This is a genomic window from Microbacterium sp. NPDC058345, assembly GCF_042723855.1.
Lineage (GTDB): Bacteria > Actinomycetota > Actinomycetes > Actinomycetales > Microbacteriaceae > Microbacterium.
This window is the reverse complement of the sequence record NZ_JBHXIG010000001.1, coordinates 109634-221645: the sequence shown is the minus strand read 5'-3', so window position 1 is coordinate 221645 and position 112012 is coordinate 109634. Positions and strand designations below refer to the sequence as shown.

Genomic DNA, 112012 nt, shown 5'->3' with positions numbered 1-112012 from the left:
TCACGCGCCAGGGTCGTGTGTTCGGCATGGCGGCGGCGATGGAGGCCGCGGCCGCGCCGATCACCGCGTTCCTCATCGCCCCGATCGCGGAGTTCCTCGTCATCCCGTACATGCGCGAGGGCGAGGGGCGGCGGCAGTGGGGCTGGCTGCTGGGCGAGGGCGAAGCGCGCGGGATCGCGCTCGTCTGCCTGTTCGCCGGCATCGTCATGGTGATCGCCGCCGGTCTGGCGTTCTTCACCCGCTCCTATCGCAAGCTCACCGCGCTGTACGCCCGTGCGCCCGGCGAGGGCGATGCTCCGGCGGCCGGTGACGCCCCGGAGGCCGGCGCTGACGGGGAGCGGCCGGAGGCCGACCTCATCCTCGATCCGGTCGGGGTTCGAGGCGGTCATGCGGAGGGGGAGTCGGCGGTCGGTCAGGTGGCCGACGAGCCGGACGGCTCGGAAGCGCCGGACGAACAGCGGTAGGCCGGCGCGCCGCCTCAGCCCGTCACCGGTGCGGTGGCGTCGAGCGTGAGCACGGTGTCGTTGCGCTCTTCGGCCGTGCCGTCCCACAGGCCGACGACGGCCCGGGCGAGCGTCGCCGGGTCGAGGGCGCCGTGGGCGCGGAAGATGACGGATGCGGCACGCAGCGGCGTCGCGGCATCCCGTGCCGCCTTGGCGTAACCCTGCGCCACCGCGCGAGCCCAGGCCTCACTCGCGGCCTTCACGCTCGCGTAGTTCGCGCCCCCGGCGAGCGGCCGGCTGACCACGGTCGATGACACGATCGCGAAGCGGCCGGCATCCGACGCCCTGATCGCGGCGTCGAACGCCCGGCTGGTCGCCCGCACGGCGTGGAAGGCCGGCAGCAGCGCATCGAGATCCGCGTCGTTCTGCCCGGCGAGCCCGCCGCCGCCGCGCCAACCGCCGACCAGCGGGACGACGGCGTCGACGGCGCCGATGCGCTCGCCGAGCGCGGTCATCGCCGAGAGCGACGTCGCGTCGGCGATCACGGTCTGCGCGCCGGCGTCCGACAGCGGCGCCAGCCTGTCCGCCGAGCGGCCGGACGCGATCACCCGCGCCCCGGCGGCGATGAGTGCCTGCGCGGTCGCGAGACCGGCGGCGCTCGTGGCGCCGGCGAGAAGGACGGTGCGTCCGGATGCGGTCATGCGGGGACTCCTGTCAGGTCTGCGGATCGAGGGCCGGTGCACGTCTGGGGGACGATCCGGCCGGGATCGTCCTTCAGATCGTCCCTCAGACGTGCGCGCTCAGGTCAATCGTCGGTGCCGCGGATGCCGACCGTCGACTCGATGACCGGCTTCATCTTCTTGCCGAGCGCCTCGAAGAACATCGACAGCGGGAACTCGTCGTCCAGCACGGCGTCGGTGTAACCCTTCGGAGCGCCCGAGAGCACCTCGTCGGATAGGCCGCGCGCCCAAGCGGATGCCGGATGCGGGGTGAGCACACCGCGCACCAGCTCGTAGGCCGCCAGCCAGTGGGCCGTCTTCGGCCGGTCGATCGAACGCCAGTACAGCTCGTCGATCGCATCGCCGAGAGCGACGACCGCATCGGGCACGCCCTCCCAGTCGAAGGTGAGCTGCGTGTCTGTCCAGTGCAGCACACCACGCTGGTGCAGCCACGCGAACAGCAGCTGACCGCCGAGGCCGTCGTAGTTGCGCACCCGCGATCCGGTGATCGCGAAGCGGAAGATGCGGTCGAAGATCACCGCGTACTGCACGAGCGCCGAGTGCTCGAGAGTCTCCTGCTCGGCATCCGTGAGCTCGTCGGCACGCGTCGACAGCGCCTTCTGGATCTTCACCGACTCCCGGAAGGCGGTCAGATCGCACCGCAGCTCCTCCAGGGAGTACAGGAAGAAGGGCATGCGCTGCTTGATCATGAACGGATCGAACGGCAGGTCACCGCGCATGTGGGTGCGATCGTGGATGATGTCCCACATCACGAACGTCTTCTCGGTGAGCGCCTGGTCGTCGAGCATCCGCGCCGCCTGCTCGGGCAGGTCGAGCTTGGTGATCTCGGAAGCTGCCCTGACGACGCGACGGTACCGGGCCGCCTCGCGGTCCTGGAAGATCGCGCCCCAGGTGAACGGCGGGATCTCACGCATGGCCACGGTCTCGGGGAACAGCACCGCCGAGTTCGTGTCGTAGCCGGGGGTGAAGTCCACCAGGCGCAGCGAGACGAACAGCTTGTTGCCGTAATCGCCGGCCTCGAGCTCCGCGATGAACTCCGGCCAGATCGTCTCGACGATGAGCGCCTCGACGAGCCGTTCGCTCGAGCCGTTCTGGGTGTACATCGGGAACACGACGAGGTGACGGATGCCGTCGACACGGTGCTGCTGAGGCTGGAAGGCGACGAGCGAGTCGAGGAAGTCGGGAACGCCGAACCCCTCGTCGGCCCAGCGCTGGAAGTCCTTCACCAGCGCCTCGAGATACTCGGCGTCGTGCGGGAAGGCGGGTGCGAGCGCACGGATGCCGCTGATGATCGCGGCCACATGCTGTGCGGCCTCGGCATGGTCGTCGGCGGTCGGGATCGAGCCGTCTTTGACCTGCAGGGGCCGGATGGCGATCGCCGCGTCCTTCAGCAGCTTCCACGCGGCGCTGGTCTCGGCGGTCGCGGCGTCGTCGACGACCTCGGGCTCGCCGATGATGGCCTGAGTGCTGGCGGTGTTGATGGACATCGGATCCTCCGATCGCGAGGGTTGCCGGAATATTTCCGGCGGTTTTCGGATATCACCGTTAGTCTTCCATGTATGGATGATCCTGTCGACCACGCGATCCTGGCCGCGATCTCCCGTGACGGGCGGGCGACCCTCGCTCAGCTGTCCGAGGTCGTCGGAATGTCGACGTCGGCCGTGCAGTCACGGCTGCGCCGACTCGAGACCCGTGGCGTCATCACGGGATATCGCGCCGTGCTCGATGCCGAGCAGGTCGGAAAGCCGCTCTCGGCGTTCGTCGAGATCACCCCGATCGACCCCGGTCAACCCGACAACGCGCCCGAGCTGCTGGAGAGCCTCGACGAGATCGAGGCGTGCCACTCGATCGCCGGGGAGGCGAGCTACATGCTGCTCGTGCGAGTCGCGGGCCCGCGAGCGCTGGAGAAGCTGGTCAACGACATCCGAGCGGTCGCGAACGTCCGCACGCGGACGACGATCGTGCTGCAGACCTACTACGAGAACCGCCCTATCGTCTCGCCGGCCTGACTGTCACACTTTTCTGCATCTGTCATGGCGATCGACGTGCCATTCGCTGAAAAGTGTGACATTGGGGGGTGGAGCACTCGGGGTGGAGCGCTCGGGGTGGGGCACCGGGGGCGGGGCGCTCATCGCGGCCCTCGCTAGGATGCCTGCGTGGCACGAACCTCCAAGCAGACGAAGAAGCGCGCACCGCAGAAGCGGCGTACGAGCGGCAACCCGGCGAAGCGGCCCATCGTCGAGCAGGGGCCGGTGACGACGAAGGACTGGATCGGCGCGGCGCGACTGCGCACCCTGCCGCTCGCCGTGGCGCCGGTCGTGCTCGGTACCGGAGCCGCGCAGACGGTCGACCGCAGCCTGCACTGGGTGATCGCGTTGGCCTGCCTCGCCGTCGCGGTGCTGCTGCAGATCGGCGTCAACTTCGCCAACGATTACAGCGACGGCATCCGCGGCACCGATGCGCATCGCGTAGGGCCTGCCCGCCTCACCGCATCCGGCCGGATCCCCGCCCGGCGGGTGCTGACGGTCTCGCTGGTCTTCTTCGCACTCTCCGCGGCGGTGGGCCTGGGGATCGTGATCCGCACCGAACAGTGGTGGATGCTCGCCGTCGGCGCAGCGTGCATCGTCGCCGCCTGGTTCTACACCGGCGGCAAGCGGCCGTACGGGTACAACGCGATGGGCGAGCTGTTCGTCTTCGTGTTCTTCGGACTCGTCGCGACCCTCGGCACCACCTGGGTGCAGGCGTTCTTCCTGCCCCTCGAGGCGTGGCTCGCCGCGATCGCGGCCGGTCTCTTCGCGTGTGCCGTGCTGCTCGCGAACAACCTGCGCGACATCGACCAGGACAGGCTGGTCGGCAAGCGCACGCTCACCGTGCTGATCGGCCGACGCGCCACGCAGACGCTGTTCACGCTGTTCGTGCTGCTGCCGTTCGTCCTGTCGAGCTGGATCGCACTGCTCTACCCGATCGCCTGGCTGGCGCCGTTCGCGCTGCTGGCCGGGATCCCCGCGGTCCTCATCGTCTGGACCTATCGTCAGCCGCGTGAGTTGGTGATCGCGCTCGGCCTGACGTCGCTGACCGCCCTCGTCTACGCGGGCCTCGTGTACTGGGGGCTGGTCGGCTGAGCATGTCGCCGATCGTCTACTCCCTGCCCGCGGAGCCGGGCCGGGAGAGCGAGGACGCCTGCGCGGTGGGTGACGGGGTCGCGGTCGTCGTCGACGGGGCGGGGCTGCCAAAGGACATGCGACGCGGATGCTCGCATTCGGTCGCCTGGTACGCCCGGATCCTCGCGGAGGCGTTCCGGATGCGGCTCGAGGACCGCGCGACGGCGATGACCGACGCCCTCGCCGGGGCGATCGCCGAGGTGACGGCGGCGCATGCCGGCACGTGCGAGCTTCGACGGGGATCCCCGAGCGCCACGGTGGCTGCCTGGCGGATGGACGGCGACGAGGTCGAGCACCTGGTGCTGAGCGACGCCTCCATCGTGCTGATCGGCGCCGACGGCACCGTGCAGGAGGTCACCGACGACCGGATCAACGACGCGGTGCAGCGCCGGTCCGCAGAGCTGCTGGAGGGCGGCGCGTTCTCGCAGGCCGCGGCCGCCCGTTTCGCCGCTCTCGATCAGACGCGCAACGTCGAGGGCGGCTTCTGGTGCTGCCACACAGACCCGGACGCCGCGCGGCATGCGTTCACGGGGCGCACCCCGATCCGCGACCTGCGCGGGATCGTCGCCGCATCCGACGGAGGAACGCGCGGGTACCAGCTGCTCGGGGCGCATTCGCTCGAACGGTTCGGGGAGCTCGCCGGCCGGGGTGACCTGGCCCGCATCGCGCAGGAGATCCGTGCGGCGGAGGACGCGCACGGTGTGCCCCCGTTCACCAAGCCGCATGACGACATCGCATTGGTCGCCGCGCTGATGTGACGCGTGTCACAGCGTGGCGCCGATCAGCGCTTCGCCGAGGGGCGTGCGCAGATGAAGCATCCGGTTCGCCTCGCGGGAACTGCCGATCAGGCCCGCATCGCGCAACACGGTGAGATGGTGGGATGCCGTCGAGACGGCGAGTCCGGTGTCGGCGGCCACCTGCGACGTCGTGCGAGCGACGTGCGCCGCGAACAGGATCTCGGCACGGGCGGGACCCAGCAGGGCGGACAGGGCTACGGCGATGTCGGATGCCTCCCGTGCCCAGCCGGCGGTGACGCCGCGGGCGGGATAGAACAGGGTCGGCTGCGCGGGCGGTTCGGTGAGCACCTGGCATCCGAAGGAGCTCATCACGGATGGCACCAGCACCAGGCCCGACCCGCGGCAGTCGACCTCCTCACTGTGCCGGCGAAGGGAGACCCGAACGGCGCCGTCCGTCCAGCTCACCGCCGGGTGGATGCCGGCGGCCATGCCCGCGATCCCGTCCGTCGCGATCATCCGCGAGCGGAACGCGATGTCGGCACGCAGCAGACGATCGAGCTGCGGCCAGACGGGGGCGAGCGCGACATGCCAGACCTGCTCCCACGCGTCGGCGATCATGCTGCGCGCCCGGCCGGGGTGCTCCTGCATGCGTGCGAGCCGCTCACGGCGCGCCCCGGACGCACGGACGACCATCTTGCCCAGATCCACCCGCATCCCGGCGAGTGACGCGGCCCGCAGCTCCGCGAGCTCGGCCTCCGGCGTGCGATCCCAGCGCGGCTCGGCGGTCAGGAAGTCGGGGACATAGCCATCCGCGCCGATCACGTCGGCGAGAAGCGCGAACGGCTCCCGCGGCAGGCGCGAGCGCACCTGGCGCAGCCATCCCCACTGCAGAGGATGCTGCGCCGGGCGAAGCAGGGCACGCACGGCGTGCGCGAGCTCATGCCCGGGCGAGACCCCGAAGCGCACCGCCTCGACGTCTCCCGGACTGAGGCGGAACCTCACGCGGTGATCGGGATGCTCGACACCTTCGACCCGCTGCGTCTTTCGATTCACATCGAAACTCTAGCCGACGCCGAACAGGCGCGGGAGAGTGAGATCGCAACGATGAAAGGAGCACCTCATGGTCGACACACTCGCGACACCCACCCTCGTCGCACCGGACCAGATCCGGCTCGGCAGCGGCCGCGGGCGCCGGTTCGAAGGCGCCGATCACGGCGCTGGGATCTCGTACTTCTTCGTCGACAACCAGCCCGGTCAGGGCTCCGGCCTGCATTGGCACCCGTACCCCGAGACCTGGGTCGTGCTCGAGGGCGACGTCACCTTCGCCGTCGGGCACGAGACGATCGTCGCGACCGCCGGTGACACGGTCACCGGCCCCGCGTTCGTGCCGCACAGGTTCACGAACACCGGCACGGGCACCATGCGCCTGATCGGCATCCACGCCTCGGCCGTGATCATCCAGACGAATCTCGACTGAACCGCACCGCACACCGCCTCATCCCACCAAGGAGAATCATGTCCTTTCAGGCATACCTCGACAACATCGAGACGAAGACCGGCCTGACGCCGCGTCAGTTCGTCGAGCTGGCATCCGAACGCGGCTTCGGCCCCGACACCAAGGCGACGCCGATCCTGGACTGGCTGAAGACCGACTACGACCTGTCGCGCGGTTACGGCATGGCCCTCGTGCATGTGATCACCAAGGGGCCGCAGATCAGTGCGAAGCACGTCGGCACCACGGGGACGCACGCCGACGACTCCGACACGCTGTGGCTCGACGGAAAGGCGACGAACCCGGCGAACGCCTGAGGCGGCGGATGGCCGGCCCCGCGTGCTCAGCGCTCGGGGTCGGCCCCGTCTTCGGCGTCCTCGTCGGGCCTGCTCCGGCGCCGCTTCTCGTAGAGGCCGCGGGACGCGTGCGAGAGCGGCGTGCGAAGGAACAGCAGTGAGATGCTCATGCCGATGAGCGCCGAGAACAGTGCCGCCAGCCACCAGTACTCACGGAAGATCGGGAAGAAGAACCACAGGATCGCCAGGGGCACGAGGAAGGCCAGCAGCCGCAGCACGGTGTAGACGAGGAGGGGCGGCAACTTCACTCGTCCAGTGTAGGAGCCGCCGGTTAGGCGCCCGCTGTGCACGACCGCCGTGGCCGAAGACTCCACGCGGTGCGCGGCCGATCCCGCACGATCGCAGGCGACCTACACTGGAAGCATGGCACGCGTCCTGATCATCGGCGGTTTTCTGGCCGTCCTCTTCTGGGTGTACAGCATCGTCGACTGCGCCGTGCAGCCGGCGGAGCGGCACCGTGGCGTGTCCAAGGCCAAGTGGGTTCTGATCGTCGTGCTTCTGCCGGTGATCGGCGGCATCCTGTGGTTCGCGATCGGCAGGCGACGCCCAGGACACGACGACTCGCCGCTGTTCCGCCCCGACGATGACCCGGAGTTCCTGCGCGGCATCTCCCGCAAGGAGCAGGACGCGCGCATCAAGCAGCTCGAGGAGGAGCTCGCGCGTCTGGATGACGAGACCGACGGCACGGACAATCGCCCGTGATCGCGTCGCCCGCGAGCGCGGCGGCAGGTGAGCTGCTCGCCGAGCTCATCGGCAGCGGTGTGCGCGATGTGGTGCTCTCGCCCGGCTCGCGCTCGCAGGCGCTCGCGCTCGCCGCGACGGCCCTCGCCCGCAGGGGCGCCGTGCGGGTGCACGTGCGGATCGACGAACGGGTCGCCGGGTTCACGGCTCTCGGCATCGCGCGGGAGACCGGGGTGCCCGCAGCCGTCGTGTGCACGTCGGGCACCGCGGTGGGAAACCTGCTGCCGGCGGCCATGGAGGCCTTCCACTCCGGTGTGCCGCTGCTGCTCCTGACCGCCGATCGTCCGCCGGAGCTGCGTGGCGTCGGCGCCAACCAGGCCACCGTACAGCCGGGCATCTTCGGGCCGTTCGTGCGGTGGCAGGCGGATGCCGCGGTGCCCGCGTCGGCACCCGGAACGACGTCCGCGTGGTCCGGTCTCGGGCGGGACGCGGTGGCGGCGGCGCTCGGGCTGACCGGGGCCGGCACGCCCGGGGTGGCGGGTCCCGTGCACCTGAACCTGCCGGCCAGGGAGCCGCTCTCCGACGCCACCGTTCCTGTGGTGTCGCGCGGCGATGCGCCCACGGGTCCGCATCTCGAGACGACGGAACTGCCTCGCGGCCCGCGCACGGTCGTCATCGCGGGCGCGGATGCCGGGCCGGATGCCGAAGCGGTGTCGCACGCCGGGGGTTGGCCGCTGATCGCCGAGATCGTCAGCGGTGCCCGGTACGGGCGGCTCCTCGTGCACGGCTATCGCGCACTGCTGCGCCAGGACGGGCTCGGCGGCAGCATTCAGCGGGCGGTCGTCTTCGGGCATCCGACCCTCAGCCGCGAGGTGGCGGCGCTGCTCGCCCGCGACGATGTCGAGGTGATCGCGGTCCGCTCCGGCGGAGAGCCATTGAATCTGAACGGGCGCACGCGCGCGGTCGATGCGCTCGCCGTGGATCCGGGACCGGCCGACCGCCAGTGGCTGGGTGCCTGGATGTCCGCCTCTGCAGCGGCATCCGTCGATCTGAGCGCTCCCGCACCGGATCAGGACGGCCTCTCGTCGACCGACACGGCGGCTCGGCGCGACGCGGTGCGCGCCGAGCTCGACGTCGTGCGCCGGCCGGTCGATCGCGCGCTGCTGGCGGATGCGGTGTGGCGGGCGACCTGGCCTCACGACCGGCTCGTGTTCGGGTCGTCCCGGCTCGTCCGGGTCGCCGACCAGGTGCTCGGCGGCAAGAAGGTGCCGGTGCATGCCAATCGCGGCCTCGCCGGGATCGACGGCACGATCGCGACGGCGACCGGCATCGCCGTGGCCAGTCAGGCCGAGGGCGCGCCCGGTGTGACGCGGGTGCTGCTCGGCGATCTCGCGTTCCTGCACGATGTCGGCGCGCTTCTGCTGCCGGCGGATGAGCCGGCACCCCGCATCCAGGTGATCGTGGGCAACGACGGCGGCGGGACGATCTTCGACGGCCTCGAAGTCGCGACCTCGGCGCCCGGCGAAGATCTCGACCGCGTCTTCTACACCCCGCACACGGCCGACCTGCGTCAGCTGGCCGCCGCCTACGGATGGGACTACGCGCAGGTCTCGACCCGCTCGGCGCTGGATCAGGTCCTCACCTCACCGGTCAGCGGGCCCCAGATCATCGAGGTTCCGCTGGAGCGCTGAGCGTCGCATCCGGACGCACGGCGCTGGTCGGCGGGGGACCGGGGCAGCGCCGCCGATCAGCTGAGCCGGTCGACGATCGACGTGACGTCCGCGCTGGCGAATCTGGCATCCGCCGGGGCTGCTTCGATCGCGGCCAGACCGTCGTCGTAGAGGTCGGTCTTCGAGGGCGGGATGGCGAGGGCCTCGACTGGCGAGGTGTCGGTGAGCACCTCTTCCAGGCCCTGCAGGGCGCTGAACCGGCGTGCCTGCGTCACGACGTTGCGGTCGAGCGAGCCGGCGAACTTGTTGTACGCCTCGACCGTGGTGTTCAGGCTGCGGCCGAGCTTGGCGAGGTGACCGCCGAGCGTGCCCAACCGCTTGTGCAGCTCCTTGCCCACTGCGAAGATCTGCTGCGCCTCCTGCGCGAGCTGGTCCTGTCGCCAGGCGTGACCGACGGTGCGCAGGAGCGCGATCAGAGTCGACGGCGTGGCGATCACGACGTTGCGCTCGAAGGCGTACTCGTACAGCGTGGCGTCCTGGTCCAGCGCCGCCACGAGGAAGGGCTCGGCGGGCACGAACATCACCACGAACTCGGGTGAGCCGGCGACCACGTCCCAGTACTCCTTGGCGCCGAGGTCGTCGATGTGCTTGCGCAGGTGTCGCGCGTGGGCCTGCAGGCGCTGCGCGCGCACCGCCTCGTCTGTCGCCTCCATGGCCTCGAGGTAGCCGCTGAAGGCGACCTTCGAATCGACCACGACGCGCTTGTCGCCCGCGAGGTGCACGACCAGGTCGGGCCGCAGCGCTCCCTCGTCGGTGTCATGGTGCAGCTGCTCGTCGAAGTCGACATGGTTCAGCATGCCTGCTGCCTCGACGACACGGCGCAGCTGCAGCTCGCCCCAGCGGCCGCGCACCTGCGGTGCCCGCAGCGCGTTCACCAGATTGCGGGTCTCCGACCCCAGTGCCTCGGAGGACTGCCGCATGATCTGCAGCTGCTCGGCCAGCGCCGCATTCGCCTCGAGACGCGCCTTCTCGGCCGTCGTCATCTCGCTCTTCACCGTGTCGAGCGTCTTCTGGATCGGCTCGATCAGCTGCTGCACGGCGTCCTGGCGCTTCTGCAGCTCGGCGGCGCCCTCGGTCTGGCTGCGCTTCAGACGCTCCTCGGCCTGCTGCAGGAACACCCTGCTGTTGGCCTCGAGCGCCTTGCGGCTGAGCGCGTCGAATTCGTCGGACAGCCTCTTCTGGTCAGCGCGCAGCTCTTCGAGCCGCTCGCCCGCGCGGCGCCGCTCGAGCGCGAGATCGGCCTCGGCCTCTTCACGCAGCTCCGCCAGCCGCCGCACGTGCTCCGCACGCTCGTCGCTCAGCCGGGCCTGCGCCTCGCTCTTCGCCTGCGCCAGCGCGGCCTCGCCGTCCTGCCGCACCTGCGCGGCGGCGCGCTCGCCGAGCTGGCGCGTCTCGGCGACACGACGCTCGGCGAGCGCCCTCTCCTCCTGCACGCGGACACCGATCTCGGCGCGCAGCGCCTCCGCATCCCGCTGCAGTGCGTCGATCCGCAGTCGCGCCGACTGCACCTCCGCCTGCTGCGCGGCATCCGATGAGCGGCCGCGCTGCATCCCGAGCACCAGCCCGAGCCCGCCGGCGAGAGCCGCGGCGATCACAGCGACGACGATGACAAGAACCGTGGTGTCCATGGTGCGATTGTGCCGGGTGCCTCCGACATCGGGCGGCGGGTGCATGATGTCTCCATGAACAGACAAGCCTGGACAGCGCGACCCGACGAGATCCTGCGGGCAGCGGCGGGCTTCCGGCTCGACGACGTCGACGCCGGCGCGACGCCGGGTTTCCACGGCGACAAGGTCGATGGGAAGAAGCAGCTCGCCGCTCGCTCGCGGGTGCTCGGAGACCTGCAGGAGCGGCTGTACGCCGGAACCCGCACCGGCGATGCGACGGATGCCGTGCTGCTCGTGCTGCAGGCGATGGACACCGCGGGCAAGGGCGGGATCGTCCGCCATGTCGTCGGCGGCGTCGACCCGCAGGGCGTCGAACTCGCCGCGTTCAAGGCCCCGACACCCGAGGAGCTCTCGCACGACTTCCTCTGGCGCATCGAGAAGCGACTGCCGCAGCCCGGCTTCATCGGCGTGTTCGACCGCTCGCACTACGAGGACGTGCTCATCGCCCGGGTGCACGGCCTGGCCGACGACGTCGAGATCGAGCGACGCTACGACGCGATACGCGCGTTCGAGCACCGCATCGCCGAATCCGGCATCCGGATCGTCAAGGTCATGCTGCACATCTCACGCGACGAGCAGAAGGAACGGCTCATGGAGCGCCTCGACCGGCCCGACAAGCACTGGAAGTACAGCCCCGGTGACGTCGACGAACGGCTGCGCTGGGACGACTACATGGCCGCGTACCAGACGGCGCTGGAGCGCACCTCGAGCGCGGATGCGCCATGGCACGTCGTCCCCGCGAACCACAAGTGGTACGCCAGGCTGGCCGTGCAGGAGCTGCTGATCTCGGCGCTCGAGGACATCGATCCGCAGTGGCCGGAGGCCGACTTCGATGTGGCGGCGGAGAAGAAGCGGCTGGCGGCGAGCTGAGAGCCGCCCTCAGCGCTGCGGCTTGCGCCCGCGGTGCAGCGCCACGATGCCGAAGCTGAGGTTGCGATACGCCACCTCGGTCCAGCCCGCTTCGCGCAGCCAGGCCGCGAGGGTGCGCTGATCGGGCCAGTCGCGGATCGACTCGTTGAGGTAGTCGTACGCGTCGCCGTTCGTGCCGGCGAGCCGGGCCACCTTCGGCAGCACCTGAGCGTTGTAGAAGCGGTACAGCCCGCGGAAGAGCCTGCCCGGGGGAGTGGAGAACTCGTTGATCACGAGGCGACCGCCCGGCTTCGTCACCCGGAAGAGCTCGCGCAGCGCCTTCTTCGGGTCCTGCACATTGCGCAGGCCGTACGACATGGTGACGGCGTCGAACTCGCCGTCGCCGAACGGCAGCGCCGTCGCATCCGCCTCGACGAACGTCAGATTGGGCAAGTGCCCGTGCCGACGGCGCCCCTCGGCGAGCATCCCGGGAGAGAAGTCCGCGGCGACGACGTCGGCGCCGCTGGCCGCGAGGGAGGCGGAGGACGATGCCGTGCCGGCGGCCAGGTCGAGGATGCGCTCGCCGCGCTTCGGTGCGACCGCGCGGGTCGTCGCCGCGCGCCAGAGGGCGTCATTGCCGAAGGTCATCACGGTGTTCGTGCGGTCGTAGCCCGCGGCGACCTGATCGAACATGCCGCTCACTCGCGACGGGTCTTTGCCGAGATCGGCGCGGTTCGGCTCCATGCCTCGATCCTAGTTCGAGCCGCGCGCGCCACTCTCGGTCGCGTCGGGGTGGGTGGTGGCCGGTCGTAGACTCGGCGGGTGAATGCGAATCGTCCCCAGCCCGGCACGCCGATGATCGTCCAGTGGAGCAAGTGGGACGGATCACCGCACTGGGCCAATGAGGAGGTCTACCTCGGCCATGACGAGTGGGGCGACTGGGTCGGGCAGCCCGTCGGCTGGCGCAACACCCGGCCCGGCCGTGCGTTCGCGGCGAGCAGTCCCAACGTCACCCTGATCCCGCATCCGGATGCTGCGCTCGGCGCGGCCGACTTCGCCCTCACCGTCAACCGCCGCCATCCCCATGGCATGCGCATCTACATCGACCTCGCCTGGGACCTGCGCTGGACCGGCAGCACCCGCACGGACCTCGCGCTCCCCGTGCACGCCACCGGCATCGACATGGACCTCGACGTCGTACGGGTCGAGGGCGAACGCGGCACCTGGATCGACGACCGCGACGAGTGGGAGGAGCACCTCGTGCAGTACGGCTACCCCGCGGATGTCATCACGCGCCTGGAAGCGCTCGCCGTCGACCTCGAGCAGAAGGTCCGCGCGAAGCTGCCTCCCTTCGACGACGCCACCGCCGACGTCTGGCTCGACCGCCTCGAAGCCCTCGGCCTCGACCGCCACCCGCAGGGTGAACAGTAGGCTGGACGGGTGAGCAGCATCCGCCTGGTCGCGCAGACCCGCGAGATCCCACCCGTCGATGATCTGCTGGCCCACACCTCCGCGTCGCACCCGTTGGCGTGGCTGCGCCGCGGCAACGGGATCGTGGCCGCGGGTGACGCGGCGCCGACGGTCCTCCGCGTGCCCGCCTCACACGGGCAGCGTCGCGCCGAGCAGATCGCCGAGGCCTGGCGCGCCCTCGCCGCGGGGGCCGAGATCGACGACCCCGTGCGCCTGCCCGGGACCGGACTCGTCGCGTTCGGCACCCTCACCTTCGACGAGGACTCCGGTGCCGACAGCATCCTGATCGTGCCGTCGACGGTGATCGGGCGCAGCCACGGGCGCAGCTGGGTCACCCGCATCCGTGCCGAGGGCGCCGAGTTCGCCGCCGTTCCCGATGCCGTCGCGTACGGCCCGCACTGGGCCGGCCGCGTCGGCCCCGGCGCACAGACCCCGCAGGGATATCAGGAGTCCGTGCGCCGAGCGCTCGACGAGATCGCCGCCGGCGAGCTCGGCAAAGTCGTGCTCGCGCGCGATCTCACCGGGACGGTCCCCGCAGATGCCGACCTGCGCCGTCTGGTGCGGGCCCTGTCGACGGGCTACCCCGACACCTGGACCTTCGCGGTCGACGGTCTCATCGGCGCGAGCCCCGAGACGCTGGTCACGGTGCATGAGCGCGCGGTCACCGCACGCGTGCTCGCCGGCACGGCAGGGCGGGGGGCGGATTCGGATGCCGACGCAGACGCCGCGTCCGCGCTCGCCGGCAGTGCGAAGGACCTCGACGAGCACGCGTACGCGGTGCGCAGCGTGCTCGACGCTCTCGCCCCGCACACGGCGCGGCTGTCCGCCGACGAGCGGCCCTACATCCTGGAACTCCCGAACCTCTTCCATCTGGCGACCGACGTCGCGGGGGTGCTCAGCGACGGAGCATCCGCTCTCGATCTGGTCGGTGCGCTGCATCCCACCGCCGCCGTCGCCGGCACACCGACCCCCCGCGCGATCCAGGCGATCCGCCGGCTCGAGCCCTTCGACCGAGGTCGGTACGCAGGCCCGGTGGGATGGGTGGATGCCGCCGGCAACGGCGACTGGGCGATCGCGCTGCGCTGCGCGCAGTTCGGTGACGTCACGGTCGACGAGTCCGGCGCCCGCCGCGTGACGGCGTTCGCGGGCGCGGGCATCGTCGCGGGCAGCGACCCGGAGTCCGAGCTGCTCGAGACCCGCGTCAAGTTCCGGCCGCTGGTCGACGCTCTCGCCTGAGCGGCGACCCGCGCCCGCATGTCCGCTCTGCTGGTGGCGGATCGCGCCGACCCGACGGACTTCGGCGGGTCCCCGCGCGGGTAGGCTGGAAGGCGTGACTTCGAGCCCCGCAGCCCCGGGCACGCGACTGGCGAGCCGACTCGGCTTCAGCGACCGCGTCTTCGTCGGCCCCGCAGCGCGTCGCATCGCGAAGCGGATCGAGGACGGGCTCGATCTGGTCGAGGCGGGGCTGGCTGAAGACCTGAAGGTGGCCGACTCCGTCGCCGACGCCGCCAGCCGCTATCTGTACGAGGCCGGCGGCAAGCGCATCCGGCCCGTGCTCGCTCTGCTCACCGCGCAGCTCGGCGAAGGCAACATCCCCGCCGTGATCGACGTCGCCAAGGCGCTCGAGCTCACCCACCTCGGATCGCTGTACCACGACGACGTCATGGACGGCGCCGACAAGCGCCGAGGCGTGCCCGCCGCGCACGCCGTCTGGGGCAACAGCGTCGCGATCCTCACCGGCGACATCCTGTTCTCCCGGGCCAGCCAGATCATGTCGCGCTACGGCGACCGCGCCATCCGGCTGCAGGCCGACACCTTCGAGCGGCTCGTGCTCGGCCAGATGCACGAGACGGTCGGCGCGCAGCCCGGCGATGACCCGATCGAGTTCTACATCCAGGTGCTCGCCGACAAGACCGGCTCGCTGATCGCGGCAGCCACGCAGGGTGGTGCGATCTTCTCGAACGCGGCTGCGGAGTTCGAAGAGCCGCTGCGGGTCTACGGCGAGAAGGTGGGCGTCGCGTTCCAGCTGCTCGACGACGTGATCGACCTGTCGGCCGATCCCGGTGAGACCGGCAAGGTGCCGGGCACCGACCTGCGCGCCGGTGTGCCGACGATGCCCTCGCTGCTGCTGAAAACCGGTGCCGACCCCGCCGACGCCGCACTCGCACGGCGCATCGACGAGGGCGTCGCCCAGATCGCCGCCGGCGCCGACCCGGCGGTCCTCGACGGGCCGCTGGCCGAACTGCGCGACCACCAGGCCACCCAGCGCACCCTCGAACTCGCCCGCACCTGGACCGCCGACGCGATCGCGGCACTGGAACCGCTGCCGAAGGGCACCGTCCGCGAAGCGCTCACCCGCTTCGCCGAGTCGCTCGCCGACCGCAGCAGCTGATGGAAGGAACCCCATGACGAAGCTCCGGCTGGCCATCGTCGGGGCGGGACCGGCAGGCATCTACGCCGCCGACATCCTGCTCAAGGCCGAGCGCAAGTTCGATGTCTCGATCGACCTGTTCGAGCAGCTGCCCGCTCCGTACGGCCTGGTGCGCTACGGCGTCGCGCCCGACCACCCGCGCATCAAAGGCATCATCAACGCGCTGCGTGACGTCCTCGATCGCGGCGACATCCGCATCTTCGGCAACGTGCGCTTCGGTGAGGACATCACGCTCGACGACCTGAAGCGCCACTACCACGCGGTGATCTTCGCGACCGGTGCCGTGCGCGACGCCCGTCTCGACATCCCCGGCATCGACGCGGTCGGCTCGTACGGCGCCGCCGACTACGTCAGCTGGTTCGACGGGCACCCCGACGTGCCGCGGGAATGGCCGCTGGACGCGGCATCCGTCGGCGTCATCGGCAACGGCAACGTGGCCCTCGACGTCTCGCGCATGCTCGCCAAGCACGCCGAGGACCTGCTGGTCACCGAGGTGCCCGACAACGTGTACCAGGGTCTCAAGGCCAGCGCCGTCACCGACGTGCACGTGTTCGGGCGGCGCGGCCCCGCCCAGGTGAAGTTCACGCCCCTCGAGCTGCGCGAGCTCGGCGAACTGCGCGACGTCGACATGGTGGTCTACGACGAGGACTTCGAGTACGACGCCGTGTCACGGGATGCGGTGTCCAGCAACAAGCAGGTCATGGTGATCGACCGCATCCTGCAGTCGTGGCGCAAGCTCGACTCGGTGAACAACGCCGGAGGGACGGCATCCCGTCGCCTGCACCTGCACTTCTGGGCCAAGCCCGTCGAGGTGCGCACCGACGAGAACGGTCGCGTCGCCGCGCTCGTCTACGAGCGCACCAGGTCCGACGACGCCGGCGGCATCATCGGCACGGGTGAGCTGCGCGAGGTCCCGATGCAGGCGCTGTACCGTGCCGTCGGGTACTTCGGGTCGCCGCTGCCCGGAGTGCCGTTCGACAAGAAGCACGGCGTCATCCCCAACCGCGAGGGCCAGGCGCTCGAGGCGAAGTCGAACCAGCGGGTCCCCGGCATCTACGCCACCGGCTGGATCAAGCGCGGACCGGTGGGTCTCATCGGTCACACCAAGTCCGACGCGATGGAGACCGTGCGCCACCTCATCAACGACCAGGGTTCGTGGTGGCAGCCGGAGCAGCCGTCCGAGGCGGCGATCCCGGCGCTGCTGGAGTCCCGCGGGGTGGCCTGGACCGACCTCGAGGGCTGGCACCGACTCGACGAGCACGAGGTCGCGCTGGGCGCACCGCACGAGCGGGCGCGCGTGAAGGTCGTGCCGCGCGACGAGATGGTGCGCATCTCGCGCGGGGAGTGAGCCCAGGCGGCCCACGCGGTCGCGTGTCCCGCTTCCCTCCCGACAGGGCGAATCCGTGATCCGCACCGGGTGGGCCGCATCTTCGCCCTGCATGACGCACGCGGCGCTGTCAAGGCCGCTGCCACCACGGTGATCTCGGCATAACGTGGAGCACCGTCGCCCGGTTCCCGGGAATCGCCCGGTTTCGGAGATGCGGTCGACGGGAAGGACTGCGATGACACCGGAGGACCCGCCTCCGACAGAGGCGATGCTGGACGGCCGATACCGCCTCGGAGAATGCGTGGGCGAAGGCGGCATGGCCCGCGTGTACCGCGGCGAGGACATCATCCTCGGCCGCACGGTGGCCATCAAGATGATCCGCCCGACGGTCGACAGCACGACGACGCCGGAGCGAGCACGCAGCGAGACGACCGTGCTCGCCTCGCTCAACCACCCGTCGCTCGTGACGCTGTTCGACGCGCGCCTCGTTCCCGGCCAGCCCGAGTACATGGTCATGGAGTTCGTCGACGGCCCCACCCTGAGCGACCGGCTGGCGCAGGGGGCGATGCCCGCCGACGAGCTCGCGCACATCGCCGCGGATCTCGCCGAGGCGCTCCACGTCGTCCACAGTGCGGGCGTGGTGCATCGAGACATCAAGCCGTCGAATGTGCTGCTGTCGCCGTCGCAGCTGCCCGGCGGGCGCTGCCGGGCCAAGCTGGCGGACTTCGGGATCGCGTGGCTGCTCGACACGGCGCGAGTGACGGCGCCGGGCATCGTGATCGGCACGGCGGCGTACCTGGCACCGGAGCAGGTGCGGGGCGCACAGCCGTCGCCGGCCGCGGACATCTACTCCCTCGGGCTCGTGCTGCTCGAGGCGCTCACGGGTGCCCGCGCGTATCCCCAGGCGGAAGGCGTCGGCGCTGCACTGGCCCGGCTCAGCAGCCCTCCCGTCATTCCGGAGTCGGTCGGGCCGGCCTGGACTCATCTGCTGACGCGAATGACCAGCATCGAACCGGAACGGCGGCCCACCGCCGCGGAGGTCGCCCTCGCGGCTTCCGAACTCGCGTCGGGGGCCGGCGGCGGGCGGGCCGGCGCTCTCTCGGCCTCCGCCGCGGAACCGACCGTGCCTGAAGCAGCGCTCGCGGCGCCGGCATCCGCCACGGCATCGACCGTGCCCGCGGCAGCGCTCGCGGCGTCGACGGCAGCCGCGGCGTCCCCCATGTCGGACACGAGACGCACGCGTCCCCTCCCTGCCGTGACCACCGGCGCCGGAGGAGGAGCGTCCGATGCCTCGCGTCGGCGGCGCAGGACCATGGTCGGAGGGTGGCTCACCGCGGCGGCGGCCATCGCGATCGCCGTGGGCGTCTGGGCGGCGGGGATCGCCGGGGCGCCATCCCCGGATCCCGCCGTCACGCCCGTGACCGAGCAGTCCGTCGCACCGGATCCGTCATCCACTGCCCCGACGGATGCCGAGACGGTGGACGACGGCGCCGTGCCGGGCGACACGGCCGTGCAGCCGGTCGACGACGGCAAGGGCGAGTCGAAGGAGCAGCAGAAGGCGGCCGAGAAAGCGGAGAAGGCCGCCGAGAAGGCGGCGGAGAAGGCTCGGCGGGATGCGGAGAAGGCGCAGAAGGACGCCGAGAAGGCCGCAGAAGAGGAGCGGAAGCAGGACGAGAAGGCGCAGGAAGAGGCCGACGACGAGGAAGCGTCGCCGGTGCCGTCGCCGGAGCCGACGGAGACCCCGACGGGCTGACCGCGTTGGTGGTGTCGTGCACGGAAGCCGACGACGGCTCCTGCTCCGCGCCGGCGCTAGCGGTAGTTGATGAACTGAAGGTCGATGTCGAGATCGCTGCCCTTGAGCAGGGCGATCACGGCCTGCAGGTCGTCGCGGCTCTTCGATTGCACGCGCAGCTCATCGCCCTGGATCTGGCTCTTCACGCCTTTCGGACCCTCGTCGCGGATGATCTTGCCGATCTTCTTCGCGTTCTCGCTCGAGATGCCGTCCTTGAGCGTCGAGACGATGCGGTACTCCTTGCCGCTGGCGACGGGATCGCCCGACTCCAGGCTCTTCAGCGAGATGCCGCGCTTGATGAGCTTCGACTGGAACACGTCGAGCACGGCCTTGGCGCGCTCCTCGGAGTTCGCGGTGATCACGATCTGCTCACCGCTCCAGGCGATCGATGCCCCCGTGCCCTTGAAGTCGTAGCGCTGCTCGACCTCCTTGCGGGCCTGGTTGAGGGCGTTGTCGGCCTCCTGGTGATCCACCTTGGAAACGATGTCGAACGAAGAGTCAGCCATGCAGGCCAGTGTAGCGAGCAGCATCGGACGCGTCGTGGCCGAAGCGTGCCAGACTTCCCCACAGAAGAACAATCCAAGGGCTCTGTCATGGCCGTGGCCGTGCAACCACGTCGACGCGCGGCGGGTGCACCGCCGACCTCACGAAAGGCCGGACATGTCCGTTCTGTTTCCCCATCACGACGGCTCGGGGCTTTACGTCTCGAACGACGCTCCCGTGCTCGGCGAGACCGTGACCGTGCGGCTGCGCGTGCCCGCCGGCTACGGCCCGCTCGCCGCCGTGCGCACACGGTCCAACCCGGATCACGAGCCGGAGTGGACGGATGCCGCGCTCATCGGGTCGGCCGACGGCTGGGACTGGTGGCAGGCGCCGGTCACCGTCCGCAACCCGCGCCACGGCTACCGCTTCGTCCTCGTGCACGAGGACGGTCGGGTGGAATGGCTCAACCAGGCAGGCATCCACACGCTGGAGACCCTCGATGCCGAGGACTTCGCGCTGGTCGCGAACCCGGCGCCGCCGGCGTGGCTGCGGGATGCGGTGATGTACCAGGTGTTCCCCGACCGGTTCGCGCGGTCAGCCGAGGCCGATCAGCATCCGACCCCCGAGTGGGCGATCCCGGCCGCGTGGGACGACCCGGTCGACCCCGTCATGCCAGGCCGCACGCAGCAGTACTACGGCGGCGACATCCCCGGCATCATCGAGCGTCTCGATCACCTCGTCGACCTCGGCGTGAACCTGCTCTATCTGACGCCCGTCTTCCCCGCGGCATCCAACCACCGCTACGACGCCGCCGGCTTCGATTCGATCGACCCGCTCCTCGGCGGCGACGAGGCGTACATCCGGCTGATCGAGCAGGCGCACGCCCGCGGCATCCGGGTGATCGGCGATCTCACCAGCAATCACTCCGGCGACCGGCACGAGTGGTTCCGGCAGGCGCTCGGCAACCCCGGAGCCGAGACCGAGAGCTACTACTACTTCACGGATGCGGAGAACACGCGATACGAGTCGTGGCTGGGCACGCCGACGCTGCCGAAGTTCGACTGGGCGTCCGAGGCGCTGCGCGAGCGCTTCATCACCGGCGACGACTCGGTCGTGGCGAAATGGCTGAAGCCGCCGTACGCGATCGACGGGTGGCGCATCGACGTGGCGAACATGACGGGCAGGCTGGGCGAGGTCGACCTCAACGCCGACGTCCGCCGGCTTCTGCGCGAGACGATGCTGCGCATCAATTCCGACGCGATCCTGCTGGGCGAATCGACCAACGACGCCGTCAGTGACCTGCAGGGCGACGGCTGGCACGGGGCGATGACCTACCCCTCCTTCACCCGCCCGCTGTGGGGATGGCTCAGCGAGCCGACCGGAGAGCCCTACCTCACCGCCGAAGGCGAGGAGCGGACGGAGCCCTGGTTCTTCGGGCAGCCGATCGGAGGCATCCCGCGTTACACGGCGCGCGAGTTCGTGGATGCCGTCACGCGGTTCACCTCCGGCATCCCGTGGCGTGTCCGGCTCGGCAACATGCAGCCGCTTGACACCCACGACACCGGCCGCTTCGCCACCAACGCCGCGCCGGGCGCCGTGCCCGTGGCGGTCGGTCTGTCGATGACGCTGCCGGGTGTGCCGGTGGTGTTCGCCGGCGACGAGTTCGGACTGACGGGCGCCGACGGCGAGTCCAGCCGCACCCCGATGCCGTGGTCGCGGCAGACCGAGCCGGAGTTGGCCGAGCATCTCGCGATGTACCGCGAGCTGGTCGGGTTGCGCCGCGCCCATCCCGTGCTCGGCTCCGGCAGCCTTCGTTGGCTGCACGTCGACGAGGAGACCGTCGTGTTCGTGCGCGAGGGAGCGGACGAGAGCGTGCTCGTGCTCGCGACACGCGGGGGAGCGGATGCCGAGTTGACGCCCGGCGCCCTGCCCTGCGCCGAGCGAGCACAGGCGCTGTACGGTGATGCCACGCTCGCGGTGGCATCCGACGGCGCGGTGGCGCTCGCCGCCGACGGCCCCGCTTTCGCGGCTTGGAGTCTGCCCGGCGTGCGCATGCCCGCCGCCTGACTCCGCGTCCTGCGGCTGCGGCGGTGCGCGTGAGAGACTCCCACCGGAGGGGGAGCGATGAGACGACGTCTTGCCGGGGGAGCCGTGCTCGCCGTGCTGTGGATCGCGTGCGGTTGGATCTCGTTCGGGATGCTGCGCGCCGGAGGGAGCATCGCGACGCTGGGCGAACTGGTGCCGTCGCCGATGGCCAGGGGCGTCTTCGGATCGCCACCCGCATGGGCGGTGCTCGTGCAGTGCCTGACGGTGATCGCAGTCGTGACCGGCTTCGCGCTCATCTCCTTCTGGTTCGCACGCGGCGGCCGGACGACATTCGCCACCGGGTGGATCACCGCCGTGCTCATCGGCTTCGGAATCGGCGCCGCGCTCGATCTGGGCAGCTTCTTCGCCTGGCTGGGCGACTTCGGCGTCCGCGGTGCGCTGCGCACGATGGGCGCCACCCAGGTCACCGCCTGGTGGGCGGTGACCCTCGGTTGGATCCCTGCGCTCGTCGCGCGTGAGCCTGGGGACTCGCGGCGCGCAGCGGATGCCCCGCCAGGGCGCTCGCCATGGTTCGTGGTCGCGCTGATCGCGGCCGCGTCGCTGATCGCGCTACCGATCGCAGCGGAGGCGGGCCATGACGCTACGCAGCAGCAGCTGCGTGTGGACCAGGCGCAGGCCGAGGCTGCCGTGGACCCCGACGGCGCGGCTCCGGCCGATCCCGACGCCCCTGGAGTGCCGGTTCCGAGCGCGGCGCCGGCAGACGGACCCTCGGCCGATGGCGCCTGCACCGCTCGGACGACCACGATCATGACGCCGCCGCCGGACGCTGCCACGGGCCATCGCGGGCAGGTGCTCCAGCTGGTGAACACCTCGGACGCGTCGTGCACGCTCGACGGGTATCCGGATGTCGCCTACGGCGACCAGAACGGTCACCTGCTCGACGTGGCGATCGATCACGGCGGCTCGTTCATGGCGCAGGATCCCGGACCGGAGTCCCTCACCCTGCAGCCCGGAGACAGCGCTTTCGCCGCCATCGGCTGGGACGCGAACTCCATGCACGGGCAGCTCGTCGCGAGCACCGTCTGGGTCGCGGTGCGCCCGGGCGAAGCCCGGCTGAGCTGGGACATGAGGCTCGACATCGTCCCCGGGGTGACGGTGCACGTCACCGCGTGGCAGTTCGGCTCGTCGGCGGCCGGATGACGGGCGGCTCGCAGGAGCCGACTGCCGTCACTTGTCGTATCTTGCATGACACGGTAGCTTGTCATGCATGGCAGTCGACGTCGGAGCGCAGATGCGCAAAGGGGTGGTCGAGTACTGCGTGCTCGGCCTGCTCGCGCGCGAGCCGATGTACGGCTGGCAGCTCGCCGACGCGCTCACCGCAACCGGGCTGATCGCCAGCATCGGCACCCTGTATCCGCTGCTCGGGCGGCTACGCGACAACGGATGGGTGACCACGTTCGATCAGCCGTCGGAGGCGGGGCCGGTGCGCCGGTACTACCTGCTCACGGATGCCGGAACAGCACAGCTCGCGCAGTTCCGGTCGCAGTGGCAGCCGTTCGCCCGAACCGTCTCATCGCTCGTGGGAGAGGAACGATCATGATCACCGCAGCCGCCGAATACCTCACCCGACTCGATGCCGCCCTGCGCGACGTGCCGCACGGGATCGCCTCGGACATCCGCGCCGGGATCGCCGAGGAGCTCTCGAGCCTCGAGTCGGATGCCGCGCAGGCGCGCATCGCGCAGCTCGGCGATCCGGAGCAGATCGCCCGTGAGGTGATGGATGCCGCGGGGCAGGCGACGCCGGTGGCCGTGCCCGGTTCACAGGCGCCGCGCGTGCCGCTGACCCGGACGCGCGGATTCGCCATCGCCGCCGCGATCACGCTGGGCGCCGGCGGGTTCGTCGTGCCGATCGTCGGCTGGTTCGCCGGCGTGGTGATGGTGCTCATGAGCGCGATGTGGCGAACGTGGGAGAAGCTCGTCGCCGTGCTGCTGCCCTTCGTGACGATCGCGCTGGTGATCGCGGCTTCCGTGTTGTCGGCAGCGGTTGCGGCCGAAAGCGGCGGGGGATCCGGCGAGTTCGCCGCGCCGGGCGCGAACCCTCTCGTGCCGACGTGGTACGACGTCGGTCTGATGGGCTGGCACTCCGCCATCCTCGTCGGCTTCGTACTGGTCCCGGTCTCCGGGCTCTGGCTTCTCTGGCGCCTGCGCGGGCGCACTCCGCTCGACACGACACGTGCCTGACCGTCACGGCGCGCGGGCTGGCTTACCCTCGGTGTCATGAGGGCACGAGTGGGCGGGCGCAGCCCGGCGATCAGCTGGATCGTCGGCGTCCTGTGCGCCGCCGTGGTGGGTGCGCTGCTGTGGCTCTCGCTGCCCGCGGGGCCGGGTGTGCTCACCGTGATCGGCGTTCTCCTGGACGGAACGGTGCCCCGCTGAGACCCGACTCGCCGCTAGCATCCCGGCGACACGTCGGCAAGCCTCCCTCGCCGGGGTTCACGCGGGCGTTACCCTCACTGTGCACCCATTCAGGAGAGGCGACCCCATGAGCGACCCCGAGGTTCCCAAGAACGAGCAGCCGCACGACGTCGACCACGTCGTGGGCAGCGCCAACGAGGGTCTCGACGCCGCCGCCGCGGCCCGAGCCGATGTTCCCGGCACCGACGAGCCGGCCGTCGACGCACCCGCGACCGAAGAATCGCCCGCCGCAAGCAACCCGGTCGACGACCGCGCCGCAGCCGACCACGACGCCGATCTGGCCGCGTTCGAAGCTGCCGAGCGCGAGCACCCCGGTACCTTCGGCGGTTCGGATGCCGCAGACGACACCGCCACCCGCCAGGCGCCCGCGGCCGATGACGCGCCCGTGACGACCGCGGCCGCGGCGACCCGGGCCGCGTCGGTCGCGGATGAAGATCGCTTCGCGCAGTACGAGCGCTCTGCCGAGTACGACCGGCCTGCGGAGCACGAGCCGAACGTGGCGGATACCGCCTACGGAGCCCCCGATGCCGCGGCCGAGACCCGCGTCGTGCCGGCCGAGCCGACCGTCGTCGCCGCGCCGCAGCCGATCTTCGTGCAGGCGCCCGAGCCGCCGCGGGAACTCGGCAATCGCGGTGCGGCCGGCGCCATCGGCCTCGTGGCGGCCGTCGCCTTCGGCATCCTCTATCTCGGCGCGATCCTCGGCTTCGGCGCCCTCGCCGGAGACGTCACCGGCGAGAACATCGGCGACGCTGCCCTCGCACCGCTGACCACCTGGTCGTTCTGGGTGCCCGTGGTCGTGTTCTTCCTGGCGTTCTGGCTGCTCGGTGCGTTCATCAACCGCGGACGCTGGGGCAAATGGGTCATCTTCGGCCTGCTCGTCGGCGCCGCCGCCTATGGTGGCCACATCCTCGGACAGCTCTTCCAGGAGCCGTTCTGGCGTGTCACCGCCAGCGAGTCGGCAGAGCTCGTCAACGAGCAGCTGCTCGCGCCGCTCGCGATCGCCGCCTTCATCTTCGGGCGCGAGCTGACCATCTGGTTCGGCGCATGGGTCGCGCGCAGCGGCGCACGCAAGAAGGTGCTGAACGCCGAGGCGCAGGCGGAATACGAGCGCACGCTCGAAGCAGGGCCCGCCGCTCTGCGCTGAGCCGCCCGCCGCTCTGCGCGGAGCGTAGAGTGACGACATGACCATCCGAGACCCCCGCGGCGATCAGCCGGCGGGGGTCTCGGCCGTCCTGGCCCTGGTCATCGGCGCCGCGTGCTTCCTGTCGCTGGCGATCCTCGGGCTTGGCATGCTCAGTTACTTCGCCGACGTCGACATCGTCTCGGTGCCAGGGCTCAGCGTGTGGCCGGGGATCAGCGGGATGGCCGCCGCCGTCCTGCTGTTCGCCGCGGTGCTGCGACCGGTGCTCTCGCAGCCGCATCCGTCGTTCCGGCCGGTCCTGATCATCGGGCTCGCGGCGGCGCTCGTGCACCTGGCGGTGGTGTGGCTGGGCGCGCTCGTTACCGGCGTGGGCCTCGTGCATGCGGCGGCGGCGGCGTCGCAGCTCGTCGTGAGCGGGGCCAGTCTCGTGCTGCTGATCACCGCCGTCGCCGGCGCGTGGATCGCGATCGCGCTGCGTCGGACCAGCGCCTCCGCCCCGCACTGGCCGTGGGAGCGCACCGACGAGGAGTGACGCAACGGCGGCGCCCTGCAGACTGCGCGGGCTCCGCGGCCGTACGCTGTATGCGTGGAGCGCTCGCTGGAGACGCAGGTGAGCCAGGCCGTCGAGGCCTGGCTGCGCTGGGTGCCCCGCTGGGAGCCGGCCACCCACCGCGGAAGGGTCGCACCCTGCCGCCGCTGCCTCGGCTCGCCGATCCTGTCTGCGGCGGGCATCGGCGCGAACGTGCCGCACGGCGTGCAGCACGGCCTGTCGACCCGCATCAAGACGATCGTCGATCACGCCGTCGCGGAGTACACCGCGCGGAACCTGCCGATGCTGCAGGCCGAACTCGACCAGCAGGCGGCACGCAACAGGGCTCGCGCGTATCGGCCGGCCGAGGGGCTCGATCCGGAGTACGAGGGGATGCCGCTCGACCCCGACCCGGTGCCGGGGGCACCGTTCCTGTTCACCGTCGCAGGCATGGCCGACGAGGCGGTCGCGGCGCTTCCGCCGCTTCCGCCGCTGAGCGAGGACGAGAAGGCGGCCCTGCGGCAGGAGGTCGCCCTCGCCGACGAATACGCCAACCTGGTCGGTCGAGAGATCTGCGGACTGCTGCTGCGGCACCGGCTGAGCGTGCAGGCCGCCATCTCGCAGTACGTGGAGCCGCAGATCGAGGCGATGCTGAGCGAACTCAGCGAGGCACTGGACTCCCCGTTCGATCCGGACACGCCGTGACCGGCGGGCGGATGCCGCGTAGCACAGCATCCGCCGCTTTCATTTGACCGCCACGGTTACGCGGCATTACACTTGATCGGGTGTGCGCACGACCGTGTGCGCTCGCTGGGCGCCGGCACCGCCGGTTCCGCCCCCACGGCATACCCACCACACCAAAGGCACAGCGGTTCCGCTGTGCCGGTGGGTCATGATGTGAAACCCATCAGGCTGTCACCGTGCAGCGCTATTAGGAGAGAACGTGCCAACTATTCAGCAGTTGGTTCGCAAGGGACGTTCGCCCAAGGTCGCCAAGACCAAGGCACCCGCCCTGAAGTCGAACCCTCAGCAGGCCGGCGTGTGCACCCGTGTGTACACCACCACCCCGAAGAAGCCGAACTCGGCGATGCGCAAGGTCGCCCGTGTGAAGCTCCGCAACGGCACCGAGGTCACCGCCTACATCCCCGGTGAGGGCCACAACCTGCAGGAGCACTCGCTGGTGCTCGTGCGCGGCGGTCGTGTGAAGGACCTCCCCGGTGTCCGCTACAAGATCGTCCGTGGTGCGCTCGACACCCAGGCCGTCAAGAACCGCAAGCAGGCTCGTTCCCGCTACGGCGCGAAGAAGGGTTGAGTTAGATGCCTCGTAAGGGACCCGCCCCGAAGCGCCCCGTCGTCAACGACCCGGTCTACGGCGCTCCGATCGTCACCTCGCTGGTGAACAAGATCCTCGTCGACGGCAAGAAGTCGCTCGCCGAGTCGATCGTCTACGGCGCCCTCCGCGGCGTCGAGGCGAAGAACGGCCAGGACGCCGTCGCCACGCTCAAGAAGGCGCTCGACAACGTGCGCCCCACCCTCGAGGTCCGCAGCCGCCGCGTCGGCGGCTCGACCTACCAGGTGCCGGTCGAGGTCAAGCCGCACCGCGCGAACACCCTCGCGCTGCGCTGGCTGGTCAGCTACGCGAAGGGTCGTCGTGAGAAGACGATGACCGAGCGCCTGCAGAACGAGATCCTCGACGCGTCGAACGGCCTGGGTGCCGCGGTCAAGCGCCGCGAGGACACCCACAAGATGGCCGAGTCGAACCGCGCCTTCGCTCACTACCGCTGGTAATGGGCAGAGCGGATGCCGCCACCCGCGGCATCCGCTCCCACACACTCTGATCGTTCCTGAACCATCCCGGAGGAACCCCCGTGGCACAAGAAGTGCTCACCGACCTGAGCAAGGTCCGCAACATCGGCATCATGGCGCACATCGATGCCGGCAAGACCACCACCACCGAGCGCATCCTGTTCTACACGGGTGTGAACCACAAGCTCGGCGAGACCCACGACGGCGCTTCGACGACCGACTGGATGGAGCAGGAGAAGGAGCGCGGCATCACGATCACGTCGGCCGCCGTGACCTGCTTCTGGAACAAGAACCAGATCAACATCATCGACACCCCCGGCCACGTCGACTTCACGGTCGAGGTGGAGCGTTCGCTCCGCGTGCTTGACGGTGCGGTCGCCGTCTTCGACGGCAAGGAGGGCGTCGAGCCCCAGTCCGAGACCGTGTGGCGCCAGGCCGACAAGTACAACGTGCCCCGCATCTGCTTCGTCAACAAGATGGACAAGCTGGGCGCCGACTTCTACTACACCGTCGACACCATCGTGAACCGCCTCGGCGCGAAGCCGCTCGTGCTGCAGCTGCCGATCGGTGCCGAGAACGACTTCGTCGGCGTCGTCGACCTCATCGAGATGCGCGCCCTGGTGTGGCCCGGCGATGCCAAGGGTGACGTGACGATGGGCGCCTCGTACGAGGTGCAGGACATCCCCGCCGACCTCAAGGACAAGGCCGAGGAGTACCGCCAGCAGCTCCTCGAGACCGTCGCCGAGACCGACGACGCGCTGCTCGAGAAGTTCTTCGGCGGCGAGGAGCTCACCATCCCCGAGATCAAGGGCGCGATCCGCAAGCTCGTGGTCGCGAACGAGATCTACCCGGTGCTCTGCGGCTCGGCGTTCAAGAACCGCGGTGTGCAGCCGATGCTGGACGCCGTCGTCGACTACCTGCCGAACCCCCTCGACGTGGGCGCCATCGAGGCTCACGACCCGAAGGACGAGGAGAAGGTCATCGAGCGTCACCCCGACGCCAACGACCCGTTCTCGGCGCTCGCGTTCAAGGTCGCCGTGCACCCGTTCTTCGGTCGCCTGACCTACGTGCGCGTGTACTCGGGTCACCTCGACTCCGGCTCGGCCGTGGTCAACTCGACCAAGGGCAAGAAGGAGCGCATCGGAAAGATCTTCCAGATGCACGCCAACAAGGAGAACCCGGTCGACTCGCTGACCGCGGGCAACATCTACGCCGTGATCGGCCTGAAGGACACCACCACCGGTGACACCCTCGCCGACCCGGCCGCCCCGGTCGTCCTCGAATCGATGACGTTCCCCGAGCCGGTCATCGAGGTCGCCATCGAGCCGAAGACCAAGGCCGACCAGGAGAAGCTGGGCACCGCGATCCAGAAGCTGGCCGAAGAGGACCCGACCTTCCGCACCGAGCTCAACCCCGAGACCGGTCAGACGACCATCAAGGGCATGGGCGAGCTGCACCTCGACATCCTCGTGGACCGCATGAAGCGCGAGTTCAAGGTCGAGGCCAACGTCGGAAAGCCGCAGGTCGCGTACCGCGAGACGATCCGCAAGGCCGTCGAGAAGCACGACTACACGCACAAGAAGCAGACCGGTGGTTCGGGTCAGTTCGCGAAGATCCAGTTCAACATCGAGCCGCTCGAGCTGGATGGCGAGAAGACCTACGAGTTCGAGAACGCCGTCACCGGTGGCCGTATCCCGCGCGAGTACATCGGCTCGATCGACGCTGGATTCCAGGACGCGATGAACGTCGGCGTGCTCGCCGGCTACCCGATGGTCGGCGTCAAGGCGACCATCGTCGACGGCGCAGCGCACGATGTCGACTCCTCGGAGATGGCGTTCAAGATCGCCGGCTCCATGGGCTTCAAGGAGGCCGTGCGCCGTGCGAACCCGGTGCTGCTCGAGCCGCTGATGGCCGTCGAGGTCCGTACTCCCGAGGAGTACATGGGCGACGTCATCGGCGACCTGAACTCGCGTCGCGGGCAGATCCAGTCGATGGAGGACGCACAGGGCGTCAAGGTCGTGCGCGCGTCGGTCCCGCTGTCCGAGATGTTCGGCTACATCGGCGACCTGCGCTCGAAGACCTCGGGCCGTGCGGTCTACTCGATGGAGTTCGACAGCTACGCCGAGGTCCCGCGCGCCGTGGCCGACGAGATCGTCCAGAAGACCAAGGGCGAGTAAGCCCTTCATCCCGGATGCCGCGGGCAGGCGGAGTCGTCTCGCCGGCGGCATCCGGGACACCCCACAACTTCACATTCACTCTCTACTAAACTGAGAACCTATCCCGTAGCGAACCGGTCGCAATCCAGTGCCCGGAATCTCTACACGATCGTCCTGAGGAGGACCCAGTGGCCAAGGCCAAGTTCGAGCGGACCAAGCCGCACGTCAACATCGGTACCATCGGGCACGTCGACCACGGCAAGACCACGCTGTCGGCGGCGATCTCGAAGGTGCTCGCCGACACCTACCCGTCGGACACCAACGTCCAGCGTGACTTCGCCTCGATCGACTCGGCGCCCGAAGAGCGTCAGCGCGGTATCACGATCAACATCTCGCACATCGAGTACGAGACCCCGAAGCGTCACTACGCTCACGTCGACGCCCCCGGCCACGCCGACTACGTCAAGAACATGATCACCGGTGCCGCTCAGATGGACGGCGCGATCCTCGTGGTCGCCGCCACCGACGGCCCGATGGCTCAGACCCGTGAGCACGTGCTGCTCGCCAAGCAGGTCGGCGTTCCCTACCTGCTCGTCGCGCTGAACAAGAGCGACATGGTCGACGACGAGGAGATCCTGGAGCTCGTCGAGCTCGAGGTCCGCGAGCTGCTCTCGTCGCAGGGCTTCCCCGGCGACGACGCTCCGGTCGTGCGCGTCTCGGCTCTGAAGGCCCTCGAGGGCGAGCAGAAGTGGGTCGACGCGATCCTCGAGCTCATGCAGGCCGTCGACGACTCCGTGCCGGACCCGGAGCGCGACCGTGACAAGCCGTTCCTGATGCCGATCGAGGACGTCTTCACGATCACCGGTCGTGGCACCGTCGTCACGGGCCGCGCCGAGCGCGGCACCCTCGCCATCAACTCCGAGGTCGAGATCGTCGGCATCCGCCCGACGCAGAAGACCACGGTCACCGGTATCGAGATGTTCCACAAGCAGCTCGACGAGGCATGGGCCGGCGAGAACTGCGGTCTTCTCCTCCGCGGCACCAAGCGCGAGGACGTCGAGCGCGGCCAGGTCGTCGTGAAGCCGGGTTCGATCACCCCGCACACGAAGTTCGAGGGCACCGCGTACATCCTGTCCAAGGACGAGGGTGGCCGTCACAACCCCTTCTACACGAACTACCGCCCGCAGTTCTACTTCCGCACCACCGACGTCACCGGCGTCATCTCGCTGCCCGAGGGCACCGAGATGGTCATGCCCGGCGACACCACCGACATGTCGGTCGAGCTGATCCAGCCGATCGCCATGGAGGAGGGCCTCGGCTTCGCGATCCGTGAGGGTGGCCGCACCGTCGGCGCCGGCACGGTGACCAAGGTCGTCGAGTAAGCACTGCTGCACACAGAGGGGTCGGACCTGCGGGTCCGGCCCCTCTGTCGTTGACCCGGCTCCGCCCCTCGGCATCCGCCCCCTGCGTCGCGCCTCCGCATCCGCCTCGGGCATCGAGAAGTCAGAAACGCGCGTGCATGACGCGCCCTTTCTACTTCTCGGCGGATCGCGTAGAAAAGGAACGAGCGCAGAGAACTGCGTGACGACGACAGGGGAGGCCCCATGGGCATCGACGACATGGTCAACAAGGGCAAGGATCTCTACGAGGAGAACAAGGACAAGATCGCGGAGGCCGTCAAGAGCGAGCAGGCGGAGGACATCAGCGACAGGGTGCTCGACGGCGTCGCGGACTTCGCGAAGAAGATCGCCCCGGGCGCGTCCGACAAGATCGACGAGATCCGCGACAACGCCGACCGGTCGCTCGGCAACGAGTAGTCGCCGACGCGCAGACGTCGAAGGGCGGTGCACCGCGCAGGTGCACCGCCCTTCTGCCTGCCCGACGCGCCACGCATCGGATGCCGCGAAAAACGAACTTCACCGTGGACGCGTTCTGCCCCTAGACTGTGAGCGTCGCCTGGGGGTCTGTGCGACACAGGGCGCTGGGGAAGCGCCCGCATGAATGGGGATTCATTTGGGGACGCGACGTACTCCGTGTGCGGGAATGCCGCCGATGCATCACCATGTCCGCGCGGCCGATCGGCCGGGCCCATGGACGGTCGTCCGGCATCCCTTCTTGCCGGTCGGCCCTGTCCGGTGCTCCCCCCTCCCACCGGACACCCCATAGCGCGGGACGGGGCATGGGGATGCCCCGTCCCGCGTCTGGAGATCCGCGGAACGACGCGCGACACGCCCGGGTTTGCAGTACGTGAATCCGGCATGGCAGAATAGACAGGTTCCACATTCCTGCGCTCTGCGTGATGCGCGGGATCACTGTCACGACAGTGCATAGGCGGCATGCTCCTCCGGGAGGCGTGCAGGGTTCTAGGCCGCGGACAGCAGAACACACAATCCGACACCTCCTCACGGGGGTCCTGTCGTGCCTGCGCGGCAGGAGTCGGCATCCGCGTGCTCCGGCGTGCGGGCTGACAGCAGAACAGTGGTGCAGCAGAACGGTTCTCCGAACCGCTCGAGTGCCGAGGCGTGAACAGCGCCGACGTGCGTCCAATGCCCCAGGGTCACCCGGCCCAGGACGGTAAGACGCTTGAAGAGAGAGAGCAGACAATGGCGGGACAGAAGATCCGCATTCGCCTGAAGTCGTATGACCACGAGGTCATCGACACGTCGGCGCGCAAGATCGTCGACACCGTGACCCGTGCGGGCGCGACTGTCGTCGGCCCGGTGCCGCTTCCGACGGAGAAGAACGTGATCGCCGTGATCCGTTCGCCCCACAAGTACAAGGACAGCCGCGAGCACTTCGAGATGCGCACCCACAAGCGTCTGATCGACATCGTCGACCCGACGCCGAAGGCTGTCGACTCGCTGATGCGTCTCGACCTTCCGGCCGACGTCAACATCGAGATCAAGCTCTGAGGTTCGACATGGCTGACATCAACGCAAAGATCTCCAAGGGCATGCTCGGCACCAAGCTCGGCATGACCCAGGTGTGGAACGAGAACGGGAAGCTCATCCCCGTGACCGTCATCGAGCTGGCTCCGAACGTGGTCACCCAGGTTCGCACCCCCGAGAAGGACGGCTACAACGCCGTTCAGATCGCTTACGGCCAGATCGACCCCCGCAAGGTCACCAAGCCCCTGACCGCACACTTCGAGGCCGCCGGCGTCACGCCGCGCCGTCACGTCACCGAGATCCGCACCGCGGATGCCGCTGACTACGCGCTGGGCCAGGAGCTCACGGTCGACGGCACCTTCGAGGCCGGTCAGCTGATCGACGTCGTCGGCACCAGCAAGGGCAAGGGCACCGCGGGTGTCATGAAGCGCCACAACTTCAAGGGCGTCTCGGCATCGCACGGTGCACACCGCAACCACCGCAAGCCCGGTTCGATCGGCGCATCGTCGACCCCGAGCCGCGTGTTCAAGGGCATGCGCATGGCCGGCCGTATGGGTGGCGAGCGCGTGACCGTCCTCAACCTCACGGTGCACTCCATCGACGCCGAGAAGGGACTTCTGCTCGTCAAGGGCGCCGTCCCCGGTGCTCGTGGCCGCATCGTCTTCGTCCGCAACGCAGTGAAGGGTGCCTGACCATGGCTGACTCCACTCTCGCGCTCGACGTCGTGTCGGTCGACGGCAAGAAGGCCGGCTCGGTCGAGCTGCCCGCCGCGATCTTCGACGTCAAGACCAACGTCCCCCTGATCCACCAGGTCGTCGTCGCGCAGCTCGCCGCGGCACGCCAGGGCACCCACTCGACCAAGCGTCGCGGTGAGGTCTCCGGTGCCGGCCGCAAGCCCTTCAAGCAGAAGGGCACGGGTAACGCCCGTCAGGGTTCGATCCGCGCGCCGCACATGACCGGTGGTGGCATCGTCCACGGCCCGAAGCCGCGCGACTACGCGCAGCGCACCCCCAAGAAGATGATCGCCGCCGCCCTGCTGGGCGCGCTCAGCGACCGCTTCCGCGGTGAGCGCCTGCACGCCGTCGAGGCCTTCGTCGCCGACAGCACCCCTTCGACCAAGACCGCAGCGAGCCTGCTCGCCGCCGTCGCCGGTCCGAAGAACGTGCTCATCGTGATCGAGCGCGCTGACGAGCTGACCGTGAAGAGCGTTCGCAACCTGCCGAACGTGCACGTGCTCAGCTTCGACCAGCTGAACGCCTACGACGTGCTCGTCTCCGACGACATCGTCTTCACCAAGGCCGCGCTCGAGGCGTTCATCGCCTCGAAGACCGGCGCAACCGAGGAGGTCTCGGCATGACTGAGCAGAACATCCTCGCGACGGCCCTGAACAAGGACCCGCGCGACATCATCCTGGGCCCGGTCGTCTCCGAGAAGAGCTACGGGCTGATCGACGAGGGCAAGTACACCTTCCTCGTCGACCCGCGCGCTTCGAAGACCGAGATCAAGCTCGCCATCGAGAAGATCTTCGGTGTCAAGGTGGCTTCGGTCAACACGATCAACCGCGTCGGCAAGGCCCGCCGCACCCGCTTCGGCACCGGCAAGCGCAAGGACACCAAGCGCGCCATCGTCGCGCTGAAGTCGGGTTCCATCGACATCTTCACGGCCGTCGGCTGACCGGGGGATAAGGACAGATAATGGCTATTCGCAAGTACAAGCCCACGACCCCGGGTCGCCGCGGTTCGTCGGTGGCCGACTTCGCCGAGATCACCCGATCGACGCCTGAGAAGTCGCTGCTGCGCCCCCTGTCGAAGACCGGTGGCCGCAACAACCAGGGCCGCATCACCACCCGCCACATCGGTGGTGGACACAAGCGCCAGTACCGCGTCATCGACTTCCGTCGCAATGACAAGGACGGCATCAACGCCAAGGTCGCTCACATCGAGTACGACCCCAACCGCACCGCGCGCATCGCGCTGCTGCACTACTTCGACGGCGAGAAGCGTTACATCCTCGCGCCGAACAAGCTGAAGCAGGGCGACGTCATCGAGTCGGGTGCCGGCGCTGACATCAAGCCGGGCAACAACCTGCCGCTGAAGAACATCCCCACCGGTACCGTGATCCACGCGATCGAGTTGCGTCCCGGCGGCGGAGCGAAGATGGCCCGTTCGGCCGGCGCCTCGGTGCGCCTGGTCGCGAAGGACGGCCCCTACGCTCAGCTGCGTCTGCCCTCGGGCGAGATCCGCAACGTCGACGCGCGCTGCCGTGCGACGATCGGCGAGGTCGGCAACGCCGAGCAGTCGAACATCAACTGGGGCAAGGCCGGCCGCAAGCGCTGGAAGGGCGTCCGCCCGACCGTCCGCGGTGTCGCCATGAACCCGGTCGACCACCCGCACGGTGGTGGTGAGGGCAAGACGTCCGGTGGACGTCACCCCGTCTCCCCGTGGGGCCAGGCTGAGGGTCGCACCCGCCACGCCAACAAGGAAAGCGACAAGTACATCGTGCGTCGCCGTAACGCCGGCAAGAAGCGCAAGTAGGAGTAGAGGAAGATGCCACGCAGTCTTAAGAAGGGCCCCTTCGTCGACGAGCACCTGCTTCGCAAGGTGGTCGTGCAGAACGAGGCAGGCACGAAGAACGTCATCAAGACCTGGTCACGCCGTTCGATGATCATCCCGGCCATGCTGGGTCACACCATCGCCGTGCACGACGGTCGCAAGCACATCCCTGTGTTCGTGACCGAGACCATGGTCGGCCACAAGCTGGGCGAGTTCGCGCCCACCCGCACCTTCCGCGGCCACGAGAAGGACGACAAGAAGGGTCGTCGCCGCTGACGCGGCGACACTCTGGAGAGAAGCAGAGGAGGAGAACAATGGTGGAATCCATCGCACGCGTCAAGCACATCCGCGTGACCCCTCAGAAGGCTCGTCGTGTCGTCGCCCTCATCAAGGGCAAGCAGGCGCAGGAGGCACTGGCCATTCTGAAGTTCGCCGCTCAGGGCGCAAGCGAGCCGATCTACAAGCTCGTGCACGCCGCCATGGCGAACGCACAGGTCAAGGCGGATCGCGACGGCGAGTTCCTGGACGAGCAGGACCTGTACGTGAAGAACGCGTACGTCGACGAGGGCACGACGCTGAAGCGTTTCCAGCCCCGCGCTCAGGGCCGCGCGTTCCAGATCAAGAAGCGCACGAGCCACATCACGGTCGTGCTGGCCACGCCCGAGGCCGCTGACGCGGCTCCCGCGGCCACGACGAAGAAGGCGAGCAAGTAATGGGCCAGAAAGTCAACCCGTACGGCTTCCGTCTCGGCATCACCACGGACCACGTGTCGCGTTGGTTCTCGGACTCGACCAAGCCGGGCCAGCGTTACGCCGACTACGTCGCCGAGGACATCAAGATCCGTCGCCTGCTGCAGACGCAGCTCGACCGCGCCGGTGTCTCGGGCATCGAGATCGAGCGCACCCGCGACCGCGTGCGTGTGGACATCCACACCGCACGTCCTGGCATCGTCATCGGCCGCCGCGGCGCCGAGGCGGAGCGCATCCGCGGTGACCTCGAGAAGCTCACCGGCAAGCAGATCCAGCTGAACATCCTCGAGGTCAAGAACCCCGAGGCCGACGCTCAGCTCGTCGCACAGGGCATCGCCGAGCAGCTCTCTGCTCGCGTGGCGTTCCGCCGTGCGATGCGCAAGGGTCTGCAGGGCGCGCAGCGCGCCGGCGCCAAGGGCATCCGCATCCAGGTCTCCGGCCGCCTCGGCGGCGCGGAGATGAGCCGCTCGGAGTTCTACCGCGAGGGTCGTGTGCCGCTGCACACGCTGCGCGCGAACATCGACTACGGCTTCTACGAGGCCAAGACCACCTTCGGCCGCATCGGCGTGAAGGTCTGGATCTACAAGGGCGACCTCACCAACAAGGAACTCGCACGCGAGCAGGCGAACCAGAAGTCGTCGCGCGACCGTGGTGGCGACCGCCGCCGTGGCCCGCGCAGCGAGGCACCTGTCGCAGAAGGAGCGTCGGCATAATGCTCATCCCTCGCAAGGTCAAGTACCGCAAGCAGCACCACCCGAAGCGTTCGGGCCAGGCGACCGGCGGCACGAAGGTCTCCTTCGGCGAGTTCGGCATCCAGGCTCTGACCCCCGCCTACGTGACCAACCGTCAGATCGAGTCCGCTCGTATCGCGATGACCCGTCACATCAAGCGTGGTGGAAAGGTGTGGATCAACATCTACCCCGACCGTCCGCTCACCAAGAAGCCTGCCGAGACCCGCATGGGTTCCGGTAAGGGTTCGCCGGAGTGGTGGGTCGCCAACGTCAAGCCGGGCCGCGTCCTCTTCGAGGTCGCGGGCGTGAACGAGCAGCTCGCACGCGAGGCGCTCACCCGGGCCATTCACAAGCTGCCGCTCAAGGCACGCATCATCAAGCGCGAGGAGGGCGACGCGTAATGGCGATCGGCACCAAGGAGCTCGCACCCGCCGAGCTCGACACGTTCGAAGACCAGCGCCTCGTCGAGGAGCTGCGCAAGGCCAAGGAGGAGCTGTTCAACCTCCGTTTCCAGTCGGCCACCGGCCAGCTGGAGAGCCACGGCCGCATCCGCGCCGTCAAGCGCGACATCGCGCGCCTCTACACCGTGATCCGTGAGCGGGAGCTCGGCATCCGCGCGACGCCGGCCCCGGTCGAGGCTCCGGCCAAGAAGGCGTCCAAGGCGAAGGCGAAGAAGTCCGAAGAGGCTGACGCGCCGAAGGAGGAGGCCGAGTAATGGCTGAGAAGAAGGCAGCGGAGGCTGTCCAGCACGCCGAGCACGACGTGCGCGACGCAGGAGCCCGCGGTTACCGCAAGGCTCGCCGTGGATACGTCGTCAGCGACAAGATGGACAAGACCATCGTCGTCGAGGTCGAGGACCGCGTGAAGCACCCGCTTTACGGCAAGGTCATCCGCGTGACCTCGAAGGTCAAGGCGCACGACGAGAACAACACCGCCGGCATCGGCGACCTGGTCCTCATCAACGAGACCCGGCCGCTGAGCGCCACGAAGCGCTGGCGCCTGGTTGAGATTCTGGAGAAGGCCAAGTGATTCAGCAGGAGTCCCGCCTCAAGGTCGCCGACAACACCGGCGCGAAGGAACTGCTCACCATCCGCATCCTCGGTGGCTCGCGCCGCCGCTACGCGGGTCTGGGCGACACCATCGTCGCGACGGTCAAGGACGCGATCCCGGGCGGCAACGTCAAGAAGGGCGATGTGGTCAAGGCCGTCATCGTCCGCACCGTCAAGTCCACGCGCCGTCCCGACGGCTCGTACATCAAGTTCGACGAGAACGCCGCCGTCATCCTGAAGAACGACGGGGAGCCCCGCGGCACCCGCATCTTCGGGCCGGTCGGCCGTGAGCTTCGTGACAAGAAGTTCATGAAGATCGTCTCGCTCGCCCCGGAGGTCATCTGATCATGGCGAACATCAAGAAGGGTGACCTGGTTCAGGTCATCACGGGCCGCAAGCAGGACAAGGGCGGCGACCGCGGAAAGCAGGGCAAGGTCCTCGAGGTCCTCGTCGAGCAGAACCGCGTCGTCGTGGAGGGCGTGAACTACGTCACCCGCCACACCCGTGTCGGCCAGACCCAGCGCGGCACCAAGACCGGTGGCATCGAGACCGTCGAGGCCCCGATCCACATCTCCAACGTCGCCGTCGTCGACCCCTCGACCAAGAAGCCGACCCGCGTCGGTCACCGCGTCGAGGAGCAGGTCAAGGACGGCGTGAAGCGCACGGTTCGCGTGCGCTACGCGAAGAAGTCAGGTAAGGACCTCTGATGGCAGCGACTGACGCCGCGGGTGCTGGCAAGATCCAGCCCCGCCTGAAGGCGAAGTACAACAACGAGATCAAGAAGGCTCTGCAGGAGCAGTTCGGCTACGCGAACGTCATGCAGATCCCCGGTGTCGTGAAGGTCGTCGTCAACACCGGTGTCGGTGAGGCGGCTCGTGACAGCAAGGTGATCGATGGTGCGGTCGACGACCTCACCAAGATCACCGGTCAGAAGCCGATCGTCACCAAGGCCCGCAAGTCGATCGCGCAGTTCAAGCTGCGCGAGGGTCAGGCCATCGGCGCGCACGTCACCCTCCGTGGCGACCGCGCGTGGGAGTTCCTCGACCGCCTGGTGAACCTCGCACTGCCCCGCATCCGCGACTTCCGCGGCCTGTCGGGCGACCAGTTCGACGGCAACGGCAACTACACCTTCGGTCTCCAGGAGCAGAGCGTGTTCCACGAGATCGACCAGGACAAGATCGACCGCGTCCGCGGCTTCGACATCACCGTGGTGACGACCGCGAAGACGGACGACGAGGGCCGCGCGCTCCTGCGCCACCTCGGCTTCCCGTTCAAGCAGGCCGACGCCGCGGCCTGATCCGCGAGGATCGGTCCCGGCGCGCAGGAGGGATGCCGGATGCTTCGGCGTCCGGCATCCCTCCGGGCGTGCCGTACAATTGAAGATTGCGTGTTCATCGCAGGCCGTCTGTCGTGTAACGGCAGCCGGAACCTCATGATCGAAAGAAGACAACAATGACAATGACAGACCCGGTCGCAGACATGCTGACCCGTCTGCGCAACGCGAACTCGGCGCACCACGACTCCGTGACCATGCCGTCGAGCAAGCTCAAGACGCACATCGCCGAGATCCTCCAGCAGGAGGGCTACATCGCCGGCTTCGAGGTCGTCGACGCCCGCGTCGGCAAGAACCTCACCCTGTCGCTCAAGTACGGTCCCAACCGCGAGCGCTCCATCGCCGGCATCAAGCGCGTGTCGAAGCCCGGTCTTCGCGTGTACGCGAAGTCGACCGAGCTGCCCAAGGTCCTCGGTGGCCTCGGCGTTGCCATCCTGTCCACCTCCTCCGGTCTTCTCACCGACCGTCAGGCTGAGCAGAAGGGCGTGGGCGGAGAAGTTCTCGCCTACGTGTGGTGATCTGACATGTCGCGTATCGGACGACTTCCCATCGACATCCCCGCGGGCGTGACCGTTTCGGTCGACGGCCGCGAGGTGGCGGTGAAGGGCCCCAAGGGTGAGCTCACCCTGCAGGTGGCCAGCCCCATCGAGGTCGCGGTCGAGGAGAACCAGGTTCTGGTCACCCGGCCCGACGACGAGCGCGAGTCGCGGTCGCTTCACGGCCTGACCCGCACGCTCATCAACAACAACATCATCGGCGTCACCCAGGGCTACTCCAAGGGCCTTGAGGTCGTCGGCACCGGTTACCGCGTGCAGCAGAAGGGCGGCTCGGTCGAGTTCGCCCTGGGCTTCTCGCACCCCGTGCTGGTCGACCCGCCGGCCGGCATCACGTTCACGGTCGAAGGCACGAACAAGGTCACCGTGAGCGGCATCGACAAGCAGGCCGTCGGTGAGGTCGCCGCCAACATCCGCAAGATCCGCAAGCCCGAGCCGTACAAGGGCAAGGGTGTGCGCTACGCCGGCGAGGTCGTGCGTCGCAAGGCCGGAAAGGCTGGTAAGTAACCATGGCTGTGAAGTCGAAGTCCGCCGCCCGCGCGCGGCGTCACGCCCGTCTTCGCAAGAAGATCCAGGGCACCGAGGTGCGTCCGCGTCTGGTCGTCACCCGCTCTGCACGTCACGTCTTCGTGCAGCTCGTGGACGACAGCAAGGGCCGCACCGTGGCATCCGCTTCCACGCTCGAGACCGACCTGCGCTCCTTCGACGGTGACAAGACCGCCAAGGCCCGCAAGGTGGGTGAGCTCGTCGCCGAGCGCGCGAAGGCCGCCGGTTTTTCCGAGGCGGTGTTCGACCGCGGCGGCAACCGCTACGCCGGTCGTGTCGCGGCCATCGCCGAAGGCGCCCGTGAAGGGGGGCTGGCACTGTGAGTGACAACAAGGAGAACGAAGTGACCGAAACCGCTCCGGCCGAGGCTCAGGCCGAGCCGCAGCGCGAGCAGCGCGACGGCCGCCGTGGTGGCCGTGACCGCGGCCAGGGTCGCGACCGCAACTCGCGTGACCGCGGCGACAACCAGTTCCTGGAGCGCGTCGTCACCATCAACCGCGTCTCGAAGGTCGTGAAGGGTGGTCGTCGCTTCAGCTTCACCGCTCTCGTGGTCGTCGGCGACGGCAACGGCCTGGTGGGCGTCGGCTACGGCAAGGCGCGCGAGGTCCCGCTCGCGATCTCGAAGGGCGTCGAAGAGGCCAAGCGCAACTTCTTCCGCGTGCCCCGCGTCGCATCGACCATCCCGCACCCCGTGCAGGGTGAGGCGGCTGCCGGCGTCGTGCTGCTGCGTCCGGCCGCTGCCGGTACCGGTGTCATCGCCGGTGGTCCGGTTCGCGCCGTGCTCGAGTGCGCCGGCATCCACGATGTCCTGTCGAAGTCGCTCGGCTCGTCGAACACGATCAACATCGTGCACGCGACCGTCGAGGCCCTCCAGTCGCTCGAGGAGCCGCGCGCCGTCGCCGCTCGTCGTGGCCTGGACTACGACGCCGTCGTGCCGGAGATCATCATCCGCAACGAGGCGAAGGCCGCTGCCGCCGCCGCGCAGAAGGTAGGTGCCTGATGGCTGAGCGCCTCAAGGTCACGCAGATCAAGTCCAAGGTGAGTGAGAAGCAGAACCAGCGCGACACTCTGCGTTCGCTCGGTCTCAAGCGGATCGGCGACTCGGTCGTCCGCCCCGACGACGCACAGACGCGCGGATACGTCCGCACCGTCGCTCACCTCGTGAAGGTTGAGGAGATCGACTAATGGCTGAGAAGAACGAGGCCGTCGAGGCCGAGAAGGCCGAGAAGAAGACCGCCGCCAAGAAGCCGGCAGCCACCAAGGCAGCCCCGGCGAAGGCTGCGGCGAAGAAGGCCCCGGCGAAGAAGGAAGAGGATGCCGCGGCATCCCGTCCCTCCGTGCTGAAGGTGCACCACCTGCGTCCTGTCCCCGGCGCCAACACTGCGAAGACCCGTGTCGGTCGCGGTGAGGGCTCGAAGGGCAAGACCGCCGGTCGCGGCACCAAGGGCACCAAGGCCCGCAACACCGTTCGCGTCGGCTTCGAGGGTGGGCAGATGCCGCTGCACATGCGCACCCCGAAGCTGCGCGGGTTCAAGAACCCGTTCCGCGTGGAGTACCAGGTCGTGAACCTGGCCAAGCTCGCCGAGCTGTACCCGAAGGGCGGCGACGTCACCGTCAGCGACCTGGTCGCCAAGGGTGCCGTGCGCAAGAACGAGAAGGTCAAGGTCCTGGGCGACGGAGACATCTCCGTCAAGCTCACGGTCTCGGTCGACAAGGTCTCGGGCAGCGCCGAGCAGAAGATCGTGGCCGCCGGCGGATCCGTCGAGTGATCCGCAGGTGACATGCGCCAGGAGGGGTCGGAGATTCTCCGGCCCCTCCTGTGCGTTACCCTGGACTTTCGGCCGTCCGTCGACGGCCGGATTCCCTTTCAGGAGGAACGCCCTTGTTTAGCGCCATCGCGCGAATCTTCCGCACGCCCGACCTGCGGCAGAAGATCCTTTTCACCATCGGCATCATCGCCCTGTACCGCATGGGCTCGAATGTGCCCGCTCCGTTCGTGCACTTCCCGAACGTGGAGCAGTGTCTGGCGGCGAACGCCGGGACCGAGGGCCTGCTGGGGCTCGTCAACCTGTTCTCCGGTGGCGCTCTGCTGCAGCTGTCGATCTTCGCGCTCGGGGTCATGCCCTACATCACCGCGACGATCATCACGCAGCTCCTCCGCGTGGTCATCCCGCACTTCGAGACGCTCCACAAGGAGGGTCAGGCGGGCCAGGCCAAGCTCACGCAGTACACCCGCTACCTGACGATCGCGCTCGCGCTGCTGCAGTCGACCACGCTGGTCACCGTGGCGCGCACCGGCCAGCTGTTCGGCACCACCGATGTCGCGGCGTGCCAGAACCTGCTGACCAACGACGTGTGGTGGGCGCAGCTGCTCATCATCATCGCCATGACCGCCGGCACCGGCCTGATCATGTGGTTCGCCGAGATGGTCACCGAGCGCGGCATCGGCAACGGCATGTCGCTGCTGATCTTCACCTCCATCGCCGCGACCTTCCCCTCGGCCATGTGGGGCATCTGGGAGGCGCGCGGCTTCGAGACGTTCCTGCTCGTGCTCATCATCGGCATCATCGTGATGGGCCTCGTCGTCTTCGTCGAGCAGTCCCAGCGACGCGTGCCCGTGCAGTACGCCAAGCGCATGGTCGGCCGCCGCACCTACGGCGGCACGAACACCTACATCCCGATCAAGGTGAACATGGCGGGCGTGATCCCGATCATCTTCGCCTCGTCGCTGCTGTACATCCCGATGCTGGTCGCGCAGTTCAACACGCCGACCGACGGCAGCGAGCCGCCGGCATGGGTCACCTGGGTGTCGCAGTACTTCACCACCGGCGACCACCCGCTGTACATGGCGGCGTACTTCCTGCTGATCATCGGCTTCACCTACTTCTACGTCGCGATCACCTTCAACCCCGTCGAGGTCGCCGACAACATGAAGAAGTACGGCGGGTTCATCCCCGGCATCCGTGCGGGCCGCCCCACCGCGGAGTACCTGGACTACGTCATCACCCGCATCACCTTCCCGGGCTCGCTGTACCTGGGCATCGTGGCGCTGATCCCGCTGGTGGCGCTGGCGACGGTGCAGGCGAACCAGAACTTCCCGTTCGGCGGTGCGTCGATCCTCATCATCGTGGGTGTCGGCCTCGAGACCGTCAAGCAGATCGACGCGCAGCTGCAGCAGCGCCACTACGAAGGGCTCCTCCGATGACCGCATCCGCACGTCTGCTGATCGTCGGCCCGCAGGGTTCGGGAAAGGGCACCCAGGGCGTCCGCGTCGCCGAGACCTTCGGCATTCCCGTGGTCTCCACCGGTGACATCTTCCGCGCCAACATCAAGCAGGGCACCGATCTCGGCAAGAAGGTCACCGCCATCCTCGACGCCGGCGACCTCGTGCCCGACGAGCTGACCAGCGAGATCGTTCGGGACCGGCTGGCGCAGGACGACGCGTCGAACGGGTTCCTGCTCGACGGCTACCCGCGCAACACCGCTCAGGTGGCGCAGCTCGACGCGTTCCTCGAGGAGCGCGGCGAGTCGCTGGACGCGGTCATCCTGCTGGATGTGCCGCGCGAGGAGAGCCTCGAGCGCCTGCGTCTGCGCGCCATCGAGCAGGGCCGTTCCGACGACACCGACGAGGCCATCGCGCACCGTCTCGACATCTACGAGCACGAGACCTCGCCGATCATCGAGATTTATCAGGAGCGCGGCATCGTCGACCGCATCGACGGGGTGGGCTCGCTCGACGAGATCACCGAGCGCATCTCGACGGCGCTGAACGCACGCGGCGTCGGCCAGCAGCTCGTCTGACACCGGCATGTTCCGCAGGTCGATCTACAAGACCGCCGCGCAGCTGCGCGGGATGGTCGAGCCGGGGCTGATCACCGCGGCGGCCCTGGACGCGGTACGGGCGCTGGTGCGTCCCGGTATCACGACGGCCGAGCTGGATGCTGCGGCGGAGCGCGTCATCCGCGATCGCGGAGCGGAGCCGAACTTCATGCTCGTGCGCGGCTATCACCACGCCACCTGCATCTCGGTGAACGAGCAGGTCGTGCACGGCATCCCCGGTGACCGGGTGCTGCAGGCGGGTGACATCGTGTCGATCGACTGCGGCGCGCAGTTCCAGGGCTGGAACGGCGACAGCGCGATCACGATCGTCGTGCCGGATGCCGCCAGGCCCGAGCTGGTCACCAGGCGCGAGGAGCTCTCCCGGGTCACCGAGGGGTCGATGTGGGCCGGCATCGCCGCCATGGCGACCGCCGCGCACATCGGCGAGATCGGTGCGGCGATCCAGGAGTACATCGAGGCGCAGGGCGTCTCGGAGGTGTCGGGGGAGACCTACGGCATCCTGCGGGAGTACGTCGGCCACGGCATCGGACGCAAGATGCACGAGGCCCCGAGCGTGTTCAACTACCGCACGCCGGATGCCGGCGCCGAGGTGCGACCCGGTCTGGTGCTCGCCATCGAGCCGATGGTCACCGCCGGTGGCGAGTCGACGTTCGTCGAGGACGACGACTGGACCGTGTCGACGACCGACGGCACGGACGGCTCGCACTGGGAGCACAGCGTCGCCCGGCACGAGGGCGGCGTCTGGGTGCTGACAGCGCCCGACGGCGGCGCCGCGGGCCTCGCGCCCTTCGGCGTCACGCCGGTCCCGATCGCGTAGCGCCGGCGCCGCCGCTGATCTCGAGAAATCACGTTCCGCACGAGAAACCGTCTGTGCGCGCGTGTTTCATGAGCGAAGTGGTTTCTCGCGCGGGCGGTGTCGGATCGTCGCGAGCATTGCCGGTCGTCGTGGGTGGCGGAGCGGAACGCCGGCCGACTGAAGAGCGCGCGCGAGCGGTGCAACCCGCCAGGCGTCGGTCAGATCCCAGCGCGCGAAGGGATGCCCGTGGCGCCGCAGCCTGTCCTCCCGGCGCTTCTCATCGGCGAGGTTCTTCGCCGCCTCCTTGGGATCGCCGAGCGCGTACTTGTCCCAGCCGTCGGACTCGCCGATCACGGCGCGGGAGGGGAAGAGAAAGTCGACGCGATCGTCGTAGCCCTCGTAGTCGAACCGCTGTTGCAGTTCGGGGGTCTCGAACCCGCACCAGCCGATGATCGAGCGGCTCACACTTTCACCCGGTGATTCCGCGCGTCCGTCGGCGTGATCCCATGCCCAGCGAAGACGCGCCCGGCCCCGTGTGTTCTGCTGCGCGTCAGCACGCTCACACAGCGTGGCCAGGTCGGTGAATCCACGCTGCGCGGCCGAGATCGCAGCATCGGCGACCGCCAGACCCTGTGCCGGCGGCAGCACGCGCACCAGATCCACCGCGGTGTCCAGTGGCGAGGTCGTGAGGATTCCAGCGGTGGATCCGACTTCACGCGGATCGGCGCTGGTGTGCACGACGACGTCGCCGTAACGGCGTGATGCCGCTCGCCCGGCATCGTAGACGTGGATGTCCTTCGGTTCGTTGAAATACGGGATGCCCAGCGCGACCGCCGCTGACTCCATGCAGAGCACGGCATCCGGGTGGGTGCGGAGGAACGCGTGCACCCGGACGGCGTACCGCTTCCAGGCGGGCAGCGCGGCGTACCCAGCCCGATCGGCGTAGACGCCTGCCCGCACTCGGACGTGACGGGAGGAAGGAAGGCGGATGCCGAGCATCCGTCCTTCCGAGGCTGTGATCAACGGCAACGGCGAACGTGACAGCGCACGTCGGGCAAGAGTGATGGTCATGCTCCGAGCATGGGCGTTCGCCGACCCCGTCGGGCGTCGGCCTCCCACGATCTGTGGACACATCGCACCGCGGGCTGATCGGTGCAGAAGTAACGTCGTGGCGAGAAACCAGGGTCCGCGTGAGAAACCGACGGAGAACGCGTGTCTCATGCACGAACTGGTTTCTCGCGGGGGAGGGGCGGGCGGATGAGGGGCGGGCGGTTGCGGACGGGCGGGGCTCACATGACAGGCATAGCGAATGCACGGCAGAATGGGGCGATTGCTTTCTCCGAACAGGACGGACATCCATGGCTGCGGCAGCACAGCGCAAGAACAACTGGTTCGCGATCGGCATCTCGATCGCCGTCGTCGTGGTGCTCGTCGCCCTCGGCGCGATCGTCGTCTACCTGAACAACCAGGCCAACGACGCGGGGCCGGCCCCCCAGGGAGAGATCATCAACTCCGAGACCGGCGCGATCAGCTTCGGCGACGGCGATGACACGGTCGCGGTCTACGTTGACTTCATGTGCCCCATCTGCAACGACTTCGAGCAGCAGTACGGCGAAGCGCTGAAGCAGGCCGCCGAGGACGGCAAGATCACCCTCGAATACCACCCGATCTCGATCCTCGACCGCTTCTCGCAGGGTTCGGAGTACTCGTCGCGGTCCGCAGGAGCGGTCTTCTGCGTCGCGGAGGATTCCCCGAGCAAGACCCTCGAGTACATGGAGACGCTGTTCACGAACCAGCCCGCCGAGAACACGACCGGTCTCACCGACGAGCAGCTCGCCACGTACGCCGAGGAGGTCGGCGCCGACGGCGCCGCATCCTGCATCGCAGACGGCACGTACGGCAAGTGGGGCGTCGCCCAGGCGAAGCAGCACGAGATCGCCGGTACGCCGACGGTCGAGGTCAACGGCAAGCGCCTCGACCTGCAGAAGGGCGAGATCCAGGAGATGCTCGACGTCATCAGCTGACCCGAGTTGCCGGGAGCGCCCGGACGGTCTAACATAGATCTTTGGTGCCTTGCGCCTTTTCTTGGCGTGTCTGAACAAGACGGCATCACACCACCCATCCACCGCAGATCGACCGGTCTGCAGAAGCGTCAGCGAGGCTATGGCTAAGAAAGACGGTGTCATCGAGATCGAGGGCGTCGTGTCCGAGGCGCTGCCCAACGCGATGTTCCGCGTTGAGCTCAGCAACGGGCACAAGGTCCTGGCGACGATCTCAGGAAAGATGCGACAGAACTACATCCGCATCATCCCCGAGGACCGCGTGGTCGTGGAGCTCAGCCCCTACGACCTGACCCGCGGCCGCATCGTCTACCGCTACCGCTGATCGGTCGAGAAGTAACACCCCAGGCATCTCGCCTGCCCGGTGAAGACAGCGATTAGGAAACATCATGAAGGTCAACCCCAGCGTCAAGCCCATCTGCGACCACTGCCGCGTGATCCGTCGTCACGGTCGCGTCATGGTGATCTGCAAGAGCAACCCGCGCCACAAGCAGCGCCAGGGCTGAGCCCCGGGGCCGGATCGGCTGCCTTCGCGGCATCCGATCCGGCATCTCACAACTCAATATCGAATGACAGGCAGCATCGGAACCCGCGCGAGCGGGGGACACCTCGGGGCGGAGGCCCGGGACCGGATGCTGCTCCACACCTCCAACAACACTCCAGGAGAACCGCATGGCACGTCTTGCCGGCGTTGACATCCCGCGCGACAAGCGCGTGGTGATCGCCCTCACGTACATCTACGGCATCGGCCGCACCCGTTCCGTCGAGATCCTCAAGGCGACCGAGATCGACGAGTCGATCCGCGTCAAGGACCTCAGCGACGAGCAGCTCGTCGCACTGCGCGACCACATCGAGGGCAACTACAAGGTGGAGGGTGACCTGCGCCGCGAGGTCGCCGCAGACATCCGCCGCAAGGTCGAGATCGGCTCCTACGAGGGCCTCCGTCACCGTCGTGGCCTGCCGGTCCGCGGTCAGCGCACCAAGACGAACGCGCGCACCCGCAAGGGACCGAAGCGCACCGTCGCCGGCAAGAAGAAGGCCCGCTAAGCGGCCAGGGAATAGGAGAACACTTTCATGGCTGCACCCAAGGCCGCCGCGCGCAAGCCGCGCCGCAAGGACAAGAAGAACATCGCGCTGGGCCAGGCCCACATCAAGTCGACGTTCAACAACACCATCGTCTCGATCACCGACCCGTCCGGCGCTGTCATCAGCTGGGCCTCGTCGGGTGGCGTGGGCTTCAAGGGCTCGCGCAAGTCGACGCCGTACGCCGCCGGCATGGCCGCGGAGTCCGCTGCCCGCCAGGCTGCGGAGCACGGCGTCAAGAAGGTCGACGTGTTCGTGAAGGGCCCGGGTTCGGGCCGCGAGACCGCGATCCGCTCGCTTCAGGCCGCCGGCCTCGAGGTCGGCTCGATCCAGGACGTCACGCCGCAGGCTCACAATGGCTGCCGTCCGCCGAAGCGTCGCCGCGTCTGATTCCGTGCGACGAGGCGCGCTCGGACCCGCTGCGGGTCCCGGCGCGCCTCGTCGCCCGCAGATTTCCACAACTCAAGACCTCACCCACCACATGTCATATAGCGGGCATGTGATCGAAAGGAACACATAGTGCTCATCGCACAGCGTCCCACTCTCACCGAGGAAAAGATCTCCGAGAACCGCAGCCGGTTCGTCATCGAGCCGCTCGAGCCCGGCTTCGGCTACACGATCGGCAACGCGCTGCGCCGCAGCCTGCTGTCGTCGATCCCCGGCGCCGCGGTCACCACCATTCGCATCGACGGCGTGCTGCACGAGTTCAGCACGATCCCCGGTGTGAAGGAGGACGTCACCGAGATCATCCTCAACATCAAGCAGCTGGTCGTCTCCAGCGAGCGTGACGAGCCCATCACCGCCTACCTGCGCAAGACGGGCGCAGGCGAGGTCACCGCGGCCGACATCTCGGCACCGGCGGGCGTCGAGGTGCACAACCCCGACCTGGTCATCGCGACGCTCAACGACACCGCGCGCTTCGAGCTGGAGCTCACCATCGAGCGCGGTCGCGGCTACGTTTCGGCTGCCCAGAACCGCAACGAGTACGCCGAGGCCGGCCAGGTGCCGGTCGACTCGATCTACTCGCCGGTGCTCAAGGTCAGCTACCGCGTCGACGCCACTCGTGCGGGCGAGCGCACCGACTTCGACAAGCTCGTCCTCGACGTCGAGACGAAGTCGGCGATCAGCCCCCGCGACGCCGTCGCCTCGGCCGCCAAGACCCTCACCGAGTTGTTCGGCCTCGCCCGCGAGCTGAACGTCGAGGCCGAGGGCATCGAGATCGGCCCCGCGCCGGTCGAGGCCGTGCTCTCCAGCGAGCTGTCCATGCCGATCGAAGACCTCGATCTGTCGGTCCGCTCGTACAACTGCCTCAAGCGCGAGGGCATCAACACCGTCGCGGAGCTGGTCGCCCTCTCCGAGACGCAGCTGATGAACATCCGCAATTTCGGACAGAAGTCGGTCGACGAGGTGCGCGACAAGCTCGTCTCCCTCGGTCTGTCGCTGAAGGATTCGGTGCCCGGTTTCGACGGCGCCCACTTCTACAGCGCAGGCGAAGACGAATCCTTCTGAAACCCGACATCTTTCTGACCAGGAGCTAGACGATCATGCCCAAGCCCACCAAGGGTCCCCGCCTCGGAGGCGGCCCCGCCCACGAGCGCCTTCTTCTCGCGAACCTCGCGGCCGCGCTCTTCACCAACAAGTCGATCAAGACGACCGAGACCAAGGCCAAGCGCCTGCGTCCGCTCGCTGAGCGGCTTGTCACCCTCGCCAAGCGTGGTGACCTGCACGCTCGTCGTCGCGCACTGACCGTGCTGCGTTCCAACAAGGACGCCGCGCACGTGCTCTTCAACGAGATCGCTCCGCTGGTCGCCGAGCGTGAGGGTGGCTACACCCGCATCACCAAGGTCGGCAACCGCAAGGGTGACAACGCACCGATGGCCGTGATCGAGCTCGTCCTCGAGCCCGTCACCCCGAAGAAGAAGGCCGGGAAGCCGGCTGCCAAGACCGAGACGCCGAAGGCCGACAAGGCTGACAAGGCCGACAAGGCCGACAAGGCAGAGGCGGCTCCCGCTGAGGAGACCACCGAGACCACCGACGCCCCGGCCGCCGAGGCCGGCGCAGAGTCGCAGGCCGAGGGCGCTGCCGCTGAGGCCGCCGCCGAGGATGCCGTCGAGAACAAGTCCGAGTAAGCATCCTTCATGACGAAGCCCGCCGCCCCGCTGGGGTGGCGGGCTTCGTCGTGCGGCCGGGCGCCGACGTGGAGCCGCGTCAGAGATCTGACGGCCGCAGGTGAGGGCCGGCCGAAGGGTCCTGACCGCGGTCGGACGCAGCGGGCTCCCGGGATAGGCTGGATCCGTGCACGCGGATCTGGCCATCACCCGGGAGCCCCGCGCGTATCTCACCTACGTGCTCATCGGCCTCACCGCCGGCCTGCTGTCCGGACTCTTCGGCGTCGGCGGCGGCACGGTCATCGTGCCGCTTCTCGTGCTGATGCTGCACTTCGATCAGCGCCGCGCCGCCGGCACCTCGCTGGCGGCGATCGTGCCGACCGCCAGCGTGGGGGTGATCTCCTACGCCATGTCGGGCTCGGTCGCGTGGATCGCCGCGCTCATCCTCGCCGCGGGCGCCGTCGTCGGGGCCCAGATCGGCTCGCGACTGCTGCCGAAGATCTCGCAGACGGTGCTGCGCTGGGGCTTCGTCGGCTTTCTCATGATCGTGATCGTCAGCCTGTTCCTGGTGATCCCCTCCCGCGGGGCCGCGTTCGAGGTGAATCTGCTGAACGGCGCGGGTCTGGTCGGGGTGGGTGTCCTCACCGGCATCATGGCGGGTCTGATCGGAGTGGGCGGCGGCGTGATCGTCGTCCCTGTGCTGATGCTGGCCTTCGGCACCAGCGACCTCATCGCCAAGGGCACCTCGCTGCTCATGATGATCCCGACCGCCGTCTCGGGCACCATCGGCAACCTGCGGCATCGGAACGTCGACCTGGTCGCCGCCGGCATCATCGGTCTCTCGGCATGCACGACGACCGCACTCGGCGCGTGGCTCGCCACGCTGATCGACCCGCTGCTGGGCAACGTGCTCTTCGCGGCATACCTCGTCGTCATCGCGGTGCAGATGAGCATCAAGGCGATCCGCAGCCGCCGCCGCTGACGTCTCTCCTCTTCGCCGATCGGTGGCCTCGGGCGGCACACGGAAGGGGCGGCGCCCTCCGAAAGAAGACACCGCCCCCGAGGTCAGCTCACTCGCAGTGGAAGGTGGCGTCACCCCACACGCCGTGCGCGCCGTTGATGCTGCCGGGAGCTTCGACGATCAGATCGACGTACTGCGCACCCGTGAGGTCGACGTTCAGGGACTCGGGCGCGAAACCCGGGGTGAACGTGCGCGACTGGTACCGGTTCTCGCCGTCGGCATCCACCCTGAAGATCACGTTGCCGGCGAATCCGGCCTCGAGGCCCACGTCCGCGGTGAACGCCGTGCAGGCGCCGCCTGTGTAGTAGGTGATCTTCGACAGGGCGTGCACGCCGAGACCCTTCTCATAGGTGGGGTTCTCGCCGGTGGCCGGATCGACGTGGTTGATCGCCAAGGGCACGTCGGGCGAAGACGCCGAGTCCTTGTTGGCGACGTTCTTGCCGATCACGCCCCACCCGTTCACCGCACTGAGCCAGGGCAGCTCGGCCGCCCCGATCGTGCCGCTCGGTGCCGGAGGCAGCGGCTGGTCGACGACCTTCCAGTCGAAGATCTTCAGCCTGCTCTCGGTGGGCAGCACGACGTACGCGAGCTCCTTCGCCGGGTTCAGGCGCACGAGGTTGGAGTACACCTGGTACCGGTAGGTCGGATACTCGTACACGTCCGGGTTGGTCGCACTGTTGCGCCCGAGCGAGGAGATCGCCACGCTCGCGCCACCCAGCCCCGATGCCTGCGGCAGCCAGTTCGGGATGAACAGGTTCTGCGTCGAGACGGTGCCGTCGGCGTAGTGCAACTCGAGGGCGGGGTTCACACCGCCGCCGGATGCCGCCGATGCCAGGACCGCCAGGTGCGTGCCCTTTCCGGTGAGGGAGACGGTCTGACCGGCAGGAGCGACCGAGTCGTCCGCGCCGGACGGCGCGGGCCAGGTGTACTCGATGGCGGCGTCGCCTTCGCCGACGGTCACCGTCGATCCCGGCTCCACTCCGGCTCTGACGAGCGCCTCGGCCGAGAAGGTCGCTCCGCCGCCGTCGAAGTCACCGGCTTTCGCCGTCTCGAGCGTGGTGACGGAGTCGGCGTTGTAGGCGCCGGCCAGCGACCCGTAGGCGACGTAGATCTGGTGGGCGCCCGACACCGTCTGCGGCGACTTCTGCGATGTGTACGCGGCGACCACCGTCACAGTCTGCAGGTCGGCTTCGGCCGCATCCGTCACGGTGTACTCGAAGGTCGCCGTCGCCGACGCGCCCGGCTTCACCGTGCCCGCCTCGTCGCCCTCGGATGACACCAGTGTCCAGCCCTCGGGAACCTGCGGCGTGAGCGTGACCCCGTCCTTCTTCTTGGTGCCGGTGTTGCGGAAGGTCGCGGTCACCGTGGTGTTCTCGCCCTGGAAGACCCGGTCGGCCAGGTCGACGGCGACGGATGCCGCCGCGGCATCCGCATCGCGTCCGCCCACCGCGCTGGTCGCGGCCAGCACGACCGTGGCACTCCGGTCGGATGCCACGGTGCCGGTCTTCACGGTGATCACGCCGCCGGCGTTCTCGGCGTCGAAGAACCAGCCGGTCTCCTGCTCGGACAGCGCGTCGAGCGAATCCGCCTGCGTCAGGCGCTTGCCGTCGACGGTCACGTTCTTCGGTGCCGAGCCGGTGTGCGCCTCGATGACGTACGGGCGGGCACCGGCCTTGCCGTCGTAGTCGCCGTCGCGCTCGCCGATGGTCACCGTCACGGTGCCCTTCTTGCCGGCATCCGGAGCGTCGACGTCGATGCGCTGCGCGCTCGACTCGCCGTCGGCGTAGCCGCGCGTCACCTTGTCGTCCTCGTAGAGGGTGAAGGCGCTCTCGCCCTGCGGGAACAGCGACAGGGTGATCGGGGAGTCCTCCGGCACGAGTGAGGCATTGCGGGCGACGATGCCCTGCGGCACCAGCGCACCGGCGCGCACGAAGATCGGCAGTCTGTCGAGCGGCGCCGGGTGACCGTTGATCACCTGTCCGCCCTGGTAGAGCCTCCCCGTCCAGTAGTCGACCCATCGCTCGCCGGCGGGCAGGTAGATGCCGTTGCGCACGGTCGTCTTCGTGAACACCGGGGCCACGAGATAGTCGCTGCCGAGCAGGAACTCGTTGTTGGCCTCGGCGCTGTACGAACCGCGATCCTCCGGGTACTCCAGCGCGAGGGAGCGCATCATCGGCAGCCCCGTGCGGTGCGACTCGGCGGCCAGCGTGTAGATGTACGGCATGAGCCGCTGCCGCAGCTGCAGGTACGCGCGGTTGATCTTCGTCGCCTCGCCGCCGTACAGCCACGGCCGCTTGTCGACGGACGCCCAGCCGCTCATCGAGTACAGCGCCGGGGCGAAGGCCTTCCACTGCAGGTCGCGCACGTAGCTCTCGGGCGAGCCGCCGAAGATGCCGTCCACGTCGCCGGTCGAGAACGCCAGGCCCGAATTGCCCGCGCCGGTGAGGGCCGAGATCTGCCAGCGCACCGCGTCGAGGTCGCCGGAGTGGTCGCCGGTCCACTGCATGCCGCAGCGCTGCGACCCGGCCCAGCCCTCGACCATGAGGGAGGTGCCGCGAGCCTCGGAGTACTGCTCGATGCCGTCGTGCGCGGCCTCGCAGCCGGTGAGCGCGAGACGGTAGCCGGCGCCGACCCACGCGACGTCGAGCTTGCGCAGCCGGATGCCGGCGTCGCCGACCTCGTACTCCTGCTCGGTCAGCGACCGCTGCGTCCACAGACCCGTCTTCAGTGCGGTCTGCTCCTCGATGGCGTCGACGGTCTCGGGCAGGTCCTGATACTCGCAGCCGTAGCCGTCGTTCACCAGCATCCAGCCGGCCGGCATGTCGTGCTCGACGAACTCCTTCGCGAAGTCCAGCGCCTGCGGGGTGCGCAGCTTCGACGGCGTCCGGGTGCCGCTGTACGTCGGGCTCGACCGGTTGTAGCAGTCGGCGTCGCCGTACTCGAGGGCGTACACCGGCGGCATGATCGGCCGTCCGGTGAGCTGCGTGTACGACTCCAGCGACTGGGCGTAGTCGCCCACGAAGTAGTACGCGTCGAAGCGGCGCTCCTCGTGGGTGGTGGTGCCGTTCTTGAAGTCGTAGGTGCCGCGGGCGAAGGTGTTGCGCAGCACGCCGTAGCCCTCGGACGACATGTAGTACGGCACCGCGTTGGGGTAGCCGTCATCGTCCCAGTCGTAGCTGCGGGCGATGTTGATCACCGAGCCGGTGTGGATGGAGCGGCCGTTCTGCATGCCGCCGCCCAGGAACTGCTCGCCGTCGGCCGCCGCCAGGTGCTGGGTGGCCGACGTCGCGCCGAAGGTGATCGGCGCCGACTCGGTGAAGATCGGCGTCCCGTCGGCGCGCGTCGCCCGGACGGCTCCTGTGGCCCGGTCGACCGTCACGGTGACGTCGGGACTGGCGACGGTGATCGTGCCGCCCTCTTCCACGGTGAGGTCGGCGCCGTCGAACGTGTCTGCGCCGACGACGATGTCCGCCGTGCGCGCAGGGTCGTCCTGCGGGGTGTTCGCCGGGTCGCTGAACGATCCGCTCGGGTCGGCCTCGAGGCGGAAGGTGCCGCCCTCGAGGAAGCTGATGCGCATGGCGCCGTCCTCACCCGTGAGCGTGACGCTCGCACCGTCTCGTGAGACGGCCGTGATCGCGCCGATCGACGAACCGGAGTCGTCGACGGGCACCTCGGGGTTGGCGGGGTCGGGTGTCACGGGTGTGGGCTCGGAGGAGGATGCCGCCGCTGGGGAGACGGCGGCGGATGCGCCGACACCGGTCAGCCCGATGCCGGTGACGGCGAGGGCGGCGACGAGGCCGAGCGCGGTGAGCTGTCGCCGGGCATGCCGGCGCGGAGAGGGTGACGTCATTGTTCGCCGATCTCTTGATTGTCTATGCGTGGGAACTGCACCAAACAATCACATAGCAACACATCTCCGTCTGTGCGTCAAGGATTCGCGGGAAGATGACCCTGCTCTCGCCTGAGCGGACGCCGGGAACAGTCTCGGGTGCCCCGGATAGGATCGAGGGGTGCCCGTCAACAACGATCTGGTCGGCCGGGAGTTCCCGCCGACCGCCCCGTACCTCGTCGGACGGGAGAAGGTGCGCGAGTTCGCCCGCGCCGTCTTCGCCGACGCGCCCCTGCACACCGATGTCGAGGCCGCGCGCGGTCTCGGCTATGCGGACGTGGTGGCGCCGCCGACGTTCGCCATGGTCATCCAGGATCACACGTTGCAGCAGCTGCTCGCCGAACCCGACTCCGGCATCGTGCTGTCGCGCACGATCCACGCCGAGCAGAGGTTCACCTACACGCGGCCGATCGTCGCCGGCGACGAGCTCTCGGGGCGGCTGCGCGTCACCGGCATCCGTGCCCTGGGCGGCAACTCGATGATCACCAGCGAGGCCGAGATCACGGATGCCGCGGGGGAGCACGTGGTCACCGCGACCAGCGTCCTGCTCATCGGCGCCGAGACCGAAGGAGAGGCGCAGTGATGGCCGGGTTCGCCGTCGGAGACGTCGTCGCAGAGCGCACGCTGCACCTCACCCGCGAGTCGTTGGTGCGCTACGCCGGAGCCTCGGGCGATTTCAATCCCATCCACTACCGCGACGACGTGGCCACCGAGGTGGGGCTTCCCGGTGTGCTCGCGCACGGGATGCTCACCATGGGCATCGCCTCTTCGGTCGTCGTCGCCGCGCTGGGCGATGTGAAGGGCATCCTCGACTACGGCGTGCGCTTCACCAAGCCGGTCGTGGTGCACCCGTCTGACGGCGCTGACGTGCACGTGCTGGCCAAGGTCGGCGCCGTCGACGAGCAGTCGGCGCGCATCGATCTGACGGTGAAACACGCCGACACGACGGTGCTGGTCAAGGCGCAGCTGCGGGTCGCGCTCTGACATGACGCAGGCATCCGTTGCGCTCCGCGAGCTCACCACGCTCCGCACCGGCGCCGCACCCGGGACCATGCGGGAGGCGTCGACCACGGCCGCTCTGATCGCCGAGCTGCGCTCGGTGTGGGAGCGCGGCGAAGACTGGTTCGTACTCGGCGGCGGCTCCAACCTGTTCGCGGGCGATGACTCCTTCGACGGCACCGTGATCCGCATCCTCACCTCCGGCATCGAGGAGCTGCCTTCACCGCATGAGGGGCGCATCCGGCTTCGCGTGCAGGCAGGGCACTCGTGGGACGGGCTGGTCGCGTACGCGGTCGAGCGCGGCTACGCCGGCATCGAGGCGATGAGCGGCATCCCCGGTACCGTCGGCGCCGCTCCGGTGCAGAACGTGGGCGCCTACGGACAGGAGATCCAGGAGACCCTCGTCGAGGTCGAGCTGATCGACGAGCACGCGGACGCTTCCGTCGTCGTGCCGGCGTCGGAGCTCGGTCTCGGGTTCCGCACGTCGGTGCTCAAGCACCACTACGGCGAAGCGCAGGGCCGCCGTGCCGTGATCCTCTCGGTCACCCTCGACCTGGCCGTGACCGGCGACGCAGGTCGTGTGGTGCGCGGCGAGCAGCTGCGTCGCGCGCTCGGCCTGGACGACTATGAACCCGTGCCGCTGAGCTGGGTGCGCTCGCGCATTCTGCAGACCCGCGCCGCGAAGGGCATGCTGCTCGACGACGCCGATCCCGACACGTGGAGCGCCGGATCGTTCTTCCAGAACGCGATCGTGCCGGAGCACGTCGCCCGCGCCCTCCCCCCGGAGTGCCCCCGCTGGCCGGTCGAACCCGACCTGGATGCCGTGACCGTGATCCCGCTGGAGCGCTACGCCGGCCTGTCACCGCGTGCGGAGCGCCCGGAGGGCCTGGTGAAGGTCAGCGCCGCCTGGCTCATCGAGAACTCCGGCATCCGCAAGGGGTTCCGGCTGCCCCGCTCGCGTGCCGGCGTCTCGACCAAGCACGCCCTCGCCCTCACCAACCGCGGGGGAGCGACCGCGGGCGAACTCAGCGAACTCGCCCGGTTCATCCAAAGCCGCGTGCACGCGGAGTACGGTCTGCTGCTGCAGCCCGAGCCGGTGCTCGTCGGCGTCGACCTCTAGAGAAGGTCGACGCCGCCCGGGTCGCATCCCGGGATGAGCGCCGGCGCCCGCGGATTCAGGCCGAGAACAGGCGCTGCAGGCGCTGCACGCCTTCGAGCAGCTGGTCGTCGCCGAGGGCATACGACATGCGGATGTAGCCGGACGGGCCGAACGCCTCGCCGGGGACGACGGCGACCTCGGCCTGCTCGAGGATGAGGTCGGCCAGCTCCAGGGAGGTGGCGGGCGTGACACCGCCCCAGGTGCGACCGAGAAGCCCCTGCACATCGGGGTAGACGTAGAACGCTCCGAGCGGGTTGGGCACGACGAGACCGTCGATCTTCGACAGCTCCGACACGATCAGGCGACGACGACGGTCGAACGCCTCGCGCATCCGCTCCGCCTCATCCTGCGGGCCGGTGAGGGCGGCGATGGCTCCCCGCTGGGCGACGTTGTTGACGTTGCTGGAAAGGTGCGACTGCAGGTTGGCGGCGACCTTGATGGCATCGGCCGGGCCGACCATCCAACCGACTCGCCAGCCGGTCATCGCGTAGGTCTTCGCGACCCCGTTGACGAGGATGGTCTGCCCGGCGATCTCGGGCAGCGCCTCGACGATCGACGTCGCCTTGGCGCCCTCGTAGGTGAGGTTCTGATAGATCTCGTCGCTGATGACCCAGATGCCGTGCTCGAGCGCCCACTCGGCGATAGCCTTGGTCTCCTCGGTGGTGTACACCGATCCGGTCGGGTTGGACGGCGACACGAACACCAGCACGGTCGTGCGCTCGGTGCGTGCGGCCTCGAGCTGTTCGACGGTGACCTTGTAGTCCTGCTCGGCACCGGCGAACACCTCGACCGGGGTTCCGTCGGCGAGGCGGATCGCCTCGGGGTAGGTGGTCCAGTACGGCGCGGGCAGCAGCACCTCGTCACCGGGGTTCACCACGGCCTGGAAGGCCTGGTACACGGACTGCTTGCCGCCGTTGGTCACGATCACCTGCGCCGGCGAGACGTCGAGACCGGAATCCCGCAGCGTCTTCGCGGCGATCGCCTCGCGCAGCGGCGGCAGACCGGCGGCCGGCGTGTATCGGTAGTTCGCCGGATCGGCGAGAGCCTCGGCCGCGGCGTCCACGATGAACTGCGGCGTCGCGAAGTCGGGCTCGCCGGCGGCATAGGAGATGACGGGCTTGCCCTCGGCTTTGAGGGCCTTCGCCTTGGCGTCGACCTTCAGGGTCGCGGACTCGGCGATGGCGGAAAGCTTGCGGGAGAGAGGTGCGCGTTCGGTCACATCAGAAGCGTACCCGGGCGGGATGTGCGGCCACAGGCCGAATGCCCGTCAAGAACGGGCGTTCTTGACGGGCATCCGCCGATCCCGGTTTCTGTCGTGTCAGCCGGTCATCCCGTGCGCCTCGGCCACGGCATGCAGCGTGATCCGGCCGCCGGCGACGTTCAGGCCCTTGGCGAGGGCGGCGTCGTCGTCGGCCGCGCGTTCCCAGCCCTTTCCGGCGATCGCCGAGACGTAGGGGAGCGTGGCATTGGTGAGCGCCCGCGTGGCGGTCTCGGGCACGGCGCCGGGCATGTTGGCGACGCAGTAGTAGATGGAGTCGTGCACGGCGAACGTGGGATCGTCGTGCGTCGTCGGGCGGGAGCCCTCGAAGCATCCGCCCTGGTCGATGGCGATGTCCACCAGCACCGACCCGGGCTTCATGGCGGCCACCATGTCGTCGGTGACGAGCTTCGGTGCCGCAGCTCCCGGGATGAGCACAGAGCCGATGACCAGGTCTGCGTCGGCCAGCTCCTCGGCGATGTCGTACCGGCTCGACGCCCTCGTCTCCAGCGCGCCGCCGTAGCGGTGCTCGAGCTCGCGCAGCCGGGGCAGCGAGATGTCGAACACGGTGACCCTCGACCCCAGGCCCAGCGCGTTCGCCGCGGCGTGCTCTCCGGCGACACCGCCGCCGATCACCACCGTCTTCGCGCGCGGGGTGCCGGCGATGCCGCCGAGCAGTGTGCCGCGACCGCCGTTCGAGCGCAGCAGTGAGTACGAGCCCATCGTCACCGACAGCCGGCCGGCGATCTCGCTCATCGGGATGAGCAGGGGCAGGCTGCGGTCGGGCAGCTGCACCGTCTCGTAGGCGACGGCGGTGGTTCCCGCATCGACGAGCGCCGTGGTCAGTGCGCGGTCCGCGGCCAGGTGCAGATAGGTGAACAGGGTGAGGTCGGGGCGCAGGAAACCGTACTCCTGGGCGATCGGCTCCTTGACCTTGAGTAGCAGGTCGGCTTCGCCCCAGGCATCCTCGGCCGAGTCGACGATCTCGGCGCCCGCCGCGCGGTACGCCTCGTCATCGATGCGCGAGCCGAGTCCGGCGCCGGACTGCACGAGCACGCGATGACCCTCGTGCACGAGTCGATCGACGCCGGCGGGAGTGAGCGCGACACGATTCTCGTTGTTCTTGACTTCGGTGGGTACGCCGATCTTCATCGATCCTCCAAGGGTGGGTGCGTCGGTCCGCAGGGCGAAGAATAGAATCGCAGAAACGCCGGGTGTTTCGCGCTGAGTTCGAAGAAGATTCGATCCTCACTCCGATGCTGAATAATCATTCGGATGGACATGTCATCCGAGGCCGTTCCGCCGAACACCGTGCAACCCGCCGCGCTGGACGCCGTGGATGTGAAGATCGTGCAGCTGTTGACGGCCGACGGGCGGATGACGAACGCCGAGCTGGCCGCGAGGCTCGGCGTCGCCCCGTCGACCGCGCATGCGCGTCTGCGGTCGCTGGTCGACCGGGGCGTGATCACCGGCTTTCACGCGAGTGTCGACGAGCGCAAGCTCGGGGCGGGCCTCCAGGCCGTCATCGGCGTGAGCCTGCGGCCGAGCGCCCGCCGGGAGAGCATCGTCGCCTTCGCCGAGCGGGTGCGCACCCTGCCGCAGGTGATCCAGGTGTTCTTCCTCGGCGGAGACGACGACTTCCTGCTGCACATCGCCGTCGCCGACTCGTCTCAGATGCGCGAGTTCGTGCTCGAGCACCTGTCCGCGCAGAGCAGCGTCGCGTCCACCCGCACGAGCATCGTCTTCGACTACCACCGCAACGCCGTCGCCGCGTCGTTCCTGTAGCCGTTCCATCGCGACGCCCGCGGCCACGCGCCGTACGACGAGCACTTCGGGGGACTTCGCCTCGGCCATGGGCTCAGGTTACGCCCGCGGCCGGGTCAGCTGAACTGGTTCATCGTGTTGTGCTGACCCCCGGCCTTCAGGGCCGCATCGCCGGCGAAGTACTCCTTGTGGTTGTCGCCGATGTCGCTTCCGGCCATGTTCTGGTGTCGGACCGTGGCGATGCCCTGGCGGATCTCCCGGCGCTGCACGTCTCGCACGTAGGTCAACATTCCCTCGTCACCGAAGTAGCCCTTGGCGAGGTCGTCGGTCGACAGGGCGGCCGTGTGGTAGGTCGGCAGCGTGATGAGGTGATGGAAGATGCCGGCTCGGGCCGAGCCGTCGCGCTGGAAGCTTCGGATCCTCTCGTCGGCGATGCGGGCGATCGCGGTGTCGTCGTAGTCGACGCTCATCAGCCTGTCGCGCTCGTATGCCGACACATCCGCGCCCTCGGCGACGAGCTGGTCGTACGCCTGCTGCCGGAAGTTCAGCGTCCAGTTGAACGAGGGGCTGTTGTTGTAGACCAGCTTCGCGTTCGGGATCACCTCGCGGATGCGGTCGACCATGCCGGCGATCTGCTCGATGTGCGGCTTCTCGGTCTCGATCCACAGCAGGTCGGCGCCGCTCTGCAGCGACGTGATGCCGTCGAGCACGACGCGGTCCTCGCCGGTTCCGGACCGGAACTGGTACAGGTTGCTGGCCAGGCGCTTCGGTCGCAGCAGCCTGCCGTCGCCCCTGATCACGACGTCGCCGTCGCTGAGCTCGCCGGCCGCGATCTCCTCCGCGTCGAGGAAGGAGTTGTACCGGTCGCCGAGGTCTCCGGGTTCATGACTGACGGCCAGCTTCTGCGTGAGTCCGGCTCCGAGCGAGTCGGTGCGTGCGACGATGATGCCGTTCTCGATGCCGAGCTCGAGGAAGGCGTAGCGCACCGCGTTGATCTTCGCGATGAAGTCCTCATGCGGCACGGTGACCTTGCCGTCCTGATGACCGCACTGCTTCTCGTCGGACACCTGGTTCTCGATCTGGATCGCGCAGGCGCCCGCCTCGATCATCTTCTTGGCGAGCAGGTACGTCGCCTCCGGATTGCCGAACCCGGCGTCGATGTCGGCGATGATCGGCACGATGTGCGTCTCATGGTTGTCGATCTGCGACTGGAGGAACTCCACCGCCGTCTCATCGCCGCCGGCGCGCGCCTCGTCGAGCTGGGTGAAGAGCAGATCCAGCTCGCGGGCGTCGGCTTGACGGAGGAAGGTGTAGAGCTCCTCGATCAGCGCGGGCACCGCGGTCTTCTCGTGCATCGACTGATCGGGAAGCGGGCCGAACTCGGAGCGCAGCGCCGCCACCATCCATCCCGACAGGTAGAGGTAGCGCTTCTTCGTCGACTTCAGGTGCTTCTTGATGGAGATCAGCTTCTGCTGCCCGATGAAGCCGTGCCACACGCCGAGCGATTGCGTGTACAGCGAGGAGTCGGCGTCGTACTCCTCCATGTCGCGGCGCATGATGTCGGCGGTGTACTGCGCGATCTCGAGCCCGGTGCGGAAGCGGTTCTGCGCCCGCATGCGTGCGGCCGACTCGGGGTCGATGGCGCTCCAGGCGGAGCCGTGCGCCTCTTTCAGGGCGCGGATGCCGTCGATGTCGTCCTGGTACTGAGTCATGTCAGGTCCTTCGTGCGTGGGTGAACGGTCAGGCGGTCTCGGTGAGGAACCGGGTGTACGCGCCGAGGGTGAGGAAGGCCGGGAACTCGGGCTGCAGTGCGACCTCGCGGAAGACGTCCGCCGCGTCGTCGAATCGGTCGCCCTCGAAGCGGGTGGCCTCCGACAGCACCTCGCGGATCAGACCCTCGACGTACTCGGAGGTGATCGGCGTGCCGTCCTCGGTGCTGCGGTCCTGGTGGATCCACTGCCACACCTGGGAGCGGCTGATCTCGGCCGTCGCGGCATCCTCCATCAGGTTGTCGATGGCGACGGCGCCGAGGCCGCGCAGCCACGCCTCGAGGTAGCGGATCGCCACGGACACGTTGTCACGGACGCCCTGCGCGGTGATCGGCCGGCCGATGTGCAGGTCGAGCAGATCGGATGCCGTCACGTGCACGTCCTCGCGCAGACGGTCGAGCTGATGGGGGCGCTCGCCGAGCACGGCGTCGAATTCGGCCCGCGCGGTCGGGATCAGGTCGGGGTGGGCGACCCAGGTGCCGTCGAAGCCGTCGCCGGCTTCGCGCTTCTTGTCCGCAGAGACCCTCTCGATCGCGCGCCGGGTGACCTCCGGGTCGCGGCGGTGGGGGATGAACGCGCTCATGCCGCCGATCGCGTACGCGCCGCGCTTGTGGCAGGTCTGCACGAGCAGCTCGGTGTAGGCGCGCATGAACGGGACGGTCATCGTGACCTCGCTGCGGTCGGGGAGCACGAAGCGGGCGCCTCGGCCGCGGTAGTTCTTGATGATGGAGAAGATGTAGTCCCAGCGTCCGGCGTTGAGGCCGGCGCAGTGGTCGCGCAGCTCGTAGAGGATCTCGTCCATCTCGAAGGCGGCGGGCAGGGTCTCGATGAGCACGGTGGCGCGGATCGTGCCGTGCGGGATGCCGAGGTACTCCTCAGCGAACGAGAACACGTCGTCCCACAGCTTCGCCTCCTCGCTCGACTCGAGCTTGGCGATGTAGAAGTACGGACCGCGGCCGTCGGCGATGAGCTGCCGGGCGTTGTGCAGGAAGTACAGCCCGAAGTCGACCAGTGAGCCGGATGCCGCCGTCCGGCGCCCTGCGCGGTCGGTGAACTCGATGTGCATCTCGGGCAGGTGCCAGCCGCGTGGTCGCATCACGATGGTGGGGGTGCGGTCGGCGGTGACGCGGTACTGCTTGCCCTCCGGCGACGTGTAGGCGAGTTCGCCACGGATGGCGTCGCGCAGCGACAGCTGCCCGCCGATCACGTTGCGCCAGGTGGGGCTGGTGGCGTCCTCCTGATCGGCCAGCCAGACGCGTGCGCCGGAGTTCAGCGCGTTGATGGTCATCTTCGGGTCGGTCGGCCCGGTGATCTCGACGCGACGGTCCTCGAGACCAGGGCCCGCACCGGCGACGCGCCAGCCGGCGTCCGCGCGGATGTGCGCGGTGTCGTCGCGGAAGCGCGGGTCGTGCCCGTTGCCGATCTCGAAGCGGCGTCGCATCCGGTCGGCGAGTCGGTCGTGGCGGCGACTGGCGAAGCGGTGGTGCAGTTCGGTGAGGAAGGCGACGGCCTCCGTCGTGAGGATCTCGGCGAAACGCTCGTGCATCGGGCCGGTGATGCGCATCGCCGGACCCATGCCGACCGATGCGGCGGTGCCGGCGATCCGGGTCGGGGCGGTCGGCGACGCGGTGTGAATGGTCATGATCTGTCTCCTCCGTGAGATGTCGGTCGACACGGCGTGTGTCGAGCGCCGGGTGGCTTGGCATCCACTCTGAGAGAAGAACGAGCGTCTCTTCGACCACCTGGGCGGAGAAGGTTCTGGAAAATTCTGTTTCTGTGACAGAATCGGCGCCATGAGCACCGCTGACGTCGCAGAAGACACCGATGCCCTCACGATGGGGCGCCGCATCCGTCAGCTCCGCACCGCTCGCAGGATGACCCTCGAGGAACTCGCCGCCGCGGTGGATCGCGCGCCCAGCCAGCTGTCGATGATCGAGAACGGCAGGCGCGAGCCCAAGCTGTCGTTCCTGCAGTCCATCGCGCGGGCGCTGGGCACCACGATCGACGCGCTGCTCGAGGGCGAGCCGCTCGATGAGCGCAGCACCATGGAGATCGCCCTGGAGCGCGCGATGAAGGGACAGACCTTCCAGGCCCTCGGCCTGGCGCCGTTCCGCATCGCCAAGAGCGTGCCGACGGACGCGCTCAAGGTGATGCTCGCCCTGCACGGCGAGATCGAGCGTCTGCGCGACGAGCGCGCGGCGACGCCGGAGGAGGCGCGCCGGGCGAACGTCGAACTGCGGCACCTGATGCGCACGCAGGACAACTACTTCGCCGACCTGGAGCGGCAGGCCGCAGAGATTCTCACCGCGGTGAAGCATCCGGGCGGGCCGCTCACCCAGCGCACCGCGTCGGAGATCGCCGCGCACCTCGGATTCACGCTGCACTACGCACCGGATCTGCCGCAGACCACCCGCAGCGTCGCCGACATCGCCCATGGCCGGCTGTATCTCTCGAGCCGCGTGCCGACCAGGGGCGACGCGCGCGCCGCCGTGCTGCAGGCGCTGTCGAGTCGCATCCTCGGTCATGGCGAGCCACGCAGCTACGCCGAGTTCCTGCGCCAGCGGGTCGAGACCAACTATCTGACCGGAGCTCTGCTGGTGCCGGAGGCGCACGTCGTGCCGGTGCTGCAGGATGCGAAGGCGCGTCGCGCCATCTCGATCGAGGATCTGCGAGACGCGTACTCGGTCTCATACGAGACCGCGGCGCACCGGTTCACGAACCTCGCGACGCGCCACCTCGGCATCCCCGTGCACTTCCTGAAGGTGCACGAGTCGGGCACGATCACCAAGGCGTACGAGAACGACGACGTGAACTTCCCCACGGACCGGCTGGGGTCGATCGAGGGGCAGATGTGCTGCCGGCGCTGGACGAGCCGTGTCGTGTTCGACGTCGAGGACCGGTTCAACCCGTACTACCAGTACACCGACACCGGCAACGGCACCTACTGGTGCACCGCCCGCGTCGAGGCGTCGAGCGAGGGCATGCACTCGGTGAGCGTCGGCGTGCGCTTCGACGACACGAAGTGGTTCGTGGGGCGGGACACTCCGCATCGCGGCGTGTCGAAGCATTCCGTCGAGGCGTGCTGCCGCCGTGCGCCGGCCGATCTGGAGAAGCGCTGGCGTGAGAACTCGTGGCCGAACGTGCGCACTCCGCGGACGCTGCTGGCCACCCTTCCCACCGGTGCGTTCCCGGGGGTCGACGCGACCGAGGTGTACGAGTTCCTCGAGGCGCACGCGCCCCGGTAGTCAGCGACGTCGCCTCGCGGGGTGCTTCAGGGCCGCGCGCCGATGGTGCTGAGCAGGGCGTCCAGTCCGTACTCGAACGCCTCGTCCACGTCGCCGCCGAGACGGAAGGCGCCCGCCTGTTCCATCGTGCAGAAGCCGTACACCCACGCGGTGAAGGTGCGCGCGGCGGGCAGCGGGTCACCAGGAACCGCGGCCGACACCGCGGTGAGCAGCGCCCCCAGCAGCGGCTCCGCGGATGCACGCGAGGGCGCCGCCCGCTCCGAGGGTGCGGCGAAGAGCAGCGCCGACACCCGGGGTGCCGTGGCGGCGAAGGCGCGCAGCGCGCGGGCCAGGCCGGTGAGGGTCTCCGCCGGCGTGCGGCCCGGTGCGCCGAGTTCCGCCATGCCGTCGACGAGCTCGCGTACGGCGTCCTCCGCCGCGAGGCGCAGCAGGTCGTGCCGGTGTGCTGCGCGCTTATACAGGCTGGGCGTGCGCACGCCCACCTCGGCGGCGACGGAGCTCATGGTGACCGCGTCGATCCCCTCCGCCTCAGCGATCCTGCGGATGGCGGCGACGAGGTCCTCCTGGCTGACGCGCCGGGGTGCGGGCATGTGCTTCCTCCGATCCGATGCGTTGATCCTATGGCTATTGACATTAGCCATCAAGGCTACGTACCGTAACTTACATGAATGCACAGCTCATCCGCATCGGCGACGACCTGGTCGCCATGCACGCCGTCGCGACAGACGAGGGCGTCACACTGATCGACGCCGGCCTACCGGGAGACCGCCGGACGCTCGAGCGAGCACTCCGCGCCGCCGGACGCGGACTCTCCGACATCCGCGGCGTCGTCCTCACTCACGGCGACAGCGACCACATCGGCGTGGCCGAGTGGCTGCGGGCCACGCACGGGGTGGCGGTGCACGTCCATGAGGACGACGCCGCCCGGGCGAGGGGAGAGGTGAAGTCGCACGCGCCGGGAGGCGCATGGAAGCTGCCGGCGGCCGCCCGCTTCCTGTTCGCCGGCGTGCGACGCGGCGCCCTGCGCACGCGCAGCATCCGCGAGGTGCGGGTGTTCCGCGACGGCGACGTGCTCGACCTGCCCGGCAGGCCGGAGATCATCGCCTTGCCCGGTCATTCGCCCGGGTCGGTCGCCATCCGCGTGCCCGCCGTCGACGCGCTGTTCGTCGGTGACGCGATCACCACCAGGAACGTGCTCACCGGGGTCTCGACGGTCGCGATCGCCCCGTTCAGCGACGCGCCCGAGCAGACGCCGGACAGCCTCGAGAGGCTGCGTGGACTGCCGGAGCGGCGCATCGTCCCCGGGCACGGGCCCGAGTTCCACGGCTCGGTCGACGAGCTGCTGGGTGCGCTCGCCCGCTGACGCGGGGCGTCCGTCCGCCGTCGACCCGATTCCGCCCGCTCAGGTCTCCGGCGGTTCAGAGCCGCGGCGTGCGCGGCGGGGGAGTGCGGCGCTCGCCGGGTGCGCCGGCCGCCTCGAACGCGCAGGCCAGGCGGAGCAGCGCCGCGTCGTCGTACGCGCGGCCGATGAAGGTCAGGCCGATCGGCATCCCGATGTCGGCCATCAGCCCCATGGGCACCGTGACGCTCGGGATCCCGAGGTGGCGCATGGCGAGGTTGCCGTTCGCGATCCACGTGCCGTTGCGCCAGCCGAGGTCGGCCGACGCGGGATTCACGTCCATGTCGGCCGGACCCACATCGGCGACCGCCGGGAACGCCACGGCATCGAGGCCGAGCTCGTCCATCCACGCCTCGAGATCGACGCGCCGGGTCTCCTCGAGGCCGCGCAGGCCCTGCTCGAGGTCGGGCATGTCCGCCAGTCCGGCGCCGGGGTGCGCGCGCACCCACGCGGGATACTCGGCGATGTCGTCATCGAACCCGGTGTACCGGTCGGGCAGCGCGCCCTCCGGATGCGGGAAGATCGTGGCGCCGTCGACGGCGGCGAGGGTGTGCAGCGCCGGGTCGCCGTTGGCCTGCAGGAAGTCCTCCCAGCCCCATGCCGACAGGTCGACGATCTCGCGCCGCAGGTACTCCGGGCTCACCAGCCCCCGGGTGGCGATCGTCGGCGCCCCCGGTCGGTCGCCCTCGTAGTGCGACACCACGGGGAAGTCCACGTCGACGACGACGGCCCCGGCCGTCTCCAGATCGCGGCGCGCGGCCTCCCAGCGCGCGATCACGGAATCGCGCGTCTCGATCCGCCGGCCGGTCGGGCCGCCGATGCCCGAGTTCTGGGCCGTCCCGGCATCCGGGTCGGCATTGATGTACATCCTGGGGATGCCGATTCGCACACCCGCCAGTGCGGCGCCGTCGGACAGTGCCGGATACGACGACGGGCGCACCGCCGACGCTGCGGGCAGGGCGACCCACGGCTGCGCCCGCCAGAAGTCCCCGCGGGTCTCGTCATCGTCGGCGACCACGACGTCGAGCACCTCGAGCAGGTCGGACATGGTGCGGGTGTGCGGCACGACGACGTCCATAGTGGGGACGAGCGGCCAGTTGCCGCGCACCGAGATGATCCCGCGCGAGGGCGTGTAGGCGCACAGTGCGTTGTGGGAGGCCGGTCCGCGCCCGCTCGACCAGGTCTCCTCGCCGAGGCCGAACGCCGCGAAGCTCGCGGCCGTGGCGGTGCCCGAGCCGTTGGACGACCCGGAGGCGAACGGCGCGGTGAGGAAGTCCGCGTTGTACGGGCTCTCGGCGCGCCCGTACACACCGCGCTGCATGCCGCCGTTCGCCATCGGCGGCATGTTCGTCAGCCCGAGGCAGATCGCGCCGGCCTCCCGCAGCCGCTCGATCGTGAAGGCGTCGCGCTGTGCGACGAGGTCCTGGAAGGCGGGGCTGCCGGACGCCGCGGTGAGCCCGCGCACGAGATAGCTGTCCTTGGCGGTGTACGGGATGCCGTCGAGCGGCCCGAGCGTCGCGCCTCCGGCGCGCCGCTCGTCTGAGGCGACCGCCTCGGCGTGCGCCTGCGGATTGCGCACCACGACGGCGTTCAGACGGGTCGCGGTCGCAGGGCCGTCGTAGGCGTCGATGCGGGCGAGGTACGAGTCCACGAGCTCGACGGCCGTCGTCTGCCCGGACTCCAGGGCGGTGCGCAGCTCGGCGATGGACTTCTCGACGACGTCGAACATCTCAGGCCCCCTTCGGCAGCGCGGGCTGCTGCTGCGTGATGCAGTGGATTCCGCCGCCGCGGTCGAAGAGCGGGCGGGCGTCGACCGAGACGACCGTGCGACCGGGGTAGGCATCCGACAGGATGGCCCTCGCCGTCGCGTCGGCCCCTTCGTCGCCGAAGCTGCAGGCGATCACGCCGTCGTTCGTGACGAGGTGGTTCACGTAGCTCCAGTCGACGAAGCCCTCGTCGTCGCGCAGCGTCGACGGAGCGGGCAGGTCGACGATCTCGAGGGCTCGGCCGGCGGCATCCGTCTGCCCGGTGAGGTGCGCGCGCAGCTCTTCGGTGACGTGGTGATCGGGGTGCGCCGGGTCGGTCTGCGAGTGCAGCAGCAGCCGGCCGGGTGAGGGGATCGTGGCGACGATGTCGACGTGGCCGTTGGTGCCGAACTCGTCGTAGTCGCGGGTCAGGCCGCGTGGCAGCCAGATCGCCGTCGTCGCACCGATGGTGCGGCGCATCTCGGCCTCGACGCGAGCGCGGTCGAGATGCGGATTGCGCCGCGGATCGAGCTGCACGGTCTCGGTGAGCAGCACGGTGCCCTCGCCGTCGACGTGGATGCCGCCGCCTTCGTTCACCAGTGCCGAGCTGATCCGCTCGGCGCCGACGTGCGCCGCGATGACGCGGGCGTGCTCGGCGGAGCGCCGCCATTCGGCCCACTCCGGTGCACCCCAGCCGTTGAACACCCAGTCGACGGCGCCGAGGACTCCTGGCCGCTCGTCGTCGACGACGAACGTGGGGCCGGAGTCGCGCATCCAGAACTCGTCGACCGGCGCCTCGAGGATCTCGATCTGCGCCGACAGCATCCGGCGGGCTCTGCTGAGCTCGCTGGGATCGACGAGCATCGTGACGGGCGCGAACTCGCTGACCGCGTGGGCGACGGCGGTCCACGTCGCATACCCCTCATCGCGCAGCGCGTCCGTGTCGCCGAGCGTGACGCCCTCGCGGGGGAAGGCCATCCAGATCCGCTCGTGTTGACCGGTCTCGGCCGGCATGCGCCACGTCATGGAGTCTCCCGTGTCTTATTGGCCGCGTGTATAACAACAGCGAGGCTATCCGCCTTCGTCCGCGGCGTCAAGCGATGCGCTGCAGGCTGCCGCTGTCCAGGCCGAGGACGCGCTCCGCCGTCTCGGCCACGAAACCGGCGGCGGTCGCCGCCGCGAAGGCCTCAGGGTCATTGGCGTACGCGCAGACCCCGTCGACGGCGAGCAGGATGCGCACGGCGGCGGACGCGGCATCGCGGGCGGAGAAGTCACCGCTGCGCACGCCGTCGTCGATCAGCCGGCGAAGGCGTTCGTGATCCTTGCCGTCCTGCTCGGCCAGGGCCGCCGCCAGCGGCGGGCTGAACCGCGACAGGTGCCGTGCGTTCAGCCACAGGCGCGCGAGCGGCCCGGCGTCGACACTGTCGTTCACCCGCGCCAGATGCGCGATGCGCTCGATCGGCGTGCCCTCTGCGGGGAACATCAGCTCCCGGTCGGCCGATGCCGCGGCGACGAACGCCTCGACGACGAGATCCTCGGCGGCGCTGAAGTAGTGCGTGATGAGTCCGTGCCTGATCTCCAGCCGCTCGGCCACGGCGCGGAGCGTGACCCGCTCCAGGCCGTCGGCGAGGGCGAGCTCGGCGGCGGCGGAGAGGATCTGCGCACGGCGTGCGGCGGGAGCGAGACGTGTCGTGCGCGGCGCCGGAGTCGACATCATGCCTGCCATGCTAGGTCGCGCCCGGATCAGGGCGCGGGACGCGTGGCGTCGCGGACCGCCGGCGGTGCACCCGAGGATGCGCGCAGCGCCGCCCAGATCTCTGCGCGCGCCGGGAACGACGTGAGGTCGGCATCGAGCAGACCCGCGGCCTGCGCGATGCGGGTGCGGAGGGTGTGCCGGTGGATGCCCAGCGCCGTCGCGGCCGGCTCCGCCCTGGTGTCGTGCTCGAGCCAGACGATCAGCGTGCGCTCGAGCTCGGTGCCGTTGGCCGCATCGTGCCGGCGCACCGGCGCGAGCCTGCTCTGCGCGATGAGCCTGGCCTCGTCGGTGGCCAGCGCGTCCAGCATGCCTCCGCTCGCCGTCAGCGCATAGCGCACGGCGCCGACCGATCCACGGCGCAGGGTGGTGAGCGCCTGCGCGTACGCCTGCGAGAAGGCGGCGTAATCGGTCGGCTCGGAGACGCCGATGCGGATCTGCAGCTGCGCCGCGAGCTGGTCGAGCGCATCCGCGTCCGCCGCCGGGATGCACATCACGAGCCCTTCCGGGCCTTCGGCGATGAACGCCGCCGTGCCGGTGTCCGCACGACGGCGATCCCACCAGTCGAGCACGGCCGTCGTGCGCGGAGCATCCGTCATCGCGACCAGGACGGGTGCCGGCGGCAGGGCGCCGAGGACGCGACGGGCGAGCGCCGGGTCGTCGTCGCGCAGCGAGGCGAGCAGCTGCGTGTGCAGCCGGCGCCGGGCGCGGGAGGTCTGCTCGTTCTGCTCGAGCGCGAGTCCGGCCATGGCGATCACCGACGTCACGACGGCGCGCGTCTCCGGATCGAGTGCGGCCGCGGCGATCGCGATGACGCCGCGCAGGTGACCGGTGCGCCCCAGCGTGAACAGCGTGTAGGCGGTGTCTGCGCTCTCGACGGTGCGGCTCGCCGAGCCGCCGCGCGCCAGCAATTCCGTCACTCCGGCGGCGACCTCCGTCGAGTCCGCGATCCGAGACGGATGCTCGTGGGCGAGCGCGCCGGTGGCGTCGAACATGCCGACCCAGCATCCCAGCCGCCGTGACAGCTCCGACAGCGTCGCCTCCAGCCCGCGCGGGCGCAGCGCCGCGATCGCGAGGGCGCGCTGCGCCTCGAGCGCCCAGGTGCGCCTGGCGTACGCCTGCGCGGCGATCGCCTCGGCGTGAGCGCGTGCGATCGCGAGGAACGGGATGTCGTAGGGCACCTCGAACAGGGCGAGTCCTCGCTCGACGCAGGCCGAGACGAGCTCGTCGGGCACGCCGACGCGGTGCACCCCCGACCCGAAGCCGAGTGCCAGCACGCCGCGGCGCTCGAGGCGCGACACGTAAGCGGCCACGCCCTCGGCGTCGTGCTCGGCGAACTGCGTACCGGTCGTCAGCAGCACGAGGTCCTCGGCGAGGAACGGAGTCGGGTCGGCGAGGTCGGAGTTGTGCACCCACCGCACGGGACGATCGAGGGCGTCGTCGGGCAGTGCCGCTTCGTCGACGACCAGGCGCAGACGCAGATCGCTGCGCTCGATCAGGGTGCGCAGCGTCGGCGCGGCGACGGGTTCCACGGGTGCTCCTCGAGGCGTTGTCCAGTCCGGCGAATGGCTCGTCTCGATTGTACGGTTCGGCGAGTGCATGGCGGTCGCGGTCGTCGTAGCCTCGCCGCATGACACTCATCGACGAGACCACTTCCGCGCCGACCGGCGGGCCCGCTCTTGCGCAGGTCCGTCGCGTCACCACCCCGCTGCCCGGCCCGCGCTCGGCCGAGATCCTCGCCCGCAAGTCCGACGCGGTCGCCGCCGGCGTGGCGCACTCCATGCCCGTCTCGGTCGTCGCCGCGGGCGGTGGCGTCGTCGTCGACGCCGACGGGAACTCGCTCATCGACCTGGGCAGCGGGATCGCGGTCACCACCGTGGGCAACGCGCACCCGAAGGTCGCCGCCGCCGTCGCCGCGCAGGCCGCGCAGTTCACCCACACCTGCTTCATGGTCTCGCCCTACGAGTCGTACGTCGAGGTCGCCGAGGCGCTGAACCGGCTCACGCCCGGCGACTTCGCGAAGAAGAGCGCACTGTTCAATTCGGGTGCCGAGGCGGTCGAGAACGCGATCAAGATCGCCCGCAAGCACACCGGCCGCCAGGCCGTCGTCGCCTTCGACCACGGCTACCACGGCCGCACCAACCTCACCATGGCCCTGACCGCCAAGTCGATGCCCTACAAGAGCGGCTTCGGTCCGTTCGCCCCCGAGGTGTACCGGGTGCCCGGGTCGTACCCGCTGCGCGACGGCCTCACCGGCCCCGAGGCCGCGGCGCGCGCCATCACCCTCATCGAGAAGCAGATCGGCGCCGGCAACCTCGCGGCCGTCATCATTGAACCCATCCAGGGTGAGGGCGGCTTCATCGTGCCGGCCGACGGGTTCCTCGACGCGATCGTCGAGTGGAGCCGCGCCAACGACGTGGTCTTCATCGCCGACGAGGTGCAGACCGGCTTCGCCCGCACCGGTGCGATGTTCGCCAGCGAGATCTTCGGCATCGAGCCCGACCTGATCACCACGGCCAAGGGCATCGCCGCGGGTCTTCCGCTCGCCGGTGTGACCGGCCGCGCCGAGATCATGGACGCCGCCCACGCCGGCGGCCTGGGCGGCACGTACGGCGGCAACCCGATCGCCTGCGCGGCGGCCCTCGCGGCGATCGACGCCTTCGAGAACGACGGCCTCATCGAGCGTGCCCGGCAGATCGGCGAGATCCTGTTCGCACGGCTGAACGACATCCGCGAGAACGACCCCCGCATCGGCGAGGTGCGCGGCCACGGCGCCATGGTCGCGGCCGAGTTCGTGAACCCCGAGACCGGTGAACCGGACGCCGCGCTCACCGCTGCCGTCGCCAAGGCCTGCGTGGCCGAAGGCGTCATCGTCCTCACCTGCGGCACCTTCGGCAACGTGATCCGCTTCCTGCCTCCGCTGTCCATCGGCGACGACCTGCTGGGCGAGGGCCTGGACGTCGTCGCCGCCGCCCTGGCCGGCGCCTGAGACCGTCGGCCGCGATCCCGGTCGGGGGATCACGGATCGCGGCCGGCACACCCTTACCCCGAGCATTCCCGTATCGAAGGAGATCATCCATGACCGAGCACGAGATCAGCCGCGACGTCGTGGTCATCGGCGCCGGCGCCGCAGGGCTCACCGCCGCGAACGAGCTGCGCAAGGCGGGGCTCTCCGTCGCGGTGCTCGAGGCGCGCGACCGCGTCGGCGGCCGGCTGTGGACCGACGTCATCGACGGTGCCACCCTCGAGATCGGCGGCCAGTGGGTCTCGCCGGATCAGGATGCGCTGAAGCAGACCATCGCCGAACTGGGGCTCGAGACCTTCAGCCGCTACCGCGACGGCGACAGCGTCTACGTCGGCCCCGACGGCCGGTCCCGGCGCTTCACCGGCGAGATGTTCCCCGTCGCACCCGAGACCGAGGCGGTGATCGCCGAGATCACCGAACGGCTCGACGCCATGGTCGCCGAGATCGACACCGACCGTCCCTGGGAGCACCCGAACGCGGCCGAGTGGGATTCCGTGTCATGGGACGCGTGGCTGCACCGGCAGACCGACGACGACGAGGCCATCCGCAACCTGGCCTTCGCCACCGGCTCGGCGATGCTCACCAAGCCCACGCACGCCTTCTCGCTGCTGCAGTCGCTGCTCATGGCGGCATCCGCCGGATCGTACTCGAACCTCGTCGACGCCGACTTCATCCTCGACAAGCGCGTGGTCGGCGGCCTGCAGCAGGTGCCGCTTCTGCTCGCCGAGCGGCTGGGCGACGACGTCCGCCTGAACCAGCCGGTCCACCGCCTGGAGTGGTCCGACAGCGGGGTCGTCGCGCACACCGACGACATCGCCGTGCGGGCGCGTTTCGCGATCCTCGCCCACGCCCCCGTGCTGTACAGCCGCATCGCGTTCCAGCCGCCGCTGCCGCGCCGCCAGCACCAGCTGCACCAGCACCTGTCGATGGGCTTCGTCATCAAGGTGCACGCCGTGTACGACCGCCCGTTCTGGCGCGAGCAGGGACTCAGCGGCACCGCGTTCAGCCCCTACGAGCTCGTGCACGAGGCCTACGACAACACCAACCACGCCGACGAGCGGGGCACCCTCGTCGGCTTCGTGTCGGATCGCAACGCCGACGGCGTCTTCGAGCTCTCGGCCGAGGAGCGCAGGGCGCGCATCCTCGAATCGCTGTCGCACTACTACGGTGCCGAGGCGAAGGATCCCGTCGTCTACTACGAGAGCGACTGGGGCAGCGAGGAGTGGACCCGCGGCGCGTACGCGGCGAGCTTCGACCTCGGCGGACTGCACCGCTACGGCGCCGATCTGCGCGCCGCGGTCGGCCCGATCCACTTCGCCTGCAGCGACATGGCCGGTGCCGGCTATCAGCACGTCGACGGCGCGATCCGCATGGGCCGTCTGGTGGCCGAGACCATCGTCGACGAGAGCCGCTCGTGAGCGCGCCCCTCGTCGTCGGGTACACCGCGACGGATGCCGGGTCCGACGCCCTGGCGCTCGGCATCCGCCTGGCCCGCAGTCTCGACGCCGCACTGCACCTCGTGATGGTGCTGCCCGCCGAAGGGACCAGGAACGCCGCGGTGGCGCCGGAGCGCGCCTATGAGGACCTGCTGCGCGGCCAGGCGCGCGATTGGCTGGCCGAGGCGGTCACGCGCGTGCCCGACGGCCTCACCCGCAGCGGCCACGTGCGCTTCGCCGAGTCGTTCGCCGAGGGGCTCATCGCCGCCGGCGAGGAGTTCGGCGCACGACTGATCGTGGTCGGCGCCGCCGGCGGCGGGCTGTTCGGCCGGCACCGGCTGGGCAGCGTCGCCGGCGAGCTGCTGCACTCGTCGACCGTCCCCGTCGCCCTGGCTCCGGCGGGCATCGCCCGGCAGGACGAGCAGGCCGTGACCCGGGTGACCGCAGCGCTGGGCACCCGTCCCGGTGCCGATGCGCTGCTCGATGAGGCCGTCGCCCTGGCCGGTGACGCCGGTGCGGGACTGCGCCTGGTCTCGCTCGTGCCGTTCGACGTGCCGCCAGGGCTCGACACGGGCATGATCCGGCTCGTCGGCGACGCCCACGCGCAGGACGTGCTGGCGGCGGCCCGTGAGCTGCTGCCCGACGGCGTCCGCGTCGAGAACGAGCAGGCACCGGGCGACAGCGTCGAGGACGCCGTCGCACACCTGGACTGGATGCCGGGCGAGGTCGTGCTGGTCGGCTCGAGCCGGCTCGCCCAGCCGCGCCGTCTCTTCCTGGGCTCCACCGCGGCGAAGATGCTGCACGTGCTGCCCGTCCCCATGATCGTCGTACCGCGCACCCGCGCAGAGGCAGGAGTCCGCTGATGACCAGCACAGACCGGGCGATGGAGCCCGAATCCGGAGTGACGACCGGGATCTCCCAGAAGGGGCTGAGCGCCGGCGCGGTCGGCGTGCTCGGCGCCGTCGTCATCGGCGTCTCCACGATCGCGCCCGCCTACACCCTGACCGCCTCGCTCGGACCCACCGTCGCCGTCGCCGGCACGCAGGTGCCCGCGATCATCCTCGTCGGCTTCATCCCGATGCTGCTGACCGCCTTCGGCTACCGCGAGCTCAACCGCGTGATGCCGGACTCCGGGACGTCGTTCACCTGGGGCGTGCGGGCCTTCGGACCCTGGATCGGCTGGATGACCGGCTGGGGTCTCGTCGCCGCGACGGTCATCGTGCTGTCGAACCTGGCAGGCATCGCGGTGGAGTTCCTGTTCCTACTGATCGCCCAGCTCAGCGGCAACGCCGCCATCGCCGATCTCGCGTTCAACCCGTTCATCAACGTGATCGTCTGCCTGCTGTTCATGCTCGGTGCCACCCTCGTGTCGTACCGCGACATGCAGACCACTCAGAAGTTCCAGTACATCCTGGTCGGCTTCCAGGTGCTCGTGCTGGTCATGTTCGCCGGCGTCGCCATCGTCAAGGCCGTGCAGGGTGAGGCGCCCGAGCCGACGGCATTCTCATGGTCGTGGTTCAACCCGTTCGAGGTGCCCACGTTCAGCGCGTTCGCCGCGGGCCTCTCGCTGTCGATCTTCATCTTCTGGGGCTGGGACGTGGTGCTCACCATGAACGAGGAGACCAAGAACCCCGAGAAGACCCCCGGTCGTGCCGCGATGGTCACCGTGGTGATCGTCGTGAGCCTGTATCTGCTGCTGTCCATCGGGCTCATCATGTTCGCCGGCGTCGGCGGCGGCGGCCTCGGACTCGCCAACGAGGACATCTCGGCGAACGTCTTCTTCGCCCTGTCGGACCCGGTGCTCGGCCCGTTGGCCTTCCTCGTCTCGCTCGCCGTGCTGTCGAGCTCGGCGGCGTCACTGCAGTCGACCGCGGTCGGCCCGGCCCGAACCCTCCTGGCGATGGGGCACTACGGCGCACTGCCGAAGACGTTCGCCCGGGTGAGCCCGCGGTTCTTCACCCCTGGCTACGCCACCATCGTGTCGGCGGTCGTGGCCTCGGTGTTCTACGCGGTCATGCGTCTGCTGAGCGAGAGCGTGCTCACCGACACCATCCTGTCGCTCGGCATGATGATCTGCTTCTACTACGGGCTCACCGCCTTCGCCTGCGTCTGGTATTTCCGCCGGCAGTGGTTCGACTCGGCGCGCAGCTTCTTCTTCACGTTCCTGTTCCCGCTCGTGGGCGGCGGCATCCTGGCGGTGCTGTTCGTGACCACGCTGATCGACTCCATGGACCCCGCCTACGGCAGCGGGTCGAGCATCGGAGGGCTCGGGCTGGTGTTCGTCCTCGGCGTCGGCATCATCGTGGTCGGCGTCGCGATCATGATCTGGCAGTCGATCCGGCGCCCGGCCTTCTTCCGCGGTGAGACCCTGGGTATGGACGCTCCGCCCAGCCTGCGTCGCCGCTGACCTTTCCATCCCCCACAGAATCGAGACGAATCATGAGCACACTCGCATCGAACGAGCAGGAGCTGCTCGCCCGCGTGCCCTCCGGGCTGTTCATCGGCGGCCAGTGGATCGACGCCGAGGAGGGACGCACCTTCGACGTGCACGATCCCGCCACGAATGACGTCATCGCCTCCATCGCCGACGCGACGCCCGCCGACGGCACCCGCGCCCTTGACGCCGCCGTGGCCGCACAGGACGACTGGGCGGCGACACCGCCCCGCACCCGCAGCGACATCCTGCGCCGCGCGTTCGACCTGGTGCAGGCGCACAAGGAGGATCTCGCGCTGCTGATGACGCTCGAGATGGGCAAGCCGCTCGCCGAGTCGCGCGGGGAGGTCGTGTACGGTGGCGAGTTCCTGCGCTGGTTCAGCGAAGAGGCCGTGCGCATCACCGGCCGCTACGGACTGAACCCCGAGGGCACCGGCCGCATGGTCGTCTCGCAGCGTCCGGTCGGTCCGTCGTTCTTCGTGACGCCGTGGAACTTCCCGTTCGCGATGGCCACCCGCAAGATCGCCCCCGCGCTCGCCGCCGGATGCACCGTGGTGATCAAGCCCCCGGCGCTCACCCCGCTCACGACCATGTTCTTCGCGAAGCTCCTCGAAGAGGCCGGTCTGCCGGCCGGTGTCGTGAACGTCGTGCAGACCACCCGCTCGGGTGCGCTGTCGGGCCCGATCATCGCCGACCCGCGACTGCGCAAGCTCTCGTTCACCGGATCGACCGAGGTGGGTCGCAAGCTCATCGCGCAGGCCGCTGAGGGCGTGCTGCGCGTGTCGATGGAGCTGGGCGGGAACGCCCCGTTCGTCGTCTTCGAGGATGCTGATCTCGACAAGGCCGTGGACGGCGCCATGCTGGCGAAGTTCCGCAACATCGGGCAGGCCTGCACGGCGGCGAACCGCTTCATCGTGCACCAGGACGTCGCTGAGGAGTTCGCCCGCCGGGTGACCGAGCGAGTGCAGGCGATGAAGATCGGCCGTGGCACCGAGGAGGGTGTGGCGATCGGCCCGCTGATCGATGCGGATGCCGTCGCCAAGGCGCAGGAGCTCGTCGGCGACGCCGTCGATCGCGGTGCGCGACTGCTCGCCGGCGGCAACGCCCTGCAGGGCTCGGGCACGTTCTACGAGCCGACCGTGCTCACCGACGTGGTCGCGGGCAGCGACATCCTGCGCGAGGAGATCTTCGGACCGGTGCTCGCGATCGCGACGTTCGCCGACGAAGCCGAGGCCGTGCGCATGGCGAACGACACCGAGTACGGACTGGTGTCGTACGTGTTCACCGAGGACCTCGGCCGCGGGCACCGCATGATCGACGCGCTCGAGACCGGCATGATGGGCCTCAACGTGGGCGTGGTGTCCAACGCCGCCGCCCCCTTCGGCGGTGTGAAGCAGTCCGGCATCGGCCGCGAGGGCGGTTTCGAGGGCATCCACGAGTACCTGTCCACCAAGTACACGCTCATCCCGAACAGCTGACCGCCGCATCCATCCCCGGAAAGGACCAGACATGACCGACTACGCCGTCGTCAACCCCGCCACCGGCGAGACCGTGGCCACCTACGACACCTTCACCGACGCCCAGATCGAAGACGCCATCGCGCGCGCGGCATCCGCCGCGGTGACGTGGGCGGCGACCGCGCCCGCCGACCGCGCCGCCGTGATCCGTCGCATCGCCGAGCTGCACCGGGAGCGCAAGGACGAACTCGGCGCGATCATCGTGCGCGAGATGGGCAAGCCGATCGCCGCGGCCGTCGGCGAGGTCGAGTTCGCCGCCGACATCATCGAGTTCTACGCCGACAACATCGAGAAGATCACGGCCGACCAGCCGCTCGACATCGAAGGCGACGGCACCGCCGTGGTGCGCCGCGCTCCGCTGGGGGCCCTGCTCGGCATCATGCCGTGGAACTTCCCCGCCTATCAGGTCGCCCGGTTCGCGGCGCCGAACCTCGCGATCGGCAACACGATCATCCTCAAGCACGCCCCGCAGTGCCCGGGGTCCGCAGCCGCGATCGAGGCGATCTACCGCGACGCCGGCCTGCCGGACGGCGGGTACGTCAACGTGTACGCCACGAACGATCAGGCGGCGACGATCATCGCGGACGCGCGCGTGCACGGCGTCTCGGTGACCGGGTCGGAGCGGGCCGGGGCGGCCGTCGCCGAGGTCGCGGGTCGCAACCTCAAGAAGGTCGCGCTCGAACTGGGCGGGTCCGACCCGTTCATCGTGCTCAGCGCCGACGACCTCGACGCGGTCGTGCAGAACGCGGTCGACGCCCGTCTGGACAACAACGGGCAGTCGTGCAACGGCGCGAAGCGCTTCATCATCGTGGACGGGCTGTACGAGGAGTTCACCTCGAAGTTCGTCGCGTCGCTCGCGGCGGTCGACGCGGAGGACCCCACGCAGGAGTCGACCGTGCTCGGCCCGCTGTCGTCGCTGGCCGCCGCCGAGCATCTGCAGCAGCAGATCGACACCGCGGTGAAGCAGGGCGCGACGCTGCTCACCGGCGGCACCCGCGAGGGCGCGTTCTTCGCCCCGACGGTGCTCGCCGACGTCACCGCCGACATGGACGTGTACCGCGAGGAACTCTTCGGCCCCGCCGCGGTGGTCTACCGCGTGGCGGACGAGGACGAGGCCGTGAAGCTCGCGAACGACACGTCCTTCGGTCTCGGCTCGTACGTGTTCACGACGGACGCGGAGCAGGCGGAGCGCGTCGCGAACGGCATCGAGGCCGGCATGGTCTATGTCAACCTCGTGCTCGCCGACAGCCCGGAGCTGCCCTTCGGCGGCGTGAAGCGCAGCGGCACCTCGCGCGAGCTGGGCCTGCTGGCCGCCGACGAGTTCGTCAACAAGAAGCTCGTCCGCAAGGCCTGAGCGCGGCTCGGATCACCGAGACGACGCCCCGCACCGACGCCTCGCACCGGTTCCCCGGTGCGGGGCGTTCGCGTTTCTGAGTCCCCCTGCGGGTGAGGGGCCACAAAACGTCGCATCCGCGCGTCCCCATGCCGCCGTTCCTGACCTCTCGCGAGCACGCATCTCGTCGAGAGGCCGCGAACCGTCGGGTGGAGGGGCGAAGATCCGACGCTCTCTGACCTTTCGATCGCTCTGCACATTCCGGGAGAAAGCGGGGAAGCGGGCGGACCCTGTGGACAGAAGCGATTCTCGTGTCGGGGCGGACGAGCATCGGAACATGCGTCCCGCACCCCTGCCACCGGGTACACCCCGTGCGTTCACCGTCGCGGCGGCGCGGCGACGCGGCGTGAGCGTGGGTCGGCTGCGCGCGAAGGACCTGACGATGCCCTTCCACGGCACTCGTGCACGGACGGAGCTCGACGCGGCGGAGGCGCTGCGGCTTCTCATGGAGGTGCTGCCCGCGCAGGCTTTCGTCTGTGGTCTCACCGCGGGGGCACTGTGGGGGATGCCGCTGTCGGAGCGGGATGAGCGTGACGCCTGGGGTCGCCCGAGGATCGGCGTGCCGGAGTCCGACACACGGATCCGGCGTCCCGAGGTCGTCGGCCACCGGCTGCACATCGCTCCCGAGGACGTCGTGGAACGATCCGGCATCCGCACGCTGTCCGTACCGCGGACCTGGATCGATCTGTCGCGAGTGCTTCCGCTCGGCAGGCTCGTGGCGGTGACGGATGCTGTGCTGAGTCGTCGGAATCCGCTCGCCGATCTCGACGACCTGCGCGCCGCGGATGCGCGCTTCCGCGGCGGGCGCGGAGCTGTGCGGCGTCGTGAGGCACTGGAGCTGCGCGATGACCGCGCGGAGTCGCCGCGCGAATCCATGGTGCGGGTGATCCTCGTGCTCGCCGGGCTGCCGCGCCCCGAGTGCAACGTCGACATCTTCGATCGGGGCGAGTTCGTGGCGAGGGTCGACCTGCTGTATCGGGATGCCGGAGTGATCGTCGAGTACGACGGCGACTATCATCGCGATCCCGATCAGTGGAGCAGAGACCAGATCAGACGGGCACGCCTCGAGGCGATGGGGTATCGGGTCACGGTCGTCACGCGGCGGGACTTCGACGATCCGCAGGCACTGGTCGCCCGCATCCGCCGCCTGCTGTTCGCGCGCCGGTGACCGCGGGTCGGGCGTCGAGGGGTCGGAGAACGTCCGTTCACGCGCACAAGACAGAGGAGAGCGGTGCTCAGTCGAGCAGCGCGCGCACCTCGGCGGCCTCACCGGAGCGACCCAGGTGCTCGAGCACGTCACCGAGCTCCAGCGCCGCGACCTGACGCAGCGGCGGGCTCTCCGCCGCCCGATCGAGCACGCCGCGGTACAGCGCCACAGCGTCGTCGTGCCGCTCGACCGACACCAGCGTGCGGGCCGCGAACAGCTCCGACGCACCCGCCGACGCTGCATCGTCCAGGGCACCGAATCCGTCGGCGGCGGTGAGCAGCGCAGACACGCCCTCGTCGACCCGGCCGACCTCCACCAGCGCCCGTCCGCGCGAGTCGGTCACGTCGGCCAGCAGCCAGTCCGCCTCGTGCTCGACCGCCAGGGCCGCCACCTCGTCGAACAGTCCGAACGCCCGCTCGTTGGATGCTCCGCCGTACGCCTGCCCCAGGTTGTGCAGCACCTCGACGATCGCGCCGACGGCCTGCGTCGGCCGCACCAGCTCGGCGGCCTGCTCGAGCAGTTCGCGCGCGTCGGAGTGCTCGCCGAAGCGCGCCAGGATCTTCGCCTGCTCCGTGAGCATGAGCGCCTGCTCGGCCGGCTCCGCGGCGGCACCGTGCAGTTCGGCGGCGTAGCCGAAGGCGCCCACAGCCTGCCCGAACTCCTCGGACGCCGCGAGGGCGCGGGCGAGCATGCCGACGGTGAGCGCCCGCGACGATTCGGGAACGGACGTCTCCTGCTCGTGCTGCAGCACCTCGCCGAGCAGCTCGGCCGCCTCAGCGGCGTGGCCGGCGTTGAGCATCGCACGCCCCAGCCGGAAGTTCGCGCCGGCGACATCGCCGCCGTGCTGCCTGATCAGCTGCGCGCCGAGCCGGAACCGCAGCAGGGCGCTGTCGGCGTCGCCGGCATCCTCCCAGAGGGCGCCGGCGAGCATCTGTGCCGCCGCGAGCGACTGCGACCCTCCGAGCGCGGCCAGGATCGACCCCGCCTCATCGGCGTCCGCCGCGCCGTCGGCGAGACGACCGGCCCCGCCGCGCATCCGCGCCCGGGTCTCGAGCACGCGGGCGCGCTGACCGGGGTTGAGGTCGTCCTGCGCGAGAAGCGCCTCCACGATGCCCTCGGCGCGCTCCATGTCGCCGGCGCGCAGCAGCGCCATGAGGGCCATCAACGACGTACCGGCGACCAGGCGCGCGTCGCCCGCCTCATCGAACGCCCGCGCCGCGTGCTCCGCGAGATCCAGGGCGCCCGCGCTGTCGTCGCGGCACAGCAGGCACGAGGCCAGGGTCAGCGCCAGATCGCCTCGTGTCCACGCCGGCAGGCGGCCGGCATCCGCCCACTCCCGCTCGAGGGCGGCGACATCCTCGTCGTCGGCACGGCCGAACAGGGCCAGCCCCACCCTGTCCTCCAGCGCGGCCTGTTCGGGCATGCCCGCCTGGCGCAGCGCCTCCGAGCGCGCGGGCAGCAGGCCTGACGCATCGTCCCACTGCTCCAGCGAGGCCAGCGCGCCGATGCGCAGGCCCAGCAGCCGCGCCCGCTTCTCGCCCTCGACGGATGCCGCATGCGCTGCCGCCGACAGCGCATCCGCCTCGGAGCCGTAGCTGCCCAGCGCCACCGCGCGATCGAACCAGCCCTCGGCGTCCTGCGGCGCCGGAGCCGCCGCCGTCGGGAGGAAGGCGTCGGAGCGGATCGGCACGTCCCAGCGCGCGGAGCTCAGTCCGCGCAGCCGCGCACGCCGGATGGCATGGCCGTCGGTGCCGTCGCGCTCGTCGAACGCCGCGCCGATGCGATCGGCGGCGGCCCCTGCGACGGTCGCCAGCTCGGATGCCGTCCACACGCCCTCCCGCGGGCCGAAGAACGTCTCCAGAGCCCGCGCGTCGGCACCGCGCACGGGCGTGTCGCCGTGGCCGACCGCCACGACCCGGTCGAGCGCGAAGGCGATGGCCGAGAGCGCGGCGAAGTGCCCCTCGACGTTCAGTGGATCGTGGGCCAGCCAGGGCAGGTGGCGCTCGACCATTGCCAGCGCCCTGGCCTCGTTGCCGGTGACGGCGGCGAAGACGAGGTGGTTGGCGATGATGCCGATGTTGTCGGGGTTGTCCTTCGCGAGACGGTAGCTGCGCAGGTGCGCCGAGCGGGCGTCGTCGAGGCGCTCCGCTCGCAGATAGGGGAGGAGTGCGCGGGACAGGGCGTGCTCGGGCTCCTCGCCGCACGAGAAACCGCCCTCGATCATCTCCTCGACCAGGCGGATCGCCTCGTCATCGCGGTCGGTCTCGGCGAAGAACCCGGCCACCTGGCTGCGTCCGCACGCATCGCAGTGGCTGTAGTCGTCGCGGGGCGTGGTCTCCAGCTGCACCCGCAGCCGCTCGGCGTCATCGAAGCGGCCGGCGTCCCAGGCGTCCTCGAAGCGGGCGGTGAGGACACCGCTCATGCCGAGCCCGGCGCGCTGATAATGCGTTTCCATGTCATCGAGCACGGCGGCGATCTGCTCCGCCGAGAACGCAGGGGAGGAGCGCAGTGCCGACGCCATCCATTTGAACTGCCACATCAGGTCGGCGGCGCCGCTCTCGATGTCGAGCGGGAAGCGCACGGGGTCGGCGTCGTGCCGCGCGAGGCACCAGGCGAAGGAGTTCAGCATGAGGTCGGTCTGGCCGCCCATGTTCGCCGATGCGGTCTGCCGCATCCGGGCCTGATATTCGCGCTGCTCGTCACCGAGCTCCTGCGCCAGAGCGATCGCCTCCGCGACCAGCGCCTGCTCGGCCGGGCCCCACGGCGTGCGGTCGATCTCCTCCAGCAGCTGCGAGAAGCGCGTTTCCGGTGATGCCATCGAGATCCTCCTGAGATCGGACGGGAACGGCAGGTCAGAGGTCGAAGGGGAACCCGTCCGTGCGGACGCCGGCAGACAGGGCGACGAGATCGGTCAGCGCCGCGGTCATGAGGGTGCGGTCGGCGTCGGACAGCGGGTGATGCCCGGCGAGCAGGGCCTGGATGTAGAGCAGCTGCACGGTGCGCGAGAACACCGCCTCGTCGTCGACGCCGGAGAGCGTGCGCACCACAGGGTTCGACCAGTTCAGGCACAGTCGGGCGGTCTGCGCATCGTCGCGCGGCGCCCCCGTCGCATCGTCGATGCGGGACAGCACGCCGCCCCACAGTGCGTTCGTGATGCCCCTCGTGCGGCCGCGGTCGATGGCGCGCAGGACGGTGGGGTCGGCGGCGTACAGACCGGTGAGGTCGGTGCGGTCGATCGAGCGCACCAGCACCGAGCATCCGGATGCCGCCAGCACCGCGCTCGCGCGATCCTCCAGCGCGACGGCGGCGGCGCGATCATCGAGCGGGGGCGGGTCGAGGCGGTCGAGCTCACCGGTCACGTCGATCTGCTCGACGGTGAGGTGCGGGTACTGCTCCGGCAGCGAGGCGACGAGATCGGCGTCGAACAGGTAGCCGCCGTTGACCAGCACCTCGGATGCCGGAACGATGCCCGCCACCTGCCGGAACTCGTCGACGGTGCGGGCGAATCGCACGTGACCGAACCGCTCGACGAGATCGTCGATGCGCATCGAGCCGTGTGTGGTCTCGACCGTCAGCCAGCGGGTGATGAAGCGGGCGAGCTCCGCATCGTGCCGCACCAGCGACTTCAGCCCCAGTTCGTGGACGGCGACGAACTGCGCGAGCCGATGTGGCGCGGTCAGGCCCAGTTCCAGCACCCAGCGGCGGATGCCGGCGCCCAGCTGCTCGCGCACATGCTCCAGGGCCCGGTCCTCGACGAGGGACTCGCGGCCGGCGGTGGGAGACAGCCCCGACGAGTCGACCACGGCGCGCACGAAGAACGCCCAGTCGGGCAGCACGTCTGCAGCCCGCTCGGACAGCAGCATCCGGCCGAGATACATCCGGGTCGCCTGACGGGCGCTCGGCGGCGGTGCATAGGGCAGCACGTACGCGAGGCCCCGCGTGCCGGTGGCCGGCTCGCCGATCTCGATCACGTCCAGGGGTGCGGCGCCGATCAGGTCGCGGCCGTACTCGAGGGCGGCATCCGTCCCGCCCTCACCGAGGAAGGGGACCGGCCGCGTGATCTCCCGCTCGCCGCCCGGCGTCTCGACGATCACCCGCACCGGCAGGAACTCGGCGAACGTCGTCGCCAGCTCGCGCACCGCCGCGGGGCGCAGCAGGTCGTCGGCGTCGAAACGCGGCGTCAGGTGCACGCTGGTGCCCACCGGCAGCCGCTCCTCGAGTTCGACGACCCGGAAGGTGCCGTCGGCGTCGCCGGTCCACTCCACGCTCGCGCCGCCTTTGGCGCTCTGCGACCGGATCACGATCCGGTCCGAGATCATGAAGCAGCTCAGCAGGCCGATGCCGAACTGTCCGAGGTAGTCGCTGCGCGGCATGTCGAAGATGTCGCGCTTCGAGCTGCGGCCGACCGTGGCGAGCAGGTCGGCGACCTCGGCGGTGGTCAGGCCGACGCCGTCGTCGCGCAGGACGAACTCGGCGCTCGAGTCGCTGAGCGGGGTGATGCGGATGCTGCCGCCGGCGCCGTCCACCTCGGAGCGGGCGGCGATCGCGTCGCGGGCGTTCTGCAGCAGCTCCCGCAGGTACACCCGGGGGCTGGAGTAGATGTGCCGGCTCAGCAGGTCGACGACGCCCCGCAGGTCGACCTGGAACTGCTGCACATCCGCGCTCATCGAGGCCCCTCCCGCCGTGCCGCTCGCCGAGACTAACAGTCTGCCCGAGTCGGCTGCGTGCCGGGTCGCGGGGGTGCGACGCACGCGGGAGTCGCCCTCGGTTCGGCCGGGCCTCCAGGATGACGTACACTTGAGGGGCAGTTGTCTGCATCCTTCGCCGTGCCCGAGACGGCGCGCGACGGACGCGGACCCAGAGGCCACCCGGTCTCTAGGGCGGTAGCTCAATTGGCAGAGCAGCGGTCTCCAAAACCGCAGGTTGCAGGTTCGATTCCTGTCCGCCCTGCGCGTCAGCGCACACGCTGACTCACGAAAGGTACGTCAGGATGGATCAGGACGAAGTTCGCGGCGACGTCGTCGCAGCAGGCTCGTACTCCCTGGGTGACAAGAAGCTCGGCTTCTTCGGCCGGATCGCCCTGTTCTTCCGCCAGGTGATCAGTGAACTGCGCAAGGTCGTCACTCCGACCCGCAAGGAACTGATCAAGTACACGCTCGTCGTGCTGGTCTTCGTGGTGATCGTGATGGGCCTGGTCTACGGTCTGGACTGGGTGTTCGGAACCGCCACTCATTACGTGTTCGGAGTGCCGAGCTGACGCACCTGCGGCGACTGTCGCAGTGATTGGAAAGATTTAAAGTGTCTGAACGATATTCCGACGACGCCGACTGGGCCACCGCCGCAGAGCAGTCCAGCGAGGAGGACGAAGCCCAGGAGGGCAACGTCCTGGCCGAGCAGGAGCTCTCGGCCACCTCGGCGGAGCACGTCGCCTTGCATGTCGAGGGTGACGGCGAGGTCGAGGAGTACGACAGCACGGATGACGACACCGACATCGACGACCCGGAGGCGGACGCGATCGTGAACGACGCTCTCAACCTGAACGAAGCGGCCGAATCCGAGGCCGCCGCTGAGGTTCTCAACGACGCTGTGGCGGAGGAGACCGCCGAAGCGGAGGAGGCCTCGGCATCCGAGGTGACCCCGTACGACGGACCCGACGTGAACGGCGACGACGACGGGGAGCCGGCGGAGGAGGACCCGTACGAGGCGTTCCGCGCCGACCTGCGGATGCTGCCCGGCAAGTGGTACGTCATCCACTCGTACGCCGGCTTCGAGCGCAAGGTGAAGGCCAACATCGAGCAGCGCAAGTCGACGCTCGAGGTCGAGGACGACATCTACCAGATCGAGGTCCCCATGGAGGACGTCGTCGAGATCAAGAACGGCCAGCGCAAGATGGTCACCCGCGTGCGCATCCCCGGCTACGTGCTGGTGCGCATGGAGCTCAATGAGGACACCTGGTCGGTCGTGCGCCACACGCCCGGTGTCACCGGCTTCGTCGGCAACGCTCACAACCCGACGCCGCTGCGCTTCGAAGAGGCCTTCAACATGCTGAAGTCGCTCGTCGAGGTCAAGGACGTCCCCACCGCCAAGTCCATCGCGGCGAAGGGCGGCGTCGCCGTCGCACGCCCCGTTATGGCAGAGGTCGACTTCGAGATCGGCGAGACGATCACCATCAAGGAAGGCTCGTTCGCGGGCCTGCCCGGCTCGATCAGCGAGATCAAGCCCGAGAGCGGCAAGCTCACGGTCCTCGTCTCGCTCTTCGAGCGCGAGACCCCGGTCGAGCTCTCGTTCGACCAGGTCACGAAGATGATCTGACGAACCGCTTCGCGCACGCCCCGGCCGGCTCTCCGGCGCGGGGCGTTCGCGTTCCCGGGACCCGGACCGCGCATCCGTCCGGATCGGGTAGACTGACAGGGTTTGTGTGCCGCTTCGGCGTGCGCGCGAGCAGCACCGCGCCCCGGAGACGCCGGGTCCGCGGGAGAGGGATGCCGCACGGCATCCACTCGACGAAAGGAAAGAGAATGGCACCGAAGAAGAAGGTGACCGGCCTGATCAAGCTTCAGATCAACGCCGGTGCAGCCAACCCGGCGCCGCCGATCGGCCCCGCGCTCGGTCAGCATGGCGTCAACATCATGGAGTTCTGCAAGGCGTACAACGCCGCGACGGAGTCGCAGCGCGGCAACGTCATCCCCGTGGAGATCACCGTCTACGAGGACCGCAGCTTCACGTTCATCCTGAAGACCCCGCCGGCAGCAGAGCTGATCAAGAAGGCGGCCGGTGTGCCGAAGGCCTCGGCCACCCCGCACACCGTCAAGGTCGGCAAGATCACCAAGGACCAGGTTCGTCAGATCGCCGAGACCAAGCAGGCCGACCTGAACGCGAACGACATCGACGCCGCGTCGAAGATCATCGAGGGCACCGCGCGCTCGATGGGCATCACGGTCGAGGGCTGAGGGAGATAACTATGGCTACCAAGTCCAAGGCTTACAAGAACGCCGTCGCGAAGATCGAGGCAGACCGCTTCTACACGCCCACCGAGGCCGTCGTCCTCGCGAAGGAGACCGGTTCGGCGAAGTTCGACTCCACGGTCGAGGTCGCGCTGAAGCTCTCCGTCGACCCGCGCAAGGCCGACCAGATGGTGCGCGGCACCGTCATGCTCCCGCACGGCACCGGCAAGACCGCCCGCGTCATCGTGTTCGCGAACGGCCCGGCCGCTGAGGCCGCCATCGCCGCGGGTGCGGACGAGGTCGGCGGCACCGAGCTGATCGAGAAGGTCGCCGCAGGGTGGACCGACTTCGACGCAGCAGTGTCGACCCCGGAGCTCATGGGCCAGGTCGGTCGTCTCGGTAAGGTGCTCGGCCCCCGCGGCCTGATGCCGAACCCGAAGACCGGCACCGTGACCCCGAATCCGGCCAAGGCCGTCGAGGAGATCAAGGGCGGAAAGATCGAGTTCCGCGTCGACAAGCACGCCAACGTGCACTTCATCGTCGGCAAGGCCTCGTTCTCGGCTGAGCAGCTCGACGAGAACATCAAGGCCGCCCTCGAGGAGATCGTGCGGCTGAAGCCGTCGAGCTCGAAGGGCCGTTACATCCAGAAGGGCGCTGTGTCGACCACGTTCGGCCCCGGCATCCCGCTGGACGTCAACGCCATCTGAGCCTGACGCTCTCGCGAAGGCCCTCGGACCCGCCGGTCCGAGGGCCTTCCGCATGCCCGGGCACTCAGCCGATCAACACCGGAAGCACCAGGCCCACGGCGAGCATGATCATGACCACGGCGATGCCGGCGTCGAGCACCCGCCACGCGCGGGGCGTGCGCAGCCAACGACCCAGATGGCGAGCCCCGAATCCGAGGCCGGTGAACCACAGGATGCTGGCCGCGATGGCGCCGGCGGCGAAGATCCACCGGTCGCCGCCGTGCGTGGCGGCGACCGAACCCAGCATGAGCACGGTGTCCAGGTACACGTGCGGGTTCAGCCAAGTCAGCGCGAGCACGGTCGCGATCACCGGCGCGACCCGTGTGGCGGGGGCGACACGCGTTCTGGTGATCGTGCCGGTCGGCGCGCTGCCTGTGGCCCCCTCGCCCGCCTCGGCCGTCAGGCCCTGATCCTCGCCGCGCCACGCGCGTCGCGCCGCCAGCAGGCCGTACGCGATCAGGAACACGGCACCGGCCCAACGAGCGACGACGACGAGCCAGGGTGCCTTGCCGATCACGAAGCCCAGCCCGGCCACCCCCGCGAGGATGAGCACCGCATCCGACACCGCGCAGATGACGACGACGGTCAGCACATGCTCGCGGCGCAGTCCCTGACGCAGCACGAAGACGTTCTGCGCGCCGATGGCGATGATGAGGGAGAGTCCGAGCCCGAGGCCGGCGAGGAACGTGAGCATCCTCCCACGCTAGAACCGCGCGCACATGAGCACCAGCGAAGATCACTGCATCAGCATTAGCATCGCTTATGTGAGAATCGACGCGCAACTGGCCGCGACGGTGGCCGCGGTCATCGACGAAGGCAGCTTCGACGCGGCCGCGCGCCGACTGCACATCACCCCCTCCGCCGTGAGTCAGCGCATCAAGGCGGTCGAGCAGCAGCTCGGCCGGGTCGTCGTGGTGCGCTCGCGACCGGTGCGGGCGACCGAGGCGGGTGAGGCGCTGGTGCGTCTGGCGCGACAGGTGCAGCTGCTCGAGCACGACGCGGTCGCCGCGTTCGGCCTCGGCGACGCCGAGGGGTCGGCGCCCCGCGTGCGCGTACCGCTCGCGGTGAACGCCGACTCCATGGCGACGTGGTTCCTCGCTCCGATCGCACGGGTCGCCGGCCGGCATCCGATCGACGTGGATCTGCATCGCGACGACCAGAACTACACCGCCCGGCTGCTGGAGTCCGGTGAAGTGATGGCGGCGGTGACGAGCGAGGCCGCGCCCGTGGGCGGCAGCGCCGTCACGGCGCTGGGCGTTCTGGAGTATCGGCCGATGGCGACCTCCGACTACATCGCCCGGTGGCTTCCCGACGGCATCACGCACGACGCCCTGCGAGCCGCGCCGTTCGTCGACTTCGACCGCCGTGACACCCTGCAGCACGACTGGCTGCGCGGCCGCGGTGTCGATCCGTGGTCGGTGCCCCGGCATTACGTGCCGGCGTCCTTCGACTACTCGCGGGCCGTGCGACTCGGGCTCGGCTGGGGGATGATCCCGTCGCCCCAGGCCACCGACGATCTCGTCGACCTCGGCGGACCGCCCACCAGGGTGCCGCTCTACTGGCAGCAGTGGAACCTGCGCTCACCGCTGCTCGACGCCATCGCCGCCGAGGTCGCCGCCGAGGCTCGCCAGGTGCTCGCACCGCTCTAGGCGCGCGCTCGCGACGAGTGCACCGGATGCCGACGAGTGCACCGGATGCCGTCGAGTGCACCGGATGCCGTCGAGTGCACCGGATGCCGACGCGGCCACGTAGTGCATTCGGCGCGATCCGGTGCGCTCGGCGAGACACCGGCGCGAGATGCAGCGGCGAGCGCGCCGAGCGCGCGGGAACGGCCGTCGTCAGTCGGAAAGCGCGAGGGCGCGGAACATGTCGCGCTCGCGCAGCGCGTCGCGGCGCGGCGGCGCCGGCATCGAGCGCGACGGCGGAACCTGTCCGGTCGTGCGGTGATAGAGCTCGTCGATCAGGCGGGTGGCGAGACCGACCAGCCGGCCGATCTCCTTGTCGTCGCGATCGATCCACACGCAGCGCGGCTCGTCGTGGATCGGGTTGAAGGCGTCGTGCTCCTCCCAGACGAAGAGCGTCCGCTCGGCTCCCAGCACGTGCTGCTGCCACCACACCTGTCGCAGGTAGGTGCGCGGGATGGTGCGCCACGACTTGTTCGTCGTCTTGATCTCGGCCAGCAGCACCCGGCCTTCGCCGTCGACGCAGATGCCGTCGGGGGTGGCGAGGTGGCGCTTCTCGGCCTCGGCGTGGAAGAGAGCCGACGAGGGGAGGATGCTGTGCGTGGCAGCGACCCACGCCGCGATCTCGGGCTCACGGCGGCGGCCGTGGTCGGTGAACGCGTTCCCGCCGAAGCGGGGCCCGGCGCCCAGTTTGGAGTCGGCTGCACGGGTGATGGACGCCTCTCCGGAGAGGCCTGCGACGTCGGTGGCCGTGATCCCGCGGGCCCTCGCCCGTAGCCACGCGACCCGGTCGCGGGAGTCCGCGACGATCCTGGCCTGTAGTTCGGGAGTCACCTCATGAGCCTAAGCCCGGCACCCGACATCCCCGTCACGCACACGCCGCCCGCATCCGCTCGATCCCGTCGAGAACACCACCTCCCGTCGAGATCACCACCTCCCGTCGAGAGCACCACCTGCTGACGCGACCAAGTGGTGCGCTCGGCGGCAAGTGGTTCCGTGGACCAGGGGTGATCCGTCTCCACGGAAGGCGGGTCCCGCGAGTTCTCCACATTCCCCGGTCCTGCGGGCCGGGTGAGGGAGCCGGATGCGTCCAGCATGACCTATGCCGAAGACCGTCGCCGCCCTCGCTCCTGCGATCCGCTCCCGCCGGATGCTGCTGCTCGACGGCTGGACCGAGCGGAGTCTCCAGACCGCGGTCGCGAGCGAGACGCTGCATGTCGTGCGTCGCGGTTGGTACATGGCGGCGGAGGAGTGGAGGGAGCTCTGGCCGGAGGAGCGACACCGCGCGCACGTCATCGCCGTCGTGCGGGACGCGCGCACCACCGCACCGGTCTGTCGCACTTCTGCCGCGGTGCTATGGGGTCTGCCGCTCTACCGCCTGAGTCCGGAGTGTGTGCACACGATCTGCGGGCCCGGAAGCCGCAACTCCAGCGGACGCGATGTGAAGCGGCATCCGGAGCCGCTCGGCCCGTTCGATGTCGAGGTCATCGACGGCATCCGGTGCACGAGCCTCGCGCGGACCGTCTTCGATCTGATCCGGACCCTTCCTCTGGAGGCGGCGGTCGCCGTGGCCGACGCCGCCGAGCGGATGATCGCCCAGCGGGGCCGCGAATGGGATCGTGACGCTTTGGAGTCATGGCGCATCGGCATGGCGCAGCGGATCTCGGATCACCCCGGCGCACGCGGCATCGCGCAGGCGCGATGGGTCTCCGGCTTCGCCGATGGGCGGGCACAACTACCAGGGGAGAGCGTCAGCAGGCTGCAGCTGCACCGGCTCGGCTTCGCGCCTCCCCGGCTGCAGGTGCCGATCGAAGGTCCGCACGGGAGGCTGTACTTCGTCGACTTCGGATTGGAGGACGTGCGCACCTTCGGTGAGTTCGACGGCGAGACGAAGTACCGCGACGAGGCGATGCGCCGGGGGCTGTCCCTCGAGGATGTGCTGCTCGACGAGAAGCAGCGAGAGGACTGGATCCGCGGACGCACGCAATGGGGAATGGCGCGGTGGGGGTCGCGGCACATCCTCACCGCGCGCTCCCTCGGCGCTCGCCTCGCGGATTTCGGAGTGCGCGCTCCGTGAGGCGGAGACGTCGCAGCGGCATCCGTCGATGAGTGAACCACCTGCCGGCGAGTGAACCACGTGCCGACGTCGGCAAGCGGTGCTCTCGACGGGAAGGGGTTCACTCGCGCGTGAACCGGAGGGGGGCGGGGTGGATTTGGGGGAGAGGGGCGGATGCCGTAGAGTGGGGGCAACCGAAGACCGCCGGTCATCGTCGTGTGCGAACACGGGGATCGAAGCACTGCTCAGCAGGGGCCCGCGCAGGTGTCACGAACAGAATCCCTCGAGGACCACGCTCCGTGCGCTTGCGCCGGAGCGTTTTTGTTTGGGTCGTGTGGGGGTCGAGGCCGGTGTCGCACCGCCGTGCGGCACCACGTCATCATCAAGGAGTGACCATGGCGCAGAAGGATGCATCGGTCGCCGAGCTCACGAAGTCATTCGAGAACTCGAACGCCGTCCTGCTGACCGAGTACCGCGGTCTGACGGTTGCCCAGCTCAAGGAGCTGCGCAACAGCATCCGTCAGGACGCTGAGTACGCCGTGGTGAAGAACACGCTGACCAAGATCGCCGCCAACAACGCGGGGATCTCGACGCTGGACGACGACCTGAAGGGTCCGTCGGCCGTCGCGTTCGTGCACGGTGACTTCGTCGCCACCGCAAAGGCTCTGCGTGACTTCGCCAAGGCCAACCCGCTTCTCGTGATCAAGGGCGGCGTGTTCGAGGGCAACACCCTCACCGCCGACGAGGTCAACAAGTACGCCTCGCTCGAGAGCCGTGAGGTTCTGCTGGCGAAGGCGGCGGGCATGATGAAGGCGACGATGGGCAAGGCTGCTGCCACCATCGACGCGCTTCGCGAAAAGCTGGAGACCGCCGAGGCCGCGTGAGCGACCAGCGATCCCCCCACACAAACCACACCTTTATCTAGGAGAAACATCATGGCGAAGCTCACCACTGAGGAGCTGCTCGAGCAGTTCGCTGGCCTGACCCTTGTCGAGCTCAGCGAGTTCGTGAAGGCGTTCGAGGAGAAGTTCGACGTCACCGCTGCTGCCCCCGTCGCCGTCGCAGGCGCCGCCGGCGGTGCCGGTGAGGCCGCTGCCGAGGAGGAGAAGGACTCGTTCGACGTCATCCTCGAGGCTGCCGGCGACAAGAAGATCCAGGTCATCAAGACCGTCCGCGAGCTCACCTCGCTGGGCCTCGGCGAGGCCAAGGCTGTCGTCGACGGCGCTCCGAAGGCCGTCCTCGAGGGCGCGAACAAGGAGACCGCCGAGAAGGCGAAGGCCGCTCTGGAAGAGGCCGGCGCTACGGTCACCCTGAAGTAATCACGCTTCACTCGGTCAGGAAGGCCCCGGGGGTTCGCCCCGGGGCCTTCTTGCGTTCTCAGCGCGGTGCCGCCGTGGAGGAGCGCACCACGAGCTCCGAGGGCATCACGATCCGCTCGATGTCGGCATCCGGCGCGGTCATGCGGCGGTGCAGCAGCTCGACGGCCCGCATGCCCTGCGCGCGCGGATGCTGCCGCACGGTCGTCAGCGAGAACATCTCGGCGTGCGCATGGTCGTCAACCCCCACGACGCTGATCTCGGCCGGCACGGACAGACCCAGCCTGCGCGCCGCGATGATGCCGCCGATCGCCGCCTCGTCGCAGACGCCGACGAAGGCGGTCGGGCGGTTCTGCCGGTCTCCCAGCATCCGCACCCCGGCTTCATACCCGCCGGGCATGGTCGGCGCACCCGGCGCGTGGCGGATGCGCGACTCCAGTCCCGCGGCGAGCATCGCGGCGCGGTAGCCGTCCATGCGGCGCTCGTCGCCGTACGCGTGCGTGGCCGCATCCGCCCTGGCGCCGAGGAACACGATGTCGCGGTGGCCAAGGTCGATCAGATGCTCGGTCGCGATCCGCGCGGCGGCCGCATCGTCGATCGAGACCGCACTGGAGTCATCGCCGTACGCGCCGATCGTGACCAGGGGCGAGCCGACCTGCACCAGCCGGCGCAGCTCGTGTGCGCTCGGCTGCATGCCGACGGCGATGATGCCGTCGAGCCGCCGGCGAGGCAGGACCTGCTCGAACAGCCGGCGGCGCTCGGCGGAGCCCTCCTGGATGCCGTACAGCACGAGGTCGTAGCCGGACCCGAACAGGGCGTCCTGGATGCCGCGAAGCAGCTCGGCGAAGAACCAGCGCTCGAGTTCGGGCATGATGACGCCCACCGAGAAGCTCCGCCCCGTGGCGAGACTCGTCGCCGAGGAGTGGGCGACGTACGCGAGCTCGCGTGCCGCGGCGCGCACGCGCTCTCGAGTGTCAGTAGACACGTAGCCTCCACCGCTGAGGGCGCGGCTCGCCGTCGCCTTCGAGACGCCGGCGCGCGCGGCCACATCGGCGATGGTCGTCATCGGTGTTCCATTCGGGAGCGAGGTCCAGCACAGCGTATCTGCATTCATCCACGAAGGGAACCGGTTCCAGGTCGAGCGGTTTGGGAGCGCTCCCACAAACGGGGGTCACGTCTGGGCAACGGTTGTTCCAAAGTCCCGGCGGGGCATTGTGTCGGCCACGTTCGGCCAAGTAGGTTGTCCTGGAATCGGTTCCTCACCGCGCGGAAATCGGCGCATCGAGGGACGGACCACCCGAAGAGGAGAAAACACATGGCTCTGTCACAGCGATACCGCCTGCTGGCTCCCCTCGCACTGGTCGGAGCGACTGCGCTCGTGCTGACCGGCTGCGCGGAGGCTGAACCGGGCGGCGGCGGCAACGGCGGCGAAGGCGCGACCGTCCGCATCTCCGGAGGCATCACCGGCATCGAGGCCGATGATCTGAACAAGTCGTTCGAGGCCTTCGAAGAAGAGACCGGCATCAAGGTCGAGTACACCGGAGACAAGAGCTTCGAGGGCAACATCGTCACCAAGGTGACCGGTGGAGACGCGCCAGACATCGCGATCGTCCCGCAGCCCGGCCTGCTCAAGACGCTCGTCGACACGGGCGAGGTGCAGCCGGCACCCGAGGGCGTGGAGTCGGCCGTCGACGAGAACTGGTCTGAGGACTGGAAGAGCTACGGCACCTTCGACGACACGTTCTACGCCGCCCCGATGCTCGCGAACCTGAAGGGCTACGTCTGGTACTCGCCCGCGAGCTTCGAGGAGTGGGGTGTCGAGGTCCCGCAGACGTGGGACGACATGCTGGCGCTCACCGACACGATCCGCGAGAAGACCGGTGAGGCGCCGTGGTGCGCCGGCTTCGCAGCGGATGCCGCGTCGGGATGGCCCGGCACCGACTGGATCGAGGACCTCGTCCTGCGCCAGGCCGGCCCTGACGTCTACGACCAGTGGATCGCCGGAGACGTGAAATTCACCGACCCCGAGATCAAGGACGCGTTCGACGCGGTGGGGTCGATCCTGCTCGATGAGAACTACGTCAACGCCGGCTTCGGCGGGGTGAAGAGCATCAACTCCACCGCGTTCGCCGACGTCGCGGCCAAGGTCGCCGATGGCAGCTGCGCGCTCACCCACCAGGCATCGTTCCTCTCGGCGAACTTCCTCGACGTGAAGAACGCCGACGGCGAGACGCCCGAGGTGGCCCCCGACGGTGACGTGTACGCCTTCATCACCCCCGGTATGAGCGAGGGCGAGCTGCAGGTCGAGGGTGGCGGCGAGTTCGTCGCGGCCTTCAACGACGACGAGGCCACCGTGAAGGTACTCGAGTTCATGGCATCGCCCGAGTTCGCCGACGCGCGCGTCGAGCTGGGCGGCGTGATCTCCGCCAACAAGGGCGCCGACGCCAGCCTCGCCAGCAGCGAGTTCCTGCAGGAGGCCATGGAGATCATGCAGGACGAGTCCACCGTCTTCCGATTCGACGCCTCCGACCTGATGCCGTCCACGGTGGGATCCGGCTCGTTCTGGAAGGGCATGGTCGACTGGATCGACGGCAAGGCGACCGACCAGGTGCTCAGCGACATCCAGGCCGGTTACGAGAACTGACCGGTGGCGCTAGTCTGAGCGCTACCCGCTGACAGGTGCGGGGCCGGGCCTCACGGTCCGGCCCCGCACCCGCATCAACGAGGGGCCGCCGCTGGCGGCCCACCTGGATCGGCTGAGTCCGGAGCCGCACTCAGAAGGGGAACCCATGTCACTACTCTCCGTCGACGAACAGCAGCAGACGAGCGAGCTGCCGCAGACGACGCACGGCGCCGACCCGAGAGGCCGCGCCATCACCCGCATCGTCGTGATCGCCGGCTTCGTCCTCGTCGCCGCGCTGCTGTTCCTGCTCATCTTCTCGACGCCCGTCGAGGATCCGGCCCGCATCGCGATGGGCCCGGTGTCGCTGAACACCTTCTTCCTGTGGATGGGCGGGCTGCATCCGCTGGCGCAGATCCCCGTCGTGCTGCTCGTCTTCGGCGCCGTCGTCGGGATCGTGCTCGTCCTCATCGAGTTCGCGCCCCGCCCTGGTCGCGGCTACTTCATCATGCGCCTCGTCGCCTGCCTGGTCATCCCCGTGTTGGCCTTCATGCTGCTGAGGCCGTACTCGAACGCCGTGCTGTACGTGGTCGCGATCGCACTGCTGGTCGGAGGGCTGCTCTTCTTCGCGGACTACCGGTCCCGGCAGGGTGCCGGGTACCTGTTCCAGCTCGTGCTGTTCATGGCGCCCGCCGCGATCATGCTGCTGCTCGGCCTGATCTACCCGGCGATCTCGACGTTCTTCAAGTCGTTCTTCGACAAGACGGGAACCGACTTCGTCGGCCTGGAGAACTACATCTGGGTCTTCACGAACCCGGTCGGTGCGGCATCCGTGATCAACACGCTCATCTGGGCGCTCCTCGCGCCGACCATCTCGGTGGCGTTCGGACTCGCGTACGCGGTGTTCATCGACAGGGCGCGCGGCGAGAAGATCCTGAAGGTGCTGGTGTTCATGCCCGTCGCGATCTCTTTCGTGGGCGCGGGCATCATCTGGAAGTTCATGTACGACTACCGGCAGGGCGACCAGCTCGGCCTGCTGAACGCCATCGTCACGATGTTCGGCGGCGACCCGGTGAACTGGCTCGCCGTGCAGCCGGTCATCAACACCCTGATGCTGCTGATCGTCTTCATCTGGACGCAGACCGGTTTCGCGATGGTGATCCTGTCGGCGGCCATCAAGGCGGTTCCCGCCGAGCAGCTCGAAGCGGCGGAGCTCGACGGGACGAACGCGTGGCAGCGGTTCACGAACGTGACCGTGCCCGGCATCCGCTCATCACTGATCGTCGTGCTGACCACCATCACGATCGCCTCGCTGAAGGTGTACGACATCGTCGCCGTGATGACCGGAGGGCGCGACGACACCACCGTCCTCGGCTTCGAGATGGTGAATCAGCAGCAGCGCTTCCAGAGCTATGGACACTCCTCGGCACTCGCCGTGGTGCTGTTCCTGTTCGTGCTGCCTTTGATCATCTACAACGCTCGATCGCTGAGCAAGCAGAGGGAGATCCGCTGATGAGCGCCACCGAAGCCGTCATCACCGACAACCGCACCAAGCGGCAGGTCGCGCGCGACACGCGCCGCAACGAGGCGATCGCGCACAAGAAGCTCACCTCGAAGGGCGCGACCATCGCGGCCGTCATCATCGCGGTGTTCTGGACGATCCCGACCTTCGGGCTGTTCGTGACCTCGTTCCGCCCCGGCGCCGACACCCAGTCCACCGGCTGGTGGACCGTCTTCACCAACCCGGAGTTCACTCTCTCGAACTACATCGAGGCGCTGAACTCGGGAGGCACCTCGACGACCCTGGCGACCGCGTTCGTGAACTCCCTCGCGATCACCATCCCCGCGACGGTGTTCCCGATCGTGATCGCCTCGCTCGCCGCGTACGCGTTCGCATGGATCGACTTCAAGGGCCGCAACATGCTGTTCGTGTTCGTGTTCGCCCTGCAGATCGTGCCGCTGCAGATGGCCCTGGTGCCGCTGCTGAGCCTGTTCTCCGGTGGTCTGACCATCGGCGACGTGCAGGTGTTCCCGGGCCTCACGCTCAACGACGTCGAGTTCAGCTTCGCGCGGGTGTGGATCGCGCACGCGATCTTCGCCCTGCCGCTGGCGACGTTCATGCTGCACAACTTCATCTCCGAGATCCCCGGCGACATCGTCGAGGCGGCGCGTGTCGACGGCGCCGGTCACGGGCAGGTGTTCTTCCGCATCATCCTGCCGCTGGCGATGCCGGCGATCGCGTCGTTCGGCATCTTCCAGTTCCTGTGGGTGTGGAACGACCTGCTCGTGGCGACGATCTTCGCCTCGCCGGGCGCGCTGCCGATCACGCAGGCGCTGAACTCGCTGTCGGGCACGTGGGGCAACCGCTGGTTCCTGCAGTCGGCGGGAACGTTCATCTCGATCATCGTGCCGCTGATCGTGTTCTTCGCTCTGCAGCGCTTCTTCGTGCGCGGTCTGCTGGCCGGCGCGACCAAGGGCTGAGGTCCGGCGCCGGCGGCCGCAGGCCGGCACGGCGTCAGATCGGAGGCGTGGGGACGGATGCCGGATGCTGACAGGGTCTCAGCATCCGGCATCCGCACGTGCGGCGGCGCCGACGCCGGCGAACCCGCGCAGAGCGGGACTCGGAAGGTAACAGGATGCCGGACGCTGCGGCGCGCGGGCGTAGCGTGAGAGGTCCGCAGCCCGCCGATCCGCCGCAGAGGAGCGCCATGACCGACCGTGCCTTCGCCACCCGCGCCATTCACGCAGGTCAAGCCCCCGATCCCGTCACCGGCGCGATCATCCCGCCGATCTACCAGTCCTCCACGCACGTGCAGGACGGCATCGGCGGCTTCCGCGGCGGCTACGAGTACAACCGTGCCGGCAACCCGACGCGCTCGTCGCTCGAGGCCCAGCTGGCGGCGCTCGAAGGCGGCGCCTCGGCCCTGTCGTTCGCGTCGGGCCTCGCCGCCGAAGACGCGCTGCTGCGCGGCATCCTGCGCCCCGGCGACCATGTGATCCTCGGCAACGACGTCTACGGCGGCACCCACCGCCTGCTCACCCAGGTGCTCGCACCCTGGGGCGTCGAGACCACGATGGTCGACCTGCAGGATCTCGACGCCATCCGCGCGGCGCGGCGCCCGCGGACGAAGGTCGTGTGGCTCGAGACGCCGAGCAACCCGCTGCTGACGATCGTCGACATCGCCGCTGTCGCCGAGGTCGCCCACGCGGCAGGGGCGGTGCTCGTCGTCGACAACACCTTCGCCTCTCCCGCGCTGCAGCAGCCCCTCTCGCTGGGCGCCGACATCGTCGTGCACTCCACCACCAAGTATCTGGGCGGGCACTCCGATGTGCTCGGCGGCGCGGTCGTGCTCGGCGACGACCGCTTCGCGGAGGCGGTGAAGTTCCAGCAGTTCGCCGTCGGGGCGGTGTCCGCGCCGCTGGACGCCTGGCTCACGACGCGGGGCATCAAGACCCTCGCGGTGCGGGTGCGCCAGCACAGCGAGAACGCGCAGGCGATCGCGGAATGGGCGGTGCAGCGCCCGGAGTTCGAGACCGTCTTCTACCCGGGTCTCGCCTCTCATCCGGGACACGAGATCGCCGCCCGGCAGATGAATGGGTTCGGCGGGATGCTGTCGCTCGGCCTCACCGCGGGCCCGAGTGCCGCCCGCGCCTTCGCCGAAGCCACGACGCTGTTCCAGCTCGCGGACTCGCTCGGGGGAGTGAAGTCGCTGATCGGCTACCCGCCCGAGATGACGCACGCCTCGGTGCGCGGCACGGCGCTCGCCGTGCCCGAGAACGCCGTGCGCCTGTCGGTCGGCATCGAAGACGTCTCCGATCTCATCGCCGACCTGGAAGAGGGACTCGCCCGCATCGCCGCATCCTGACGCGGCTTCATGCGGTGGGCGGTGCACCCTCCTCCCGCGACGATCGGGCACGCGGCCCGGGCACGGCGCCCGGCGGGAGTAGCATGGACAGGTCTTCGCGTCGAAACGATTCGGCGCCGCATCCGCCCACTCGTGAAAGCGCTCCGTGACCGACGAACGCACCCCCACCGGCAGCCTCCGCGCCATCACAGGCGCCATCCGCACCTCCACCTCGACCGGTGCCATCCGCACCCTCGGCCCGAATCCCGCCACCGCGCCGATCGTGCTGCACCCCGGCGACGCGATCGCCACCGGCAGGAGGGTGCTGTACATCATCCTGCTCGGGGCGCTCACCGCCCTCGGCCCGTTCACGATCGACCTGTACCTGCCGGCGTTCCCGCAGCTCGAGGAGGACTTCGCGACGTCGGCCGCGATGATCCAGCTCACCCTCACCGGCACGATGATCGGCTTCGCGATCGGGCAGCTGGTCGTCGGCCCGCTCAGTGACAAGGTCGGTCGGCGTGTGCCGCTGATCACCGTCACGGCGCTGCACGTGCTCGCGAGCGTCGCGGCCGCTCTCGCTCCCGACCTGCTCCTGCTCGGCGCCGCCCGCGTCGTGATGGGCATCGGCGCCGCCGCGGGCGGCGTGGTCGCGATGGCGATCGTGCGCGACCTGTTCGGCGGCCGTCGACTGGTGGTGATGCTCTCCCGGCTGGCGCTGGTCTCGGGTGTCGCGCCGGTGGTCGCGCCGCTGATCGGCTCGGCGCTGCTGGTGGTCATGCCGTGGCGCGGCATCTTCGTCGTCCTCGCTGCGTACGGCATGGTGATGCTCATCGCCGCATCCGCGCTCATCCCCGAGACGCTGCCGAAGGCGCGACGTCAGGAGCGCGGCACGAGCACCGTGCTGCAGCGGTACCGCAGCGTGCTCACCGACCGGGTGTTCCTCGGTGTGCTGGTCATCGGCGGCATGACCTTCTCGGGGCTGTTCTCGTACCTGTCGGCATCGCCCTTCCTCTTCCAGCAGACGCACGGACTCGACCCGCAGGGCTACGGGCTGCTGTTCGCCGCGAACTCTCTCGGTGTCGTCGGCGGCGTGCAGATCTCGTCACGGCTCGCGACGCGGTTCGGGCCGCAGTGGGTGCTGGCGTTCTCGACCGGGATGCTGCTGCTCGCCGGAGCGGCGATCATCCTGTGCGACCAGTTGGGCCTCGGGTTCTGGGGAACGGTCGTGCCGCTGTGGCTCTTCATGACCGCGTGCGGCTTCACCTTCCCGTGCGTGCAGGTGCTCGCGCTCGACCGGCACGGCAAGGCCGCCGGCACGGCGGCATCCATCCTCGGAGCGAGCAACAACGGCGTCGCCGCGGTGATCTCGCCCGTGGTGGGGCTGATCTCGGGCAGATCCGGCATCACTGCGACGACGATGGCCTCGGTGATGGCCGGGTGCGCGGTGGTCGCCATCCTGTCGCTGTGGCTGATCGTGCGACCGAGGTCGGTGGGGATGCTCGCGCCCTGACAGGCGGTATGCGAGCGAACCGGCAGTCGCTCTGAGGCGACGTCGCATCGGCAGGCAGAATGGGACGATGATTCGCCGACGCATGCTGATCACCGGCGGTGCACTGCTCACCGCTGCTCTCGTGCTCGGCGTGCTCGTGGTCGTGCTGCCGGGCGAGGCGACCAACGGCTTCGACATGGCCTGGAACCGGCTGATGGCCGACGTGCGGCAGCCTTGGATGCTGGCGCTCGCGCACGTGCTCAACCGCATCGGCGGAGGGTGGATCGCGATCTTCCTGGTTCCGGGACTGATCGCGACGGTGCTGCTGCTGATGCGCCGCTGGCGCGCCGCCGTGTACACCGCCGCCGCCTTCCTGGTGAGCGCCGCGCTCGTGCAGCTCACCAAGGAGATCTTCGGACGCGCCAGGCCGGATGACATGCTCGTCGCGTCCGACTACGGTTCATTCCCCTCCGGGCATACGGCCAATGCGACGACCATCGCCGTCGTGCTGTGGCTGGTGTTCCCCCGACGGCGCGTGGCGATCATCGGGGTGCTGTGGACGCTGGCGATGGCGCTGTCGCGGACAGTGCTCAGCGTGCACTGGATCACCGACACCGCGGGCGGGATGCTCGTCGGCGCGGCCGGCGCGCTGCTGGTCGCGGCGGCGTTCGGCGCCTGGGCGTCACTAGGCTGGGCACGTCCGTCCGTCGCAACCGAGGAGCCGCCCGTGTCGAGCATCCGTCCGTACCGCCCGTCCGATCGGGATGCCCTCTATGAGGTGTGCGTGAAGACGGCGGATGCCGGGGGCGACGCGACCGGGATGTTCACCGACGACCGGCTGTGGGGCGACGTCTTCGCCGTGCCCTACGTCGAGCGGCATCCGGATCTCGCCTGGGTGGTGGAATCGGCCGACGGGCGTACGACCGGCTACATCGTGGCGACGGACGACACCGACGCCTTCGAGCAGTGGTTCCGCGACGAGTGGTGGCCCCGCATCTCCGACGACTACCCGCTCTCCGGGGCAGACGAGCCCACGCGCGAGGACGGCATCATCCTCTACGCGAGCCGACGGGGACCGGGGCGAGAGCCGCATGCGGCGGACTACCCTGCGCATCTGCACATCGACCTGCTGCCCGAGACGCAGGGCCAGGGGCTGGGGCGACGCCTCATCGAGGCCCTGTTCGACGAGCTGCGCCGCCGCGGGGTTCCCGGACTGCACCTGGGCATGAACCCGGCCAACACCGGAGCAGGCGCGTTCTACGAGCGGATCGGCATGCACCGGCTCGAGTCGGACCCGGACACGACGATGTACGGCGTGCGCTTCGACGACTGAGCGCGCGACGTGGTCCGTCCTTCGCCTGCGAGCGGATCGGATAGGATGGACAGGTTGTTCCTTGGTGACGTGTCCGAGCGGCCGAAGGAGCACGCTTGGAAAGCGTGTGTTGTGCAAGCAACCGAGGGTTCGAATCCCTCCGTCACCGCCAGACTTCGAAAGGGCTCCGCGAATGCGGGGCCCTTTCGAGGTTCCTCCCGTCCGGACGGAGAACCCTGGTGCCCACACCCAAGATCGTGCTCTTCTATGCGTTCGCGCCGCTCGCCGACCCCGAGGCGATCCGGCTGTGGCAGCGCGACCTCGCCGAGAGCCTGAAGCTGCGCGGCCGCATCCTCATCTCCGGGCAGGGCATCAACGGCACGCTGGGCGGCGATCTGCCCGCGGTGAAGAAGTGGGTGCGCCGGTTCCGCGAGCACCCGGCGTTCACGAAGGCCGACATCAAGTGGAGCGAGGGCACGGGCGTCGACCCCGACGGCTACAGCGTCGACTTCCCCAAGCTGAGCGTGAAGGTGCGCGACGAGATCGTGTCGTTCGGCGCACCCGGTGAGCTCGCGGTCGACGAGCACGGCGTCGTCGGCGGAGGCGCCAGGCTCAGCCCCGAGCAGCTGCACGAGCTCTTGGCCGAGCGCGGCGACGAGGTCGTCTTCTTCGACGGCCGCAACGCGCTCGAAGCTGAGATCGGTCGGTTCCGAGGCGCGATCGTGCCCGATACGGAAACGACGCGCGACTTCGTGCGTCTGCTCGACGAGGGACGGTACGACGATCTCAAGGGCAAGCCGGTGGTCACGTACTGCACCGGCGGAATCCGCTGTGAGGTGCTGTCGAGCCTGATGGTCTCGCGCGGGTTCGGCGAGGTGTACCAGCTCGACGGCGGTATCGTCCGCTACGGCGAGACCTTCGGCGATGACGGCCTGTGGGAGGGCTCCCTGTACGTGTTCGACAAGCGCGGCTCGGTGGACTTCTCCGACCACGCCGCCGTCGTCGGACGGTGCGTCGGATGCGGCACCGCCACCAAGCGCACCGCGAACTGCCCCGAGCCGTCCTGCCGACGGCAGTTCGTCGTGTGCGACGGATGCGCGGCGGTGCCGTGCGCGGAGCACGCCGCGTAGCGGGGGGGCACCGCGGAGACGGTGCGCTACCCGCGGCGGAAGAGCGAGCCCGGCAGCAGCCGGGCCGCGACCCTGCGGCGACCGTCGACGCTGGCGGTGAGGCGCGCGAGCGCCTGTCGCAACGCCGACGCGAGGTCGCCGGCCCCGGAGGCGGCGGACGCGTAGCTGGTGCGCTCCACAGCCTGCACGAGCACCGACAGATCCCCCGCGGGCACGCCGCGCTCCTCGGTCAGCTCGGCGGCCCGCATCCGTGCGGTCTGCGCATCGGGAGTCGCCAGCCCGAGATCGGTCATCGTCGCGGTGAGCTCGCGCCACGCCGCCATCGCGTCGCCGGACCGTGCGCGGCCGAACCGCACCGCACGCAGCAGCAGACGCACCACCGCGGGCAGCAGCAGCAGGATCAGGACGCCCGACACGGTCAGCAGCACGGGGGTCGGGTCGAGGGTGCGCAGGGAGTCGCCGCCGCCGGGCTCGTCGGCGCGCGGATCGTCGAGGTCGGTCGCTCCGGCGGTCGGACCGGTGCTCGGCCCCGTGGTGGGCGTGGGCGCCTCGGGCGCCTCGCCGGACCCGCCTTCGCTCTCGGCGGCGACGAACGCCGTCGGCACGCCGAGCGTGGCCGTCGGTTCGAACGCCACCCAGCCGATGCCCTGGAAGAACACCTCCGGCCACGCGTGCAGCTGGTCGCTCGTGATGGAGTACACCGTGTCGTCGCCGCGCTTCTCGTCGGTCGAGGTGCCGGGCAGGTAGCCGACGATGATCCGCACGGGCATGTCCATCGTCTGGGCCATCAGCGCGAACGCACCGGCGAAGTGGATGCAGTACCCGGTGCGCTCCTGCAGGAACGTCTCGACGGCGTCCGCGCCGGTGCCGTCGAAGCCCTCGTCGACGGGCGCGTCCAGCGAGTAGCTGAACTCGGTGCGGAACCAGTCCTGCAGCGCGATGAGTCGGTCGTAGTCGGAGAACGCCTGTGCGGTCACCTCGCGGGCGGTCTCGGCGATGATCGCGGGCAGGTCCTCGGTCGGCTGCTCTTCGCGATCGACGCCCCGGGCGGAACTGGCGCGGATCTGCTCCAGAGTCGGCGTGGCGGTCGCGGTGGTGACGGTGTAGTCCTCTCCCGCCGCATCCGCCGTACGGCTCACGACGGTGCGGTTCACGGGCATCGCCTCCCAGCCGTCGCGAGCGCCGTCGATCCGCTCCGCCGCGTAGGGCACGGGCAGGCGCGCACTGGAGACCCCGGTCACCCGGATCGACACCTCGTGCTCGACGGCCTCGATCCCGTCACCCCAGTCGTCGGGTCCGAAGCCCGCATCGAGCGCCTGACGGGGCCCGCGGTCCGGCCGCCACACCTCGCCGTCGAACCGCGACAGGCTCGCGATCCTCAGATACGGCGGCTGCGCCGCCGAGGTGACCAGGGTCATCACCTCGACGTTCTGCGGACGGCGCAGATCCTCGCCGAGGCGAAGATCTGCGTTCACGGTGAGAGCGGGACCCGTGCCGGGCATCGTGGCCACCACCACCGGCAGGCCGGGCGAGATGACGAGTGCCACGACGATCGCCGCGGCGCCGACGCTCGCGGCGGCGATGTACGACGATTCGCGTGGGGCGCGGCGATCATGCCGCGCAGCGTGACGGAACAGCAGCAGCACGGTCACGGAGTGCAGCAGGAACCAGGCGATGTTCACCGCGCCGAACGAGATGATCATCGGCATCACGCCCACCACGGTGGCCAGGACCACGGTCAGGATCACCTGTCGCAGCGCGAACAGCTGGTCGATCAGGATCGCGACGACCGCGAACGCGAGTCCGACGAGGGTCGCCAGGGGGAGGGAGGCGGGAACGGGCGCCGTGCCGGTCATGACCTCTGTGACGCTCTGCGACAGGCGCGCACCCACCAGCCGCACCGTCGTCTCGGTGGGGAACAAGCCGAAGACGGTCGTCTCGCCGGCCAGCAGCAGCGTGCAGGCGATGCTGACGGCGACCAGCTGAGCGAGCAGCGTCACCGGTCGGCGGATGCCGGCACGGGCCGTTCGCAGCAGCAGGCGGGCAAGGATGCCGCTGCCCGCGACGACGATCACGACGACCACGGCGACATAGCTCCACAGCCCGGGCGAGATGACCCCGGAGTAGGGCCACAGTTCGACGAGGACGACGAGCGCCGCGAACACGCCGACGGCGACGGGATGCGCGCGCGGACGCCGGGGCGCGTCTGTCGCCGGCCGTGGCTCAGCCATGAGCCGTCTTCGCCATCGGGAGCGCATCCGACCAGGCGTCTGCAAGGTCGCCGCCTGGATCGATCTCGGCCGTGTTCCACCCGTGTGCCGCCGCCATCCCCAGGGCGTCGGCCGCGGGCGCCGCCGCCAGGAGCATCGGCGCCGCCGCGCCGGCCGTGCTCAGCCGCTCGGCATCCGCCGCGTCGATGCGGCCGGTGATGAACACCAGCGGACCGGGCGGGTTTCCGCCGATGACGGTGCGCAGGTCGCGGCCCTCGCCGCGCGGCAGCACCGTGGCGAGAGCCACCATCAGGCCGTCGCGGTCGTCTTCGTGCCCTCGCAACGCGCCGAGCAGTCCGCCGGCGCTGTCGACCACGTCGACGCTGTACCCGTCCTGCACGAAACGCAGAGCGGCGGAGGCGCACAGCGACACCGCCGCCTCGAACGCCGGGTCGGGCTCGTCACCCGGGCGCGCCCACCGTGCCGCGGCGCGATCGAGCACGACGACGGCGTCGGGGCTCGCCTCCTCCTCCTCCTGCCGCACCATCAGATCGCCGCGGTGCGCGGTGGCCCGCCAGTGGATGCGCCGCCGGGAGTCGCCGGACATGTACGGACGGGGGATCAGGTTGTCCGCGCCCTGCCCGAGGCGACTGGAGCGCGTCTGGGCGGTGCCGCCCGCGGCGCCCACCTTCGTCGGCAGCGGCGGCAGCGGAAGCACCTGCGGCACGACCGTGATCGTGCGGGTGTCGCCGAACGCCTGTTCGCGCTGGGCGAGCCCGAACCCGTCGACGGTCCGCAGGACGAGCGGCCCGAGGGTGGAGATGCCGCGGCGCACTCCCTCCACGTCGTAGCGCAGGGTGGCGGTGTCGCCGGGGTAGTCGCCCTGAGCGTCGCCGCGCACGGCGCGCGGCAGTGTGTCGCGCCACGTGCCGTTCGGGCGTCCGACGGCGCGCAGGTCGACGCGCATGCTGACCCTCGACACCTCGCCCACGGCGAGCAGGTCGGTCGAGATCACCCTCGTCACGTCACCGCTGCGCCGCGGCGCGAAGACGGTCAGCGCCGCGAGCAGCGGCAGGGCGATGAGCAGCACGCCCACGTACAGCAGCGGCCGGGCCGCCGCCACGTTGGCGGCGACCGCGAGCAGGATGCCCGCGGTCAGGCACGCCACCCCCCTGGCGGTCAGCGACCTTCGGTTCATCGTCGGGGCCGGCTTCTCACACGCGCATGCCGGCGAAGGGCACCGGTACGCGGGCGACGATCTGGTTCAGCGCCGCCTCCACGGGCTGCGCACCGGCTCGATGCACGCCTCTGGCGGCCAGCAGGCGGTGCGCGAACACCGGGATGATGAGGTCGGTCAGGTCGTCAGGCACCACGAAGTCGCGTCCGTCGAGGGCGGCGTTCACCTTCGCAGCCCGCACCAGCTGCAGGGTGGCGCGTGGACTGGCGCCGAGGTGCAGGCTCGGGTCCATCCGGGTGGCCTGCGCGAGCGCGACCGCGTACTCCTCGATCGACTCGGCGACGTGCACCCGCCGTGCCCAGCCGATCAGCTGCCGCACGGTGGCGGCGTCGGTCGCGGCGGTGACGGCGGACAGCGGGTTCACCGTCTCGCGCTGGCGCAGCATCATCGTCTCGGCGGCGGCATCCGGGTAGCCCATCGAGATGCGCATCATGAACCGGTCGCGCTGCGCCTCGGGCAGGGGGTACGTCCCCTCCATCTCGAGCGGGTTCTGCGTGGCGACGACGAGGAACGGGTCGGGCAGCCGGTGCGTGGCGCCGTCGACCGTGACCTGGTGCTCCTCCATCGCCTCGAGCAGCGACGACTGCGTCTTGGGGGAGGCGCGGTTGATCTCGTCGGCGATCACGATGTGCGCGAACACCGCGCCCCGCTTGAACTCGAACTCCCGCGCCACCGGGTCGTAGACGGCGACGCCGGTGACGTCGCCGGGCAGCAGGTCGGGGGTGAACTGGATGCGGCGAACCGTGGCGTCGATGCTGGCGGCCAGCGCCCTGGCGAGCATGGTCTTGCCCACGCCGGGCACGTCCTCGATGAGCAGATGACCCTCGGCGAGCAGGCAGATCAGCGCGCTGCGCACGGCGTCGGGCTTGCCGTCGATCACCGACGAGATCGAGCCGATGATGCGCGACGTGTGCGCCGCGAACTGCTCGGCCGTGATCTGCTCCGTGCCCTCCGGCGCGGCGCCCGCCCGGGGGGTGATCTGCTCGGTGACCTGCTCGTGCATGCGATGCCCTTTCGCGCGTCCTTGCGTGTGTCGATCGTAACCCGGCGGAGGCGGGAACAGACCGCCTCCGCACGTCGGGTAGACTGGTCGACGGCTCTCCGCGTGACGACATCCAGGCCAATTCCCCCAGGGCGGAAACGCAGCAAGGGTAACCGGGCTCTGTCGGGTGCGCGGAGGGTCTTCTCTTTTCCCGGCCTGTTCCGAATCAGGCCTGTCAGGATCGTGACGTGACCAGTCCTGCGCCCTTCCGACGCCCGACCTCCTTCGCGCGGTTCCTCGCGCCCGTCGCGCTGCTCGCCGTGATGTGGGTGATCCAGTTCGCGGATGCCGTGCTGCCGGGCTCCTTCACCGGGTTCGGACTGCGTTCCTGGGATGCCGGTAGCCTCGGCGGCATCGTGCTCGGGCCGCTGCTGCATGCGAACTGGCCGCATCTGATCGCCAACTCCGTGCCGCTGCTCGTGCTGGGCTGCCTGGTGGCGGTCGAGGGGGCCGGCCGATTCTGGGTCGTCACGGCCGTCGCAGCGCTGGTCGGCGGCGCGGGCACCTGGCTGCTCAACCTCCCCGGCACCCTCACCGTCGGGGCGTCCGTGCTGGTGTTCGGCTACTTCGGCTACGTGGTCCTGCGCGTGTTCGCGCCGGGCAGGATGCCGCACCGCATCGCCTATGCCGCCATCGCGCTGATCGTCATCGTGCTGTACGGCGCGACCATGCTGGCCGGCATCTTCGCCGCCGCGGCCGGAGTGTCGTGGCAGGCGCACCTGTTCGGGGCCATCGGCGGCGGGCTCGCGGCGCTCGCCGGAGGGCGCCGCCGAGGGACTCCGGCGTGAGCGAGCACCGCAAGCGGGCGTCGACTGCTCGCCGGAGGGCTGCACGACGCCGCGCCCGCAAGCGCATGCTCCGGGCGACGTGGATCACGGTGGCGGTCGCCGTGGCGACATCCGCGCTCCTGATCGTCCTGGGACTGCTCACCGCTCAACGGCACGAGTACTGCGCCGAGCGTCCGCAGGCGTTCCCGGCGACCGGCGTGCACGGCTGGCGCGGAGACCAGCTCGAGAACGCGGCGACCATCGTGCGCGCCGCCGAACGCATGGATCTCGAGCGCGAGGCCCAGATCCTCGGCGTGATGGCGGCCATGGGCGAGAGCTCGCTGCACAACATCGACTACGGCGACTGGGAGACCTCGGGCGTGACGAACCCGGACGGCAGCCGCACCACCAGCGTCGGCCTGTTCCAGCAGCAGGAATGGTGGGGCACCGCCGAGGAGCGCATGGACCCGGCCACGGCCGCGACGCGCTTCTTCGCGCGGCTGCGCACGATCCCCGGCTGGCAGGAGCTGCCGCCCTCGCACGCCATCCACCGCGTGCAGATCAATTCCGACAGCGAACACTACGCCCCGTTCCACGACGATGCGATGGCCGTGGTCGACGCCCTGTCGGGAGCGTGCCCGGCATAGGCTGGCACCGTGGCGCGCAGCATCTACATCACCTCAGCCGAGGGGCACACCGGCAAGTCGACCATCGCCCTGGGCGTGCTCGACGCCCTGATGCGCGTCTCACCGAAAGTCGGGGTGTTCCGGCCCATCACCCGATCGGCCGACGAGCGCGACCACGTGCTCGAACTGATGCTCGCGCACGACGGCGTGCATCTCGACTACGACGCCTGCGTCGGCGTGACCTACGACGACGTCCGCCGCGACCCCGACCGCGCGCTCGCCGACATCGTCGCGCGGTTCAAGGCCGTCGAGGCGCAGTGCGACTCGGTCGTCGTGATCGGCACGGATTACACCGACGTCGCGAGTCCCGCGGAGCTCGGATTCAACGCCCGCATCGCCGCCAACCTCGGCGCCCCCGTCATGCTGGTGCTCTCCGGCCGCGACCAGCAACGTCAGGCCGAGCAGCTGGGCACCACGACGGCGCGCTCGGCCGAGCAGATCGGCCAGATGGCGGCCCTGGCGTTCGCCGAGCTGGCCGAGGAACGCGCGGAGCTGTTCGCCGTGGTCGTCAACCGCGCCGATCCGGATGCACTGCAGGCCGCGATCGATCGGGTCGAGGCCGTACAGCAGAGGCGCACGCCAGTGTGGGCGATTCCCGAGGAGCGGATCCTCGTCGCACCGTCGATGCGCGGCATCCTCGACGCCGTCGACGGGCGGCTGCTCAAGGGTGATCCCGCGCTGCTCGATCGTGAGGCGTTCGACGTCGTCGTCTCCGGGATGTCCATGGTCAACGTGCTGCCGCGCATCACCGAGGGCGCCGTGGTGGTCATCGCCGCAGACCGCACCGAGGTGCTGCTCGCCGCGCTGCTGGCATCCGCGTCCGGCACGTTCCCGCAGATCGCCGGCATCGTGCTGAACGGACCGTTTCCGCTGCCCGAGCCCATCGAGCAGCTGCTGGAGGGATTCGCGATCGGCATCCCGATCGTCGCCACCGACCTCGGCACCTTCGACACCGCCACCCGGATCATGAACACCCGCGGCCGGATGAGCGTCGAATCGGTGCAGCGGTACGAGCGCGCGCTCGCGCTGTTCCAGACCCATGTCGACATCACCGAGCTGTCCATCGAGCTGGGGCTGGCCGAGTCCACGGTCGTCACACCGCTGATGTTCGAGTACGGGCTCGTCGCACGAGCGCGCGCCGATCGCAAGCGCATCGTGCTGCCGGAGGGAGATGACGACCGCATCCTGCGGGCGGCATCCATCCTGCTCGCCCGTGACGTCGCCGACCTGACCATCCTCGGCGACGAGGGCGACATCCGCGCGCGGGCGGCGTCGTTCGGCCTCGACATCTCCGCCGCGCAGATCGTCAGCCCCACCGATCCCGAGCTCGTCGAGCGCTTCGCCGCGGAGTACGCGCGGCTGCGCGCGCACAAGGGGGTCACCCTGCAGCGCGCCGCCGACACCGTCACCGACGTGTCGTATTTCGGCACGATGATGGTGCACCTCGGGCTGGCCGACGGCATGGTCTCCGGAGCCGCGCACACCACCGCGCACACGATCCGGCCGTCGTTCGAGATCATCAAGACGCGCCCCGGCGTCGAGGTCGTCTCGAGCGTGTTCCTGATGGCGCTCGCCGACCGGGTGCTCGTCTACGGGGACTGTGCGGTGATCCCCGACCCGACCAGTGTGCAGCTCGCCGACATCGCGATCTCGTCGGCGGCGACCGCCCGGCAGTTCGGCATCGACCCCCGAGTGGCGATGCTGTCGTACTCCACGGGGGAGTCGGGTACCGGCGCCGACGTCGACAAGGTCCGCGAGGCGACCCGTCTGGTGCGTGAGCGGATGCCGCAGCTGCCCGTCGAAGGACCGATCCAGTACGACGCCGCCGCCGACGCCGCCGTGGCGAAGGCGAAGCTGCCCGACTCGGCGGTCGCCGGAAGGGCGACCGTGTTCGTGTTCCCCGACCTGAACACGGGCAACAACACGTACAAGGCCGTGCAGCGCTCGGCGGGAGCGGTGGCCATCGGCCCGGTGCTGCAGGGCCTGAACAGGCCGATCAACGATCTGTCGCGCGGGGCGCTCGTCGACGACATCGTCAACACCGTGGCGATCACCGCCATCCAGGCGCAGGAGTCGCGATGAGCGTCGTGCTGGTGATCAACAGCGGGTCGTC

General features: G+C 69.5%; 116 protein-coding genes, 2 tRNA genes and 1 other RNA gene (2 of these 119 cut by a window edge). 93 read left to right on the top strand and 26 right to left on the bottom strand.

The genetic code is table 11. The annotated features are described in order from the left end of the window. On the top strand, positions 1-464 hold the 3' portion of the coding sequence (locus tag ACFWH5_RS01185) for an MFS transporter (protein ID WP_378830825.1). Its footprint begins 1060 nt before the window's first position; only the last 464 of its 1524 coding nucleotides appear in the window; its start codon lies off the left edge, out of view; it ends in the stop codon at positions 462-464. A gap of 14 nt (positions 465-478) precedes the next feature. On the opposite strand, the gene ACFWH5_RS01180 is transcribed toward ACFWH5_RS01185, so the two are convergent. Beyond that, positions 479-1144 carry an SDR family NAD(P)-dependent oxidoreductase gene (locus tag ACFWH5_RS01180; protein ID WP_378830823.1) on the bottom strand — a complete coding sequence of 222 codons (666 nt, stop codon included), beginning with the start codon at positions 1142-1144 and terminating at the stop codon, positions 479-481. A 104-nt stretch (positions 1145-1248) separates the two neighbouring features. Continuing rightward, positions 1249-2670: a DUF6421 family protein gene (locus tag ACFWH5_RS01175; protein ID WP_378830820.1), complete on the bottom strand. Its 1422-nt coding sequence runs from the start codon at positions 2668-2670 to the stop codon at positions 1249-1251. A 72-nt stretch (positions 2671-2742) separates the two neighbouring features. Between ACFWH5_RS01175 and ACFWH5_RS01170 the strand changes: the two genes are divergently transcribed. From ACFWH5_RS01170 to ACFWH5_RS01160, 3 genes are all read left to right on the top strand, one after another. Beyond that, the gene (locus ACFWH5_RS01170; protein WP_378830817.1) at positions 2743-3192 is read left to right on the top strand and encodes an Lrp/AsnC family transcriptional regulator; all 450 of its coding nucleotides are present in this window, start codon (positions 2743-2745) and stop codon (positions 3190-3192) included. A 147-nt stretch (positions 3193-3339) separates the two neighbouring features. Next, entirely contained in the window at positions 3340-4305 is a 966-nt protein-coding gene (locus ACFWH5_RS01165) for a 1,4-dihydroxy-2-naphthoate polyprenyltransferase (protein ID WP_378830815.1), read from the top strand. A gap of 2 nt (positions 4306-4307) precedes the next feature. After that, complete coding sequence (locus tag ACFWH5_RS01160) at positions 4308-5102, top strand: protein phosphatase 2C domain-containing protein (protein WP_378830812.1); 795 nt, start codon at positions 4308-4310, stop codon at positions 5100-5102. Positions 5103-5108: 6 nt separating this feature from the next. Here ACFWH5_RS01160 and ACFWH5_RS01155 read toward each other — a convergent pair whose 3' ends face one another. After that, the gene (locus ACFWH5_RS01155) at positions 5109-6134 is read right to left on the bottom strand and encodes a DUF5937 family protein (protein ID WP_378830810.1); all 1026 of its coding nucleotides are present in this window, start codon (positions 6132-6134) and stop codon (positions 5109-5111) included. A 67-nt stretch (positions 6135-6201) separates the two neighbouring features. Between ACFWH5_RS01155 and ACFWH5_RS01150 the strand changes: the two genes are divergently transcribed. After that, positions 6202-6558 (top strand): cupin domain-containing protein, encoded by a 357-nt coding sequence (locus ACFWH5_RS01150; protein WP_378830808.1) that lies wholly within the window; start codon positions 6202-6204, stop codon positions 6556-6558. Positions 6559-6596: 38 nt separating this feature from the next. Beyond that, complete coding sequence (locus ACFWH5_RS01145; RefSeq protein WP_378830806.1) at positions 6597-6890, top strand: DUF4287 domain-containing protein; 294 nt, start codon at positions 6597-6599, stop codon at positions 6888-6890. Between the two features lie 26 nt (positions 6891-6916). On the opposite strand, the gene ACFWH5_RS01140 is transcribed toward ACFWH5_RS01145, so the two are convergent. Then, entirely contained in the window at positions 6917-7177 is a 261-nt protein-coding gene (locus ACFWH5_RS01140; RefSeq protein ID WP_378830804.1) for a DUF4229 domain-containing protein, read from the bottom strand. A 115-nt stretch (positions 7178-7292) separates the two neighbouring features. Here ACFWH5_RS01140 and ACFWH5_RS01135 point away from each other — a divergent pair, with 115 nt between their 5' ends. Together ACFWH5_RS01135 and menD are read left to right on the top strand one after the other, a co-directional pair. Next, complete coding sequence (locus ACFWH5_RS01135; RefSeq protein WP_378830802.1) at positions 7293-7631, top strand: PLD nuclease N-terminal domain-containing protein; 339 nt, start codon at positions 7293-7295, stop codon at positions 7629-7631. Continuing rightward, positions 7628-9301 (top strand): 2-succinyl-5-enolpyruvyl-6-hydroxy-3-cyclohexene-1-carboxylic-acid synthase, encoded by a 1674-nt coding sequence (gene menD, locus ACFWH5_RS01130; RefSeq protein WP_378830800.1) that lies wholly within the window; start codon positions 7628-7630, stop codon positions 9299-9301. The genes ACFWH5_RS01135 and menD overlap by 4 nt, the downstream gene beginning before the upstream one ends. Positions 9302-9357: 56 nt before the next feature. Here the strand turns inward: menD and rmuC are convergent, their stop codons facing one another. Next, positions 9358-10968 (bottom strand): DNA recombination protein RmuC, encoded by a 1611-nt coding sequence (gene rmuC / locus ACFWH5_RS01125; protein WP_378830798.1) that lies wholly within the window; start codon positions 10966-10968, stop codon positions 9358-9360. A gap of 54 nt (positions 10969-11022) precedes the next feature. Between rmuC and ACFWH5_RS01120 the strand changes: the two genes are divergently transcribed. Then, positions 11023-11877 (top strand): polyphosphate kinase 2 family protein, encoded by an 855-nt coding sequence (locus ACFWH5_RS01120; protein ID WP_378830796.1) that lies wholly within the window; start codon positions 11023-11025, stop codon positions 11875-11877. A gap of 9 nt (positions 11878-11886) precedes the next feature. On the opposite strand, the gene ACFWH5_RS01115 is transcribed toward ACFWH5_RS01120, so the two are convergent. After that, positions 11887-12600, bottom strand: coding sequence for a class I SAM-dependent methyltransferase (locus ACFWH5_RS01115; RefSeq protein ID WP_378830794.1), 714 nt, complete (start codon positions 12598-12600; stop codon positions 11887-11889). 78 nt (positions 12601-12678) lie between these two features. On the opposite strand from ACFWH5_RS01115, the gene ACFWH5_RS01110 reads away from it, so the two are divergent. From ACFWH5_RS01110 to ACFWH5_RS01090, 5 genes are all read left to right on the top strand, one after another. Next, positions 12679-13287 carry a hypothetical protein gene (locus tag ACFWH5_RS01110; protein WP_378830792.1) on the top strand — a complete coding sequence of 203 codons (609 nt, stop codon included), beginning with the start codon at positions 12679-12681 and terminating at the stop codon, positions 13285-13287. A gap of 9 nt (positions 13288-13296) precedes the next feature. Next, positions 13297-14562, top strand: coding sequence for an isochorismate synthase MenF (locus ACFWH5_RS01105; RefSeq protein WP_378830791.1), 1266 nt, complete (start codon positions 13297-13299; stop codon positions 14560-14562). A gap of 94 nt (positions 14563-14656) precedes the next feature. Continuing rightward, positions 14657-15718, top strand: a complete 1062-nt coding sequence (locus ACFWH5_RS01100; protein ID WP_378830789.1) for a polyprenyl synthetase family protein — start codon at positions 14657-14659, stop codon at positions 15716-15718. A 13-nt stretch (positions 15719-15731) separates the two neighbouring features. Next, positions 15732-17105, top strand: a complete 1374-nt coding sequence (locus ACFWH5_RS01095; RefSeq protein ID WP_378830788.1) for an FAD-dependent oxidoreductase — start codon at positions 15732-15734, stop codon at positions 17103-17105. 295 nt (positions 17106-17400) lie between these two features. Continuing rightward, complete coding sequence (locus ACFWH5_RS01090) at positions 17401-18837, top strand: serine/threonine-protein kinase (protein WP_378830785.1); 1437 nt, start codon at positions 17401-17403, stop codon at positions 18835-18837. Between the two features lie 56 nt (positions 18838-18893). Here ACFWH5_RS01090 and ACFWH5_RS01085 read toward each other — a convergent pair whose 3' ends face one another. Beyond that, complete coding sequence (locus ACFWH5_RS01085; RefSeq protein ID WP_378830782.1) at positions 18894-19382, bottom strand: YajQ family cyclic di-GMP-binding protein; 489 nt, start codon at positions 19380-19382, stop codon at positions 18894-18896. A 154-nt stretch (positions 19383-19536) separates the two neighbouring features. Here ACFWH5_RS01085 and ACFWH5_RS01080 point away from each other — a divergent pair, with 154 nt between their 5' ends. From ACFWH5_RS01080 to map, 36 genes are all read left to right on the top strand, one after another. Further along, on the top strand, positions 19537-21426 hold the full coding sequence (locus ACFWH5_RS01080) for a glycoside hydrolase family 13 protein (protein WP_378830780.1): 1890 nt from the start codon (positions 19537-19539) through the stop codon (positions 21424-21426). Between the two features lie 57 nt (positions 21427-21483). Then, positions 21484-22605 (top strand): DUF4232 domain-containing protein, encoded by a 1122-nt coding sequence (locus ACFWH5_RS01075; RefSeq protein WP_378830777.1) that lies wholly within the window; start codon positions 21484-21486, stop codon positions 22603-22605. 67 nt (positions 22606-22672) lie between these two features. Beyond that, positions 22673-23005 (top strand): PadR family transcriptional regulator, encoded by a 333-nt coding sequence (locus ACFWH5_RS01070; RefSeq protein WP_378830775.1) that lies wholly within the window; start codon positions 22673-22675, stop codon positions 23003-23005. Further along, a complete protein-coding gene (locus ACFWH5_RS01065) occupies positions 23002-23646 on the top strand; it encodes an HAAS signaling domain-containing protein (RefSeq protein ID WP_378830773.1) in 645 nt (214 codons plus the stop codon). Before ACFWH5_RS01070 ends, ACFWH5_RS01065 begins: the two co-directional genes overlap by 4 nt. Positions 23647-23682: 36 nt before the next feature. After that, positions 23683-23841: a hypothetical protein gene (locus ACFWH5_RS01060; protein WP_378830770.1), complete on the top strand. Its 159-nt coding sequence runs from the start codon at positions 23683-23685 to the stop codon at positions 23839-23841. 106 nt (positions 23842-23947) lie between these two features. Continuing rightward, positions 23948-25024, top strand: coding sequence for an ABC transporter (locus tag ACFWH5_RS01055; RefSeq protein ID WP_378830768.1), 1077 nt, complete (start codon positions 23948-23950; stop codon positions 25022-25024). A gap of 37 nt (positions 25025-25061) precedes the next feature. Then, complete coding sequence (locus ACFWH5_RS01050; protein ID WP_378830766.1) at positions 25062-25553, top strand: hypothetical protein; 492 nt, start codon at positions 25062-25064, stop codon at positions 25551-25553. Between the two features lie 54 nt (positions 25554-25607). Further along, positions 25608-26255 carry a spermidine/putrescine ABC transporter substrate-binding protein gene (locus ACFWH5_RS01045; RefSeq protein ID WP_378830764.1) on the top strand — a complete coding sequence of 216 codons (648 nt, stop codon included), beginning with the start codon at positions 25608-25610 and terminating at the stop codon, positions 26253-26255. A 238-nt stretch (positions 26256-26493) separates the two neighbouring features. Further along, on the top strand, positions 26494-26862 hold the full coding sequence (gene rpsL / locus ACFWH5_RS01040) for a 30S ribosomal protein S12 (protein ID WP_091703622.1): 369 nt from the start codon (positions 26494-26496) through the stop codon (positions 26860-26862). 5 nt (positions 26863-26867) lie between these two features. Further along, positions 26868-27338, top strand: a complete 471-nt coding sequence (gene rpsG / locus ACFWH5_RS01035) for a 30S ribosomal protein S7 (RefSeq protein ID WP_017201608.1) — start codon at positions 26868-26870, stop codon at positions 27336-27338. An 80-nt stretch (positions 27339-27418) separates the two neighbouring features. Beyond that, positions 27419-29533: an elongation factor G gene (gene fusA, locus ACFWH5_RS01030; protein ID WP_378830760.1), complete on the top strand. Its 2115-nt coding sequence runs from the start codon at positions 27419-27421 to the stop codon at positions 29531-29533. A gap of 167 nt (positions 29534-29700) precedes the next feature. Next, entirely contained in the window at positions 29701-30894 is a 1194-nt protein-coding gene (gene tuf / locus ACFWH5_RS01025) for an elongation factor Tu (RefSeq protein WP_378830758.1), read from the top strand. 222 nt (positions 30895-31116) lie between these two features. After that, positions 31117-31329 carry a hypothetical protein gene (locus ACFWH5_RS01020; RefSeq protein WP_378830756.1) on the top strand — a complete coding sequence of 71 codons (213 nt, stop codon included), beginning with the start codon at positions 31117-31119 and terminating at the stop codon, positions 31327-31329. A gap of 786 nt (positions 31330-32115) precedes the next feature. After that, positions 32116-32424, top strand: a complete 309-nt coding sequence (gene rpsJ, locus ACFWH5_RS01015; protein WP_193596815.1) for a 30S ribosomal protein S10 — start codon at positions 32116-32118, stop codon at positions 32422-32424. Between the two features lie 8 nt (positions 32425-32432). Beyond that, complete coding sequence (rplC, locus tag ACFWH5_RS01010; RefSeq protein ID WP_378830754.1) at positions 32433-33092, top strand: 50S ribosomal protein L3; 660 nt, start codon at positions 32433-32435, stop codon at positions 33090-33092. Between the two features lie 2 nt (positions 33093-33094). Further along, positions 33095-33757 (top strand): 50S ribosomal protein L4, encoded by a 663-nt coding sequence (rplD, locus tag ACFWH5_RS01005; RefSeq protein WP_378830752.1) that lies wholly within the window; start codon positions 33095-33097, stop codon positions 33755-33757. Further along, a complete protein-coding gene (gene rplW / locus ACFWH5_RS01000) occupies positions 33754-34074 on the top strand; it encodes a 50S ribosomal protein L23 (RefSeq protein ID WP_285637097.1) in 321 nt (106 codons plus the stop codon). The genes rplD and rplW overlap by 4 nt, the downstream gene beginning before the upstream one ends. A gap of 20 nt (positions 34075-34094) precedes the next feature. Next, entirely contained in the window at positions 34095-34934 is an 840-nt protein-coding gene (gene rplB / locus ACFWH5_RS00995) for a 50S ribosomal protein L2 (protein WP_204974447.1), read from the top strand. A gap of 12 nt (positions 34935-34946) precedes the next feature. Further along, positions 34947-35228, top strand: coding sequence for a 30S ribosomal protein S19 (rpsS, locus tag ACFWH5_RS00990; RefSeq protein ID WP_120229702.1), 282 nt, complete (start codon positions 34947-34949; stop codon positions 35226-35228). Positions 35229-35266: 38 nt separating this feature from the next. Beyond that, positions 35267-35665, top strand: a complete 399-nt coding sequence (gene rplV, locus ACFWH5_RS00985) for a 50S ribosomal protein L22 (RefSeq protein WP_378830748.1) — start codon at positions 35267-35269, stop codon at positions 35663-35665. Beyond that, positions 35665-36414 (top strand): 30S ribosomal protein S3, encoded by a 750-nt coding sequence (rpsC, locus tag ACFWH5_RS00980; RefSeq protein WP_378830746.1) that lies wholly within the window; start codon positions 35665-35667, stop codon positions 36412-36414. The genes rplV and rpsC overlap by 1 nt, the downstream gene beginning before the upstream one ends. Beyond that, positions 36414-36833 carry a 50S ribosomal protein L16 gene (gene rplP, locus ACFWH5_RS00975; RefSeq protein ID WP_099194600.1) on the top strand — a complete coding sequence of 140 codons (420 nt, stop codon included), beginning with the start codon at positions 36414-36416 and terminating at the stop codon, positions 36831-36833. Before rpsC ends, rplP begins: the two co-directional genes overlap by 1 nt. Beyond that, the gene (gene rpmC / locus ACFWH5_RS00970) at positions 36833-37147 is read left to right on the top strand and encodes a 50S ribosomal protein L29 (RefSeq protein ID WP_378830743.1); all 315 of its coding nucleotides are present in this window, start codon (positions 36833-36835) and stop codon (positions 37145-37147) included. The genes rplP and rpmC overlap by 1 nt, the downstream gene beginning before the upstream one ends. Next, positions 37147-37461, top strand: coding sequence for a 30S ribosomal protein S17 (rpsQ, locus tag ACFWH5_RS00965; RefSeq protein ID WP_378830741.1), 315 nt, complete (start codon positions 37147-37149; stop codon positions 37459-37461). The genes rpmC and rpsQ overlap by 1 nt, the downstream gene beginning before the upstream one ends. Then, the gene (gene rplN / locus ACFWH5_RS00960) at positions 37458-37826 is read left to right on the top strand and encodes a 50S ribosomal protein L14 (protein ID WP_378830739.1); all 369 of its coding nucleotides are present in this window, start codon (positions 37458-37460) and stop codon (positions 37824-37826) included. The genes rpsQ and rplN overlap by 4 nt, the downstream gene beginning before the upstream one ends. A gap of 2 nt (positions 37827-37828) precedes the next feature. Further along, on the top strand, positions 37829-38188 hold the full coding sequence (rplX, locus tag ACFWH5_RS00955; protein ID WP_337332222.1) for a 50S ribosomal protein L24: 360 nt from the start codon (positions 37829-37831) through the stop codon (positions 38186-38188). Then, positions 38188-38778 carry a 50S ribosomal protein L5 gene (gene rplE / locus ACFWH5_RS00950; protein WP_378830736.1) on the top strand — a complete coding sequence of 197 codons (591 nt, stop codon included), beginning with the start codon at positions 38188-38190 and terminating at the stop codon, positions 38776-38778. The genes rplX and rplE overlap by 1 nt, the downstream gene beginning before the upstream one ends. A 155-nt stretch (positions 38779-38933) precedes the next feature. Beyond that, positions 38934-39332 (top strand): 30S ribosomal protein S8, encoded by a 399-nt coding sequence (gene rpsH, locus ACFWH5_RS00945; RefSeq protein ID WP_378830733.1) that lies wholly within the window; start codon positions 38934-38936, stop codon positions 39330-39332. A 6-nt stretch (positions 39333-39338) separates the two neighbouring features. Next, the gene (gene rplF, locus ACFWH5_RS00940) at positions 39339-39875 is read left to right on the top strand and encodes a 50S ribosomal protein L6 (protein ID WP_378830730.1); all 537 of its coding nucleotides are present in this window, start codon (positions 39339-39341) and stop codon (positions 39873-39875) included. 2 nt (positions 39876-39877) lie between these two features. Beyond that, on the top strand, positions 39878-40237 hold the full coding sequence (gene rplR / locus ACFWH5_RS00935) for a 50S ribosomal protein L18 (RefSeq protein ID WP_378830728.1): 360 nt from the start codon (positions 39878-39880) through the stop codon (positions 40235-40237). Next, complete coding sequence (gene rpsE, locus ACFWH5_RS00930) at positions 40234-40914, top strand: 30S ribosomal protein S5 (RefSeq protein WP_309129680.1); 681 nt, start codon at positions 40234-40236, stop codon at positions 40912-40914. Before rplR ends, rpsE begins: the two co-directional genes overlap by 4 nt. Continuing rightward, entirely contained in the window at positions 40914-41099 is a 186-nt protein-coding gene (gene rpmD / locus ACFWH5_RS00925) for a 50S ribosomal protein L30 (protein WP_193596799.1), read from the top strand. Before rpsE ends, rpmD begins: the two co-directional genes overlap by 1 nt. Next, a complete protein-coding gene (gene rplO / locus ACFWH5_RS00920) occupies positions 41099-41683 on the top strand; it encodes a 50S ribosomal protein L15 (RefSeq protein ID WP_378830725.1) in 585 nt (194 codons plus the stop codon). The genes rpmD and rplO overlap by 1 nt, the downstream gene beginning before the upstream one ends. A 113-nt stretch (positions 41684-41796) precedes the next feature. After that, on the top strand, positions 41797-43119 hold the full coding sequence (secY, locus tag ACFWH5_RS00915; protein ID WP_378830723.1) for a preprotein translocase subunit SecY: 1323 nt from the start codon (positions 41797-41799) through the stop codon (positions 43117-43119). Continuing rightward, complete coding sequence (locus ACFWH5_RS00910) at positions 43116-43715, top strand: adenylate kinase (protein WP_378830720.1); 600 nt, start codon at positions 43116-43118, stop codon at positions 43713-43715. The genes secY and ACFWH5_RS00910 overlap by 4 nt, the downstream gene beginning before the upstream one ends. 7 nt (positions 43716-43722) lie before the next feature. Continuing rightward, positions 43723-44571 carry a type I methionyl aminopeptidase gene (gene map / locus ACFWH5_RS00905; RefSeq protein ID WP_378830718.1) on the top strand — a complete coding sequence of 283 codons (849 nt, stop codon included), beginning with the start codon at positions 43723-43725 and terminating at the stop codon, positions 44569-44571. Between the two features lie 66 nt (positions 44572-44637). Here map and ACFWH5_RS00900 read toward each other — a convergent pair whose 3' ends face one another. Continuing rightward, complete coding sequence (locus ACFWH5_RS00900; RefSeq protein WP_378830716.1) at positions 44638-45621, bottom strand: hypothetical protein; 984 nt, start codon at positions 45619-45621, stop codon at positions 44638-44640. A gap of 287 nt (positions 45622-45908) precedes the next feature. Here ACFWH5_RS00900 and ACFWH5_RS00895 point away from each other — a divergent pair, with 287 nt between their 5' ends. From ACFWH5_RS00895 to ACFWH5_RS00860, 8 genes are all read left to right on the top strand, one after another. Next, positions 45909-46574: a DsbA family protein gene (locus ACFWH5_RS00895; protein ID WP_378830713.1), complete on the top strand. Its 666-nt coding sequence runs from the start codon at positions 45909-45911 to the stop codon at positions 46572-46574. A gap of 139 nt (positions 46575-46713) precedes the next feature. Continuing rightward, a complete protein-coding gene (gene infA / locus ACFWH5_RS00890; RefSeq protein WP_018171468.1) occupies positions 46714-46935 on the top strand; it encodes a translation initiation factor IF-1 in 222 nt (73 codons plus the stop codon). Positions 46936-46999: 64 nt separating this feature from the next. Beyond that, positions 47000-47116, top strand: coding sequence for a 50S ribosomal protein L36 (gene rpmJ / locus ACFWH5_RS00885; protein ID WP_071644008.1), 117 nt, complete (start codon positions 47000-47002; stop codon positions 47114-47116). Positions 47117-47282: 166 nt separating this feature from the next. Continuing rightward, positions 47283-47657 carry a 30S ribosomal protein S13 gene (gene rpsM / locus ACFWH5_RS00880; RefSeq protein WP_182254213.1) on the top strand — a complete coding sequence of 125 codons (375 nt, stop codon included), beginning with the start codon at positions 47283-47285 and terminating at the stop codon, positions 47655-47657. Positions 47658-47684: 27 nt separating this feature from the next. Further along, on the top strand, positions 47685-48083 hold the full coding sequence (gene rpsK / locus ACFWH5_RS00875) for a 30S ribosomal protein S11 (protein WP_309129688.1): 399 nt from the start codon (positions 47685-47687) through the stop codon (positions 48081-48083). A gap of 129 nt (positions 48084-48212) precedes the next feature. Continuing rightward, complete coding sequence (locus ACFWH5_RS00870; RefSeq protein WP_378830709.1) at positions 48213-49202, top strand: DNA-directed RNA polymerase subunit alpha; 990 nt, start codon at positions 48213-48215, stop codon at positions 49200-49202. Positions 49203-49237: 35 nt separating this feature from the next. After that, positions 49238-49822 (top strand): 50S ribosomal protein L17, encoded by a 585-nt coding sequence (gene rplQ / locus ACFWH5_RS00865; RefSeq protein ID WP_378830707.1) that lies wholly within the window; start codon positions 49238-49240, stop codon positions 49820-49822. Between the two features lie 166 nt (positions 49823-49988). Further along, positions 49989-50783: a sulfite exporter TauE/SafE family protein gene (locus ACFWH5_RS00860; RefSeq protein WP_378830706.1), complete on the top strand. Its 795-nt coding sequence runs from the start codon at positions 49989-49991 to the stop codon at positions 50781-50783. 88 nt (positions 50784-50871) lie between these two features. Here the strand turns inward: ACFWH5_RS00860 and ACFWH5_RS00855 are convergent, their stop codons facing one another. Continuing rightward, positions 50872-54672, bottom strand: coding sequence for an NPCBM/NEW2 domain-containing protein (locus ACFWH5_RS00855; RefSeq protein ID WP_378830704.1), 3801 nt, complete (start codon positions 54670-54672; stop codon positions 50872-50874). A gap of 160 nt (positions 54673-54832) precedes the next feature. On the opposite strand from ACFWH5_RS00855, the gene ACFWH5_RS00850 reads away from it, so the two are divergent. The 3 genes from ACFWH5_RS00850 to ACFWH5_RS00840 are packed head-to-tail and all read left to right on the top strand — an operon-like array spanning position 54833 to position 56830. Beyond that, positions 54833-55294, top strand: a complete 462-nt coding sequence (locus ACFWH5_RS00850; protein WP_378830702.1) for a MaoC family dehydratase N-terminal domain-containing protein — start codon at positions 54833-54835, stop codon at positions 55292-55294. Further along, positions 55294-55695, top strand: coding sequence for a MaoC/PaaZ C-terminal domain-containing protein (locus ACFWH5_RS00845; protein WP_378830700.1), 402 nt, complete (start codon positions 55294-55296; stop codon positions 55693-55695). The genes ACFWH5_RS00850 and ACFWH5_RS00845 overlap by 1 nt, the downstream gene beginning before the upstream one ends. Before the next feature lies 1 nt (position 55696). Then, the gene (locus ACFWH5_RS00840) at positions 55697-56830 is read left to right on the top strand and encodes a UDP-N-acetylmuramate dehydrogenase (RefSeq protein ID WP_378830697.1); all 1134 of its coding nucleotides are present in this window, start codon (positions 55697-55699) and stop codon (positions 56828-56830) included. Positions 56831-56885: 55 nt separating this feature from the next. Here the strand turns inward: ACFWH5_RS00840 and ACFWH5_RS00835 are convergent, their stop codons facing one another. Then, the gene (locus tag ACFWH5_RS00835; protein ID WP_378830695.1) at positions 56886-58088 is read right to left on the bottom strand and encodes a pyridoxal phosphate-dependent aminotransferase; all 1203 of its coding nucleotides are present in this window, start codon (positions 58086-58088) and stop codon (positions 56886-56888) included. 99 nt (positions 58089-58187) lie between these two features. Further along, positions 58188-59279 (bottom strand): alanine dehydrogenase, encoded by a 1092-nt coding sequence (ald, locus tag ACFWH5_RS00830; protein ID WP_378830693.1) that lies wholly within the window; start codon positions 59277-59279, stop codon positions 58188-58190. Positions 59280-59408: 129 nt separating this feature from the next. Here ald and ACFWH5_RS00825 point away from each other — a divergent pair, with 129 nt between their 5' ends. Further along, the gene (locus ACFWH5_RS00825; protein WP_378833496.1) at positions 59409-59912 is read left to right on the top strand and encodes an Lrp/AsnC family transcriptional regulator; all 504 of its coding nucleotides are present in this window, start codon (positions 59409-59411) and stop codon (positions 59910-59912) included. Positions 59913-60007: 95 nt separating this feature from the next. On the opposite strand, the gene ACFWH5_RS00820 is transcribed toward ACFWH5_RS00825, so the two are convergent. Next, on the bottom strand, positions 60008-61603 hold the full coding sequence (locus ACFWH5_RS00820; RefSeq protein ID WP_378830690.1) for an isocitrate lyase: 1596 nt from the start codon (positions 61601-61603) through the stop codon (positions 60008-60010). A gap of 28 nt (positions 61604-61631) precedes the next feature. Continuing rightward, positions 61632-63236, bottom strand: a complete 1605-nt coding sequence (gene aceB, locus ACFWH5_RS00815; RefSeq protein ID WP_378833493.1) for a malate synthase A — start codon at positions 63234-63236, stop codon at positions 61632-61634. Positions 63237-63453: 217 nt separating this feature from the next. Between aceB and ACFWH5_RS00810 the strand changes: the two genes are divergently transcribed. After that, entirely contained in the window at positions 63454-64905 is a 1452-nt protein-coding gene (locus ACFWH5_RS00810) for a helix-turn-helix domain-containing protein (protein WP_378830688.1), read from the top strand. A 26-nt stretch (positions 64906-64931) separates the two neighbouring features. On the opposite strand, the gene ACFWH5_RS00805 is transcribed toward ACFWH5_RS00810, so the two are convergent. After that, positions 64932-65495 (bottom strand): TetR/AcrR family transcriptional regulator, encoded by a 564-nt coding sequence (locus tag ACFWH5_RS00805; protein WP_378830686.1) that lies wholly within the window; start codon positions 65493-65495, stop codon positions 64932-64934. Positions 65496-65569: 74 nt separating this feature from the next. Between ACFWH5_RS00805 and ACFWH5_RS00800 the strand changes: the two genes are divergently transcribed. Next, entirely contained in the window at positions 65570-66268 is a 699-nt protein-coding gene (locus ACFWH5_RS00800; RefSeq protein WP_378830683.1) for an MBL fold metallo-hydrolase, read from the top strand. A 55-nt stretch (positions 66269-66323) separates the two neighbouring features. Here the strand turns inward: ACFWH5_RS00800 and ACFWH5_RS00795 are convergent, their stop codons facing one another. From ACFWH5_RS00795 to ACFWH5_RS00780, 4 genes are all read right to left on the bottom strand, one after another. After that, positions 66324-68033 carry an amidase gene (locus ACFWH5_RS00795; protein ID WP_378830681.1) on the bottom strand — a complete coding sequence of 570 codons (1710 nt, stop codon included), beginning with the start codon at positions 68031-68033 and terminating at the stop codon, positions 66324-66326. Position 68034: 1 nt separating this feature from the next. After that, on the bottom strand, positions 68035-69075 hold the full coding sequence (locus ACFWH5_RS00790) for an agmatine/peptidylarginine deiminase (RefSeq protein WP_378830679.1): 1041 nt from the start codon (positions 69073-69075) through the stop codon (positions 68035-68037). Positions 69076-69142: 67 nt separating this feature from the next. Beyond that, the gene (locus ACFWH5_RS00785; protein ID WP_378830677.1) at positions 69143-69766 is read right to left on the bottom strand and encodes a TetR family transcriptional regulator; all 624 of its coding nucleotides are present in this window, start codon (positions 69764-69766) and stop codon (positions 69143-69145) included. Between the two features lie 26 nt (positions 69767-69792). After that, positions 69793-71334, bottom strand: a complete 1542-nt coding sequence (locus ACFWH5_RS00780) for a PucR family transcriptional regulator (RefSeq protein WP_378830675.1) — start codon at positions 71332-71334, stop codon at positions 69793-69795. A gap of 98 nt (positions 71335-71432) precedes the next feature. Here ACFWH5_RS00780 and gabT point away from each other — a divergent pair, with 98 nt between their 5' ends. From gabT to ACFWH5_RS00745, 7 genes are all read left to right on the top strand, one after another. Beyond that, positions 71433-72791 (top strand): 4-aminobutyrate--2-oxoglutarate transaminase, encoded by a 1359-nt coding sequence (gene gabT / locus ACFWH5_RS00775; RefSeq protein WP_378830672.1) that lies wholly within the window; start codon positions 71433-71435, stop codon positions 72789-72791. A gap of 89 nt (positions 72792-72880) precedes the next feature. Next, positions 72881-74245: a flavin monoamine oxidase family protein gene (locus ACFWH5_RS00770; protein WP_378830669.1), complete on the top strand. Its 1365-nt coding sequence runs from the start codon at positions 72881-72883 to the stop codon at positions 74243-74245. After that, positions 74242-75126, top strand: coding sequence for a universal stress protein (locus tag ACFWH5_RS00765; RefSeq protein WP_378830668.1), 885 nt, complete (start codon positions 74242-74244; stop codon positions 75124-75126). The genes ACFWH5_RS00770 and ACFWH5_RS00765 overlap by 4 nt, the downstream gene beginning before the upstream one ends. Then, complete coding sequence (locus ACFWH5_RS00760) at positions 75126-76670, top strand: APC family permease (RefSeq protein ID WP_378830666.1); 1545 nt, start codon at positions 75126-75128, stop codon at positions 76668-76670. Before ACFWH5_RS00765 ends, ACFWH5_RS00760 begins: the two co-directional genes overlap by 1 nt. Positions 76671-76702: 32 nt before the next feature. After that, entirely contained in the window at positions 76703-78175 is a 1473-nt protein-coding gene (locus ACFWH5_RS00755; RefSeq protein WP_378830663.1) for an NAD-dependent succinate-semialdehyde dehydrogenase, read from the top strand. 31 nt (positions 78176-78206) lie between these two features. Then, on the top strand, positions 78207-79568 hold the full coding sequence (locus ACFWH5_RS00750; RefSeq protein ID WP_378830661.1) for an NAD-dependent succinate-semialdehyde dehydrogenase: 1362 nt from the start codon (positions 78207-78209) through the stop codon (positions 79566-79568). Between the two features lie 316 nt (positions 79569-79884). After that, the gene (locus ACFWH5_RS00745; protein ID WP_378830659.1) at positions 79885-80775 is read left to right on the top strand and encodes an endonuclease domain-containing protein; all 891 of its coding nucleotides are present in this window, start codon (positions 79885-79887) and stop codon (positions 80773-80775) included. Positions 80776-80842: 67 nt separating this feature from the next. On the opposite strand, the gene ACFWH5_RS00740 is transcribed toward ACFWH5_RS00745, so the two are convergent. Next, a complete protein-coding gene (locus ACFWH5_RS00740) occupies positions 80843-83632 on the bottom strand; it encodes a hypothetical protein (protein WP_378830657.1) in 2790 nt (929 codons plus the stop codon). A gap of 34 nt (positions 83633-83666) precedes the next feature. Further along, positions 83667-85481: an HSP90 family protein gene (locus tag ACFWH5_RS00735; protein WP_378830655.1), complete on the bottom strand. Its 1815-nt coding sequence runs from the start codon at positions 85479-85481 to the stop codon at positions 83667-83669. A 210-nt stretch (positions 85482-85691) separates the two neighbouring features. Between ACFWH5_RS00735 and ACFWH5_RS00730 the strand changes: the two genes are divergently transcribed. The 5 genes from ACFWH5_RS00730 (at position 85692) to rplA (ending at position 88465) form a co-directional block, all read left to right on the top strand. After that, positions 85692-85764, top strand: a tRNA-Trp gene (locus ACFWH5_RS00730). A 40-nt stretch (positions 85765-85804) separates the two neighbouring features. Beyond that, a complete protein-coding gene (gene secE / locus ACFWH5_RS00725) occupies positions 85805-86071 on the top strand; it encodes a preprotein translocase subunit SecE (RefSeq protein WP_378830652.1) in 267 nt (88 codons plus the stop codon). Between the two features lie 41 nt (positions 86072-86112). Next, positions 86113-87126: a transcription termination/antitermination protein NusG gene (gene nusG / locus ACFWH5_RS00720; RefSeq protein ID WP_378830649.1), complete on the top strand. Its 1014-nt coding sequence runs from the start codon at positions 86113-86115 to the stop codon at positions 87124-87126. A gap of 206 nt (positions 87127-87332) precedes the next feature. Beyond that, positions 87333-87764, top strand: coding sequence for a 50S ribosomal protein L11 (rplK, locus tag ACFWH5_RS00715; RefSeq protein ID WP_378830647.1), 432 nt, complete (start codon positions 87333-87335; stop codon positions 87762-87764). An 11-nt stretch (positions 87765-87775) separates the two neighbouring features. Beyond that, on the top strand, positions 87776-88465 hold the full coding sequence (rplA, locus tag ACFWH5_RS00710) for a 50S ribosomal protein L1 (protein ID WP_378830646.1): 690 nt from the start codon (positions 87776-87778) through the stop codon (positions 88463-88465). Positions 88466-88529: 64 nt separating this feature from the next. Here the strand turns inward: rplA and ACFWH5_RS00705 are convergent, their stop codons facing one another. Further along, on the bottom strand, positions 88530-89198 hold the full coding sequence (locus ACFWH5_RS00705) for a LysE/ArgO family amino acid transporter (protein WP_378830644.1): 669 nt from the start codon (positions 89196-89198) through the stop codon (positions 88530-88532). 70 nt (positions 89199-89268) lie between these two features. On the opposite strand from ACFWH5_RS00705, the gene ACFWH5_RS00700 reads away from it, so the two are divergent. After that, on the top strand, positions 89269-90153 hold the full coding sequence (locus ACFWH5_RS00700; RefSeq protein WP_378830641.1) for a LysR family transcriptional regulator ArgP: 885 nt from the start codon (positions 89269-89271) through the stop codon (positions 90151-90153). Between the two features lie 189 nt (positions 90154-90342). On the opposite strand, the gene ACFWH5_RS00695 is transcribed toward ACFWH5_RS00700, so the two are convergent. Further along, positions 90343-91020, bottom strand: coding sequence for a YqaJ viral recombinase family protein (locus ACFWH5_RS00695; protein ID WP_378830639.1), 678 nt, complete (start codon positions 91018-91020; stop codon positions 90343-90345). Positions 91021-91288: 268 nt separating this feature from the next. Between ACFWH5_RS00695 and ACFWH5_RS00690 the strand changes: the two genes are divergently transcribed. The 3 genes from ACFWH5_RS00690 (at position 91289) to rplL (ending at position 93561) form a co-directional block, all read left to right on the top strand. Further along, entirely contained in the window at positions 91289-92263 is a 975-nt protein-coding gene (locus ACFWH5_RS00690) for a hypothetical protein (protein WP_378830637.1), read from the top strand. Positions 92264-92637: 374 nt separating this feature from the next. Beyond that, positions 92638-93126, top strand: a complete 489-nt coding sequence (rplJ, locus tag ACFWH5_RS00685; protein WP_378830635.1) for a 50S ribosomal protein L10 — start codon at positions 92638-92640, stop codon at positions 93124-93126. A 51-nt stretch (positions 93127-93177) separates the two neighbouring features. After that, positions 93178-93561 carry a 50S ribosomal protein L7/L12 gene (rplL, locus tag ACFWH5_RS00680; protein WP_378830633.1) on the top strand — a complete coding sequence of 128 codons (384 nt, stop codon included), beginning with the start codon at positions 93178-93180 and terminating at the stop codon, positions 93559-93561. A 58-nt stretch (positions 93562-93619) separates the two neighbouring features. Here the strand turns inward: rplL and ACFWH5_RS00675 are convergent, their stop codons facing one another. Next, complete coding sequence (locus ACFWH5_RS00675) at positions 93620-94624, bottom strand: LacI family DNA-binding transcriptional regulator (RefSeq protein ID WP_378830630.1); 1005 nt, start codon at positions 94622-94624, stop codon at positions 93620-93622. Between the two features lie 249 nt (positions 94625-94873). On the opposite strand from ACFWH5_RS00675, the gene ACFWH5_RS00670 reads away from it, so the two are divergent. The 8 genes from ACFWH5_RS00670 to ACFWH5_RS00635 all read left to right on the top strand — a co-directional run bounded on the left by ACFWH5_RS00670 (position 94874) and on the right by ACFWH5_RS00635 (position 103957). Then, on the top strand, positions 94874-96202 hold the full coding sequence (locus ACFWH5_RS00670; RefSeq protein WP_378830628.1) for an ABC transporter substrate-binding protein: 1329 nt from the start codon (positions 94874-94876) through the stop codon (positions 96200-96202). A gap of 145 nt (positions 96203-96347) precedes the next feature. Further along, entirely contained in the window at positions 96348-97691 is a 1344-nt protein-coding gene (locus ACFWH5_RS00665) for a carbohydrate ABC transporter permease (RefSeq protein ID WP_378830627.1), read from the top strand. Then, complete coding sequence (locus ACFWH5_RS00660) at positions 97691-98659, top strand: carbohydrate ABC transporter permease (protein ID WP_378830625.1); 969 nt, start codon at positions 97691-97693, stop codon at positions 98657-98659. The genes ACFWH5_RS00665 and ACFWH5_RS00660 overlap by 1 nt, the downstream gene beginning before the upstream one ends. A 227-nt stretch (positions 98660-98886) precedes the next feature. Further along, positions 98887-100044, top strand: a complete 1158-nt coding sequence (locus ACFWH5_RS00655; protein WP_378830623.1) for a cystathionine gamma-synthase — start codon at positions 98887-98889, stop codon at positions 100042-100044. A gap of 184 nt (positions 100045-100228) precedes the next feature. Further along, entirely contained in the window at positions 100229-101536 is a 1308-nt protein-coding gene (locus ACFWH5_RS00650; RefSeq protein ID WP_378833491.1) for a multidrug effflux MFS transporter, read from the top strand. 67 nt (positions 101537-101603) lie between these two features. Further along, positions 101604-102848 (top strand): GNAT family N-acetyltransferase, encoded by a 1245-nt coding sequence (locus ACFWH5_RS00645; RefSeq protein WP_378830620.1) that lies wholly within the window; start codon positions 101604-101606, stop codon positions 102846-102848. Positions 102849-102911: 63 nt separating this feature from the next. Next, positions 102912-102999, top strand: a tRNA-Ser gene (locus ACFWH5_RS00640). A 67-nt stretch (positions 103000-103066) separates the two neighbouring features. After that, complete coding sequence (locus tag ACFWH5_RS00635; RefSeq protein WP_378830618.1) at positions 103067-103957, top strand: rhodanese-related sulfurtransferase; 891 nt, start codon at positions 103067-103069, stop codon at positions 103955-103957. A gap of 26 nt (positions 103958-103983) precedes the next feature. Here ACFWH5_RS00635 and ACFWH5_RS00630 read toward each other — a convergent pair whose 3' ends face one another. The 3 genes from ACFWH5_RS00630 to ACFWH5_RS00620 are packed head-to-tail and all read right to left on the bottom strand — an operon-like array spanning position 103984 to position 108407. After that, positions 103984-106188: a transglutaminaseTgpA domain-containing protein gene (locus tag ACFWH5_RS00630; RefSeq protein WP_378830616.1), complete on the bottom strand. Its 2205-nt coding sequence runs from the start codon at positions 106186-106188 to the stop codon at positions 103984-103986. After that, complete coding sequence (locus ACFWH5_RS00625; protein ID WP_378830613.1) at positions 106181-107365, bottom strand: DUF58 domain-containing protein; 1185 nt, start codon at positions 107363-107365, stop codon at positions 106181-106183. Before ACFWH5_RS00625 ends, ACFWH5_RS00630 begins: the two co-directional genes overlap by 8 nt. A gap of 16 nt (positions 107366-107381) precedes the next feature. Continuing rightward, entirely contained in the window at positions 107382-108407 is a 1026-nt protein-coding gene (locus tag ACFWH5_RS00620) for an AAA family ATPase (RefSeq protein WP_378830611.1), read from the bottom strand. Between the two features lie 89 nt (positions 108408-108496). Between ACFWH5_RS00620 and ffs the strand changes: the two genes are divergently transcribed. The 5 genes from ffs to ACFWH5_RS00595 form a co-directional block, all read left to right on the top strand. Continuing rightward, positions 108497-108593, top strand: an RNA gene (ffs, locus tag ACFWH5_RS00615) — signal recognition particle sRNA small type. A 41-nt stretch (positions 108594-108634) separates the two neighbouring features. Further along, positions 108635-109234 carry a rhomboid family intramembrane serine protease gene (locus ACFWH5_RS00610; RefSeq protein WP_378830608.1) on the top strand — a complete coding sequence of 200 codons (600 nt, stop codon included), beginning with the start codon at positions 108635-108637 and terminating at the stop codon, positions 109232-109234. After that, a complete protein-coding gene (locus tag ACFWH5_RS00605; RefSeq protein ID WP_378830606.1) occupies positions 109231-109860 on the top strand; it encodes a hypothetical protein in 630 nt (209 codons plus the stop codon). The genes ACFWH5_RS00610 and ACFWH5_RS00605 overlap by 4 nt, the downstream gene beginning before the upstream one ends. A 9-nt stretch (positions 109861-109869) precedes the next feature. Next, positions 109870-111981, top strand: a complete 2112-nt coding sequence (gene pta, locus ACFWH5_RS00600; RefSeq protein WP_378830604.1) for a phosphate acetyltransferase — start codon at positions 109870-109872, stop codon at positions 111979-111981. After that, positions 111978-112012, top strand: the 5' end (the start) of a protein-coding gene (locus tag ACFWH5_RS00595; protein WP_378830602.1) for an acetate/propionate family kinase. The gene runs 1189 nt beyond the window's last position; 35 of the gene's 1224 nt are visible here — the first part of the coding sequence; it begins with the start codon at positions 111978-111980; its stop codon lies beyond the right edge, outside the window. Before pta ends, ACFWH5_RS00595 begins: the two co-directional genes overlap by 4 nt.

Bases quoted from the DNA above. Each gene is read 5' to 3' on its own strand.
- rpsJ (WP_193596815.1), top strand. From the start codon at position 32,116: ATGGCGGGACAGAAGATCCGCATTCGCCTGAAGTCGTATGACCACGAG.
- ACFWH5_RS00825 (WP_378833496.1), top strand. From the start codon at position 59,409: ATGTCATCCGAGGCCGTTCCGCCGAACACCGTGCAACCCGCCGCGCTG.
- rplD (WP_378830752.1), top strand. From the start codon at position 33,095: ATGGCTGACTCCACTCTCGCGCTCGACGTCGTGTCGGTCGACGGCAAG.
- ACFWH5_RS01055 (WP_378830768.1), top strand. From the start codon at position 23,948: ATGAGCGACCCCGAGGTTCCCAAGAACGAGCAGCCGCACGACGTCGAC.
- ACFWH5_RS00785 (WP_378830677.1), bottom strand. From the start codon at position 69,766: ATGATGTCGACTCCGGCGCCGCGCACGACACGTCTCGCTCCCGCCGCA.
- secE (WP_378830652.1), top strand. From the start codon at position 85,805: ATGGATCAGGACGAAGTTCGCGGCGACGTCGTCGCAGCAGGCTCGTAC.
- ACFWH5_RS00735 (WP_378830655.1), bottom strand. From the start codon at position 85,481: ATGAGCGCGGATGTGCAGCAGTTCCAGGTCGACCTGCGGGGCGTCGTC.
- rpmC (WP_378830743.1), top strand. From the start codon at position 36,833: ATGGCGATCGGCACCAAGGAGCTCGCACCCGCCGAGCTCGACACGTTC.
- ACFWH5_RS00805 (WP_378830686.1), bottom strand. From the start codon at position 65,495: ATGCCCGCACCCCGGCGCGTCAGCCAGGAGGACCTCGTCGCCGCCATC.
- ACFWH5_RS00670 (WP_378830628.1), top strand. From the start codon at position 94,874: ATGGCTCTGTCACAGCGATACCGCCTGCTGGCTCCCCTCGCACTGGTC.
- ACFWH5_RS00795 (WP_378830681.1), bottom strand. From the start codon at position 68,033: ATGTTCGACGTCGTCGAGAAGTCCATCGCCGAGCTGCGCACCGCCCTG.
- ACFWH5_RS01135 (WP_378830802.1), top strand. From the start codon at position 7,293: ATGGCACGCGTCCTGATCATCGGCGGTTTTCTGGCCGTCCTCTTCTGG.
- ACFWH5_RS00900 (WP_378830716.1), bottom strand. From the start codon at position 45,621: ATGACCATCACTCTTGCCCGACGTGCGCTGTCACGTTCGCCGTTGCCG.
- rplO (WP_378830725.1), top strand. From the start codon at position 41,099: ATGGCTGAGAAGAACGAGGCCGTCGAGGCCGAGAAGGCCGAGAAGAAG.
- ACFWH5_RS00845 (WP_378830700.1), top strand. From the start codon at position 55,294: ATGGCCGGGTTCGCCGTCGGAGACGTCGTCGCAGAGCGCACGCTGCAC.
- ACFWH5_RS00675 (WP_378830630.1), bottom strand. From the start codon at position 94,624: ATGACGACCATCGCCGATGTGGCCGCGCGCGCCGGCGTCTCGAAGGCG.
- ald (WP_378830693.1), bottom strand. From the start codon at position 59,279: ATGAAGATCGGCGTACCCACCGAAGTCAAGAACAACGAGAATCGTGTC.
- rplL (WP_378830633.1), top strand. From the start codon at position 93,178: ATGGCGAAGCTCACCACTGAGGAGCTGCTCGAGCAGTTCGCTGGCCTG.
- rplF (WP_378830730.1), top strand. From the start codon at position 39,339: ATGTCGCGTATCGGACGACTTCCCATCGACATCCCCGCGGGCGTGACC.
- rplA (WP_378830646.1), top strand. From the start codon at position 87,776: ATGGCTACCAAGTCCAAGGCTTACAAGAACGCCGTCGCGAAGATCGAG.
- rplC (WP_378830754.1), top strand. From the start codon at position 32,433: ATGGCTGACATCAACGCAAAGATCTCCAAGGGCATGCTCGGCACCAAG.
- ACFWH5_RS00745 (WP_378830659.1), top strand. From the start codon at position 79,885: ATGCGTCCCGCACCCCTGCCACCGGGTACACCCCGTGCGTTCACCGTC.
- ACFWH5_RS01180 (WP_378830823.1), bottom strand. From the start codon at position 1,144: ATGACCGCATCCGGACGCACCGTCCTTCTCGCCGGCGCCACGAGCGCC.
- rpsK (WP_309129688.1), top strand. From the start codon at position 47,685: ATGGCTGCACCCAAGGCCGCCGCGCGCAAGCCGCGCCGCAAGGACAAG.
- rpsS (WP_120229702.1), top strand. From the start codon at position 34,947: ATGCCACGCAGTCTTAAGAAGGGCCCCTTCGTCGACGAGCACCTGCTT.
- ACFWH5_RS00740 (WP_378830657.1), bottom strand. From the start codon at position 83,632: ATGGCATCACCGGAAACGCGCTTCTCGCAGCTGCTGGAGGAGATCGAC.
- ACFWH5_RS00820 (WP_378830690.1), bottom strand. From the start codon at position 61,603: ATGACTCAGTACCAGGACGACATCGACGGCATCCGCGCCCTGAAAGAG.
- ACFWH5_RS00625 (WP_378830613.1), bottom strand. From the start codon at position 107,365: ATGAACCGAAGGTCGCTGACCGCCAGGGGGGTGGCGTGCCTGACCGCG.
- ACFWH5_RS01150 (WP_378830808.1), top strand. From the start codon at position 6,202: ATGGTCGACACACTCGCGACACCCACCCTCGTCGCACCGGACCAGATC.
- ACFWH5_RS01080 (WP_378830780.1), top strand. From the start codon at position 19,537: ATGTCCGTTCTGTTTCCCCATCACGACGGCTCGGGGCTTTACGTCTCG.
- ACFWH5_RS01020 (WP_378830756.1), top strand. From the start codon at position 31,117: ATGGGCATCGACGACATGGTCAACAAGGGCAAGGATCTCTACGAGGAG.
- ACFWH5_RS00660 (WP_378830625.1), top strand. From the start codon at position 97,691: ATGAGCGCCACCGAAGCCGTCATCACCGACAACCGCACCAAGCGGCAG.
- ACFWH5_RS00790 (WP_378830679.1), bottom strand. From the start codon at position 69,075: ATGACGTGGCGCATGCCGGCCGAGACCGGTCAACACGAGCGGATCTGG.
- rpmD (WP_193596799.1), top strand. From the start codon at position 40,914: ATGGCTGAGCGCCTCAAGGTCACGCAGATCAAGTCCAAGGTGAGTGAG.
- ACFWH5_RS01085 (WP_378830782.1), bottom strand. From the start codon at position 19,382: ATGGCTGACTCTTCGTTCGACATCGTTTCCAAGGTGGATCACCAGGAG.
- ACFWH5_RS00770 (WP_378830669.1), top strand. From the start codon at position 72,881: ATGACCGAGCACGAGATCAGCCGCGACGTCGTGGTCATCGGCGCCGGC.
- ACFWH5_RS01095 (WP_378830788.1), top strand. From the start codon at position 15,732: ATGACGAAGCTCCGGCTGGCCATCGTCGGGGCGGGACCGGCAGGCATC.
- rplV (WP_378830748.1), top strand. From the start codon at position 35,267: ATGGTGGAATCCATCGCACGCGTCAAGCACATCCGCGTGACCCCTCAG.
- rmuC (WP_378830798.1), bottom strand. From the start codon at position 10,968: ATGGACACCACGGTTCTTGTCATCGTCGTCGCTGTGATCGCCGCGGCT.
- ACFWH5_RS01060 (WP_378830770.1), top strand. From the start codon at position 23,683: ATGAGGGCACGAGTGGGCGGGCGCAGCCCGGCGATCAGCTGGATCGTC.
- rplB (WP_204974447.1), top strand. From the start codon at position 34,095: ATGGCTATTCGCAAGTACAAGCCCACGACCCCGGGTCGCCGCGGTTCG.
- ACFWH5_RS00690 (WP_378830637.1), top strand. From the start codon at position 91,289: ATGCCGAAGACCGTCGCCGCCCTCGCTCCTGCGATCCGCTCCCGCCGG.
- rpsQ (WP_378830741.1), top strand. From the start codon at position 37,147: ATGGCTGAGAAGAAGGCAGCGGAGGCTGTCCAGCACGCCGAGCACGAC.
- ACFWH5_RS01075 (WP_378830777.1), top strand. From the start codon at position 21,484: ATGAGACGACGTCTTGCCGGGGGAGCCGTGCTCGCCGTGCTGTGGATC.
- rplQ (WP_378830707.1), top strand. From the start codon at position 49,238: ATGCCCAAGCCCACCAAGGGTCCCCGCCTCGGAGGCGGCCCCGCCCAC.
- ACFWH5_RS00655 (WP_378830623.1), top strand. From the start codon at position 98,887: ATGACCGACCGTGCCTTCGCCACCCGCGCCATTCACGCAGGTCAAGCC.
- infA (WP_018171468.1), top strand. From the start codon at position 46,714: ATGGCTAAGAAAGACGGTGTCATCGAGATCGAGGGCGTCGTGTCCGAG.
- ACFWH5_RS01175 (WP_378830820.1), bottom strand. From the start codon at position 2,670: ATGTCCATCAACACCGCCAGCACTCAGGCCATCATCGGCGAGCCCGAG.
- rplX (WP_337332222.1), top strand. From the start codon at position 37,829: ATGGCGAACATCAAGAAGGGTGACCTGGTTCAGGTCATCACGGGCCGC.
- ACFWH5_RS00705 (WP_378830644.1), bottom strand. From the start codon at position 89,198: ATGCTCACGTTCCTCGCCGGCCTCGGGCTCGGACTCTCCCTCATCATC.
- rplW (WP_285637097.1), top strand. From the start codon at position 33,754: ATGACTGAGCAGAACATCCTCGCGACGGCCCTGAACAAGGACCCGCGC.
- rpsC (WP_378830746.1), top strand. From the start codon at position 35,665: ATGGGCCAGAAAGTCAACCCGTACGGCTTCCGTCTCGGCATCACCACG.
- map (WP_378830718.1), top strand. From the start codon at position 43,723: ATGTTCCGCAGGTCGATCTACAAGACCGCCGCGCAGCTGCGCGGGATG.
- rpmJ (WP_071644008.1), top strand. From the start codon at position 47,000: ATGAAGGTCAACCCCAGCGTCAAGCCCATCTGCGACCACTGCCGCGTG.
- rplE (WP_378830736.1), top strand. From the start codon at position 38,188: ATGGCAGCGACTGACGCCGCGGGTGCTGGCAAGATCCAGCCCCGCCTG.
- rpsH (WP_378830733.1), top strand. From the start codon at position 38,934: ATGACAATGACAGACCCGGTCGCAGACATGCTGACCCGTCTGCGCAAC.
- ACFWH5_RS00750 (WP_378830661.1), top strand. From the start codon at position 78,207: ATGACCGACTACGCCGTCGTCAACCCCGCCACCGGCGAGACCGTGGCC.
- ACFWH5_RS00620 (WP_378830611.1), bottom strand. From the start codon at position 108,407: ATGCACGAGCAGGTCACCGAGCAGATCACCCCCCGGGCGGGCGCCGCG.
- ACFWH5_RS00760 (WP_378830666.1), top strand. From the start codon at position 75,126: ATGACCAGCACAGACCGGGCGATGGAGCCCGAATCCGGAGTGACGACC.
- ACFWH5_RS01070 (WP_378830775.1), top strand. From the start codon at position 22,673: ATGGCAGTCGACGTCGGAGCGCAGATGCGCAAAGGGGTGGTCGAGTAC.
- ACFWH5_RS00665 (WP_378830627.1), top strand. From the start codon at position 96,348: ATGTCACTACTCTCCGTCGACGAACAGCAGCAGACGAGCGAGCTGCCG.
- rplJ (WP_378830635.1), top strand. From the start codon at position 92,638: ATGGCGCAGAAGGATGCATCGGTCGCCGAGCTCACGAAGTCATTCGAG.
- aceB (WP_378833493.1), bottom strand. From the start codon at position 63,236: ATGGGTCCGGCGATGCGCATCACCGGCCCGATGCACGAGCGTTTCGCC.
- rpsG (WP_017201608.1), top strand. From the start codon at position 26,868: ATGCCTCGTAAGGGACCCGCCCCGAAGCGCCCCGTCGTCAACGACCCG.
- ACFWH5_RS01170 (WP_378830817.1), top strand. From the start codon at position 2,743: ATGGATGATCCTGTCGACCACGCGATCCTGGCCGCGATCTCCCGTGAC.
- ACFWH5_RS00895 (WP_378830713.1), top strand. From the start codon at position 45,909: ATGGCTGCGGCAGCACAGCGCAAGAACAACTGGTTCGCGATCGGCATC.
- ACFWH5_RS00800 (WP_378830683.1), top strand. From the start codon at position 65,570: ATGAATGCACAGCTCATCCGCATCGGCGACGACCTGGTCGCCATGCAC.
- ACFWH5_RS01160 (WP_378830812.1), top strand. From the start codon at position 4,308: ATGTCGCCGATCGTCTACTCCCTGCCCGCGGAGCCGGGCCGGGAGAGC.
- ACFWH5_RS00630 (WP_378830616.1), bottom strand. From the start codon at position 106,188: ATGGCTGAGCCACGGCCGGCGACAGACGCGCCCCGGCGTCCGCGCGCG.
- rpsM (WP_182254213.1), top strand. From the start codon at position 47,283: ATGGCACGTCTTGCCGGCGTTGACATCCCGCGCGACAAGCGCGTGGTG.
- ACFWH5_RS01120 (WP_378830796.1), top strand. From the start codon at position 11,023: ATGAACAGACAAGCCTGGACAGCGCGACCCGACGAGATCCTGCGGGCA.
- ACFWH5_RS01115 (WP_378830794.1), bottom strand. From the start codon at position 12,600: ATGGAGCCGAACCGCGCCGATCTCGGCAAAGACCCGTCGCGAGTGAGC.
- ACFWH5_RS00810 (WP_378830688.1), top strand. From the start codon at position 63,454: ATGAGCACCGCTGACGTCGCAGAAGACACCGATGCCCTCACGATGGGG.
- ACFWH5_RS00855 (WP_378830704.1), bottom strand. From the start codon at position 54,672: ATGACGTCACCCTCTCCGCGCCGGCATGCCCGGCGACAGCTCACCGCG.
- rplP (WP_099194600.1), top strand. From the start codon at position 36,414: ATGCTCATCCCTCGCAAGGTCAAGTACCGCAAGCAGCACCACCCGAAG.
- ACFWH5_RS01145 (WP_378830806.1), top strand. From the start codon at position 6,597: ATGTCCTTTCAGGCATACCTCGACAACATCGAGACGAAGACCGGCCTG.
- ACFWH5_RS00645 (WP_378830620.1), top strand. From the start codon at position 101,604: ATGATTCGCCGACGCATGCTGATCACCGGCGGTGCACTGCTCACCGCT.
- ACFWH5_RS00910 (WP_378830720.1), top strand. From the start codon at position 43,116: ATGACCGCATCCGCACGTCTGCTGATCGTCGGCCCGCAGGGTTCGGGA.
- ACFWH5_RS01065 (WP_378830773.1), top strand. From the start codon at position 23,002: ATGATCACCGCAGCCGCCGAATACCTCACCCGACTCGATGCCGCCCTG.
- ACFWH5_RS00755 (WP_378830663.1), top strand. From the start codon at position 76,703: ATGAGCACACTCGCATCGAACGAGCAGGAGCTGCTCGCCCGCGTGCCC.
- rplR (WP_378830728.1), top strand. From the start codon at position 39,878: ATGGCTGTGAAGTCGAAGTCCGCCGCCCGCGCGCGGCGTCACGCCCGT.
- gabT (WP_378830672.1), top strand. From the start codon at position 71,433: ATGACACTCATCGACGAGACCACTTCCGCGCCGACCGGCGGGCCCGCT.
- rplK (WP_378830647.1), top strand. From the start codon at position 87,333: ATGGCACCGAAGAAGAAGGTGACCGGCCTGATCAAGCTTCAGATCAAC.
- ACFWH5_RS01050 (WP_378830766.1), top strand. From the start codon at position 25,062: ATGACCATCCGAGACCCCCGCGGCGATCAGCCGGCGGGGGTCTCGGCC.
- ACFWH5_RS00840 (WP_378830697.1), top strand. From the start codon at position 55,697: ATGACGCAGGCATCCGTTGCGCTCCGCGAGCTCACCACGCTCCGCACC.
- ACFWH5_RS01090 (WP_378830785.1), top strand. From the start codon at position 17,401: ATGGCCCGCGTGTACCGCGGCGAGGACATCATCCTCGGCCGCACGGTG.